The organism is Xanthomonas sp. NCPPB 3761 (assembly GCF_041475705.2).
Taxonomy (GTDB): Bacteria; Pseudomonadota; Gammaproteobacteria; order Xanthomonadales; family Xanthomonadaceae; genus Xanthomonas; species Xanthomonas phaseoli.
Genome location: NZ_CM191262.1, coordinates 2,126,102 through 2,241,444, shown reverse-complemented (window position 1 = coordinate 2,241,444; position 115,343 = coordinate 2,126,102). Strand labels below are relative to the sequence as shown.

Below are 115,343 nucleotides of genomic sequence, written 5' to 3'. Positions count from 1 at the left end.
CGATAGAGCGCGGCGTCATGCACCGATGCAGTACCAATGCGAGCGAGAGAACGCAGACGCATCGCCGACACCGCGCGGATCAGGCAGCGCGCAGCTTTTCAGTCTCGCGATCAACATGAAACCGCGCCTCGAAGCAGGCGGGAAGCAAACGCAACCGCAATGCGGCGCGATCGTGCTGCGGCTGAGGCGTGACGCGCTGGCCTACAGTTCCCGCATCACGCGCGCGGCGTGCGTCGATCGCTAAACGAATTCGCCCCGTACGTCCCTCCCCCGAAAGAGGTGTTGGTGCTTCCCCCGATCCCGCCCGACAATGATGCGATGCCGCATGAGCCCGTCATCCATTCGCGTTCCTTGTCGCGCTTGCGCCCGGCAACGGTCGTGGCGCTGTGGTGGCTACTGCTGCTCTGTCGTCCCGCCTGCGCAGCCGGCATTGCCGCAACCCGCGACGGGCTGCTGCAGTTCCACCACACCGCCTGGAGCATCGAGCGCGGTGCGCCGGCCGACATCTGGGACATCCAGCAAGCCGATGGCGGCGCGCTGTGGCTGGCCACTGGCTTTGGGCTGTTCAAGTTCGACGGCGAACACTTCACCCGGCAGGCAGCGCCGGAGGGCGAAGCCTATGCGTCGCACAACATGACCGCGCTGTCGCTGACCACCGACGACGGCGCGTGGATCGGCTATTTCAATGCCGGCATCGATCGCCTGGCCGACGGCCATCTCACCCATTTCGTCCCCGGCAAGGATGTGCCGGATGGGATGGTCTTCCGCATCGAGCGCGATGGCAGCGGCCGCCTGTGGGCCGCCATCGATGGCGGGCTGTGCTGGTTCGACGGACGGCGCTGGCAACGCGCCGGTACCGACTGGGGCTACCCGGAATCCAGCGCGCAGTGGCTGCTGCGCGATCGCCGCGGCATCCTGTGGGTGAGCGATGGCCGCCGCATCCTGTCGCTGCAACCGGGTGCACGACGCTTTGAATCCAGTGGCCAGCAGGTTGGGCACTTCACCACCATGGCCGAGCACCCGGACGGCACGATCTGGGTTGCCGATCCGCACCGCGGCGTGTTCGCGCTCACCGATGCGCACGGTGCGGTGTTGCCTGCCGTGGCACGCAACCAGCTGCAGTATCCCGGCTTGTTCGCCCATCGCATCCATTTCATGCGCGACGGCGCGCTGTGGGGCAGCGACTACATCGCAGGCGGGGTGTTCCGTGTCGCCCGGCCCACATCGCCGGCGCCGGTACTCGAACGCTATGGCCCGCTGCAGGGTCTGACCTCCTCCACGGCCGGCCCGCTGCTGGAAGACCACGAAGGCAATCTCTGGGCCGGCACCAATCTGGGGCTCAACCGCTTCCGCCACCGTGCCCTGCTCCCGCTGGCGGCCTTGCTGCCAGGCCAGACCACCGCGGTGGCGGTCTTCGCAACCGTCGCCACGCCAAGCGCACCGGTGTTGCTGGCGGTCCTGCGCGACGAGCGCCAGCTGGCATTGACGCGCACCGGCATCCAGGCCCTGCAACGCGGCGCGCCTGTCAGCGTGCTGCAGGTGCCGTCCAACGCCAACGGCTGGTTGCTCGGCGACAACCGCCTGCTGCGCCTGCACGCAGGCCGCACGCACTCCCTGCCCCTGCCGCAGGACGCGCGCACCGGATCGATCCGCGCGTTTGCTGTCGATGCCCAGGACGCGCCCTGGGCGTGTCCCGATGCCAGCGGCCCGCAGCGCTGGGACGGCCAGCGTTGGCAGCCGATTGCCAGCTTGCAGGACCACCCCTGTTCGGTCCTGCTGGCCGCGCCCGATGGCGCGCTGTGGGTGGGCAGCGTCACAGGCCAGCTCAGCGTGCTCCGTGGCGCGCAGGTGCGGCACTACAGCGCCAACCATGGCCTGTCGGTCGGCCCGATCACCGCCATTTGGCAGAGCGCGTCCCTCACCCTGGTGGCCGGCGAAAGCGGGCTGGCAGTGCTCGGCAGCGATGGCCGCTTCCAGCAGGTGGCCGATCAGGCCAATCCGGTGTTGCAAGGCATCACCGGCATCGTGCGCGACCGTCACGACACCTTCTGGTTGAACGGTAATCGCGGCGTCGTCCAAATCGGCCGGCAGGCACTGCTGCGCAGCCTGCGCAACGGCGTGGTCAGCCCCTCGCTGCGCCTGTACGACATCATGGATGGCCTGCCCGGCGTCGCCCAGCAGGCGACCCCGGTGCCCACCGCGATCGCCGCGGCCGATGGCCTGCTCTGGTTCACCACCAACCAGGGCCTGGCCTGGCTCGATCCCGAGCAAACCTATCGTAACCCCACCGCGCCCAAGGTCTTCATCACCGATGTGGTGGCCAACGACCGGCCTTACCCGCGTCAGGACGGCCTGCACCTGCCCAAGTGGACCGACCGTCTGCGCATCGGCTACGACGCGATCAGCCTCACCCGCCCGGAGCGCGTGCGGTTCCGCTACCGGCTGGAAGGGGTGGATGCACGTTGGCAGGACGCCGGCAACCGCAACGAGGCCTTCTATACCAACCTTGCGCCCGGGCGTTACCGCTTCCGTATCGCGGCCGCCAACAACGACGGCCTGTGGAATGCGCGCGGCGACACCCTGGCCTTCGTCATCGAACCGGCCTTCATCCAGACCTGGCAGTTCAAGGCCTGCTGCGCGCTGGCGTTGCTGCTGGCGCTGGGCATCGCCTGGCGCATGCGTACCCGGCAGGTGGCCGGGCGCCTGCGCGCGCGTCTGGAAGAGCGGTACCGCGAACGCGAACGCATCGCCCGCGAACTGCACGACACCCTGCTGCAGGGCACCCAGGGGCTGATCCTGCGGCTGCATGCCGCCAGCCGCTCGCTCCCCTGGAACGATCCGCGCCGGCTAGAGCTGGAACAGGCGGTGGACCTGGCCGAAAACGCCCTTGCCGAAGGCCGCGATCGCGTCAACGGCCTGCGCGACAGCCAGTCCCTGCACGAAGACCTGGCCGCCGCCCTGCAACGGGCGCGCAACGCCACCATGCCGCCGCCCACGGCCGCGCTGCAGGTCGTCGTCGAAGGCCGGCCCGTGCGCCTGCGTCCCCTGGTGGCCGACGAGCTGTTCCAATTGGGGCGCGAAGCGCTCGCCAATGCCGACCGGCACGCCGATGCCGCCGGCATCGCGCTGGAATTGCGTTACGGTTCTCGTGACTTCACGCTGCGCATCCGCGACGATGGCCGCGGCCTGGACCCGGATGTACTGCACGGCCATGCCCGCACCGGGCACTGGGGCCTGACCGGCATGCAGGAACGCGCGCAGCGCATCGGCGCCAAGATGCAGCTGTGGTCGCGTCCCGGCAGCGGCACCGAAATCCAGATCACCCTGCCCGCCCGTGCCGCCTACCTGCATGCCAAGCGGTGGTGGTGGCCATTTCACACCGCACGATCCACGGAGAGCTCCAATGGCTGACAGGGTCCGACCAACCGAGGTGCTGGTGGTGGACGACCATCCGCTGCTGCGCGATGGGCTCAGCGCCATGCTCGCTGCCGAGCACGACATGCGCGTGGTCGGCGAAGCGGAAGACGGCGAACAGGCAGTGGCCTGCTATACCCGGCTGCGCCCGGATGTGGTGTTGATGGATCTGCAGATGCCGCGCGTGGACGGTGTCCAAGCCATCCAGCGCATCCGACAGGTCGACTCCGCCGCCAAGGTCATCGTGCTGACCACCTATACCGGCGACGTACGCGCGGTGCGCGCCCTGCAGGCAGGTGCCTGCGGCTACCTGCTCAAGAGCGCGCTGCGCCGCGAGCTGGTCGACACCATCCGCGACGTGCGCCGCGGTCAGCGCCGGCATGTGCCGGCCTCGGTGGCCGAAAATATCGCCGCCCATGTGCTCGACGATGCCCTGTCCGCCCGCGAGACCGAAGTGCTGAACCTGGTCGCCACCGGCTGCTCCAACAAGCAGATCGGCAGTGCATTGAGCGTCTCCGAGGAAACGGTCAAGGCACATATGAAGAACATCCTGGGCAAGCTCGGCGTGCGCGATCGCACCCACGCGGTCACCGTCGCGCTGCGGCGCGGGATCCTGTCGCTGGAGACCTGAGCGGCGGCTTGGCCATCCTGGGCCCAGCCAGGGGCGGCTTTTGCTACACGGTCGACCATTCTTGAACGCGAGGCGACGGGCGCGATAGCTCCGCGCGCTCAAACCGATCGGCTTACGCTATCGTATGCACCGCCAAGCGGCATGGGGGCCGCTTCAGCATCTGGTTCGGCAGCCGATAACGGCTACGTCCAACCGCCGCACTGCGCTGCGGCGGCACTCGACTCAATCTTTTAAACGCGTTCAGGGGAATTGCGATGCTTCGTCACTCTTTGCGGGTGCGCCTGCTGTTGCCGGTGCTGGCCTTGGTGCTGGTTGTGGTGGTGGCACTGACGGTCATTCTGGCCATTACCGAAGCGAACCGGGTCAAGTTCGAAGCCGGCGACGCGATCGAGCGCCAGTCGGTGTCCTTGCAGACCTTGTTCGCGGTCACCCGCGCCATGATGCTGGACCGCGTCAATTCCTCCATGCGCCAGCTGCGCAAGGAAGCCAGCAAGGAAGGCGCGCCCAGCGTCGGCAACGACGTCCGCGTGGCCGATCGTAGCGCCAACGACCTGCTGCTGGGCCAGCGCTCGCAGGCAAATGCCTTCACCTTGGTCGATGATGTCACCGCCATCCACGAAGGTACCGCCACGCTGTTCTCGCGTACCGGCGACGACTTCGTGCGTATCTCCACCAACGTCAAGAAGGACGACGGCAGCCGCGCCATCGGCACCGTGCTCGATCCGAACGGCCAGGCCGCTGCCAAGCTGCGTAACGGCGAAAGCTTCTACGGCGTGGTCGATATTCTCGGCAACCCGTACGTCACCGGCTACGAGCCGATCTTTGCCGGCAACGACAAGCGTGTGATCGGTGCCTGGTACGTCGGGTACAAGGCAGACACCCAGGCGCTGGAAAACGTGGTCAGCAGCCGTCGTGTGCTCGATTCCGGCTTCATTGCCGTGTTCGACAGCAAGAACAAGCTGCGCTTCCAGTCCACCACTGGCGCCACCACCGATACCGCCACCATCGAGCGTATCGTCAAGGACACCCCGGATGATTGGGTCGTCACCAAGGAACAGGTACCCGATTGGGGCTTCACCCTGGTCTCGGCCTATCCCAAAAGCGACGTCAATGGCGTGATCGTGCGCCAGTCGCTGTGGATCGCCGGCATCGGTCTGCTGGTCTGCGCCCTGTTGCTCGGCCTGCAGTGGGCCTTGATCTGGAGCCGCGTGTTGCGCCCGATCCAGCACTTGACCACCGTGGCCGAAGAACTGAGCCTGGGCAAGTGGAACCACACCATCGCAGAGGTCAACCTCAAAGATGAAATCGGTACTCTGGCGCGCGCCATCTCCCGCTTGTCCAACAGCGTCCGGTTGGCCATGGAGCGCCTCAGCAAACGCTGAGTCGCTGTCACCCATTCCGTACCTGATGCTGCAAGGAAGACGCCATGTCCACTGAATTCCGTCCGCTGATCGAGATCCTGCGCGAGCTCAGAGCGCTGGCATTGAAGAAGGCGTCCGGCTTTCTGTTCATCGTCACCGAGGAAAACCACTCCTGCATCGTCCGCATCAACAGCGGGCAGATCGAAGAAGTGGTGTTCCGCATGCTGCGCAACGATGAGGCGGTACAACGCCTCACCATGGTCAACGCGGCCAAGGCGCGCTTCCAGGCCGACCCCGGTGCCGGCCTGGGCAAGCCCTCGCTGTTGAGCGAGGACTCGCGGCAGTGGTTGATGGGCGGTTTTGAACAGGATCTGGGCGGCGCACCGTCGCCGGTGCGTGCGCCGGCTGCCCCGGCACCGACACCCGCACCTGCTGCAACCGTCGCAAGCGCGAGTGCGGCGCCGGTTGCCAGTGGCGACAATGCCGGGCCAGACGAGCGCGTTCGCGGTGCACTGGAAGCGGTCGCGCTGAACTACCTGGGCCCGATCGCCGGCATGCTGTGCGATGAAGCCTGGGACGCCTCCGGCGACATCGAGCAGGTGCTCAACCAGCTCGCCGCCAACCTGGGAACACCGCAGGAAGCACAGAAGTTCATGGCCGACGCCCGCGTGGCATTGGCCAAGGTTCGCTGAGGAGCATCTTCAGTTCGGGCCACGTATCAAGCCGCGCACTGCGCGGCTTTTTTGTGGGCGCGGCAGTGGCACTGGCCATGCGCTGCAACGTTACACAACGTCAGCGCAGGCCGAACATCGGCTATGCGTTGCTGGTTTGCGAAGCGTACTCAGTGGCCAGCGTGGCGATAGATCATGGCATCCGCCGCTAGCTCAGCACGTCGGCCATCCGCAAACGCGCAGCTCATGCAGATCGCCATGCGCGACGAAGCGCTGCAGATTACCCGACAAACGTTTTTGCCGGTGCTGGATCCGGTAGAAGCGCCGCGTCAGCCGCGGCAAGGTGGTCTGCACAATCACCGGCCGGCCGAGCGTCGCCGATGCGCTGGAGCGTGAACCGGATGCGCCCAGCCCAATCGACCAGGCAGTCCAGGCGCGGGCCGGCAGCCGCCGCAAACGGTTTGGATCGGAAAGGTCTGTCACCCGCTCCTCCGCACACCACGCTGTCGAGGTGCCCGTTCGCGAACAGCACGCGGCCCTGGATTGGCTTCCCCCAGCTGGGGCGCAAAACACCCGCGTACCAGCATCGGGGGCCGCCTTGCGGACCCAGGTACGCCCATGCATGCCGACCTGGCAGCGTCCAGCACCGTGACTTGGGAACGCGATGCGGCCCCCTTCGCCGCAGCGGCCGCGGGTGATTTGCCGGCATTCAACGACGAGGAGCTCGCATGGTTGATGGAACTAGTTCCTCTGTGAGGCTCGGTCGGGAACGACCCGAGCGTTGGCAGGGACTCGTGCAATAAAGCTTGCGCTGTCGGCGAGCGCGCTCACTTTTGGCTGTTTTTTGCACGAATCCCCACAGGCCCTCATCTAGGCTTGTCGGCGTCGGCACTGCGCCAGACCATCCGAGATGGAAGGCCGCATTGGCGCGCGACTGTTGAACCGCACGACGCGCAGCATGGCAGTGGGTGGCGTGCCGCATCAACACGCTGGGGATGGCTGCACGCAACATCATTGCGCCCCGATTTGCGCGCTTCCATCGCCCACACCCTAATGTCGTGCTCGACATCGTGCTCGAAGACGCGCTCGCCGCACGCGTGGTTGGCCGTTTTGATGCGGGCATCCGGGTCGGCGGGCAGCTGGAGAAAACCGGGTGGAGGTCCACCCGACGCCGGATTTGCCGTCAGGTCGCCGGACGACCTGGCACGTCGAGGAACGCCCGAGTCGCCCGCTGAACTGCATGAGCACGCGTGCATCAACGGGCGGCTCAAATGGATGGCAGGCACCATCGCTGGAGTTCGACAAGTGCGGGCAACGCCTTGAGGTGGCGGTGGGCGGCCCGTTGGCCGCCAAGCGCGCCGATATCGGCATTGCTGCCGCGGCGAAGGGGCTCGGCGTCGCCTATCACGTCGAGTGGGATGGCGTGGGCGCATGATGGGCCCAGGGACGCTTGGTGCAGGTCCTGGCTGACTGGTCGATTGGGCGCCCGGGGCCGTGTCTCTGCTACTCGAACAGGCAGCATCGACCAGCGCTCCTTGGCGCCTTCATCGATTGCCTATTGGACCGACCACCGTTCGATCCGGTTTAGGGTTGGGCCTGCGCCACCGCTGGCGAGGGAACCGAGCTACAGGTTTGCAGACGGAGCCGCGGGCTGCAGCAACACGCGAACCAGCGGATTCGGGAAGCGCCGCGACATCGTGACCGCATGGAACGTCTCCACGATCGCCGGCAATTGATCGCCTTCCATCAGCGCGCCAGCGGCAATCTCGTCCTTGACCACGATCGGCGGCAGAACCGCCAGGCCGATGTCCTCGCGGGCAAGCAGTCGCATCATCGCCATGTCTTCCACTTCCGCGACGATCTGCGGCCGCACGCCCAGGCGGTCGGCCAGCGCATCGAAGCCGATGCGCACGCTGCTATCCACCGTCGGCAGGATGATGGGATGGCTGCGAAGGCGATCGGCGAAGCTGGCCGCATGGCCCAGGCGGTCCGGCGTGCCCACCAGGCTGACCGGATACTCCGCGAGCCGGTGGGTGACAAAGGGGGACAGCGCGTCGCCGGCCGGCGCCCGGTTCAGCAGCACCACGTCGAGATTGAGCGCCTCCAGCGCACGCAGCAGTTCACCCGCGCTGCCCGACCGCAGAATGAGGTCGATGTCGGTGCGGCCCAGCAGTGGGCGCAGGAACTCCATCTGGAAGTTGCGCGACAGCGTGGCCAGCGAGCCGACCCGCAGCGCCTGCCGCGCCGCACCTGTCTGCCGCAGCGTGCCGAGCAGCTCATCGCCAGTGGCGAAAATCGCATCGGCATGGTCGAGCGCGATCTGCCAGGCCTCGGTCAGGTGCAGTTGTCGCCCGCGGCGTTCGAACAGCGCGTGGCCCAGGCGCTCCTCCAATTTGCGGATTTGCACCGATAGCGCCGACTGGGTGAGGTTCAGACGCTCGGCAGTACGGGTGAGGTTCCCGTCGTGCGCGACCGCCCAGAAGTAGCGCAGATGGTTGTAGTTCAAGGCGGCCATATCATTCGATAATAGCGAACGAACCCGCAATAACAATGAATTTTTATTCAATCCCACTGATCGATATCGTGGCGCGGCCCGCCACCACGCTCGTTTCTAGGGGATTGCCTTGTCGCTCTATCTACTCCCACTGTTCGCACCACTCCTGCTGCTGACCACTGCTGTCGCCGCCCTGGCTCTCGGCGGTCGCCGTCCACACAAAATTCCCCTGCTCGCCGAAGGCGCCGCGCTCGGCGCGCTCAGCATCGCGATCGCATCGCTAGCGCTGGTGCTGGTGCGAGGCACCGGCGCCAGCCCACTGATCGGATGGGGCGATGTCGGCCTGTCCGCGCGGCTGGACGCGGTCAGCGTGACGATGCTGCTGCTGGTGGCCTTCATTGGCTGGATCGTGGTGCGGTACGCACGCACCTATCTCGACGGCGAGGCACGCCAGGGCTATTTCACCGGCTGGCTGTGCATGGCGCTGGCCGCGGTGCTGCTGCTGGTGCAGGCAGGCAACCTGGTCCAGGTCGTCGTCGCCTGGATCGCCACCAGCATCGCGATGCATCGCCTGCTGCTGTTCTATCCCGAGCGCGTGGAGGCGCAGCGCGCAGCCCGCAAGAAGCGCGTGTTCTCCACCACCGGCGGTCTCGCCCTGACCTGCGCCGCGGCGCTGATCTGGAAAAGCATGGGCACGACCGATATCGCCACGATCAATACGCTGGCCGCGCGCGGGCAGCACTCCTGGGCGCTCGTCGCGGCGGCCGCCCTGATCGCACTCGCGGCGGTGCTGAAATCGGCGCAGTTCCCCACCCACGGCTGGCTCACCGAGATGATGGAAGCGCCCACGCCGGTATCGGCCTTGCTGCACGCCGGCGTGGTCAACGGCGGCGGCTTCCTGCTGATCCGCTTTGCCGACCTGATGCTTGCCGCCCCCGGCGTGCTCGCCGTGCTGGCCATGCTGGGCGGGTTCACCGCCCTGTTCGGTGCGCTGGTGATGCTGACCCAGCCGGCGGTCAAGACCTCGCTGGCCTGGTCCACGGTCGCGCAGATGGGATTCATGATGCTCCAATGCGGCCTGGCGCTGTTCCCGCTGGCCCTGCTGCACATCGTGGCGCACTCGCTCTACAAGGCGCATGCGTTCCTGGCCTCGGGTGGAGCAGTCGAACAAGTGGCGGCCATTCGCCGGCCCGGACCGGTCGCCGTTCCGAATGGGTCGGCGGTCGGCCGCGCATTTCTGATCGCACTGGCGATCTATCTCGGCATCGGCACGGCCTTCGGGTTCACCTTCGGCTTCGGGCACAAGTCGCCGCAGGCGCTGGCACTGGGCGCGATCCTGATCTTCGGTGTCGCCTACCTGCTGGCTCAGGGCCTTGCCGATGCCGCGCCACGCCCCCTCACCCGCAGGACCGCGATCTACGCCAGCGCCGCGGCGATCGGCTACTTCGCGCTGCAGACCGCCGCCGAATGGCTGACGGCCGGCGTGCTGCCGGCGACACCGGCACCAGGACGGCTGGAGTGGACGCTGATGACGCTGGCGGTGCTGAGCTTCGGGCTGGTGGCGGTCGCCCAGGCGCTGTTTCCGCTCTGGGCATCGCACCCCGCTGCCGCCGGGCTCCGCGTCCACCTCTCCAACGGGCTGTATGCCAACGCCACGATCGATCGCCTGCTTGGCGGCTGGTCCGTTCGCAAGACCTCCTGACCCTCTCACTGCCAGGCACCCATGCTGATGACCACCACGACCGCCACCTTGTCTCTGTCCCTCTCCCACGATGCGGTCATCGCCGCCGCCCAGCGTGCGGCACGCGCCATCCCGCCGCTGTGGCCGCTCGCCTCCAGCGTTGCGGTCAACCCCTTCCTCGGCCAGGCCGGCGAGCCGCTGCAAATGGCGGCGGCGCGGCTGCGGCGTGCCTCCGGTATCGCCATCACCATGCCGCGGCACTGGTATGCAGAACGGCTACAGTCCGGCGCGATCACCGAAAGCGATCTGCAGGCGGCCTTGCAGAACGCGCCGGCCGCGCTGCGCCCGCCAAGCGTGTCCGCGCTCGAACACGCCATCCAAGCCGCACGCCCTGCCCCGCAAGCGATCCCCACGGTCGCCGAGCTGGCCCGCGACGCCGCCGCGATCGACTGGCCCGGCATCGTCGACGAGCGTATCGGTCACTGGGCCGCCGGCTACTTCGACCAGGGCCAGGCGCTCTGGGCGCTCGGCCAGTCCGGTGGCGCTTACGGCACCTGGCGCCTCATCGCGACCCACGACCTGACTCCGGAAATCGCCGGCCTGTCAGGTTTCGCACGGTATGTGGCAGAGGCGCCAGCCAATGCCGAAGACGCCATTGTCGACTGCGTCGCTCGCCTGGGACTTTCGCAGGAGGCGCTGGAGGGGTATTTCCACCGCTTGCTGACCACGCTGGGCGGCTGGGGCCAGCTCGCCCGGTATCGGCTTTGGCAGGCAGAGTTGAACGGCGCCACCGATGCATGCGTCACCGACCTGCTCGCCATCCGCATGCTCTGGGAGGCCGCGCTGCTGGGCCACGGCGGCTGCGCGCTGGTGCCTGCCTGGCAGACGGCCATTGCCGCCTACGCCGAGCCGGTCGCTGCGACGTCGGACGATGTCATCGACAGCATCCTGCAGGAAGCGGCCGAACGTGCCGCGCAGCGCAAGCTCAACGCCGTGCTGGCCGCGCCAGCGCCGGCCCAGGTCGCACCTGGCCGTGCGCGGCTGCAAATGGCGTTCTGCATCGATGTACGCTCGGAAGTGTTCCGCCGGGCGCTGGAAAGCCTCGATGCGGTCATCCAGACCCTGGGGTGTGCAGGATTTTTCGGCTTGGGCATCGGCCATCGCCGGTTTGCCTCGGACGTGGTCGAGGCGCGCCTGCCGGTGCTGCTCACTCCAGGTGTAATCACCTGCGCAGGTGACGCGACCTCCCCGGCCGCGATGTCCGAACGCAGCGCACGGATCGCAGCACGTGCCAAGCGCGCCTGGGGCCGCTTCAAGCTGGCGGCCATTTCCTCGTTCGCCTTCGTCGAGGCCACCGGCCCGATCTACGTCGCCAAGCTGCTGCGCGACGGCTTGGGGCTGGCTCGCCAGCATGCGCCGAACGAGCCTGCGCCGCGCCCTGCCAACGGGCTGGACCTGGACACCCGGCTGACCATGGCCACGCGCATTCTCAAGGCGATGTCGTTCACCGGCGGCTTCGCCCGGCTGGTGGTCATCGCCGGCCACGGTGCAAACGTGGTCAACAACCCGCATGCGAGCGCGCTGCACTGCGGCGCATGCGGTGGCTATTCGGGCGAAGTGAACGCGCGGTTGCTGGCGTCGCTGCTCAACGACAGCGAGGTGCGCGCCGGTCTTGCCGCACGCGGCATCGTCATTCCCGCCGACACGTTATTCCTGGCCGCACTGCACGACACCACGACCGATGCGGTCACCCTGTACACCGCCGATCACGCTTCGCCCGGGCATGCCGCCGATCTCGCCCAAGCGGCGCAGTGGCTGGCCGCAGCAGGGGCACTGGCGCGCGGGGAACGTGCCGCGCGCCTGCCGCGGGCGCATCGCAGCCAGGACATCGCACACCGCGCCCGCGACTGGGCCGAGATTCGCCCCGAATGGGCACTTGCCGGCTGCCAGGCCTTCATCGCCGCGCCGCGCTCGCGCACTGCCGGGCGCGACCTGGCCGGACGGGCCTTCCTGCACGACTACGACTGGCGATATGACGACGGCTTCGGCGTGCTGGAGTTGATCCTGACCGCGCCGGTCGTCGTGGCCAGCTGGATCAGCCTGCAGTACTACGGATCGACGGTCGCGCCCGAACGTTTCGGCGCCGGCAACAAACTGCTGCATAACGTCACCGGCGGCATCGGCGTGGTCGAGGGCAACGGCGGCATCCTGCGCACCGGGTTGCCGTGGCAATCGGTGCATGACGGCCAACGCCTGACCCACGAACCGCTGCGGCTCTCGGTGCTGATCGAAGCACCGCCCGAAGCGATCGCCAACATCCTCGAACGTCACCCGCAGGTCCGCGCGCTGTTCGACAATCGGTGGCTGCATCTTTTTAGCCTGGACGACGCAGGCCGCATGGCGCACCGCTATCTCGGCGACCTGCAATGGGAGACGTGCCTCGGCGATGCGCAACACGCCTAGCGCAATGTCGCGCCGGTGCTGTCGCGCCGGTGCTGTCGCGCCGGTGCTGTCGCGCCGGTGCTGTCGCGCCGGTGCTCGTGAAGCATCTTCTCGCCACTCCCGCCGCGAACGTCAGCAGCGGGAGGGCTGGCTTGGTGTTTTCTCCCAAGCCAGGCAGTGCCGCTCGGATCAAAGCAACACAACAATGCTTGCGCCCAGACGTGGAAACTCCAAGCCCATTTTCCGCTGTCGATTGGGCCATCAAGGCACACGACTTGGTTCGGGCAATGGCAGGATGCACGGCGCCAAGCCGGGGCCAGCGTCGGCCGCCGGCTGCCCGCCTAGACGCAAGGATGGCGCACCTGTCGTCCCGCTCAGGCCGCCGCTCGACCCGGACGGTAGCTGTATACGAGCCAACCCATCGCTGCGGCGAACACCAGCGTGTGGATCACATCGCCGTGCAGCACCATCAGTTGGGTGACGAACGCGCCGATGGATACGCAGGTCAGGAGCGCGGCACCGATTGCGACCGTTGGTCGGCGGATCAGCAGCAGCGCGCCGATCAGTTCGATGCTGCCGGTCAGCAGGCGAAACCACTGGCCCAGGCCGATCTGCTGGAACTCGGCCACCATCTGCGGCTGCCCGCTGAGCTTCATTACGGATGCGGCGAGAAACGCCAGGCCGAACAGCACGCGCAGCGCGATCAGCGACTTGGATTTCAGTGAGCTAGACATGGGATTCCTCGGTGTGGCGTTGTGGGACTCGTTGAAGATGGAGATTGGCCGCGCTCGATGTGGTGATCGATGCCGCCGCTGCACGGAGACAACCGTGCTTCGTCATGGACCGCAGGGTGCGGTCTTCCAGCGCGCTATCAGGTCGCAACAGACGCTCGCAGCGCCACCACCGGATGCAGCAGCGCCGCGGCGTTCAATGGGTCAGGACGATCTTTCCTTGCGCGCCGGCTGCGGCGGCTTGCTGCGCATCGCCGAGTTGCTCGAGCGTGAATGTCCTGGCGATCGGAACGACCAGCTCACCGCGAACGGCGGCGTCCAGCACCGCATCGAGCGTCGCGGCATCGGTGCGGTGGTAGATCTCCTGGATCGTCACGCGATCGTTCGCATTCGCTCCTTCCGGCACTGGCACGATGCTGACTACACGGCCGCCGTCGCGAACCTGTGCGATGAGGTGACCCGCCACCGGCGCCGCTGCGCTGATGCCGAAATCGAACGCAGGAGCGTGGACCTGAGCGGTGATGTCCAGGGCTTCGCCCGCCAGCTCGCGCGCTTCGGCGATCCGCTGCGGCCGCACCCCGGCCACGGGTTGGGCACCCAGTTGCCGAAGGTATTGAATCGCTACCCGTCCCACTGCGCCCAGCCCGCCGGAGACAAGGACACGTTGCCCCGCCTTGACACCCAGCGCATCGACGGTCTGCCGTCCGGTCAGCCCTGCCTTGACCAGCGCCGCGCCTTGCTCGAAGCCCAGGCTCGCCGGCAGCCGGGCGATCGAGCTTGCGGGTAGCACGCCGTATTCGGCATGCGCGCCCTTGCCGTTCGCCGCAAAGTCCGCGACGACACGGTCGCCGACCGCCCAACCGGTGACGCCGGTGCCCAGCGCAACCACGGTACCAGCGGCGTCGCCACCGAGGATGGCGGGTAGCGGCAACGGAACGTATTGGGCCATGAAGCCTTGCCGCAGGAGGAGGTCGAACGGATTGACCGCAGACGCGGCGATCTTGATCAGCACCTCGCCAGGTCCGGGTTTCGGCGTGGGCACGTCCGCGATCGAGAATTGATCGACGCCGCCATAGGATTTGAGCAGTACAGCCTTCATTGCGAATCTCCTGGAGTTGAACGGCGGCCTGGCGAGGTCGCCGGGCCGACGGAGCGATCGACGGACACCGGCGTCTGGCCGAATCGAACGCTCGATATGGTCAGTCCGCCGAAGAAGTCCGTTTGCTGGTAGGTGGTGGCGCCAGGGTCGTCCCAGGCCGCGCCCACCGCGACCATCAGCGGAAGCAGATGGTCCTCTCGCGGATGTGCGATACGGGCCGCAGGAGCGTCCTCCCAACGACGCAGCCGCGCCGCCCGCTCGTCAGAGACCGTCTGGACCAGCGTCTGCTGCAGCCAGGCATCGAATTTCTGCGACGGTTCTTGGCCGCCCTCGCCGAACATGAGCCGCAGGTTGTGAAAGCTCAGGCCGCTGCCGACGATCAACACCCCCTCCTTGCGCAGCGGCGCCAAGGCGCGGCCAGCTGCCAGATGCGATGCCGGATCGAGGGCTGCGTCGAGCGACAGTTGGACGATGGGCATGTCTTCGTCGGGATACAGCGGCGTCATGATGCTGAAAGTGCCGTGGTCGAAACCGCGCAAGGGGTCTGGCCGCGCGGTGAGGCCTCCGGCGTGCAGCAGCGACAGCACACGCTGCGCGAGCGCAGGAGAACCCGGTGCGCCGTACTTGATCGTGTCCAGGTGCTCGGGAAATCCGTTGTAGTCGTAGACCATGCCTGGACGCGCGCCCGAGGAGACGGCAAATCCCACCTCCTCCCAATGGCCGGAGACGACCAGGATCGCCTTGGGCACCGTGCCGAGCTCGGCACGCATGTCGATCAGCGACTGCTCGAGCACGGAAAAGTTGGCGCGAAGATGGCCGCTCATGTACCGCCAGGGACCACCGCCAAGACTGATGAAGTAGGTTGGAAGCGTTGTGTCGCGCATGTCGCGTTCCTGAAGCCGCACCGGTCTCGGGCATCCGGCGAATCGATGGGGCCAGGATCGTGATCTTTCGCTGGTTGATCAACGCACGTAGAGTGGATGGATCATTTCTTTTCAGTTGATGATCCTGGACACCATGACCAGTCTGCGGGTGTTCTGCACAGTCGCCGAGCTGCGCAGCTTCACCGCCGCCGCAAGGCGCCTGAACCTGTCGCCAGCGATGGTCAGCAGGCACGTGGCGCATGTCGAAAGCCGCATCGGCAGCCGCTTGCTCAATCGCACCAGCCGACACGTGAGCCTGACCGAAGCCGGTGCGCTCTACGTCGCCCAGGCCAGGCAGCTGATCGAAGGGCTGGACGAGGTGGAGGCGGCGATCGGCAATGTCACGCAAACGCCGCGAGGCATCTTGCGGCTCAGCGCGCCGGTGTGGGTCGCCACCCCCTGCTTCTCGAGCCTGCTGGCAGACTACAACCGACGCTACCCGGACGTGTGCCTGGACATGGATCTGAGCGGGCGTCGGGTCAATCTCGTGGACGAGGGCTTCGACCTCGCGCTGCGTGCGACAGACACCAGCCGGCTCGACCCAGGCCTGGTCGCGCGGCCGCTCATGCAGATGAAGTTTCGCCTGATGGCATCACCGGCCTACCTCAATCGCGCAGGCCACCCGCGCACGTTGGCCGATCTCAACGGTCATGCGTTGCTGCGCTACAGCGGCATCGCCGGTAACGAGAGCATCGTGCTGGGCGATGCAGACGATCGGCAGACGGTGAACTTCCATACCGTGCTGCGAAGCGAGAACGAAACGCTGCTGCATCTGGCCGCGCTCGAAGGCATGGGCCTGGTGTTGCTGCCGACCTGGATGGTCCAACGCGACATCGATGCAGAACGGCTGACCATCGTGCTGCCCGATGCGTTCACGCTCAACTCGACGCTGCACGCGGTCTACCCCAGCCGGAAGTTCCTCTCGGCCAAGGTTCGGAGCTTCGTCGACTTCATTGCCTCCAGGGACCCGGTTGCATAGGTCGATCCAGGCAAGCCCCTCCTCCAGCTGTCAACCGGACGTGCGCTCGTTGCGGATGACCAAGCGACCTGGCGATGGTCTTCTTGGCTTCGATGCGCGTTTGGCCGGCCATCGCCAGCACAACCCGACAGACCCATCGGTGGCCGTCGTCCTGGTCGGCATTGATACGCCCAGGGTTCCGTAGACACTCAAGACCCTCGTTGCGCGTAGCGCCGTTCAAACTCTACAGGGGACAGGTCACCAGTTGAACCGTGGCGGCGGTTGGGGTTGTAGAACATCTCGATGTAGTCGAATACCTCGGCGCGTGCGGCGTCCTTGGTGGGATAGATTCGTCGCCTGATCCGCTCGCGTTTGAGCAGGCCGAAGAAGCTCTCCACGGGTGCGTTGTCGTGGCAGTTGCCACGCCGACTCATGCTGCACACCAAGCCATGGGACGCCAGGAAACTCTGCCAGTCATCGCTGGTGTAGACCGACCCTTGGTCTGAGTGAACCAAGCAACCAGCATTGGGTTTGCGCCGCCACACCGCAGACAACAAGGCCTGCACGACCAACTCGGTGTCGGCCCGATCGCGCATCGCCCAGCCGACGACCTGCCTGGAAAACAGATCGATCACCACAGCCAGGTACATCCAGCCTTCGTGCGTGCGGATGAAGGTGAAATCGCTCGCCCAGGCCGTGTCCGGCTCGGTCACGTCGAACTGTCGGTCAAGCAGGTTGGCCGCCGCCTTGCACTGCATCCCTCCATGGAAGCGCGGTTTGCGACCATAGCCCACCTGGGCACGCAATCCCTCGGCGCGCATCAATCGATGCACCCGATGGCGACTGCAACGCTCACCCAGATCGCGTAGATCCTTGGCGATCTTGCGATGCCCATACACACTGCCGCTGGCCAGCCAGTGGTGCTTGATCAGCCCCAGCAGGCGTTCGTCTTCCTTGGCGCGCTCACTGTCCGGCGACTTTAGCCACGCGTAGTATCCAGCCCGGTTCACCCGCAACACCCGGCACATCGCACACACCCTGAACTCCCCGCAGTGGGCTTGCATGAAGGCGTACTTTGCCTTTACCCCTTGGCAAAGTACGCGGCGGCCTTTTTTAGGATGTCGCGCTCCTCGGTCACTCGACGCAACTCTGCCTTCAGCCGCCGAACCTCGGCGCTCTGGTCCACCTCGGCGCGCTGTACCACGCCGGGCTTGCCGAACTTGCGCAGCCAGGCGTACAGGCTGTGCGTCGTGACACCCAGCCGCTCGGCGACGTCTGCCACCTTGAACCCACGATCCGTCACTTGCCGGACCGCCTCGATCTTGAACTCATCCGTATACCGCTTGCTGCTCATAGACATCTCCGAATCGACTATTTTCCATGGCCATGAGATGTCTAGGAAACCCTGGGCGTATCACACTTTCTGTCGCGCAATGAAATCAAGCGGCAAGCTGTTTAAACTCCCAAGCAACGCCGCATTCTTAGCAGCTCCGAATTCGCCGGCAGTCATGTAGAGGAAGATGCTATCACCGACCCCTACACGAGGAACTACTGTAGCGATCGTCGTGCGATCATCAGTGGAACGCGCGTTGCGGCGCCAGCCCATTAACCAACGAGGACTACGGTGGTCCATCCAAATATCGAGTTCGGCATGCAAAGCGCTATCGCGGGTATTGGAACGGGCTTGCGTAGCGATGCTTTGCAGGATGACGAGTTCATCATCGGAGAGGGCTAGGTCACCGTCATGCAACGCCCATTTAGCGAATTCGGTAATGGCTTTTTTGCCGGTGATTTTATTTTCGTGTAAAGCGGTAAGGCAGGCAGGATAGTCGCTCGACAGTATTCGTTCCACATGCGGGGTAGTTCGCAGTTTCTGAGCGTCGCTGTAACTACCATCGAACTCGGGAATGCCGGCATTGCGGCGAAAGAGCTCGCCGGCAACCCACTGGGCCAGTGCCAACCACAACGCATCTATCGCCTCACGCTGAATGTCTGGGGAATTGGCTTGATAGCCGGCCAACCAAGCCTTGCTGATGGCGCGGGGCACACGGGCAATTTGGGCCAACACTTCATTCTGGCTTACGCAATAGCGTGTTATCGGCGTGTATGTGGGATCTACATGCTCCTCCTCGGTACAGTCCCGACTCGGCCAGTTTGCAGAGGCGACGCCCGCTGTCGGGATGAATGTTGCCCATCGGTGATCGAACTGGTGAATTAGCTTACCTTCGTACAAGGGCAATAGCGGGGGCGCTGGATCGATAAATAGCGCGCTGTCACTCGTCATGTTGAAAAGCCCCTGCGAAAAACGAATTCCCCAAGGGTTTGCTTCTGGTTCGATGACTTCCCCCACACCATTCGTGACTGCTTCACGGACCAGCACCGGCGCCTGACGATAGAGCTTTTTTGTCAGCTCGGCGTCACGCTGACTGCGGAAGACCGGACAAGTACGAGTGTTGGGGTTGATCAGTGCGAACTCTTGCGGGGTCAGAGTGAAGTGACGACGGTTATCGACTAAATGGCTTACCTGGGTGGCGAAGCACACGAAACGCGCGGCCTCTGCATTGCCCAAAGTCAGCACGCAGAACTTGTAGCTGCGATGAACACCGGGGAATACACCTTCACTGTTCTCGAAGTCAAACAGACTGACTAACTTGCCCGAGCCCGCCACATGGCCAAAAAAGTCCTTGGCCGTATCGTCGGTGGCAATACCCGTCGGCACGATAATTCCCGAGTTACCGTGCGACTCCATTCCTTGCAAAAAAGCCTCCGCAAACAATCGGTAGGTATTTATTTTTCCAACCGCTGTCAGGGGGTAGCGACTGCTGGCGCGGTAGAAAAGATTGCTCGCATCAAAGCGGCGCTTTTCCTCCTGATAGTCCTGCCACAAACGGGGATGTTCTTGTTCCAGAGCCGCGATGGCACGCTTTCTGTGCTCACCCGACAGTGATGCGATTTCGGGGGCTCGGGCTGCAAAGAACTCCTCTTCACCCAACTGCGATACCTCCCACGGCGGATTACCCAGCATCACGCTGAAACCGCCTTGCTCGGCGATATGAGGAAAGGCCAGCCACCAGTGCAGCACCCGAGCTTGAGCGCAGGCATGGCGGGCAGCAGTTTCCGCTTCGTCGAGGGTAGGCTCGGCTTCGTTGTGGGCCACCGCCCACAAGTGGCGGGAACTGGGCAGTAGCTGACCCTCTGCCTTAGGCAACAGGAAAGCGCCCAAGTAGAGGTCGGCCAGCCGTGCCAGGCGGCTCAACCGGGCGGCAGCGCGTGCTTGCTGCCAGCGAGCCTGCTTGGCGGCCACCTGGCCCAGATCGTCATCGGTCAGTTGTTCCAGTGCGCCAGTGCGGGCGGCCAGTTGCTCCTCGCGGAACAGGTCGCCGCTTTGCAGAGCGCGCTGCCAGCTTTCCCGTTCCCGCTTGTTCTGTTTCTTCAGGGCGGTGACCAGAGTCTTGTCGTCGCCGCTCAGGGGAGTGAAGGCGGCATCCGGCAGGCCTCGGTCGAGAATAGCGGGATCGAGTACGCCCAACAGGGCATCGCCGCATTGCAGATGGTGATCCAGGAAGCCCAGGGGTTTGTCGGGTGTCATGGCCTCCAGCCACAGCGACATGCGCGCCAATTCCAGCGCCAGCGGGTTCAAATCCACGCCGTAGATGCAGTGGCCGATGACGTCGCGCAACGCCTGGCGGTAGTCGTCGCCGCTGGGCGTACCCTGGGCGCGCAATTGCGCCAGGTGATTGGCCAATCGCCTGGCGGCGGCAAGCAGAAAATGGCCGCTACCGCAGGCCGGGTCACAAACGGTGATCGACAGCAGTGCGGCCTGTGGGTCGCTGGCACCTGCTATGCGCTGGCGAATGACCGGTTCCAGCGCAGAATTCAACAGCTCCTGTACCAGGGGATCGGGCGTGTAGTAACTGCCGCTGGTCTTGCGGGCATTGCCCTGGCTTTGCTCGGCATTGGCAAAGCGGAATACGTGGCCATCCTGGGCGACCTGGGGCACCAGTTCCAACAGGCTTTCATAGACGCTGCCCAGCTCTTCCGGCCCCATGTCACGCCAGTTGATGCGGGTGAGGCTACCGCCGTTAGGTATCCAGGCCAGCCGGTGAGTCGCCGCCAGCAGGGTATTGTTGCCCAGGCCGGCGTGATCCAGATCAGGGCATTGATCGGTCGCGAACAGGCCTCCCAGTGCCGGCAGCGCCAACAGGGGCTCACCGCTGGCCAGCCCTGCAAACACTGGTTTGAATGCATGCCAGAGGTCGGTATGGCGATCCCAGGTTCGGCGGCGTCGGGTGCGTTCGCGCAGGCGACGCAGGCTGTAGCCGTTTTGGTACAGGCGAATGGCTTCAGGGTCCGCGTGATCCGGGTGCAGCAGACCACGCTCCTCGATGGTCAGCAGGAAGATGAGCCGGTAGACCAGACGCAGTAGTTGCTGGAAGTAATCGTCGGGCGTGAGTTCGCCGCTCGCCAGGCGCTGACGCAAGGCGCCATTGCCGGCTTCGGACAGAAAGCCTTGGCCCAGGGTCTTGAGCGCATCCTCCACACCGATGCGCAGTTTTTCACGGGCACGGGTGCCCTGCTCGCGGCTGGCGGTGTACCAGGCTTCCAGTGCGCATTGCTGCGGCAGTTGCTGACCTTGGCCGAAGCGGCTGGCGTGGATCAGCAGCCACAACAGTGAGAAGTCGGCGAAACGCTGCTCGGTAAAGATGCGCTCCAGATCGGCTTCGATCCAGGCCGGGCGGGTCAGGCTGGCATTGTCACGGGCGACCCGCAGCGACAGGCCATTGCTCGCGATGCCCCACAAGGTGGTGTCGGCCGCATTGAGGTAGTCCTGCAACAGCCCGAAGGCGCTGCGCTGGCGCCCGCCATCGCCCAAGCGGCGGTCACGCTCTTCCAGACGCTGGTCGTAGGGAGCGACCACCAGCGGCAACCGGCCATTGCCAGCGGTGGCCGTGAGTGGATAGCTGCGCTCATCCAGGATTTGCGGTTCGACGCCGGCAACGATATCGATAACGCCGAACACTTCGCGCAGCAACTGAGTGACGAAGCGTTGTGTCAATGCCTGGGCATCGCTTGCACCCGTGCGGGTGGCGGCGAAATCGTTCCAGTGCGCTTCGGCGATACGCCAGTGGCGTCCCAGTTCGTCGCGCAGATTCAGGCCGGTAATCCCCCCGCCCATTAGCAGACGCCAGAAGTGGAATTTTCTCGTATCCTTTCTCGAGGAGGTTCCATGAAGAAGTCCCGCTTTACCGACAGCCAGATCATCGCCGTGCTCAAGCAGGCCCAGGCCGGTGCGCCCGTGCCGGAGCTGTGCCGCGAGCACGGCATCAGCTCGGCCACGTTCTACAAGTGGCGCAGCAAGTTCGGCGGCATGGACGTGTCCATGGTCGCGCGCATGAAGGAGCTGGAGGAGGAGAACCGCCGGCTCAAGAAGATGTACGCCGAGGCGCAGCTCAGTACCGACCTGCTGAAGGAAGCGCTCGCAAAAAAATGGTGAGGCCATCTCAGCGACGCGAGATGGCCCAATCGGCAGTCACGAGCGGGCGTACGAACATCCGCCACGCCTGCCAGGCCTTCGCGGTGAGCGAGACCTGCTTCCGTTACCAGGCCAAGGCCAGCGAGCAGAACGCCCGGATCGCCGACTGGCTGATCCGCCTGACGACCGCCCATCGCGACTGGGGCTTTGGCCTGTGCTACCTGTACCTGCGCAACGTGAAGGGCTTTGGCTGGAATCACAAGCGGGTCTACCGGATCTACCGCGAGCTGGAGTTGAACCTGCGGATCAAGCCGAGGAAGCGGCTGGTGCGTGAGCGGCCCGAGCCTCTGGCGGTGCCGGAGGCTATCAACCAGGTCTGGTCGATGGACTTCATGCACGACCAGTTGGCCGACGGCCGCAGCTTCCGGCTGTTCAATGTGCTCGACGACTTCAATCGCGAGGGGCTGGGGATCGAGGTCGACCTGTCGCTGCCGTCAGCCCGGGTGATCCGATCGCTGGAGCAGATCATCGAGTGGCGCGGCAAGCCCGCCGTGATCCGCTGCGACAACGGCCCTGAATACATCAGTGGCGCGTTGCTGTCCTGGGCGCAGCGGCATGGCATCCGGGTCGAGCACATCCAGCCGGGCAAGCCACAGCAGAACGCCTACGTTGAACGCTACAACCGCACCATCCGCTACGCCTGGCTCGCCCAAACCCTGTTCGACACCATCGACCAGGTGCAGGACAAAGCCACCCGCTGGCTATGGACGTACAACCACGAGCGTCCGAATATGGCGCTCGGCGGCATCACGCCTGCCATGAAGTTGGCGATGGCCGCTTAGCTCCACTTCTGGCGACCGCTAGAAGTGGGGGGATTACCGATCGGTGCCGGGTGAGTGCCGGTCAAAGACCGTTATTGGAAGCTAGATGATGCAAAAAGCACCGTTGCAGGCTGGAGCGAATCCAATAGAGACGCCGCAGGCGCGGAAGCGCTGCGGCGTGTTGGACTGAGAGAGAAATGAGAATTCGTGAAGATAGCGATCAGCGCTTCAGCGTCGGGGCGTGTCCTAGATTTTGTGTAACCGGGCCACAGGCAGGAGACTGCCACCTAACCCGGAGACACCATGAGCCCACGCACACATGAGGTACCCGACGAGCTGCTTAGCAGCCTGTTGGTCAACTACACCAAACCCGAGGATCTGATCGGCGAGAACTGCCTGCTCAAGCAGCTGACCAAGCGGTTGGTGGAGCGGGCGCTGGACGCGGAGATGACCGAACACCTCGGTCATGACAAGCATGAGCCGGTCGCCAACGCGGCCGGCAACACGCGCAACGGACGCAGCCGCAAGACGCTCAAGGGCGAGTTCGGCGAGCTGCCGATCGAGATTCCGCGTGATCGCCACGGCAGCTTCGCGCCACAGCTGATCCCCAAGCACCAGACCCGCTGGGCCGGCTTCGATGACAAGATCTTGTCGTTGTACGCGCGCGGCATGACCGTGCGCGAGATCCAGTCGCACCTGGAGGAGATGTACGGCACCGAGGTGTCGCCGAGTCTGATTTCCTCAGTCACCGATGCGGTCGTCGAGGAGGTCAAGGCGTGGCAGGCGCGGCCACTGGATCCGGTCTATCCGATCGTCTATCTGGACTGCATCCACGTCAAAGTGCGCGAGGGCGCGGTGCGGGTCAAGGCGGTGTACCTGGCCATCGGCATCACCATGGGCGGCGAGAAGGAAGTGCTGGGCCTATGGCTGGCGCAGGCCGAGGGTGCCAAGTTTTGGCTGCAAGTCGTGACGGAGCTACGCAACCGCGGGGTGCAGGACATCTTCATTGCCTGCGTCGATGGCCTGAAGGGGTTTCCCGAGGCGATCGAGGCGGTGTTCCCGCAGACCACCGTGCAGCTGTGCATCGTGCACATGGTGCGGCACAGCCTGAACTACGTCTCGTGGAAACGCCGCGCCGAGGTTGCCGCCGATCTCAAGCGCATTTACGCCTGCGCCACCGTCGAGGAGGCCGAGCAGGCACTGACCGAGTTCGAGGCCAAGTGGGACGCCCAGTACCCGCCCATCAGCCAGTCATGGCGGCGCAATTGGTCACGACTGATCCCGTTCTTCGACTACCCACCGGAGATCCGCAAGGTGATGAGCGTGTGCAGAATTTTGTGTAACCGTGGTTTGGGTTACCGCTGAGGAAGTCGCCCCTCGAACTGGATCGTAAAGCGGTTCAGCGCAGCCTTCCAGTCGCGGATCGGCAGCGTCCATTTCTTGGTGATGTTGCGCAGAGCCAGGTAGAACAGTTTCATCAAGGCTTCGTCGCTGGGGAACGCGCCGCGGTTCTTGGTCAGCTTGCGCAGGCTCATGTTGACCGACTCGATGGCGTTGGTCGTATAGATCACCTTGCGGATCTCCGGTGGGTAGTCGAAGAACGGGATCAGTCGTGACCAATTGCGCCGCCATGACTGGCTGATGGGCGGGTACTGGGCGTCCCACTTGGCCTCGAACTCGGTCAGTGCCTGCTCGGCCTCCTCGACGGTGGCGCAGGCGTAAATGCGCTTGAGATCGGCGGCAACCTCGGCGCGGCGTTTCCACGAGACGTAGTTCAGGCTGTGCCGCACCATGTGCACGATGCACAGCTGCACGGTGGTCTGCGGGAACACCGCCTCGATCGCCTCGGGAAACCCCTTCAGGCCATCGACGCAGGCAATGAAGATGTCCTGCACCCCGCGGTTGCGTAGCTCCGTCACGACTTGCAGCCAAAACTTGGCACCCTCGGCCTGCGCCAGCCATAGGCCCAGCACTTCCTTCTCGCCGCCCATGGTGATGCCGATGGCCAGGTACACCGCCTTGACCCGCACCGCGCCCTCGCGCACTTTGACGTGGATGCAGTCCAGATAGACGATCGGATAGACCGGATCCAGTGGCCGCGCCTGCCACGCCTTGACCTCCTCGACGACCGCATCGGTGACTGAGGAAATCAGACTCGGCGACACCTCGGTGCCGTACATCTCCTCCAGGTGCGACTGGATCTCGCGCACGGTCATGCCGCGCGCGTACAACGACAAGATCTTGTCATCGAAGCCGGCCCAGCGGGTCTGGTGCTTGGGGATCAGCTGTGGCGCGAAGCTGCCGTGGCGATCACGCGGAATCTCGATCGGCAGCTCGCCGAACTCGCCCTTGAGCGTCTTGCGGCTGCGTCCGTTGCGCGTGTTGCCGGCCGCGTTGGCGACCGGCTCATGCTTGTCATGACCGAGGTGTTCGGTCATCTCCGCGTCCAGCGCCCGCTCCACCAACCGCTTGGTCAGCTGCTTGAGCAGGCCGTTCTCGCCGATCAGATCCTCGGGTTTGGTGTAGTTGACCAACAGGCTGCTAAGCAGCTCGTCGGGTACCTCATGTGTGCGTGGGCTCATGGTGTCTCCGGGTTAGGTGGCAGTCTCCTGCCTGTGGCCCGGTTACACAAAATCTAGGACACGCCCAAGGTGATCTATACGACCAACGCCATCGAGTCGGTCAACATGAGCCTGCGCAAGCTGACCAAGAACCGCGGCGCGTTCCCCAGCGACGAAGCCTTGATGAAACTGTTCTACCTGGCTCTGCGCAACATCACCAAGAAATGGACGCTGCCGATCCGCGACTGGAAGGCTGCGCTGAACCGCTTTACGATCCAGTTCGAGGGGCGACTTCCTCAGCGGTAACCCAAACCACGGTTACACAAAATTCTGCACACGCTCTCTCATCACGCCAATTTTTCAGCCGCTCATCGACTCCCTGACAGGCACGAAGACCGACTACAGCGCCTATGGCGCGCTTCGCCATAACGCACCGGCTGCACTGCAGCTAATCGGCTATGCGTGGATCAGCGCAGCCATCGGTGAGGAACTGGTGTTTCGAGCATTCTTGATGCATCAACTGGAGGCTTTGTTCAAGCGCAGCAGTCTCGGCCGCCTCACTGCAGCCAGTGTCGGCGGTGTCGTGTTTGGCGCCATGCATGCGAGCCAAGGCATCTCGGGAATCGTGCTGACGGGTATTGTCGGCGCAGCATTCGGCTATGCGTATCTGCGCTCAAACCGCAATCTGCTGGCGCTCATCCTGGCACACGGACTCGTCGATACCTGGGGCGTCACGACGCTCTATCTTGGGTGGTATTGACTGCCTCATGCGTTGGCCCACACACGGCACATCAGGCGGCGGCATTCGATCCCCTCGAACTCAACTCGGATCCGTGGAGTAATCACCCATGCCCTCCCCCCGCAGCCGCACTGGCTGCCCCTGCCCCTGCCGCCACCAGGATGATGTCGAGTCGCGGCACACGCCTCCAGCACACCACACCTGGTGGCACGGACCTCAATCGATGCACATGTTCGGCAGGCGACGGCCTAAGAGCGTCTGCCCCATCGTTGCGACAGACGCCCTTCGAGCTGCGCTATGGACGCCTTCTAGTATTCTTTCCAACCACTTCCGCCAGCACTGGTGGTCACTACGCGAGAATTGGTACGCGCCGAGCGGTCTGACCGTGCCTTGGCGGCTGGGGACGGCGTAAGGGATCTGACAAGTTCTCTGGCGGAGGCAATGTGGTCATCGTCAGTCTTGAATACGGCAACTGCCTGGGTCAACTGCATGGCCTGCTCTTCGAGCGAGCGCGCAGCAGCGGTGGCTTCCTCGACCAGAGCGGCGTTCTGCTGGGTGCTCTCGTCCATCTGGGTAACGGCCCGGTTGACCTGTTCGATACCGGCCGATTGCTCCTGCGAAGCTGCAGAGATCTCACCCATCAGGTCGGTGACCCTCTGCACGCTGGAGACGATTTCGCCCATGGTTTTGCCTGCGGTGTGGACCAACGCGGAGCCTTCAGCCACACGCTGCACGGAGTCCTCGATGAGTTCCTTGATCTCCTTGGCCGCACCGGACGAGCGTTGCGCGAGGGTACGCACTTCCGAGGCAACCACAGCAAAGCCGCGGCCCTGATCGCCGGCGCGCGCCGCCTCTACCGCCGCGTTCAGGGCCAGGATGTTGGTCTGGAAGGCGATGCCGTCGATGACGGAGATGATGTCGGAAATTTTCTTGGACGAGGCTTCGATGCCAGACATGGTCGCGACCACTTTACCCACGACCGCACCGCCCTGGGCCGCCACACTGGCGGCTCCGAGCGCCAACTGGTTGGCCTGACGGGCGCCTTCGGCATTCTGCTTGACGGTAGAGGTGAGTTGCTCCATCGAAGCCGCGCTTTCTTCCAGATTGGCGGCCTGTTGTTCAGTGCGCTGCGACAGATCCTGGTTGCCGGCGGCAATCTCGCTGGCCGCACCCTTGATCGACACTGCCGAGGCCTTGATGCTGCTGACGATATCGGCCAACTGCGTCGCAGTGGCGTTGGCATCGTCGCGCATCTGCGCAAACACGCCGCGAAATTCACCGCTCATGCGTGCAGTCAAGTCGCCGGCGGCGATCGACTGCAACAGGTTGGACAACGACTGCAAGTTACCGTCAGCGGTCGCCATCAACGTGTTCAGGCTCTCCACCATCACACGGAAGTCGTATTGGAATTGCTCGGCATTACCGCGTGCAGCAAATCACCATTGGCGGCAGCCTGCGCCAGGTGCTTGATCTCATGATTCATCGTGGACAAGTTTTGCTTGACATGCTGCATGGCAGAGGTGATGGCGGCTTTCTCGCCGGGCAATTGCGGCATATCCTCGCTCAGGTCACCGATGGCATAACGTTCGATCAAATGCACGGTCTGCATCTTGACGTTGATATGGGCGGCGACCAACTCGTTGGTCTCGTTGGCCATCAGACCGTATTCGCCGGGAAATGCGGCGGCATCGATCCGGAAACTGATCTGACCTTCGTTGTGGCGCCTGACTATTTCGCCCTGCGCGGCTAGCAAACTGCGCAGCTGTTGCTGCATCTTATGCATGGCGGTAAGCAATCGACCTGTTTCGTCGCCGAAACGCGTTTCCACATCGTTGTCCAGCTTGCCACTTGCAATCCACTCAGCGGCACGGGTGGCGCGGGGCGTGTCCTAGATTTTGTGTAACCGGGCCACAGGCAGGAGACTGCCACCTAACCCGGAGACACCATGAGCCCACGCACACATGAGGTACCCGACGAGCTGCTTAGCAGCCTGTTGGTCAACTACACCAAACCCGAGGATCTGATCGGCGAGAACGGCCTGCTCAAGCAGCTGACCAAGCGGTTGGTGGAGCGGGCGCTGGACGCGGAGATGACCGAACACCTCGGTCATGACAAGCATGAGCCGGTCGCCAACGCGGCCGGCAACACGCGCAACGGACGCAGCCGCAAGACGCTCAAGGGCGAGTTCGGCGAGCTGCCGATCGAGATTCCGCGTGATCGCCACGGCAGCTTCGCGCCACAGCTGATCCCCAAGCACCAGACCCGCTGGGCCGGCTTCGATGACAAGATCTTGTCGTTGTACGCGCGCGGCATGACCGTGCGCGAGATCCAGTCGCACCTGGAGGAGATGTACGGCACCGAGGTGTCGCCGAGTCTGATTTCCTCAGTCACCGATGCGGTCGTCGAGGAGGTCAAGGCGTGGCAGGCGCGGCCACTGGATCCGGTCTATCCGATCGTCTATCTGGACTGCATCCACGTCAAAGTGCGCGAGGGCGCGGTGCGGGTCAAGGCGGTGTACCTGGCCATCGGCATCACCATGGGCGGCGAGAAGGAAGTGCTGGGCCTATGGCTGGCGCAGGCCGAGGGTGCCAAGTTTTGGCTGCAAGTCGTGACGGAGCTACGCAACCGCGGGGTGCAGGACATCTTCATTGCCTGCGTCGATGGCCTGAAGGGGTTTCCCGAGGCGATCGAGGCGGTGTTCCCGCAGACCACCGTGCAGCTGTGCATCGTGCACATGGTGCGGCACAGCCTGAACTACGTCTCGTGGAAACGCCGCGCCGAGGTTGCCGCCGATCTCAAGCGCATTTACGCCTGCGCCACCGTCGAGGAGGCCGAGCAGGCACTGACCGAGTTCGAGGCCAAGTGGGACGCCCAGTACCCGCCCATCAGCCAGTCATGGCGGCGCAATTGGTCACGACTGATCCCGTTCTTCGACTACCCACCGGAGATCCGCAAGGTGATCTATACGACCAACGCCATCGAGTCGGTCAACATGAGCCTGCGCAAGCTGACCAAGAACCGCGGCGCGTTCCCCAGCGACGAAGCCTTGATGAAACTGTTCTACCTGGCTCTGCGCAACATCACCAAGAAATGGACGCTGCCGATCCGCGACTGGAAGGCTGCGCTGAACCGCTTTACGATCCAGTTCGAGGGGCGACTTCCTCAGCGGTAACCCAAACCACGGTTACACAAAATTCTGCACACGCTCGTGGCGCGGCCAAGCGGTTGCGTCAAGCTCAACGTAATGAAATATGCCAACGACATGCTGACCGCGATGACCATGCCACCACCTGCTAGCAGCACGATCTTGCCTTGATGCATCGCCGCCATTGCATCGTTGTAGGAGCCGCTGGTCTGTTTTTCCTGCAACGCGACGTTTTCAGCGATTTTACCTTGCCAATTCAGCATCGCTGGACGGGCAGTCTCACTCAAGAAAGCTTCCGCTTCGGCGTTCTTGTTGGCCACCGCCAACGCGATCACCTGATCGTTCAAGCCACGCGAAATCTCACGAGCACTATCGATTTCGGCACGTATCTTTCGCCCAGCCACCGATGGCGTAAACGCATCGAGCGCTTTTCGCATTTCCGCATAGCGCTGCCGCTCTGCCTTGATGGTCGCCAAAGCCTCTTCGTTGAGCTCGTCGGAGTTCACCATCGCCAGCGTTCCGAGCGCGACGAAAATCTTCGCGTTCGCGTCGGCCATCGCGTTACTTAGACGCATCTTCTCAACGTTCACCTTGACGATACGGTCCAGCTCGGTACGAGCGCGGCCCATGCTGTAGAGCCCGACACCGACAAGCACGCACGAAAGCAAAATCAAGATGCCGAACGCCGCTCCCAGGCGTCGGCCAACGTTGAAGCGCTGCAGGAATGTATTCATCACAAGTCTTGGATGTCTGATCGACGCATCTCAGAAAACATCGCGCGGGGAGCGTCTAGCCGCGATTCCAATAGCGGCCCAGGCATTTGGAAAGTTGATACCTCATTTGCAAAATTTTATAGGTCGATACGCAGAATAATTAACTGGATCACGCGCTTAATAATTTTCCGACAAATTAAACCCGACTCAAGCATGCGCCGCGTAAGGCAAGGGCGCCCAACCCTTCATTTAAAAGCCTTGCCCTGCCAGAGTTTTGCCGAGCCGCCTGGACAGGAACTAGGCATCCTCATGGGTGCTCGCGCACTTCCAATGACGGCGACCAAGGTCCACACGGGGCTAGTCACGCCTGGCAACGGTCGGGGCTGCGCTTGACGGGTGCGGGGTCTAGTCCCTACGTGGGTAGACTTCGCTAAGCGCAGCATCGCTGCGTCGCCGCAATCGGGAACGGGCAAGCTTGGAACCGCTCGTCAAGACCTGCAGTGCTGGATCTGGGGCGGCAAAGAACAGCCGTCTCCTGCGTTCTCCGCGACGGCTATGACGTCGAAGGCCGCCCTCGCTCAAAGATGCGTGGGCCACTCGTTACTGCCGGGTGCCGGAAAAGATTCGCAACAACGCCTGACCCATAGTGTCGAGACGTCCAACGACGTGCTTTACCCTTTAGTGCGCTCCAGTGAGGATTCCAGACACGCTGAGCCGTCTTCTCAGACAGGCGATGCCCGAATGCAGGCAAATCAGCCCAACTCGAAAACCATAAGCATTCAGGCAGGCCGACGCGGGAGACGAGCCAGGGTACGAATTCGCAATCGCACTGGTATCCACGATGTCCAGCTCCATGGATATCTGCCTACAGGCCAAATGCGCCGATGCGTGTTCGCGCCCGGCAATTGCTTGCTGGTGACCCCGGCCCGATTCGAACGGGCGACCTTCCCCTTAGGAGGGACAACGTCGCTACACTAAGACCCAAGCAGGACAAGGCTTTGCGTTGAAGTCCAGCCCGACTGTGGCAAGTCTGTGGCAACGATCGGCCAACTCAACCGATTGTCAAAGAAGTGGTGACCCCGGCTGGGTTCGAACCAGCAACCTCGTCCTTAGGAGGGACGCGCGCTATCCAATTGTGCCACGGGGCCATCCGTCTAAGGATACAGGGAGACGCTAAGTGAGCAAAGCCAAAGCAGCTGTCAAGCCGGGGCGCACCAAGACCTTCAATGGCACGCTTCCGCGCGGCATCAAAGCCTCCCAGGCCGTTAGCTCTGTGGCGGGCGTGACGCTCAGGACGGACGGGCAGCTGAGGTGGGAGGCGCGTATCCGAAGGTCCCTCGACGGGCAGGCGTTGAAGTTCCCGCTGGTGCGCTACCCCGTCGACCCCAAGGCGCCCCCAAATACCGAGCACCACATCGACGCTGCGCGGCTCATGGCCGAGGCCTATGTCCGCCGAGAACACGCCTCCTTGGAGCTTCGGCAAACCCCGTATGCCCACACTGCCGAGGCCTGGACCTTCGGGGATCTGCTGCGCCGGTTTGTCCAAGAAATCGATGATGGGCTGATCAAGCACGCGTCGGTCAGAACCGACCACTCCAATGCCTATCTCTTCTTGGGAGGCGGCAACGGTCTTGGATTGAGCCAGACCGGCATGCCCCACCTCACCCGCAAGCTGGCCAAGGATTTGACTCAGGATGACTTCCTGGGGTAATCCCCCCGCCCATTAGCAGACGCCAGAAGTGGAATTTTCTCGTCCCCTTTCCCGAGGAGGTTCCATGAAGAAGTCCCGCTTTACCGACAGCCAGATCATCGCCGTGCTCAAGCAGGCCCAGGCCGGTGCGCCCGTGCCGGAGCTGTGCCGCGAGCACGGCATCAGCTCGGCCACGTTCTACAAGTGGCGCAGCAAGTTCGGCGGCATGGACGTGTCCATGGTCGCGCGCATGAAGGAGCTGGAGGAGGAGAACCGCCGGCTCAAGAAGATGTACGCCGAGGCGCAGCTCAGTACCGACCTGCTGAAGGAAGCGCTCGCAAAAAAATGGTGAGGCCATCTCAGCGACGCGAGATGGCCCAATCGGCAGTCACGAGCGGGCGTACGAACATCCGCCACGCCTGCCAGGCCTTCGCGGTGAGCGAGACCTGCTTCCGTTACCAGGCCAAGGCCAGCGAGCAGAACGCCCGGATCGCCGACTGGCTGGTCCGCCTGACGACCGCCCATCGCGACTGGGGCTTTGGCCTGTGCTACCTGTACCTGCGCAACGTGAAGGGCTTTGGCTGGAATCACAAGCGGGTCTACCGGATCTACCGCGAGCTGGAGTTGAACCTGCGGATCAAGCCGAGGAAGCGGCTGGTGCGTGAGCGGCCCGAGCCTCTGGCGGTGCCGGAGGCTATCAACCAGGTCTGGTCGATGGACTTCATGCACGACCAGTTGGCCGACGGCCGCAGCTTCCGGCTGTTCAATGTGCTCGACGACTTCAATCGCGAGGGGCTGGGGATCGAGGTGGATCTGTCGCTGCCGTCAGCCCGTGTGATCCGATCGCTGGAGCAGATCATCGAGTGGCGCGGCAAGCCCGCCGTGATCCGCTGCGACAACGGCCCTGAATACATCAGTGGCGCGTTGCTGTCCTGGGCGCAGCGGCATGGTATCCGGGTCGAGCACATCCAGCCGGGCAAGCCACAGCAGAACGCCTACGTTGAACGCTACAACCGCACCATCCGCTACGCCTGGCTCGCCCAAACCCTGTTCGACACCATCGACCAGGTGCAGGACAAAGCCACCCGCTGGCTATGGACGTACAACCACGAGCGTCCGAATATGGCGCTCGGCGGCATCACGCCTGCCATGAAGTTGGCGATGGCCGCTTAGCTCCACTTCTGGCGACCGCTAGAAGTGGGGGGATTACCCCTCCAGCTCCTTCATGCGCGCGACCATGGACACGTCCATGCCGCCGAACTTGCTGCGCCACTTGTAGAACGTGGCCGAGCTGATGCCGTGCTCGCGGCACAGCTCCGGCACGGGCGCACCGGCCTGGGCCTGCTTGAGCACGGCGATGATCTGGCTGTCGGTAAAGCGGGACTTCTTCATGGAACCTCCTCGGGAAAGGGGACGAGAAAATTCCACTTCTGGCGTCTGCTAATGGGCGGGGGGATTACCCCCGGACTCTAAACCTGGCCGCTACTCAGGGCGGGGGGACGTCGCTGGTTAGATGAACAGCTTGGAGCGTTGTCTGAAAACGGACTCGCCGCTGGCCCAGCCCCCCTATGATCACTACCAAGAAAACGCAGCACTTTACTTTACTCCAGATCCATTTGGAGGTGACGAAGCATGCAGGAAGCTCGCTCAAGCAATTAGAGTGTTGAGAGCACAAATTTCGTGGAGGCGAACGGACTTGAATCCGCGCTCCGCAAGTTATAAAGGACACTCCACACGAATTGCAATATTATCAGCAGCCCTTGCAAAACTCGAGTCGTCGCATAGGAACATTTGTGGCAGTAATTGCCAAGGATAAAAAATGCGCGGATTAAATATTGAAAAAAGTGTCTCAAGATTGGACGGATTTCTCTCAGGAATAGCGTCTTACAGTGGCAATATTAGAGACTATTCGGCCTACGCCTTTATTGCCCCACTAAAGAATGAAAGGTCATGTGAATCCGCCATTAAAGACCACTTCAGCTGGCTTCCTGACCTGGATTTTTCAGACATTCAAGTTCTTCAGCACGGACTTCGCGACCTTGAAGTTGAAATTAGGCCATTCCTCGTTAGAGACTTTCGCTACGGAAATGCCGAAGAAGCCAATAAGCTTCAGAACTATTTTTCATTTCGAATCATGGACGATATTTATGCCGCAATAAATGGCTATAAATTAAACCAGGTCATAAAATTAGTCGCAACACCTACCCCTCAGAGCTCTGACTCGGTGTTCTTCTGCATATGCCTGGAAACTGATGTCATTGCCATTCAATTCAACAATGACATCAATTTCATAAAAGCATTAAGGATCGGAACATTAATACTCCAAGCGTAAATTAAATTACAAATAGGTACTCAACCTTTTTTCCAGAACACCCATATTTTTTCAGTAAAAAGAAGAGGGTGCGGCTGATTTCTCGCTTGATTTTTCTGCACACCTCTAGGATTTGTTTAGTTGTTGGCAACCTTTTGTGGTACATCGCAAGAATCTCGTCGCACCCTAGAGGCACGCGCTACAACACTCACGCCGACTCCAACACCCAGCACCCAAACGCCGGCCCTGCCGAGTAGCCGGTCTCCGGCTCGATGCGGATCTGCAGGGTGGCGCGGCCGGCCACTGATGCGGGCAAGGGGTAATCGACATCGACGAACTCCAGGCCACTGTTGCCGTCCAGGCGTTCGTTGGCGATGAGTTCGCCCTCGGCGAGGATGCGGAAGCGGCGGCGGGTTTCGTCGCCCCAGTAGCGTAGGCGCAGGATGCGGGCCTGGGCGGTATTGCGCAGGGTGAAGGCCATGAAGCCGCCAGTGCGCACGTCGCGGCCGGGCCGGCGGCGGTAGCTGAGCGGGTTGGAATTTTCCCCCTGCAGTGCATGCGCCTTTTCGGAGGCTTCATCGCCCAGCGCGATGCGATCGAGCGCGCGGGTGTCGAGTGCGTGCTGCGCTGCCGCTGCTGCCGCCCGTTCGGTCTGGCGTTGCCGCCATGCGGCGGCGTCGCGGTGTTCCAGGTAAACCGCGCTGCGGCGGTCGAACTGGGCGTAGAACGGCGACAACTGCCATTGCTGTGCGCCATCGCTGTAAGTAAATGCTGTCTTGCCCGGCACCGGCTGCAGGCGTTGCAGGATGTCCTGCCCCCCGATCAATGTCGGGGTCTTGCCCGACCACGGCTTGGCGGCGTCGCCCAGATCGACGGCGAGCACCAGCGGGCCGTGCAGCACCGACACCCAGGCGGGATCGTCCGGGGTCGCTTCCAGGCGCAGCGGCATGTCGAACGACAGCTGGAGGGTATCGCCGGGCTGCCAGACGCGCGTGAGGCGTAGATAGCCATCGCTGGCGCTGCCATCGACAGGTTGGCCATTGAGTCGCAGGCGCGGTTGTTGCGCCCAACCCGGCACGCGCAGTGCGAGCATGCGTTGCGCTGGCGGCGCGCCATCGATGCGCAGCGAGGCGCTGCCCTGCTCCGGCAAGGCGCTGTGCAAGGTCATGTTTAGTCCGGCGGCGTCGCGCACGGTGGAAGGCACGTACAAATTGATATAGACGCCCTGCCCGTCCTGCCAGTAGATGGAATCGCCGAACTGCGCGTGCGCTTCCATGCCGCTACCGACGCAGCACCAGAAATCGTCGAACGGCGACGACCAGCCGCGCGCTTCGCCGGCCAGCAGCGGCGTCATGTAGGTAAACATGCCGGTGCGTGGATGCTGCTGTGCCATCACGTGGTTGAGCAAGGTGCGTTCGTAGTAGTCGAACAACTCCGCCTGCGGGCCCCATTGATACAGGTGGCGGGTGAGCTTGAGCATGTTGTAGCTGGCGCAATGCTCGCAGGTCTGCTCGGTGAGGAACTTCGAGATGCTGTCCGGCTGCTGGAAATATTCGCGGTCGCCATTGCCGCCGATGACATAGGTGTGGTGGTCGGTAACGGTGTGCCAGAAGAAGCGCGCCGCAGCGCCGGATGCGGCATCGCCGGTGACCTCGTACTCGCGGGCCACACCGATCAGCTTTGGGATGTTGGTATTGGAATGCTGGTGCGCCAATTCATCACGCTGTGCGACCAGCGGGTCGAGTACGGCGTGGTGATGCAGGCGCTGCGCCAGCGCCAGCCATTGTGCATCATCCGTACGTACATGCAGTTCGACGAACGATTCGTTGAGGCCGCCGAATTCGCACGACAGTACCTTTTGCAATTGCGCCTCGTCGAGCGCGGAGAAGATGCCCTGCAGATACCCGGCCAGATCCACCGCGACCTGCAGCGCCTGCGCGTCATCGCAATGCGCATGCACGTCGAGCAATCCGGCGAACAGTTTGTGCCAGGTGTATAGCGGTGTCCAGCTGCCGTTGAGGTAGAACGGCGCCGGGTCGATCTTGCCGCGCTTGAGCTCGTCGAAGACCTCGCGCCCACTCTCGATCTGCCCGGCCGCGTTCTTGCGCGTGAAGCCGGCCACGTAGCCATCGCCCGCATGTGCCTGGCAGCGCGCGAGTTCGCTGACAATATAGGCGGCGCGCGTGCGGCACTGCGCATCACCGGTTTGCGCGTGCATCAGTGCCAGTGCGCTGAGATAGTGGCCGAGCGTATGCCCGGCGATGGTGTCCGCTTCCCAGCCGCCATAGGCCGGCGCCTTCGGGTCGAGGCCGGCATACAGCACGAAGTTGTGCAACAGCCGGTCCGGCTGCAGCCGCATCAGATAGCGCCGGTTGGTCTGCAGCGCATCCAGGAACAACGACGGCGCAAGCCTGACCTGCGCAAGCGGCACCGCGCGCACGCTGCCCGGCTGCGCAGCGCTGGCCTGGGCCGGAAAGCGCAGGAAGCCGGCCGCAACCGCCAGGCTGCTCCAGGCCAGAAAGCGCCGTCGCGACAACGACGGCGTGTGGTTGCAGGTCGATTCGCTCGGGTGCGCTTCCGTCATGGGATCAGCTTACCTCCTGAGAGCGCGCACGCTCGCGCGCGTGGTCGCAACACTGCGATCGCAACTGCCCTGGCAACGCTTGCGGTGACGTGGCATCTGCACAAGCGATCGCACCCGGCCACGCAGCGCAGCGAGACAACGGCGCACTCAAAACTTCACCGTCGCGCGTGCCCAGTAAAAACGCCCGAGCAGATCGTAGGTGGCCACATCGGTGTTCGCATTGCCCACGTTATTGGAGTAATACAACGGCGGCTGCTTGTTGGCGATGTTGTCTACGCCGACTTCGAAGCGCGTATGCCACGGCTCCACGTTATAGCCAAGCTGCAGGTTGTTGTAGACGTAAGCGCCGATATTGCGCACCACGGTCGGTTCGCTGGAATCGGCCGACAGGCTCTGGTCCGGATCCGAATTACCGATGGCGGTGTGGCCCACATAGCGGATGCGCCAGGTGGCGCTCCAGTCGTCCAGCGCCCAGTTAACCGTGCCAAGTGCGCGCCAGCGCGGAAAATTGCCGTAGGCCTGGGTGTAGCGGCCGACGTTGTGGATGGTGACCGAGCTGGGATCGGTGGTGTCGGGCAGCACGTCGTAACGGGTGAGATAGGTGCCGTTGAGGCCGGCGGTGACATTACCCCACGTCATTGCAGGCAAGCGGTAGGTCAGATTGAAGTCCATGCCCTTGGCCCACAGCTTGCCCAGGTTGACGGTGGGCTCGGCGATGTAATTGATGGTGCCATTGCCGTTGCGATGGATGAGCGCACAGAACGCGCTGGCGGAATTGGCGAAGCATTGATTGAGCACCGTCTGCGCCGACACCGTGGTGATGGTGTCTTCCAGGTCGATGCGCCACCAGTCCGCACTCAGCGACAGGCCGTCGATCCATTGCGGGTCGTACACGAATCCGACGTCGTAGGACTTACCGGTTTCCGGCTTGAGCTGGTAGCCCGCCACTGCCGCGCCGGAGACCTTGCCCGACACCTGCCCGTCCGATTGCTGGTAGCTGCCGTCAGTGGGCACATTGGCGCAGGCCACCGTATTGCCGCCGGTATAGCCATTGCACGGGTCGTTGACCGTGGCCGCATCGCCAGCTACGCCGGCATACAACTCGTTGATGTTGGGTGCGCGAAACACCTGAGAAACGGTGCCGCGCAGCAGCAGGTTTTCGATGGGGCGGTATTCCAGCGACAGCTTGCTATTGGTCTTGCTGCCCACCGAGCTGTAGTCGGAAAAACGCGTGCCCACGGTGATGTTCAGCGCATTGATGCCGGGCAGGTCCTTGAGCAGAGGGAACAGTGCTTCGGCATAGGCCTCCTTGACATCGAAACTGCCGCTCAAGCTGGACGAGCAGAATTCGATGACCCCGCACAGGCCGTTTTCATCACCGGTCCATAACGGATCCGAAGCGGTGGTGGAGCGTTCCTTGCGGTACGAAATGCCCGCTGCCAGGCTGGCCTCGCCGGCCGGCAACGCAAAGAGCGTGCCGTTGGCATTGGCCTCGAATTGCTTGACCGTGTAAACGCTGGTGACGATCGGGTTGACCACCATGCCCTGCAACGTGGCCAGGTTGCCGCTGTCGTTGAGGTTGAAGAAATTCAACGGCGTACAGCCGGCAATCGCTGCGCCCGCACTGCCGCACTTGACCGTGCCGTCGCTGTCCAGGAACGAGGGGCCGATGGCCTGATTGAACGCGGCATAGTCGAGAAAGCCGTTGTTGATCGACTTTTGCTTGACCTTGCCGTAGTTGAAGGTGGCATCCCATTGCCAGGAGCTGTCGCCGAAACGGCCGCGCAGACCCGGGCTGATCTGGAAGTTGTAGGTGTTGTACTGGTAACGGCGGTTGCCCAACACGGTGGCGCGCGTATTGAGGTCGTTGTAGGAGGTGCCGGTGGTGCGGTCGGTGCCGAAGTTGACGCCGAACGGGTTGTAGTAACTCTGCGCCGACACCAGGATGTTGTCGCCGTTGGAAAAAATCGGAATCGGCGCAATGATCGAAGCCGACTCGGTTTTGCTAAACCAGGTATTGACGTAGCCTTCGACGCTGTCGCTGAAGCGGTAGGTCCCCAGCAGGAAGGCGTTCGTGCGTTTTTGCGGGGTCTGCAACAGGTTGAACGGCTGATAGTTGTAGGAATCTGCAGCAGCGTTATAACAATGGAAATCGCCAGGACCTGCCCGCCCGCTGACGCCGCTGTTGAGGGTGACGCGCCCGCAACCATTGGATTGTGCAAGCAGCTGCGATTGATCCGACCCGTCATTGAAGTTCACTGTGCCGGTGGGCGTGGCGGAGGAGCCCTGCTTCACCGGTTGGCCATTGGTCAGCGCGAGCGCGTCCTTGGAGTAGTCGCGCGCCGCTGCCGAGACGGCATCGATGTTGTGATACGACAGGCCGCCGATCAAGCTGCCGCGCTCCCAGGTCTTGCCGGCGGTCAAGGTGAAGTTGCGGCGGTTGCCATCGCCTTCGCTGCTGGTGCCGAAGTCGCTGCTGAACTGCACGCCGTCGAAGCGCGAGCGCAGGATAAAGTTGACCACGCCACCGATCGCATCGGAGCCGTACACCGCAGACGCGCCATCGCTGAGCACCTCGATGCGTTCGATCATGCTGGAAGGGATGGCGTTGACGTCGTTGTAGGCCAGCCGGATGCCGTTGACCAGCACCAGCGTGCGCTTGTCGCCCAGGCCGCGCAGCGAGATCGCCGAGGCGCCGGTGCCGCCGCCGTTGTTGGTGTAGGGATTGGTGGCATTGCCGGCGATGGATGGCAATTCCTGCAGCAAATCGCCCACGGTCGCCTTGCCGGTGGCAGCGATCTGCTCCTGGCTGACGGTGACCACCGGGTTGGCGGTTTCGGTGTCCACGCGGCGCAGGCGCGAGCCGGTGACGACCACGCTGTCCAGCGTCTGCGTCGCATCGCCACCCGCCGCCTGCTGCGCAGCCACCGGCGCGGCCGCACCTGCCGACAGCGCCAGCAACAGCGCGGAAGTGAGCATGCTCGGCAACGGCCGCGTGGTGGCGTTGGTCGTGCGGGAGAGAGGCAACGGCAACATCGGCATGCAAGGCTCCTGAGTGTGACGAAAGACAAACAGTGGGCAATACCTGCCCGTGCCGACGTACAGCGGCGCAGGGCGACGTAGATGGCAGACGCACGCTGCAACGAACCGCTGACACGGTCGTGTTGCAGACACGCACACAACGTGCGACGCAGGCGACCGGAAAATCGCGCAGCAACGCGTATTGCCAGGAAGGTGGTGCATTCCACACTGGATGCGCGTTTGCGCTCCAGTTTTCATCAGCTGGTCACAATGTGCCTGTGCGCGGACGCTACGTCTTGTCGCATTTGGCGAACGCGCATGCGGAAAACAGCATGGTTCGCAACTGAACGATCATGCGTGGCGGCACGAGCGCGCTCGAGCCCGCACGCTTGCGCACTGCTTGCGGCGATTGGAGTGCAGATCAAGCTGACCAGGATCGCTGCGCGGACCGGGGCATCGGGCTGGGTGTGCCGCGCACGTCAAATCGACGCACGCGACCGGCAGCGTACGCGCATCACAGCGCCGGTGCGGGTGACGCTGCTGCATTGCGATTCCACTCCGGGGTGGGCGCCTGCTGCATCCAGCGCAGGAAGAAATCCAGCAGGCGGCGCCTGCCGTAATCGCCACCGGCACCGTGGTCGCCGCCCGGCACGACCAGCAGATCGAAGTCCTTGCCGGCCTTGATCAGGCGATCGGCCACCTGGAAGGTACTGGCCGGGTCGACATTCATATCCATGTCGCCGGTGACCAGCAACAAATGTCCCTGCAGGCGCGCGGCGTTCTCCACGTTCGACGAGGCGGCGTACCACGGCCCGACCGGCCAGCCCATCCACTGTTCGTTCCACCAGATCTTGTCCATGCGGTTGTCGTGACACCCGGAATTGGCCACACCTGCCACATAGAACTCCGGATGAAACAGCAGCGCCCCCAACGCGTTTTGCCCGCCCGCCGAGGTGCCGTACACGCCGACGCCGCCGCCGATGTCGTACCACGGGTACTGCGCTGCGGCGGCCTTGTGCCAGGCGATACGATCCGGCAACCCGGCGTCCTTGAGGTTGCGCCAGGCCACATCGTGGAAGGCGCGCGAGCGGTTGTTGGTGCCCATGCCATCGATTTGCGCCACCGCAAACCCCATCCCGGTGAGCGATGGTGTGGCGGTGGTAAAGCGCTTGGGGACGAACGAGCCCTGCGGACCTGCATAGATGTCTTCGACGACCCGATAGCGCCGCTGCGAATCGAGCTGCTGCGGGCGATGGATGACGCCCCAGATCTCGGTCTTGCCATCGCGCCCGGTGGTGTGGAACGGCAGCGGCGCCTGCCACCCAGCCGCCAGCAGGCGGCTCAGGTCGGTGCGCTCCACCGTGCGTGCCAGGCCGCCATCTGCGCTGCGCCGCAGTTCCAGCACCGGGCCCAGATCCACGCGCGAATACAGATCCAGTAGCCAGGTTCCATCGGGCGAATAGCGCACCTCATGATCGGCAACCAGCGGCGTCAATGCGGTGAGCCCGCGGCCATCCAGGCCGACGCGATAGGCATGGCGATAGTACGGGTCCTCGCCGGGCTGCATGCCCGAGGCGGTGAAGTACACCTGCCCTGCGGCTTCGTCGATGCGATCGAGCTTGCGCACTACCCAGTCGCCACGGGTGATCTGGCGGATCACCTCGCCGCTGTGGCCGTCGTACAGATACAGATGCTCCCAGCCATCGCGCTCGGAGGCCCACACGATTTGCGCGCCATCGTCCAGATCCTGGCGCGCGTGCTTGCCGCCGTTCTCATGCTCGCCACTGAGCTCGGAGTATTCGATGAAGGTGGGCGATGTCTCTTCGATGAGCGTACGCGCGTTGGCGGTACGTGCGTCCACCTCGATCACCCGATACAGCTGGTGCCCGCGCGCGTTGTATTCGAAGGTGAAGCCGCGGCTGTCGTTCCACCAGACCATCTCGCTCAAGGTGAAGGCATTGGGCAGCAAGGTCATCGCCACCGGATGCGCTGCGTGCGTGGCGATGTCGAACAGCACCGGTTGCATCACCGGCAACGCATCGCCCGGCTTGGGGTAGACCTGCTGATGCAACTTCGGCTGCAGCTGATCAGCGGGCGCCGACTCGATGTAGTACACCGTCCGCGGCGGCGGTGCCTTGACCCGATACGCCGCCAGATGCTGCGAATCCGGCGACCACACCACGCTGTCGAGTGCGTAGTAGTCCTGCGCACTGCCATCGTGGCTGAGCACGCTGCGTTCGTGACTGCCGACCGGTGCGATAACCAGGTTGCCCTGCTCCACCCAGGCGCGCCAGCGGCCATCCGGCGATTGCTTGGCCGGCTGATCGCCCTGCTTGAGCGGCAGGCGCATGTCCATCGATTCGGCCGGCAGGTCGCGTTCGGGCAGATGTGCGCAGCGATAGCGCAGCAGATCGCATTGCCAGCCCAGTTTCGCCAGCTGGAAGCTCAGGCGCTGCTGTTCCAGGGTGGGCTCCTCGAGCTGCAGTCGCGCTGCGTCGACCGCCCCGGCACCAGCCTGCGTCAATGCGGCGGCCAACCGCGCGTGATCGAAGGCCAGTGTGTTGCGGCCACTGGCCGCCTCCACCAGGCGGTACTCGATCGCCGGCAGCTGCTCGCTGCGCGCCACCCCACGCCGATACAGGAAATGCCCGGCATCCACCCACACCGGCGCTGCAGGCTGCCGGTCCACCAGCGAGGCATAGTGATCGGACAAGCCCATCGCTTGCGTGTACTGCGCGGGCGTGGGAGCGGCAAGTGGCGCCGCGGCCACCGACACGATATGCGCGAGGGCGAGCGACACGCACCAGGTGGCGATGGTGCGAAAGCGCATGGCGGGGATCTGTGGCACCTGCGACCTCATGGAAGCATTGGAAAGACAGTGTGGCGTTGATGGACGAAGGCCGAGCCGCTGGCGGCAACCGCTGCGGCAGACATACACCAAGGACGCTGCGGCAAGGCCGCCAGGGTGAGCAGATGCGACGGCTGCGCGGGGCGACACAGCTGCTTGCAATGTGGGGCAACGCACGTCAGCGCGCCTGAACCACTCGGGACACGGTTGCAAGGCACGCGCGGCCAGTGCGCAGAAGCCGATGCGTGATGTCCAGCCCATGCACTGCCCTGCTCGCGCACCCTGAGCCATCGTTCGATTGCCGCACGCGGCGCCTTGTCAGTTGCTTCACGGCGCATCGCAACGCGTGCTGTCGGCGGCCGCGGCAGATGGCAGCCGTTGTGGCTGTGGCGCCAGCACTTCCCATTCCTGCACTGCCAGCGCGGCGTAGCTGGCCGGGTTGCCGGAGGCGTCCATGACCACGCGCACACAGCGCGTTGTCACCGGCGCGAACGACACCGCTTCATCGTGATCGGGACGCGTGCCATACCCATCGCGCGGCTGCACGGGCTGCCATCGCCCCGCGCTCCGGTATTCCAGATGCCAGCGCGCTGGCGGTGCCACGCCGACGTCGGCACCGGCCGGGTGGTCGGCCCAGAACACGATGCGCGTGCGATCCACGGTGATCGGTTGCGCCCAGCTGTACTGGATCCACTGCTGCGATGGGTTGTTGTCCGTCCAGCTGCCCCACATCTCCGGCGGCAAGGGATTGGCCTTGACGATGCCGTCGTTGAGCGCGGATATCCAGTACTGCACCGGGATATCCGGGCCATTGGATGCGGTTGCATAGGCCGATGGCGCTTGATTGCGCGTGGGCGGCGCAGGTGGCATCGGACGCCGCGTCGGCACCACGGTACGGATGCTGGCCGGCTGGGTGCTGTCGTCCCATTCCAGCCGGTCGATCGCCACGCTGCGGCGGAAATGCCCGCCGCCGCGCGCATCGGCGGTGTGATACACCAGATACCACTGCCGCTGAAATTCGACGATGCCCGGATGCGAGGTGGTGGAAGACACCGGCGGCAATACGATGCCGCGATATGTCCACGGCCCCAGCGGGGTTGGCGCGCTCGCATAGGCAATGCAGGCGTGATACAGCGTGGGCGTGCATGGCGAAAGACGCCCGGCGTTGTTGGCCGCATACGCCAGATAGTAGGTGCCGTTGCGCTTGAACAGCCAGGGCGCCTCGAAATAACCGTCCAGCGCGTCCACCAGGACCGGCGTGCCCTTGAAGCTGACCATGTCGCGCTGCAGCTCCACGCCGTACAACGCGCCGAAGGTGCCCCAATACAGATACGTCCGCCCGTCGTCGTCGACCATCACGGTCGGGTCGATGTTCTGGATGTCGTTGTGGACCGGCACCGACTGCGAGACCACCGGGCCCTGCGGATGCGCGTCGGTCCACGGGCCGAGCGGACTATCGGCCACCGCCACGCCGATCGCGAATGGGTCGGCATTGGGCGAATCGCGCTGCTGCACCGGCGCATACAGGTAATAGCGCCCATCCGGGCCCTGCACGATCTGCGCGGCGTAGGCATGACGCTTGTCTGCCCAGGCAAAGACCTGCTGCGGCCGCAATAGATCGCGGTAGTGGGTCCAGTCGCCACTGGCCGGATCGCTGCTGACGAACAGTTGCCAGCCGGGCATGACGAACGCATTGAGATTCGGAGCAGCCGTATCGCGGCCAGCAATGATGTATAGCTTGCCATCGGCCACCAGTGGTGCCGGATCGGCGGAATATGTGCTGCCATCGGCGAGGATGGGATTGCCGGGTGCATGCAGCTGCGTTCCCTGCGGCGGCGGGATGGCGCAGGCCGGCGCGCTGGCCTGCGACAACCCGCCGGCCAGCACCGCAACAGAGAACATGCGTATCACGGCGTAGCCGCCTTGATCTGCAACACCAGCGGCACCGACACTTTTCGGGTGGGTGCACGCCCTTGCGCGGTGCCGGTGAGTTGGATCTCGCCAGGCTGAGCGTAACGCGCAGGCTGCAACGTGGGCCATTGCACTGGCAAGCGTTCGCGCGAGCCGTCGTTGTATTGCACCGTCACAAAGCCCGGTAGCGTCGGTGCATGCCCGACCACTGCGCTCACCGTCGGCAACGGCTGCACGGTATTGATCTGCCCCGGCGGCGTCGCGCGTACCCAGATGGTGGCCTTGACGGGAATCGCGCCTTCCACCAAGCCTTGCAGTTCCACCGCACCTTCGTGGCCCAGGCGGCCGGCGGCCAGCTCGGACCACTGCACCGCCACCGGCAGCACACTGCCATCGGCAAAGAACGCGGTGATCTCCTGTGGCAGCGTCGGCAGTTGCCCGGGGCCGTGCGCAGATCGATCGCCTCCAACTGCTTGGGCAGATCAGACAGCGCCTGCCATTCGTCCACACCGATGGCGGCATGTCCGTCGCCCTTGGTCTGCGTCGTCAACACCACGCGCAGCCCGGTGGTCACGATCGGAGCGAAGCTGGCGGTGCTCGCCGCACCTGTCGCCCCCGCGGCAATCGGGTAGCCGCTTTTGCTGACGATGTCCTGCCAACGTCCGCCCTGCAGCATCTGCAACGTCCAGCCGGCCGGCGCTGCCACCCCGCCATTGGGCTGGTCGTTCCATAGATAGAGCGTGCTCGACGACAAGCGCACCGGACGTGGCCATTGATACTGCAACCACACCGTCGCTGGCTGGTCTAGCCCATAGCTGCCCCAGCGCAGGCTGCCACTGGGAAAGCTGCCCGCCTGTGGGATGAAGCCATCGTTCAAGGCCTGCACGCGGTACTGCATCCCGGTGAGTTGCGCACTGACAGCAGCCATGGCTTGCAACGGGATGCTCTGCAGCGGCCGCGAGGCCGGTGCGTTGACCTGCACATCGGCATGCCCCATCAGCGCCCCATCGTTGGCGACCAATCGCAAGATGTATTGCCCGGCACGGGTGAAACGTACCGAAGTCTGTAGCGCGGCGGCATCGGCAAACACCGCATCGCCACCTTCCGGGGCCTGCTGCACGCGCCAGCGCACCTGCAGCGTGCCAGTGGGCAAGCCGTCATCACCAACGCGGCCTTGCACCGCCACCGCGCCATCGGCGCCCGGCGTGTCCAGCTGCCATGCCTGCACCTGCGGCGGCGTGTTGCCCGCAAATGCCGGCGCCGGTAAGCCGCTATCGAACAGCTGGATTTCCTTGATGCCGGTGCGCGCCGTGCCAGCGTGCGTCACCACCAGGCGCAGCGCGGCGGTGCGGATGGCCGGAAAGCGCACCCGATTGCGATTGCCCTCCGCCATCGCGGCATCGCGGACCTGGCCGGGAACGTTCTTCCATCCACCGCTGCCATCCTGATATTGCACGGTGTAGATCCACGGTGCCGCGTAGCCAGGCAGCGTTCCGGAGGGAAAGCCGTTCTGATCGCCGCCCGGCGAGGAGCTGCGATAGAAGTACAGCACGACCTGATCCACGGTCTGCAGGCTGCCCAGGTTCAGCGCAATCCAATCGCTGGCCGACGGCGAGCCGGCGGTGCCCCAGAACGGCGTGCTGGCAGTACTGCCGTCCACCGCTGCCGTCGCTGGCAAACCGGCTGCAGCGAAACTGGCGCTGACGCGGGCGCCCTCGGCAAGATCGCGACTGTGCGCGGGCGGCAGCGTCACATCCACACCGGCCTTGGCCAGGATCTGCGCGATCCGCGAGCCGGCCGCGAACGGCACCTGCGTCATCGACGCCAGTGGCGCGGGATGCGCTTCCAGCACCTGCGCGGTGCCATTGCGGTTGACCGCGTCCGGCGCGGCACTGACCTGGCCGCTGGCCGGGTCGTACACCACATGCGCCAGCCGGTCCACGCGGAACGCCAAGCGGCCATCCAGATAGACGCTATAGCCCTTCGGCAGCCGGCCGCCGTAATGGCTGCCATCACGATCCCAGACGATGCTCAGATTGCGGTCGCGATAGCGCAAATTGTCGGCGGCGAAATGGTCCCAGCCAATATCGATCGGATACAACTCGATCTTACCGTCGCTGCGCGGGCGAAAGCCCATCGCATCCTCGATCATGCTGAAGTTGGTCGCGCCCAGCTGGGTATGGTGGATCCAGGAGCGATACCCGATCTTGCCGCCGTTCTTGGCACTGCCCTTGGCCCAGAATTCGTTCTGGTCGGGATAGCGATTGTCGCCATTGATAAAGGGCGCCCAGGCATTCCAGTACAGCAGCTTGCGGTAGCTCTGCGCGTTCAGATACGGGCTGGGGTAATCGCGCAGGACCGAGCCGAACAGACGGAATGCCACCGTCGCATTGATGGTGGAAAAGTTGTTGCTGCCCACATCGGTGCCGCTGCCCCGCGCCTGCATGTCCACCTGGTTGGCGGTATAGAACGGGAACAGCGGGTATTGCGCTGCGTCGGCGAACAGTCGCAAGGCGCGCACATACTTGGGGGCGTAGTCGGAATCGCCCTGCTTGGGCATCAAGCCCACGCTGAACGAGTAGTAGTTGTTGGTTTCCTTCCAATCGACCGCCAGCCGCGGCCCGTCGGCCTGGCGATGCTTGAGCAGATCGCCATACAGGCCAACTGAGTCGGGCGCGTCGCTGTGGTCCTGCCACAGCACGTCCAGTACAGCCTTGCGGATACGGCGCGCGGCGGCCTGCATGCGCTGCGCCGTAGCGGTATCGCCCGCAAGCGCCGCCGCCTGCGCCGCCGCCTGCGCATTGGCGTAGACGTAGGCGCTCTCGGTGCGATCCATGCGGATCTGGCCGTGCTGGTCGGCCCAGTCGAACGACACCGCGTCGGCGTCGTTGCCGGTCATCGCCGCCCAGTCGTATTCGATCAAACCGTTGTGATTGAGATCGTAGGCCGCCAGTACGCCGTCCACGTCACCGCTGCCATAGCGTGCCAGCTTGCCCGCCAGCGCCGCTGGCCCGCCGTGGATCTGCATCGACCGCCATGCCGCGGCCGTGATGTATTGCGCGTAGGAGTTGGACCAGTTCTCCGGCGAGCCAGGGTTGTCGGTGTACTTGCCGCCGCCCGCGGTCTCGCCCGCGCTAAGCCAGGTGCCATAGGCGTACAGCGGATTGCGCAGGTATTTCAGATCGTCCAGGAACATCCCGGCGGTCAGCACGATGGCATTGTCGTAGCCAAGCACACCCTCGATGGCGACCGGGAACTGGTAGTCGTTGCCGGGGACGTTGGCATCGAGGAAGTTGAAGCGCAGCACCCACCAGCGATAGAACAGGCTCTTGCTGATGTTCTCGTCGGGCGTATCCAGGTACGGCAGATTGTCCACCCACCAGCGGTTGTAGCTGGCCACGTGCTGCTGGTAGGCCTGCTGCGGCGTCTGCGCGGCAATGCGCGTGTACTCGGCGCGTGCTTCGGGCAATTCGCGGGTAAGCATGCCGAGCTGCAGCTTGATTACCGCGGTTTCGCCGCTGGAAGGGATCTCCACATCGCGCACCAGCCGCTGCCCCTCGACGCGGAAGCTATCGCCGGACAAACGTGGGAAGACCGTGGTGATGTGGTTGTAGGCGTCGAATGCACCGGTCAACTCGTTGCCGTCAGCATGCTGCGCGATCGGCGACACAGCTTGCAGCGACAGCATGTGCGCCGCGCCATCCAGACTGGACAGCACGACGCCGGCCACCGCCACGTTCTGCTCGGTGATGTACTTGACCAGGCGCATGCGCACGCCCGCATCAAGATCTTCGAACACGGTGGTGAAATAGCTCGGCGTCTGCCGCCGCTGCTGCGACACCTCCTTCCAGTGGATACGCCGCTTGCCCAGCGTGGCGTGGATGTGGAACAGCGCGTCGTAATCGGTGGCATGCCAATACGCCACCTGCCCGACGAAGCCAGGCGCATCGGGCGCGTGAGAGGTCAGATACGCGGCGCGACCACGGGTAAACAGCCAGTCGTTGTGATCGTCGAAACCGCCGCCGGTTCCCTCGCGCACCAGCATGCGGTCGATCCAGAAATCGTTGCCCGGCGCCCGCCCTGCCCCATGCGCGACATCGGCCGCGTAGATCCGTGCCAGTTGTCCGCCGGGCGCAAACGGCACTTCGCTGGAAGGCATCGGGTGGTCGAGGCCGCGGAACAGCGGCTCGCCGATCATTGCGTTGGGCTGGGCGATCGGCGCTTCCTGGGCGACTGCAAGCGGCCAGCCCAGCATGATGCATGTCCACAACAGCGCAGCAGCGCCGGTGCGTCGGGTCAGACGCAACCAGCGCCGGTGCCGCGCCAGGAACGACTTCCAGCGTAAATTCCTCATGCATCCATCTCATTAGCGTGCAAGGCAGTGCGATCGATGCGGCGGCTGGTGCGCATCGGACAATAAACAGCGGCGATACTCCCCACTGCATCGCAAGCGATGTAATGCAGCCGCCTCACCATAGTTGTTTGCGCCGGCAACACCCGCGTCAACACGAAGTGCAGCGATGCAATGCGAACCTTGCTATGCGTCGTCTGCCACCACGCGCAGCGATCGTGGCGACAGATGACGCGAACCCCCGGCCGCGCACCCACCGGCTGACGCAGGCCATGCAGGGCAACCCCAGCCTTGCGCCAACTTGGCGCGCCATTGCGCGGTGCGGCATGTAACGCGCGTCCACTACGTTCCAAGGGCGGAGCGCCGTCTACGTTGCCTGACATCTGTTTGTTGCCTTGTTAGCCGCCCTAAAACTCCACGCGCAGCCGGCTCCAGACATACCGCCCGAGCGTGTCGTAGGTGCTCGCTTCGGTATTGGCCGCATTGGAGTAGCTATAGAACCGTGGCGGCCTGCGGTCGCCCAGGTTGTCGATGCCCACCGCCAGCGTGCTATGCAGCGATGCGATCTTCCGGCTCAGCGAGGCGTCGTGATACACCACCGAGCCGATTGGGAAGTAGGCGCAGCTACCATCGGCATTGGTGTCGACGCAGAAATTTTCGTACTGGCTACCGTTGACCGTGCGGCCCAGGTAACGGGCGTTCCAGCTCGCATGCCACGGCCCCTTGTCCCAGGCCAGATTGGCCACGGCGCGCCAGCGCGGCATGTTGCCCCAGCTGGAATTTTCGCCAACGTAATTATGCGAATCGCCCGCAAAGCGATAGCTGGAGAAGAACGTCGCATCCAGCCCCAGCGCAAACGTGCCCCAGGCAGTATCGGCCAGCGTGTAGTGAATGCCGGCATCGTAGCCGCGAATATCGACCTTGCCGCTGTTGTACGCGAACGGCACCGACACCCGCGTCAGCTGTCCGGTGGCATCGCGTTGAATCAGCGGACAGAAGGCGGCTTCGCTGCCGTCGAAGCAATCGCTGACGACCTGCTGATAGCCGAGACCGCTCAGCATGTCGTCCAGCACGACTCGCCAGCTGTCCACGTTGAGCGACAGCCCGCGCAACCGATCCGGGTCGTAGACCACGCCCACATTGTAGGAGCGGCCACGCTCGGGCTTGAGCTTGAAGCCCACGTTATTGGCGCCGGAGGTCACCACGTTGAACTGCGCAGTGTTGATGAAGCTGCCATCGTTGGGCACGTTCGCGCAGGCCGGATTGGGCGCGCCGGTCAAGCCTGTGCACGGGTCCTCGAAATCGCCGGTGGTGTCGATCACGCTGTTGTAGGGCGAGCCATACAAATCGCCCAACGCCGGCGCCCGGAACACCTGCGAGCCGGTGGCGCGCACCAGCAGATTCGCAATTGGCCGCCACTCGATCGCAAGCTTGCTGTTGGTGGTGCTGCCCCAGGCGCCGTAGTTGGAATAGCGCGAGCCCATATTCAGGTTCAACACATCGGCGAACGGCACATCCTTCAACAGTGGCAGCAGCAGTTCTGCATAGGCTTCCCTGACCGACTCATCGCGCCCCTGCTTGAGGATGCAGCCATCGTTGTAATCGCAATTGCCATCGGCATCGGCAGCGGCCACCTCGCTCGTCGTGCCCTGCGCGAACGTATTGGTGCGATACACCAGGCCGATGGCCGCCTGCACCATTCCGGCCGGCAGTTTGAACAGATCGCCATTGGCGCTGATATCGACAAAGCGCATCTGGCTTTTGTCAATCAGGTCCACCGGCCGCTGCGTGCCACGCAATGCAGCGATGGTGGCCGGGTCGTTGGGATTGAAGACATTGATCGGCGTGCAACCGGCGATCACTGCGCCCGGGGCGCCGCACTTAACTCCGCCATCGCTGTGCAGGAACGAAGCACCGACTGCGTTGTTCAACGCCGAGGTGATCGAAAAACCGGTGCGCACCAAGGTGTCCTTGTAGCGTGCATGGCCGGCCGCCGCATCCCACTGCCAGCTGGTGCCATCCACGCGCCCGCGCAAGCCAGCCACGATATTGGTCTGGAACATGGTGGAGGTGTAGACGCGCGTATTGGCCTGCGGAGAGCGCAGATAGTAGGCGTCCAGTTGATCGCCGAACGGGTTGTAGTAGTTGTCTACCGCGTCCGGCATTTCCAGCCCGTAGGCATCCAGGCGCGAGACCGTCTTGCTGCGCGTCCAGAACACGTCCATGTAGCCCTGCACGCTGGGGGTGAAGTCGAAACTGCCGTGCAGCGAGGCATTGGTGCGTTTGATCGGGGTGATCAGGTACTGCGCGTCGTAGACGTTGTAGCTGTCGGTGGCGCGATTGTAGGGGCGAAACGCCTCTTCGCCGACCGGCCCCGGCGCGGTGCCATCCACCGGCGTCAGCACGCGCCCGTCGGTCAGGAAGGCGCGGGTGTTGGCGCCGCGAACCTCGCTGACCTGCCCATCGAGATATTCCACCGCCTTGGCCGCATAACTGCGGTCGCGATTGAACACCGGGTTCATCGAGTTTCGGCTGAGCCCCACGATCAGCCCGCCGCGGTCCCAGGTCTTGCCCCATTCCAGCCCGAGCGTGCGTCGATTGGCATCGCCATGGGTGCTCTGCGCGTAGTCCGCGGTGGCAGCGAATCCGTCGTATTTGTCCTTGAGGATGACGTTGACCACCCCGCCGATCGCATCGGAGCCGTATACCGACGACGCACCGTCGGTGAGCACTTCCACGCGCTCCACCATCGCTGCGGGGATTGCATTGACGTCCACGCCGGGTGCCGACGCCACGCTGCTGGCAGGCCCTGCCATGCGATGGCCGTTGACCAACACCAACGTGCGCTCGGGCCCGAGATTGCGTAGCGACACCAGCGCGCGGCCGTGACTGAAGTTGGAATTGAGCGCGGGCCCGGTCTGGAAGCCGGCCATCATCGGCAAGCGCTGCAGCAGCTGCCCCAGCGTGTTCTGCCCGCTGTCTTCGATACGCTGCCGGTCGATCACCACCACCGGGCCGGCGGTTTCGGCGTCGACGCGGCGCAGATGGGTGCCGGTGACGTTGATCTGATCCAAGGTCTGGGTGGCATCGTCTGCGCCATCGCCACGCTGTTGCGCGGCGGCCGGCACGGCGGCGACCGCCAGTGCAAACAACACAGCGTTGACGAGCCTGGTGGTCTGCAAGGCGCGTCGTTGGGGAGCAACGGCAGTGCGGCTGGACGACATCGGAAATCCTCGTGCTGACGCAGGGTACGGGCCACCTTCCTGCACGACCGCGCACGGCCAAGCCGCACCGGCACAGCGCACAGATGGAGGGATCGATCACGACAGAAACTGCACCGGCCTGCCGTCTCAGCGGCAGGTCTCTACGCATGCAAGGACGGCACCTGCTACGGCACCGCTCTCCCCTGAGAGCACACGTTGTGACACACACGTTACGTTAAAAAAATCTTGCGACAACGGCACTGCGCCGTCTTGACGAATTTAGTCGGGGCGCATGCGGAAAATCGCGTGCTTGCGCCTGCTTTCGGGCATGCCTGGATTGCCCAAGCAGCGACATACCGACACGATCATCCGATGTGCCCTGGTCTCTACGATCGACCACAGCACCTGCATGCGATCAGCAAAGCGGCACTGTGGACGCGATGTCCAGCAACACTGCAGCAAGGCGATGCTTGCGCATCGCGTCGCGGTTGTCAGGCGTACCACGCCTGCACCTTCACCAGTGCAGCAGCACCGGGCAAGGCCACCCGATCCACATGCGAGCCCTGCACTCGCGCCGGTTTTCCATCGACCAGCACGCGCTGCAGGCGTGTGCCTGCGGGCGTGCGCAAGGTGAGCCAGGTGCGTGCAGGTGCGCGTTCCGGCAACCGCACATCGGCACTGATGCAACGCGCCGCAGTGTCGGTGCGCAGCGTCAAGGTGACCGTGCCCCAGCGCGTTGGCGCTGCGGTGATGCCAACAGGCGCACCGCTTCCCAGCCACGCGCGCGGTACCGCACGCGCGAGAAACAACTGCTCGCCGGCGCTGTCGTCGCTGACCAGCATCCAGCGCAGCAGCAAGGGAATGGTCATCTGCGCCGGGATGCAGAACAACGGCATGCCGCCGGTGATGCCGCTGACTTCCCCGGCGGTCCAACTGCCGCGCGTGTGCACTTGATAGCGATGCGCGTAGACGAACAACAGGTATTCTTCGATGCGATCCAGCCGCAGCAGTTGTTGCGCGTAGCCGTAGGAAATGAAACCGAGCAGATCGCGGCTGCCCGGCTCCGGCGGTGCGATGTTGGCCACCACGCCAATACTGGTGCCGCCGTGGCCACGCAGGCAATCGATCACCAGGTGGGCCAGATCGTCCGGCAACACATCGGTTTGCAGCAGTTCGGCATAGGCACGATGCGGCCATTGCTGTTCGCTGGGCTTTTCCTGCAGCAGCGATTGGCGGAAGGTCAATGTGGTCCCGGGCAACGGACCCACGTACGGCGGCGAAAGGTCGCGACGCACGTTGGCACGCAGGCTGGCCTCCAGCCGCGTACGCAGCTGCTTGGCGCGGCGTTGCCATTGCGCGGCCTGGCCGGCATCGCCATCGAGCGTGCTCCACACCTGTGCGATGTCTTCCCAGCCGCGAATGGTCAGCGCGCTATTGGCGAAATACGGTTTCCACCATAGCGATGGATCGGGAAACAGGCAGGCATCGGATTCGTTCCAGCCGTGCAGCAACCCATGGCCATGCGCCGTGCGCGGCAGTGCCAGCGCCTGGTCGTGCAAGGCGCACAACAGCTGCGCGGTGGCGGCGATCTTGGGCAGCACGCGGCGTAGCCGTGGCGCATCGTCGGTGTAACGCAGGTACCGCGCCAGCAACGACAAGGTGAGCCCGAACTGCCCGACTTCCGGCCCGCGCATGTTCGGCAGGCCATCGTCCTGCACGAAGGCATCGAAGTAGTTGTCGAGCACCGCCGCGGCTTGTGCAAAGCGTCCCCACTCCAGGTTGGCGTACAACGAGCTGGTAAAGGTGTCCTGGAAACCGTCGTATTCGTTGCCGTAGTAGTCGCGTTCCACCGCGCCATACTTCGGGTAGTCGCCGCCAGGGCGCACCACCAGCTCGCGCGCGAACGCGAACTGCGCCATGTCGTTCCAGCTCGCATCGGGAAACTGCGCCTGCACGGTGCCCTGCAGCGCCTGCTGCCAATACGCAGCGAAATCGATCAGCGCGGCGTAGAACTGTTCGGCCGTGGCGGCGCTGCGCGAGGGTGCAAATTCGGGGTAGCTGTGCGTGTAGTGCACCGCGACGATGGCGCCGGCCTTGACCTTCATCGTGCGGTGCCAGGTCTGCACCACGAAGCGGTCGCTTGCCCGCACGTCGGCAAACACCAGCACGTCGTACCAGCTGTCGGGCTCGCCCTCGCGGCGCATCACCTTGCGCACCGCCGGCATCCAGCCGCCGAGCATGCCTTCTTCGCGGCGCTTGATCAGCGCTTCCTCGCCCAGCTCGGCGAAGGCATGTTCCGGACGCGAGGTGCGGCTGCGACCGTTGGGGAGGATGGGCATGGTGTCCAGGCTTTCGCGTGTGCCCACAAAGGTGGTCCACGGCCAGCGGCCGCCGTTGTCCTTGGGGTCGAGCAAGGAGGCAGGCGGCGGCGCGGCATCGCGCACCTGTGCCTCGTCCGGGTCGCCGTCGCGCAGCAGGCGGTCGGCCAGCAGGTCGGCTTCGGCCATTGCCACCTGCGCCAGCGGCAGCCCGAAATACGGCGTGCCCTCGGCCGGATAGGCCGGCTCGGTGCGTTTGTCCAGGCGCAACATGCCGCTGTCGGTGCACAACGTGAGCTGGCCTTGCGCGTCGTCCAGATGCTCATAGACCGTCCAATGCCGCTGCAGGTGGGTGAAGCTGCACAGCGTGCTGCCGACATGCGCGGCCGAAGGCAGCGGTTCCAGACGGGGCAGCGTCGGCGCCGGCAGCGTGCTTGCAGCCGACGACGTGGCCAGCGTGGCACCTGCACCGACCGCCGCGGTGGCCGCCATGCCCCGACGCAGAAAGGTTCTACGGTCCATCGTTACTCCCTCGAATGATCGTGGCCCATCGTGCGCGCGTTGCTGCACGGCGTCTTGTGACGGCGGTCAGACACCGGTGCGGAAATCTGCACATCGCCCCGACGCGTGGACCGCTGACGGTTGTGCGCGCGGCGGCCCTGAGTGCGCCATGACGCTGGCCTCGCAAACCACGCGGCATGCTGTCGCAGGATTTGAGGCGCACGCGGGCGATGCTGATCTTGCTGCAACCGCTTGCCGTTGCGTGCCATTGGCCGTTGGCTATGCGATCGATGCGTCCGTGCTTCGTATTGCAGTCCATCGCACGCGGTACCCCGCTGCACGGACAACCCGCGCATGGCGTTGAATGCACACGCTGGCCGTCGTGCGCGCCGCGCTGGTCGCGCAGCACGCGACGGCGACATTGGATCTGCACCAACCCACGTTGGCCCACCCACCTCAATGGAGTTCTCCCCCGCATGCACACGATCCTGGCCGGCAGTGAGCGCCGTACCGCCCCCTCCACCATCCAAGCCGGACGACCGCCGCAGGACGAACGCCTGCGCGTCCTGCTCGCGGTGCGGATGCCGGCATTGAATGCCGCTGCCGATGCGCTGCTGCAACTGCAGCCCGATACGCTACCGAGTGCGTGCACGCGCGCGGAGTTCAGCGAGCGCTTCGCTGCCAGTGCGACAGATCTGCAGGCCGTTGCCGACTTTGCCGCCAGCTATGGCTTGACGATCGAGCACGCGCACGCAGACAGCGGCAATGTGATCGTGGAAGGCACCGTGCAGCAATGCGAGGCCGCATTCCAGGTCAGCTTGCGCGACTATATCGATGGTGCATTGCGCTATCGCGGACGCACCGGCCCGGTATCGATTCCACAGACCCTGGGCGGCATCGTCACCGCCGTGCTGGGGCTGGACGCACGCCCGCAGGCTCAGACGCTACCCAGCGTGCCCGAGGCGACTGCATCCTCGCCGCCCGCGGTGCGGCCCACAACGCTCGACAGTCAGGATGGTCCGATCATGCAATACACGCCACCGCAGTTGGCGCAGCTCTACGGCTTTCCCGAGCACGACGGGCACGGTCAATGCATCGGCATCATCGTATTGGGCGGCGGCTATGCACGCGAACAGGTGGCTGCCTATTTCGCGCAGCTGCGCGTGCCCATGCCGACACTGGTCGATGTGCTGTTGCCCGGGGCCACCAATACCGTCAGTCGCGGCAATGCTGATGCCGATGTCGAAGCGCAGATGGATATCCAGATCGCCGGGGCAATCGCGCCGGGCGCCAAACTGGTGGTGTATTTCGCGCCCAACACCGACAACGGTTTTCTGGAGGCGATCAACGCCGCCATCCACGATGCAGAGCATTCTCCTGGCGTCATCGGCATCAGCTGGGGCTTCACCGAATCGCAATGGACGCCGCAATCGCGGCAGGCGTACGACTGTGCGTTTCAGGCCGCTGCACTGATGGGCATCACCGTGTGCATTGCCGCTGGCGACGATGGCGCCAGCGACGGGCAGCCAGGATTGAATGTCTGCTTTCCGGCATCCAGCCCGTTCGTGCTTGCCTGCGGCGGCACTCGGCTCCAGGTAACGGCCGACAGCGCCAACGAACAAGCCTGGACGAACGGCGGCGGCGGAGAAAGCAGGTTCTTTGCCCGCCCTGCCTGGCAGATGGGTCTGCGCATCACCAATGCGCAGCATCAGTCACGCCAGTTGGGCATGCGTGGTGTCCCCGATGTGGCAGCCAATGCCGACGCGCAGACCGGTTACTACCTGTCGATCAACGGGCAGCCCGCCGTGATGGGCGGCACCAGCGCCGCTGCGCCATTATGGGCGGCCTTGCTGGCACGCATCTACGGCGCAAACCGCATGCAACCCCGCTTCGTGTTGCCGCGTCTGTACGGTCGGCCGGGTGCATTCCGCGACATCGTTGCCGGCGATAACGCCGGCTTCCGTGCATCCACCGGCTGGGACGCCAATACCGGGTTGGGCGTGCCCGACGGCGCACGCTTGGCCGAGGCGCTGCGACCGGACTGAGCGTGGCATGGGCGATGCTGCAAGCAGCCATCACCGCGCGCGGAATGCCCCGATATCCGCGTACAAGCGCGGTGGCTGCCGCTCGCCTCGCTGCGTCGCTCGAGCTCCCCTGCAGGTTTGCCGCCACGCACGCTCAGGCCATTTGCATGCGGCACGTGCAACCCACCGTGACCGACGTTTCACCACCAGGCAAAAACCTCGCAGGGTGGGCGCACTGCCGCCCCTGCCATTTGACCGCATGACTTTCCGGCCGGGCCCGCCGCCCGCTGCCTCGGCCACACTCGCCGCACGTCCACCGCCGCAGGGTGCGCTTGCGGTGGCGCGGACACGATCATTCCACAAGGAGCGTCATGCAGATCCCAGTCCCTTGCGAACCGAATGGCGTCAACGCTGCGGCATCCCGTTCGGCCGTGACCGCGCCATGGCGGCATCGCATGTTGTGCTCCGTCTTGCTGACGCTCATCACGCCCTGCGTAGCGCAGGCGCAAGTGGATCTGTCGCAGCTGGATGCGGAGATGGCCGCGCCACGTACGCAGGTGCTGGTACTCGGCAGCGTGCATCTATCCCAGTTGCCCAAGGGCAGCGACATCAGTGCCGCGCGTCTGCAACCGCTGATAGACCGACTGGCTGCTTACCGCCCCACCATCATCACCGTCGAAAACCTGTCTGGCGAAAGCTGCGATCTGATGCGCCGGCATCCTGCGGTCTATCTGCCCGAAGACACCACTAACTATTGTCCGGACACCGCCGACGCTGCGCGTGCCACCGGACTGGATGTGCCAGCCGCCGTTGGCCAGGTACGCAGCGCATTGAAGACCTGGCCGCAGACGCCCATGCCGGCACAACGTCGCCATCTGGCAGCGCTGTTCCTGGCCTCCGGCGACCCGTCATCTGCGTTGGTGCAATGGCTACAGCTTGCACCCGCCGACCAACGTGCCGGCGACGGGCTGGATGCTGCGCTGGTGGCGCGCTTGCGCAAGGCACAGGAGCGCCCCAACGAGAGCAACCAGATCGCCGCGCGGCTGGCGGCACGGCTTGGTTTGCAGCGTGTGTATTCGGCCGACGATCACACCGGCGACAACATCGATATAGGCGATCCGGTGTCCTACGGCAAGGCGATTCAGGCGGCCTGGGACAAGGCGGCGCCGCGTGCACGTACCATGCGCGAACACGAAGACCGGTTGGCAAGCGAAGGCAAACTGCTGGAATTGTACCGCGCGATCAATCTACCTGCCAGCCAGCAGCTGGCGATTGCAGTGGATTTTCGCGCTGCGTTGAGCGAGGAGTCGCTGGAGCACTACGGCTATCGCTACGTGTCCGGGTGGGAAATCCGCAACCTGCGCATGGTGTCTAACGTGCGTGCCAGCTTTGCCGACCAACCCGGCGCACGGGTATTGGCGGTGGTCGGCGCGATGCACAAACCCTGGTTCGACAACTGGCTAGGACAGCTACAGGGCGTGGATATCATAAATGCGGCACAGGTGCTGGGCACTGACGGGCAATGAGGTTGTGAGTACAGCGATTTCAGTATGACGCTCCAGATCAACGCCTGTTTATTTGAATACGTGATGCCCTCACCGCGCCTGCGTTGCGAGGAGATCGACGCGTCGCGTGTGCGGTGCCCTCACCGCTCGCGGGACACGCCGTCAACCCGTCCATGGGGGCTCGATGGCGGCATCCATGCCGCCAACGGTCCCGCAATCGGCGAGGACACCGCACCAGACAGTTGGCGGGTGGTTTTGATGAAAGCGAAGGAAAAGGGCAAAGCCCTCTGCCGGTTGCTTTGCCGAACCATGCGCACCGACCATCTCGACTGGTCCTTGCCCGCCCACCGTCGCGGGACCCTTGGCGGCATGGATGCCGCCACGGAGCTTACACGGACGTACTTGCAGCATGCCCGGCGATGGTGGGCGGGCAAGGGCCCTGCAGCAAAACGCGAAGACCTTGAGTGCGCGGTGCACTCACCGCACCAGAGAGTTGGCTGGTTATTTTCGACGGCGTCGCATTGATGGTTGCTTGTTGAAACGCTGTGCACCGGCCAGGTTGGCCGGTCCTTGCCCGCCCACCGTCGCGGGGCCCTTGGCGGCATGGATGCCGCCACGGAGCTTACAAGGACGTACTTGCGGCGTGTCCTGCGATGGTGGGCGGGCAAGGGCCCTGCAGAAAACACGAAGACCTTGAGTGCGCGGCATCCTTGTCGCTCGCAGGACACGCCGTGCACACAATGCAACTGGTCGACGACCGTCCTCGTGTAGGCCAACCGCTTAGGTCAACACATCCAACAAGCTACCCAGCATCTCATCGGAGCGCCGCAACACGTTGGCATTTGCCTGGAAGTCGTTGCGTGCCGATAGACCTTCCACCAGATCGGTGGCCGGTGCAGATGGATCGGCGCTGGCATCGACCACGCTGGCCGCCGCGCCGCCATTGGCCTGGGTGCTGGCGGCAACGGACTGACGCGGGCTGCCGTCCACGGGTTGGCGGGCTACATTGCTGGCCGCGACCTGCTGACGCAGCGCGGCGACCTGCATTCCGGAACTGGCGATGCTGCTGATGCTCATGATGGCTCCGCTGTAGAAACTGAGAACTAACCGATGACGTTTGTTGACAACCCACCAACACACTTGCAGCTGGCAACCGCGTTCTACTGCTTTGGCACTCGCATCAACAAATAAGTGTCAGGGGCACTGCTCGGAACACTAGAACCGGCGGACAGCAGCCGCAATGTCCTGCCCAGCTCGTCGATTCCCCAAACACCCGCCTTACAGCCGCGTCACGCGCGCTCAGTAAGTACCCACCCGCACCCGCAACACCACGGGCACATTGCCAGCCGCATCCACACGCCCGAAGTTGAGGCCGTAGTCGGTCTGGTCGCCGTTGAGCTGCCTTTCCATCTGCCAGCGCCCATCGACATACCGCCCCTGCTCCACCCGCAACAGTTGTCCATGACGGGTATCGGCCGCGTCGCGGAAAAATTCAATGCGCGCCGCCATACCGGTCACCAGAAATTCCTCCGGCCCCAGTTGCGCCACCAGCAGCCTGCCGGCGTGGTCGTCGTTGCCCGGCAGAATGGGCGGCGCATCGCCCCACATGGGCGCACCGAACGACACCTTGGCCTCCCAGTCGCCGAAGCGCAGCGTCCGCTGTGGCGCGCCGGGCTGCTCGGTCACCGCCTGCAGCCGGCCGTCGAAGGCCGCCTGCGCCAGAATCCGCTGCATCGGCGCGAGCAGTGTGAAGTTGGCCGCATGGGCTGCAACCGCTGCGCGGTTGGCCTCGCTGTCGGGGTTGCCATCCATGCCGAACACCGAAAAGCCCACCCCGCCCTGCCCCAGCACATGGAACAGATACGGCGCGGTGGCCGCTTCGAAGCCGGTTTCCGATACCCAGGCCGGGTTGTCGGGCCGCGCGTACTGGCCGATGACCTTGGTGTACTCGTTGTAATCGTTGGTGTAGATGTCGGTTCCGATGAAATCGATCGACGGCGTGGCCGCGCGCCACAGCGCGAAGACGTTCACCGTCGCACCGCCGGACGGATAGTCCATGCCCGGATAGCGCTTGCCCTTGTAGCGCAGCCAGGTGTTGACGTAGAACGGCAGCGGATACACACGCTTGCCGGCGGCGGCCACCTGTTCGATATACGCGGCGGTGGCATACGCATTGAACGCTTCGGCTGCTTCGGCACCGAACAGTTGCTGCCAGCTGCCCTGCGGCTTGCCCAGCGCGCGCGCAATCTGGGCCGGCACCGGTCGTGCGAACGCGGCCTCCCCTGCGGGGCCGTGATCGCGCACGGTACCGATGGCGCCCGGCTCGTTTTCCACCTGCACCAGGATCACGGTATGGCGGTCGCCATCCACCTTGCGCAGGTGCTGCATCAACGCAGTGAACGCACGCGTATCGGCCTGCATGTTGGCGGCCACATGGGGCGACAACACATCCACCGGCTCGCCATTGGCGTCGCGCATGCGCGGGTAGGTCGCTTCGTCGCGCTTGATCCATTCCGGCACGTAATGCATCTGGCCATTCTTCCAGCTGCCGAACCACAGCAAGGCCACGCGCAGGCCCCGCTTGCGGGCGCCGGCAATCAGCGCGTCCACATTGCTCGTGTCGAAGCGGCCCTGTTCCGGCTCGAACTGCTCCCAGTACACCGGCGCTTCCACCGTGTTGGCATGCAGGGCAACCACCTCGTCCAATGCCTTGGGCAATACCGCCGGCCATGCGCTGGAGTTGTGCAATTGCGCGGCCAGGATCGTATACGGCGCACCATCGACAAACAGCGCGTGGCGGCCGTTCTGGGTGACCAAGCGCGGCAGTTCTTCGGCACTGGCCAGCAGCGGCGCGCTAGCGGCCAACATCACCAACGACCACAGCAGCGCCGCGAGGCGGCCGCGCCGCTGTGCCTTGAATCGAACAAACAAACCCATCATTGCGCCTCCGATGGCAGGGAATTCCAGTGCGGCGTGGATTCGTTGCGCAGATGGCGCACGAAGAAGTCGTACTGGCGACGTTGCACGTAATCGATCGGCCCGCTGGAGCGGCCGACCGAATGCTCGCCACCCGGCACGGTGAGCAGGTCGAATTCCTTGCCGGCCTTGATCAGGGCGTCGACGACTTGTGCGGTGGACGCCGGATCCACATTGCTGTCCTGCTCGCCGACGATCAGCAGCAGGTCGCCCTGCACCTTGCTTGCATTGGCCACGCCAGACGCCTGCGCATAGTGCGCATCCACCGGCCAGCCCATCCACTGCTCGTTCCAGCTGATCTTGTCCATGCGGTTGTCGTAGCACCCGGCAAACGCAACGCCCACCTTGTAGAACTCCGGATGACGCTCGAGCGCTCCCAGCGTGCTCTGCCCGCCGGCCGATGCACCGTAGATACCGACGCGGCTGATGTCGTAAGACGGGTCCTTGGCCGCCAGCGCACGATGCCAGGCAATGCGGTCGGCAAACCCGGAATCGCCCAGATTTTTCCACGCCACATCATGAAACGCCTTGGAGCGATTGGCGGTCCCCATGCCGTCGATCATCACCACGATGAAACCCAGATCGGCCTGCGCCTGCATGCCGATCTGCTTGTCGCCGCCGGAGTGATAACCGAACGGCCAGAACGTCTTGGGGACGAAGGAATCGTGTGGCCCGGCATAGATGTTCTCGATCACCGGATAGGTCTTGCGCGGATCGTAGTCGCGCGGACGCACCACCATGCCCCAGATATCGGTGGTGCCATCGCGGCCCTTGGCCACGAAGGTCTCCGGCGCGCGCCAGCCGGCGGCCTGCAGCTTGTCGATCGTGCCACGCTCCACGGTGTGCAGCAGCTGGCCATCGATGGCGTGCAGCTCCATCACCGGCGGCAGGTCCGGCCGCGAATAGACATCGACGTAATGCAGGCCGTCATCGGCTATCGCCACATCGTGGTCGGCCTCGGCGTGGGTCAAGCGGGTCAACCGGCGGCCGTCGAAATCCACGCTGTAGAGCTGGCGGTCGTACGGATCCTTGCCCGCATCCATCCCGCTGGCCGTGAACCAGATGCGGCGTTGCGCATCGTCCACGCGCAGCACATCGCGCACCACCCACGGCCCGCGGGTGAGCTGGCGTTTCAGCTTGCCGCTGCGTCCATCGAACAGATACAGGTGCCGCCAGCCGTCACGTTCGGAAATCCACAGCACCTCAGCGCCACGCCCGTCTACGTCGTGGCGAAAGCTGCGGTCGGCATACACGAAGGTGCGCGCGTCTTCACCGACTGCCACGCGCGCGCGCCCACTGATTGCATCCACCGAAATCACGCGCATGCGTTGAAAACCACGCTGCACATACTCGAACGCCACGCTGCGCCCATCGCTGCGCCACTGCAGCGGCGACAACGAATACGGGTTGTCGAACAACGCGGTGTCCACGTCGCGGCGTGTGCCGTCCAGCGCAAATAGCACCGGCCGTTCCACATCCACCGCATCGCCCGGCTTGGGATACAACTGGGTATGCACCACCGGTTGCCCGCCGCCGGCAGGCGCGGCTTCGACGCGGGTGACACGGCGCGCCAGCCCCGGACGCACGCGGTACACCGCCAGCTGCCGCGAATCCGGCGACCAGGCAACACTCTCCAGATCGAAATAGTCATCGGCACGGCCGTCGCTGCTGAGCCGGGTAAACTGCCCGTCGGCGACATGGCGCAACACCAGGTTCCAACCATCGGCCAGCACCTCCCACGTGGCATCGGGCGAGCGACGCGGCGTGGTGTCGGCGGGCACCAGCGGGTCGCGCACCACGCCGAAACCGCGTGGGCGTGCCGGCTGCAGCCGAGCATCGGGTGCGCAGTGGTAGGTGGTCAGCGTGCAGCGCCAGGGCGCATCGTCCAGTGCGAAGACAATGGCGCCATCGCTGCGTTCGCCCTCGGTTGAAAACCAGAACTGCTCGAACGGCAGACGCAGCGGCGCATAGGGCTTGCCGGTTGCCGCACTCAGGCCCTGGGCCACGCGCGCCTGATCGAAGGCCGGCTGCTTCTGCAACGTGGCCACATCGGCACTGACAAACGCAAAACCACCCGGCACCGTCTTGCGGTAATGGAACCTGCCATTGTCCTGCCATTGCGCCGGCCAGGCGACATTCTCCGTCAGCGTGATCCACTGCTCGCGCAACCCCAGCGAGCGTTGGTAATCGGCAACGCTGGGCGCAGCCTGCACAGCACCGGACAACAGCATCACCGAGGCGGCCAGCGCACACCATCGACGCAAACCAAGTGCGCTGCGGCGCGCCTCACTCACCATCGTCCTCCTCCAGCGCAAGCTCGTCGCTGCGCAAACCGCTGCGCGCGCCCCAGTGGTAAATGAAGAACGCAATGGCCGCCACGGCCAGCGTATCGAACGGATGCGCAATCCAGCCATGTCCGCCGAACGTCCCTGCCCACGACACCAGCATCACCAGCACGAAGAACACGATCAGCCACAACGATGCGTGCACCTGCCGCACCAGGCGCGCGCGGCCTTCGCGCGAAGGCAGGCGGTACAGCACATACAGCACGAACGCGAGCACCTGCAAGCCCAGCAACCACGACAAGGTCGGCCAGGTGGACCAGTACACGATCAACGCCGCCACCATGAACGACAGCGGCCCCAGCACCGGCAGGCCACGCACGAAAAATGGGCGCGGCAAGTCCGGCGCGCTGCGGCGCAGGGCCGCCACCGTGATCGGCGCCACCGCATAGCTCAGCACCAGGGCCGCTGATACCACGCCGATCAGCGTCTCCCACGAGGGAAACGGCAGCGTCCAGAAGATCGACAAGCCCAGGCTCAACCACAGTGCCGGACGCGGGATGCCCGACGCCGGATCCACCCGCGTCAGCGCCGGCAAGAATCCACCGCTACGCGCCCAGCCATACACCACGCGCGGCGTGGCATTCATGTAGATATTGCCGGTGCCGCTGGGCGAGACCATCGCATCGCAGATCACCAGTGCCGCCAGCCACGCCATGCCCAGCGCTAAGGCGATGTCGTGGTACGGCAGCGAGAAGGCCTTGTCGATACCCGCCCAGCCGTGTGCGAGCTGCGCGGCCGGGATGCTGCCCAGGAACGCCAGCTGCAGCAGCACGTAAATCACCGTGGACAGCGCCACCGACAGGATCAGCGCAATCGGAATATTGCGCTGCGGGTCGCGCACTTCGCTGGCCACCGACACGATCGGGGTCAGTCCCAGGTACGCGAAGATGATGCCGCCGGCCGAGATCGCCGCTTCCACGCCTGCCATGCCCGATGGCGCGAACCCATGCACGCTCAGATTGCCGGCATCGAAGTGCTGCATCAGCAGCACGATCACCAGGATCGGCACCAGAAACTTGAAGATGCTGACGATGTTGTTGGCCAGCGCAAAGGTCTTGACGCTGAAATAGTTGAGCACGAAGAACAGCACCAGCAACGCCAGCTGCACCAGCCAACCCGCCGCGCTGGGATGGGTGCTGTTCGGCTGGCTCAACCACGGGAACCACGCCGCTGCGTATTGCCGCGCCGCCTCCACTTCGATCGCGATCAGGCTGGAGAACGCGATCAAGGTGATGAAGCCGGTCAGCGAGCCGAGCAAGGCGCCATGCGAATACTCCGGGTAGCGCACCACTCCGCCGGCGCGCGGCAATGCCGCACCGAGTTCGCAATACACCAGCCCAAGCAACAGCACCGCGATGCCGCCGAGGATCCAAGACACGATGCCCGCCGGCCCCGCGATCGATGAGACGTGGCTGGCCGAAAACAACCACCCGGAACCGAAGATCGAACCCAGCCCGATGAAGGTCAGGTCGGTCAGGCTCAGCCGCTTGTGGAACTTGCCTTGTGTGGCCATGGTGCCCCTCATTGAAAAGGTTGTCGCCGGTTCCCAACTACTGCAGCTGTTCCCTTCTCCCTGCGGAAGAAGGTGCCCCGGAGGGGCGGATGAGGGTGCGCGCATAGCCTCGTGTCCTTCGACACTGCGCAGCTTCGCGCCGGACCCTCACCCCAACCCCCGCTCTGCGCCCCGGCCCGCGCTTGCGGCGCGGGCGCTCCAAGGCACGCGCGCCAGTGGCGCGCAAACTGTGCCTTCTCGCCCCAAAGGCAGCGGGGCTTCACAGCATTGCTATTGCTCCGACGCCTCCTGTGCCCAGGGCGACTTCCCGCCCTCGGCGATGAAGCGGGCGATGCGTTGCTCCAGCACCGGGAGCGGCACCGAGCCGGTTTCCAGGATCGCGTCGTGGAAGGCACGGATGTCGAACTTCTCGCCGAGCGCGGCTTCGGCCTTGTGCCGCAACTCGATGATCTTCAGCTCGCCCAGGTAGTACGACAGTGCCTGCCCCGGCCAGGCGATATAGCGGTCCACCTCGGTGGTGACTTCGTGCTCGCTCAGCGCAGTGTTGTCGCGCAGGTAGGCCTGCGCCTGCTCGCGCGTCCAGCCCTTGTGGTGGATACCGGTATCGATCACCAAACGGCAGGCGCGCCACATCTGGTAGGTGAGGTAGCCGAACCGGTCATAGGGCGTGTCGTACATGCCCATTTCCTGACCCAGGTACTCCGAATATAGCGCCCACCCTTCGCCATACGCGGAGATGTAGCTGTAACGACGGAACTCCGGCAAACCCTGCGCCTCTGCCGCCAGCGGCATCTGCAACGCGTGGCCGGGCGAGGATTCGTGCAAGGTCAGCGCGGTCAGGTTGTACAGCGGCCGCGACGGCAGGTTGTAGGTGTTGACCAAGTAGATGCCCGGCCCACCGCGACCGCCGGTGTAGAACGGCGCCAGCTCCGGCGGCACCGGTTCGATGGCGAAGCGGCGGCGCGGCAGCCGGCCGATGTAATCGCCCACCTTGGCGTCCACGCGCTTGGCGATCCACGCCGCCTGCTTGAGCAACTCTTCCGGCGTCTTGGCGTAGAACTGCGGTCGGTACGCAGGAAGTGCAGGAATGCCGGGAACACCGCCTGTCCGGCCGGCGGCTTGAAGCCGCTGGCCGCGATGGTCTGGTCCATCTGCGTGCGCAGCTTGGCCACTTCCTGCAAGCCGATCTGATGGATCTGGTCGGGGCTCAAGTCCAGCGTAGTGAACTCGCGAATCTGCGCACGGTAATACGCCTGCCCGTCCGGCAACGCTTCGCCGGCCAGCGTGGTGCGTGCGCGCGGCTGGTACTCATTGCGGATGAAGTCCAGCAGCCTGGCGTACGCCGGCACCACCTGTGTCTGGATGACACTGACCGCCTGCTGGCGCAGTTGCGCCTGCACATCGGCCGGCAGCGTCGCCGGCATCTGCTTGAATGGCGCGTAGAACGGGTTGGCCTCGCCTTTGGCCTGCGCCACATCGGCGATGGATTGGTCGCGCCCGGTCATCGTGACCCGCGGCTGGGTGAAACCGCGCGCCAGCCCGGCGCGCATATTGTCGGTGTGCTCGGCGAAATAGCGCGGGATGTCGGCCAGCATCTTCAGATAGCGCTGGTAATCCTCGCGCGTGCGCAGCTTGGCTTCGGCGCTGAAGCCCAGATCGCTCCAGAACGCCGAGTCGCTGTTGAACGGCATTTCCCAGGCGCGAAAATGCTGCTGGTCCAGCAACACCTGCAATTGCTGCCGGTACACCTGGTAACTCACCTGATCCTCGGCCGACAGCTGCGCCTGCGGGATGGCATCCAGTTCCTTCAACACCTGTTGCCAATACGCCGTGCGCAGGTTTTGCGTGGCGACATCGACCTTGGGCAGATGGTCGGCCTGTTGCTCCTGCGTGGCCTGGTTGTCTTCATCAACCGCGCCGGACGCCTGCGCCTGGCGCCAGCGCCACTCGCGTGTGTACAAGGCCTTGAAGCGTGCCGCTGCGGTGTTCTGCGTGGCCGCAGCCGCGACCTCGGCCGCTTTCGCAGGCAAGGCCAGGCCGCCCAGGCTGGCTGCAATCAGCAGCGTCAATGTGCTCGCGCGTAACGTACCGATGGTGCTCATTGGTGTGCCTCCGGCGCCGCCTTGGCCTGCGCAATCCACTGCCGCACGCGTTGCTGCAGCAGCGCCAGCGGCATCGCGCCGCCGCCCAGCACCGCATCGTGGAAGGCGCGCACATCGAAGCGCTGGCCGAGTTCTTTCTCGGCTTCCGCACGCAGCGCCAGGATCTGCAGCTGCCCGAGCTTGTACCCCAGCGCCTGGCCGGGCCACACGATGTAGCGATCGGTTTCGGACTGGATGCTGGGTTCGTCGTCGGACGGATGTGCGTGGAAGAAATCCACCATCTGCTGGCGGTTCCAGTGCTTGTAGTGCACGCCGGTGTCGAGCACCAGCCGGTTGGCGCGCAGCAACTCGCCGGACAGGCGCCCATAGTCGTTGTACGGGTCCTTGAAGAAACCGATCTCCTTGCCCAGGCGCTCGGCATACAGCGCCCAACCCTCGATATAGGCGTTGTAGCCGGCCTGCTGGCGGAACGGCGGCAACGGCAAGGTCTGCGCGAGCGAGATCTGCAGGTGATGACCCGGGACCCCTTCGTGATAGGCGGTGGTTTCGATATTGATCAACGTGCGGCTGGCGAAGTCGCTGGTGTTGACCTTCACGATCGCCGGCTTGGTGCCTTCCGGATTGCTCTGCCAGTATTCGGCACCCGGTGCGGTGCGTCGGAAGGCCGGCATCGCCTGCACTTCCAACGGGGTCTTGGGCAGATGGCCGAACAACTTCGGCAGCTGCGGTTCCATCGCCGCGATGTACTGGCGGTACTGCTGCAGGATCTGCTCGCCCGAGGTGGCGAAGTGTCGCTTGTCGGTCTCCACCGCCTTGCGGAAGCTGGCCAGATCCGCAAAACCCTGCGCCTTGGCGATCTGCGTCATCTCGCCTTCGATGCGCGCCACCTCGTTCAGGCCGATCTGGTGGATGTCCTCCGGCGCCATGTCGGTGGTGGTCTGGGTGTGGATGGCGTAACGGTAGCGGCGCTCGCCATCGGGCAGCGACCAGACACCTTCCTGCGCGCGCCCCTGCGCGGCATATTCGTCGCGGACGAACGCGGCCAGCTTTAGGTAAGCCGGGCGCACCTGTTGGTCGATCGCGGCGAGCAGCTGTTTGCGCAGCACCTCGCGCTGGTCGGCCGGTACGGCGGCGTCGAGCTTTTTCAATGGCGAGGCGAACGGACTCTGCTCGCCGGTCAAGGCCGCAATCTTGTCGATCTGCTCGGGCAGGCGCTCGAGCAGATAACGCGGCTGGGTGAGGCCGTCCTTCGCCCCCTGCCGCGACACCGCGATCACCTGGTCGATCACCGTCGGAATCGTCTGCAGCCGCTTGATGTAGTCCTGGTAATCCTTGGCGTTTTCGAACGGGAAGGCATCGCCGTACCCTGCCAACGCCAACTGTATGCCGCCGATCGGTTCCAGCGGCATTGCATAGGTCTTCAGGTCGATGCCTTCCAGCTTGTCGCGCAACTGGCCCAGCATCATCTGCAGGCTGAGCTGGCGTTGCGCGTCCAGCGGCTTGGCATCCACCGCTTCGAACTGCTGGAGCAGGTCGGCCGTTGCGCTGCGCTCTGCTTGCACGGCCGCCAGCGAGTAATCGCTCCAGCGGTCGTTGTAGCGCTTGTCGCCGATGATGCTGGCGAACTCGGGGTTGTGCTGCAGTTGGGACTGCCACTGCTTGTCCAGCAGCGCATCGAAGGCCTTGGCAGCCTGCTCGCCGGTCGAGGCGGAGGCAGGCGTGGCCTGCTCCGCTGCGGGTGGCGCCGGCTTGCAGGCGGTGAACAAGGCCGCGGCGAGCAGACCGATGGCAACAGGACGCAGGTGTTTCATGCATTCACTCCAAGATGCAAGGACCGCGGTAGGGGCGCGCCTGAGCGCGAATGGCGTTACCTGGCAATGCCCGTCGCGCCGGGTGCGCTCCTACGCGTGCGTGAACCTTTGCAGGCTCACGCAAACGGTTGATCGATCGCCACCGACGGCGGCGTGAACCACTGCGCGCCATCGTCGGTCACGTGGAAATGGTCTTCCAGGCGCACGCCGAACTGCCCCGGCACCACGATCATCGGCTCGTTGCTGGCACACATGCCCGGCTGCAACGGCAGCGCATTGCCGCGCACCAGGTAAGGCGCTTCGTGAATCGCCAGGCCGCAACCGTGACCGGTGCGATGCGGCAACCCGGGCAGCCGGTAGTCGGGCCCGAGCCCGGCTGCTTCCAGCACCTTGCGTGCCGCCTGGTCCACCGCCTCGCATGCCACGCCGGGGCGGATCGCTGCGAATGCCGCCGCCTGCGCGGCCTGCTCCAGGTCCCAGATGCGCTGCTGCGCGTCGTTGGCCGCACCATAGATCCAGGTGCGGGTGATGTCGGAGTGGTAGCCCTGCACGGTGCAGCCGGTGTCGATCAACACCATCTCGCCCTCGCGCAGGTGCTGCACGCCCGGGATGCCGTGCGGAAACGCAGTGGCGTGGCCGTACTGCACGATACAGAAGGTCGATCCGTTGTCGGCGCCCAGCGCGCGATGCGCCTCGTCGATGAAGCGCACCAGTTCATCGGTCCCGAGCCCTTCGTGTGCGAGACCGGCCGCCAGCCGTTGCACCAGCAAGGTCATATCGCACGCCTGCTGCATCAATGCCAGCTCGGCCGGCGACTTGCACATGCGGCAGCCATCGATGATCGCGCCGGCATCACGGATCGCCTTGCCCAGATGCGCGCGCAGGCCGGTGTGCACGGCGAACGCAATGCCCGGGTCCAGCGCCAGGGCGTGCGCATGGCGCTCGTCCATGGCCTGTACCACCAGTGCATACGGGTCGTCGTGCTCTTCCCACAGGTATTTGGTCACCGGGATCTTCAGCACCGCATCCAGCGAGCCTTCCTCGAACATGGGGCAGAGCAACACCGCATCGCCCTCCAGCGTCAGCAGCAGGGCCACCAGACGCTCGCTCGCCCCCCACGGCACACCGGTGAAATAGCGCAGCGACGTGCCGGCACCGATCAACAGCGCATCCACGCCATGCGCGCGCATGAGGCTGCGTGCACGCTCGATGCGGCGCTCGTATTCGTCCGTGGCGATCGGCGCGGCGCGCCGTGTCCACGGCGCGAGTTGCTTACGCGCTTGCTCCACCGACAGCCCGCCGATCTGGCTGCTCATGCGCCGGCTCCAAGATCGGCGGTGCTCCATTGCCCGTCGACCAAACGCGCCACGCCGCCCGGATTGCGCTGGCGCAGTTCGGCGGGCAGCAGTGCGTCGGGTACCGCGTCGTAGCTGTGCAAGGCGGCAAACCGGCGGATGGCGCCGGGCATGCCCACCGCCGTGAAGCCCGGATGCCCGGTGCTCGGGAACGGTCCACCGTGGTTCTGCGCCGCGCTCACGGCCACGCCGGTTGGCATCTTGCTGTTGATCAACCGCCCTACCCGCGCGCGCAACACCGGCGCGATGGTCTGCCACGCGGCATCGTCGCGGCCGTCGGCCGCGCGGTACAACGTGCCGGTCAGGTTGCCTTCGAACGCGGCAGCCACCTGTGCCATCTGCGCCACATCGGCTGCGCGCACCAGCAGGCTCACCGGGCCGAAGGCTTCGGCCTGCAGGGCATGCGGGTTGGCCAGGAAGGCATGCGCATCCACGCTCAACAAGGTCGGCGCATAGCGATAGCCGTCCTCGCCGGTGTGTCCGCCGGCCAGCATGCTGGCGCCGGCGGCACGCAGGCTCGCCACACCACGTTGCACGCCTTCCACACCAGAGGCGGAGAACAGCACCATCGGCATGGCCGCTTCGAAATGCGCCTTGGTGGCCGCCACGAACGCATCGCCAACCGCGCCATGCGGCACCACCACCACGCCGGGATTGGTGCAGAACTGCCCGCTCCCCAGCGTGCAGGAGGCGAAGAAGTCCTGCGCAAGCGCGTCGCCGCGTTCGGCCAGCGCGCCCGGCAACAGGAAGACCGGGTTGACGCTGGAAAGCTCGGCATAAAACGGCACGCCCGCCGCGTCTGCGGCCGCCTTCAGTGCCAGCCCGCCGGCACGGCTGCCAGTGAATCCGATCGCGCCCAGCCGCGCATCGCCCGCCAATCGCAGGCCGATGGCAGTGTCGAAGTGATACAGCAGTTGCACCGCCGCCGCAGGCAGACCGGCCGCGACCAAGGCCTGATGCGCGAGCTGCGCCATGCGCTGGCTGGTGGCCGGATGCAACGGATGGGCCTTGGCAATGACCGGGTTGCGCGCGGCAATCGCCGAGGCGAAATCGCTGCCGGCAATCGCATTGAAGGCGAACGGAAAATTGTTCGGGCCGAACACCAGCACCGGTTTGCCCAGCGGCGCCAGGTGCGAACGCAGATCTGCCGCGCTGTCGATGATGGGCTGGGTCCAGCTGTAGCTGCGCACGGCCTGTGCGGCCTGCCGCAGTTGTCCGCTGGTGCGCGGCAGTTCGTTACCGCGCAAGCGTGTGGGCGCCGGCAGCGCCGTCTCGGCATGCGCCAGCGCGACCAGGGTATCGGCGTCGGCATCCAGCGCGTCGGCGTAGCTCTCCAGAAAGGCAGCGATCCGCTCCACCGGTGCGGCCGCCAACTCCGCCGCGACTGCCTGCGCCGCCGCCACGGCCGCTTCCACATCGTCCGCTCCACTGACCGGAAAGTGCGGCCCGATCGGTTCGCCGGTGGCCGGGTCGGCAGCGCGGAAGCTGCCGGTGGCGGCGCGGCTGACTTGCCATTGCCCTGCCAGCAGGATCTCGGCTGCGGCCGCGGGAATGGAGTGGTTCGTATCGTTCATGAAGGCACCTTCGGTAACAGGGAAGCAGGACCTGCGCTCGGTGCGCTGGCGGCCGGCCAACAAAACGATGAGGATGCAGCACTGGATGCCACATCCGCATCGGCCAACGCATCGCAGCGCGCGCAGGCAAGGCGCGTGCTGCGAATCGGCACAACTGGCACCCTGCGCTCACCTACAGCGACGACGGGCCAGGGCAGCATCAGTGCGCCATCAAGGCAATGTGGGCGCGGTGGCGATGGCATGGTCGATCACCTTCAACGCGGCATCGCGCTCGGCGCCGGCCACCACCAGGCGCGGCGCACGCACCTGCTCGCTGCCCATGCCCACCTTGGCCTGCACCAGTTTGATCAGCTGCACGAACGTAGGCACCGTGTCCAGGCGCAGCAGCGGCAGGAACCAGTGGTAAAGCTCCCTGGCCGCCGGGTATCCGCCATCGCGGGCGAGTTCGAACAGGCGTACCGATTCTTTCGGATACGCATTGACCAGGCCGGCGATCCAGCCCTTGGCGCCCATGCTCAGGCCCTCGACGATGGCATCGTCCATGCCCACCAGCAGCGCCAGGCGATCGCCCAGCAATTCCTGCAGCGCGGCGAAGCGGCGCACGTCACCGGACGATTCCTTCACTGCCTGCAGGTTCGGGAATTCGGCGGCCAGCTCGGCGATCTGCGCCGGGCCGAAATCGGTCTTGTAGGCGACCGGGTTGTTGTACAGGATCACCGGCAGATCGGTGGCGCCGATCACCGCGCGCACATGCGCGCCCATTTCGCGCCAGTCGGTGGAATACACGTACGGCGGCAGCACCATCAAGCCGCCGCAGCCAATGTCCTTGGCCGCCTTGGCCAGCGCCACCGCTTCGCCGGTGGCCAGGCTGGCGATGCCCGGCACCACCGGCACGCGGCCGTTCAAGGCGGTGACCAGCGTGCGCAGGATCGCCAGCTTGTCTTCCACGCTCAAGGTCGCGGCCTCGCCCAACGAGCCCAGCGGCACGATCGCGGTGCAACCGGCATCCACCAGTTGATTGGCGTGCTTGCCGAGGAAGTCGTGGTCGATCTCGCCGTTGGCGGTGAACGGAGTGGTGATGGCCGGCAGCACGCCGTGCCAGAACGCAGCATTGCTCATGGATGTTTCCCTTGCGAGTCGGAAGTGAACGGGTCGGCCAGCGCCGCGAGGCGGACCGGAAACAACGGCGGCCGGCGGCCGGCGTCGGTGGAAAGATCGGGCGGGCAACGCCCCAGCTCGGCCAGCGCAGCGCCGCAGATGCGGCCCTGGCAGGCGCCCATGCCGCAGCGCGAGGCAAGCTTGGCGTCGCGCGCATCGGTGAAGCTGTCCAGGGCGGCCAGCGGTACGTCTTCGCAGCGGCAGATCAACGTGTCCGCCTGCGCCAGGGTGCGGATGCGCGGGTCAAGCGCGAATTGCCGCTGCAGCAGGTCGGCAAACGCACGCGCGGCGTGACGCCGTGGCTGCAGGCGCAGCGCCGCCTCCGGTGCATCGGCGGCCATATGCCCGGCCATCGCCCCTTCGATCACTGCGCAATCGCGCCCGCCGATGCCGCAGACTTCGCCGGCGGCAAAGACCTGGTTAACGCTGGTACGCAACAGCGCATCCACCTGCACCTGCTGGTGCGCGCCGTAGGCTTGCAGCTGGCAACCCAGCAATTGCGCAAGTTCGGTGTTGGGCACCAGGCCATAGCCCACCGCCAGTTGATCGCAGGCAAGACGCGTGCGGCCGCCGGGCCCGGCGAGTTCCACTTCGCGCAGTTGCGTGTCGCCATGCGCGGCAATCACGATGCTGCCGGCGCGATATGCCACTGCACGCAGCTGCAGGCGCAACGCCACCGCCTGCGCAGCCTTGCCCGGCCAGCGCCACAACTGCAGTGCGAACTGGCGCAGGGCGGCCGGGGAGGTTTGTTCGTGAATGCTGAGCACGCGCGCGCCATGCCGTTGCAACGTGGCCGCACTGGCCAGCAACAACGGGCCACTGCCGGCCACCAGCACGCGCTTGCCCGCCAGCGGCCAGCCCTGCTTGGCCAGCGCCTGCGCCGCGCCGGCACCGGTGACGCCGGGCAAGGTCCACCCCGGGAATGGCAGCAGCAGTTCGCGCGCACCGGTGGCCAGCACCAATGCGGCGTAATGCAGCTGCAGCGTGCCGTCGGGGCCATCGGCCAGGAGCCAGCCCGGTTGCGCCAGCAAGATCTGCGTGCGCGTCAGCACGGTGATCGATGCATTGCCAGCCACTTGCTGCAGCAATGCGCGCGCATCGGCCGGCCCGCCGTGTTGCACATCGCTGCGCCACACCTGACCGCCGGTACGTGGCTGCATGTCGACCATGCCGACGCGCACGCCTTGGCTGGCCGCCGCCTGCGCCGCCGCCAGCCCGGCCGGGCCGGCGCCGATCACCAACACATCGAAATGCAGCGCGCGCTCAGCCATCGGTGCGCACCTGCATGCCATCGCATGCGTCCACCAGGCAGGCGCGTTGCTGTCCCACGCCGTCGATGCGCACGCGGCATTCGAAACACACGCCCATGCCGCACAGGGGCGCGCGCGCTTGCCCACTGCTCGATTGCCGAAACTGCAACGTCGCCTGCGCCACTGCCGCCGCCACGCTGGCACCGGCCGGCACCTGGACCATGCGCCCATCCACGTGCAGACGCACCGTTGCGCTCATGCGGGCGCGCCTTGCACGGCACGCGCCGGTGCGTAGGGCGCCGGGTCGATGGCCGGGGTGCGCCCGAGCAGGCTGTCCACGATCACCCGCGCGCTCCCCAGCGCCGTGGTGACCCCCAACCCCTCATGACCGGCGGCCACCCACACATCGCGTCGGCCGGGCACCACCCCCAAGTACGGGCGCCCGTCCGGCGTGGCCGGACGCAGGCCGGTCCACACGCGGATCGCCTGCAGCTCGCGCAGCACCGGCAGGTACGCAAAGGCGCGCTGCAACATCTGCTGCAACACCGGCATCGAGACTTCGCGGTCGTGCTCGCCGAACTGGCGCGAGGAACCGATCAGAATCTGCCCGGTGGGCCGCGGTTGCACATTGAAGGCCACGCTGGTGTCGTCGGCCCCATGCGCCGAATCCGCGTAGCCCAGTTCCAGCAGCTGATGCCGGATCAGCCCCGGGTGCCGGTCGGTGATCACCAAATGGCCCTTGCGCGGGCGCAATGCCAGCTCGGGCAATAGCTGCGGCAAGGCCACACCGCTGGCCACCAGCACCGGCCCGGCGAGCATCTGCCCGTCGTCCAGACGCACCGCATGCTCCTGCAGCTGCACCACGCGGCGGCCGGCAAACACGCGTGCACCGGACGTGCAGGCCGCGCCGACCAGGTGGCGCGCGACCCGCGGCGGATACACCACCGCTTCATCGGGCACGCGCATGCCGCCAGCCAGCCCGGGCACCAGCTGCGGCTCCAGCGCATACAGCTGCGCGGCATCCATCGCTTCGGCATGCAGGCCGGCCGTTGCCAGGCGCGCGATCTTGGCTGGCACTGCCGCCAGTTCGCGCGCATCGCGGGCCACCCACAGCGTGCCGCAGCGGCTGAATTCGGCGTCGCCGAGCGTGGCAAAGCGTTCCCATAGCCGCAGCGAATACGCCGACAACGCCAGCTCGGCCGGGTCGTCGTCCATCGCCACCAAATGCCCCATCGCCGCGGCGGTGGCGCCACCGCCGATCGGCCCCGGCTCGACGATCGCAACGCGAAGGCCCTCGCCCGCCGCGGCTTCCGCGCAAGCGGCGCCCACGATGCCGGCGCCGATCACGATCAGGTCGTAACTGCGTCGCGTGTATCCGGCAGACGTAGTGGACCCGGATCCGGCAACCGCAGCCAATCCAGGCGCCGCTGCCGACGCGTGGGTTGCAGCAACAGTCCCTGCCATCGCAGCAGACAGTGCTGCGCCAGGCGGCGTGACCGACGCAAGCACCGGCGCGGGCCGCTGGGGTTCCATCAGGCCACGATGCCCCAGGCGAACGGGTCCGCCGGGTCGATCACCAGTTGCGCGCGCGCGGTGATGTACGCCCGCCCACTGATGCGCGGTGCGATGCCGCGCCCGCTCAGCCGATAATTGCCTTCGAAGGCGCTGCCCAGAATGCCTTGCTGCACCCAGCGCTCGCCTTCGGCCAACTTGCCGTCCGCCGCCAGGCAGGCCAGCTTGGCGCTGGTGCCGGTGCCGCACGGCGAACGGTCATAGGCCAGCCCCGGGCACAGCACGAAATTGCGCGCCACCCCGCTACCGTCGGGCGCAGCGCCGTTGACTTCGATATGGTCGATCTCGCCACCGGCCTCGCCGGTGATCCCGGCCGCTTCCAGGGCCAGCCGAATCGCCTCGGTATAGGCGGTCAGCGCGCGCTGGTGCGCCAGGTCCAGCGCGCACGGCGCATGCTCGGTGATGAAGAACCAGTTGCCGCCCCAGGCCACGTCGCCGCGCACCCGGCCATGCCCGGGCACCTCCACTTCCACCCCGCTGGCAAAGCGATAGCTCTCGACATTGTCCACCGACACCGTGCCGTCCTCGGCCAATGCCACCCCGACCGTTCCCACCGGTGTCTCGATCCGGTGCTGGCCCGGCCCGATGCGCCCCAACGCGGCCAGCGTGCGGACCACCCCGATGGTGCCGTGCCCGCACATGCCCAGGTAGCCGACATTATTGAAGAAGATCACCCCGGTGCAGGCGCCTGGGTCGCGCGCGGGCAGCAACAAGGCGCCCACCATGGTGTCCGACCCACGCGGTTCGCACGCGATGGCGCTGCGCCAGTGGTCGAACTCGTTGCGAAAGCGTTCGCGGCACTGCGCCAGATCGCCATCGCCCAGATCTGGAAAACCGGAAAGGACAACGCGGGTAGGCTCGCCAGCCGTGTGGGAGTCGATGACGTCGATGGTGTGCATGCCCCATGCTCCCACTGCCGACCTGCGGGCGACTAGCGTTCAATGCCAAGTGAAAATGCGGAAATCCGCACAATCACCACCCCAATCACGACCACGCGTTTGCGCTAGGATCATTGCTGGGCTGCACCGTCGTGCAACCGTCTAATCGTGACCGCTACCATGACCCTGATGGACCTCAACCTGCCCGCCCTGGAAATGCAGACGCTGTTCGATGCACTGCCGGATGTGGTGTTCTTCATCAAGGATAGCGAGGGCCGCTACACCCATTGCAACCTGACCCTGGTGCGCCGGCTGGGACGCAAGCTGCGCAGCGAGATCATCGGCCGCTCGCCGCTGGAAGTGTTTCCGTTGCCGCTGGGCGGCAGCTACATGATGCAGGACCGCCGCGTGCTGTGCGGCGAGCTCATCGACAACCAGCTTGAAGTGCACCTGTACCCCAACCGCCTGCCGGGTTGGTGCCTGACCTTCAAACGCCCGCTGTGCGAGGCCAATGAGGTGATCGGCGTGGTCGGCATCTCGCGCGACCTGGGCCAGCCCGACAGCCGTCATTCCGCGTACGAACGCTTGAGCCAGGTCATGGACCACATGCAGGCCAACTTCGGCGACAACCTGCGCGTGCAGAGCCTGGCCGACCTGGCCGGGCTGTCGGTGGCGCAGCTGGAACGCCACTTCCGCCGCGTGTTCCAGGTCACCCCGCAGCAATTGCTGACCAAGTTGCGCATCGAATCGGCGATGCGGCTGCTCTACGGCGACGACAGCATCGCCAGCATCGGGCAACGCTGCGGGTTCGCCGACCAGAGCGCCTTCGCGCGCCAGTTCAAGGCCACCGTCGGTATGACGCCGCGCGATTACCGCGCGCTCAAAGGTCAGTTGTAAGGACACAACTTCGCGTTGACACATCGCTGGCACAAATGCCGAATTCGGCAGGATTTGTCATGCGCTGGCGCAGCTAGGTGAGTCGCCGGACCTGCGTGCGGCGGTGCATGCAATGCGCCCGGGCGCGGCGCTGGAGGCAGCGTCAAGGTGTCGGGGGGCCGGATGATAGAATTTCGGGTTTCCCCTACTGCGTTGCCAATGGCCAGCTTTTTTCGCCGTCACAAGCCAACCACGCCAGACAGCTCGCGTACCTCGCGCTACAGCCTGGAAGAACTGGCAGCCGCATTCCCCACCGCGCCGTCTGCCGCCACCCCGGCAGCGCCGGTCCAAGCGCTTGCCACGGCCGAGCCAGGCACAGAGACGGCTGCAACGCCGGCCGTTGCGCCTGTCGCGCCTGCTCCGGCAGGCAGCGAGCCTGCTGCGCCGGCACCGCCGCAGACCACCGCTGCGCCAGCCGACCAGCTGGCACAGGAGATCGCTGCACGCACGGGCCAGGCGCAAAGCATTGCCGCCGTTCCCAGCGCGCCGACAACTCCTGCGGCGCCTGCGCCGACCGCATTGCAGGCGCTGCCAGACCCGGTACCCGCCAGCGCCCCCAGCGCGCCGGTTGTGGTGGTGCCGCCGGTCGTGGCGCAGCCGCAGACCGTCCCAACGCCGCCTCCCGTCGTGCCTGCGCAGCCGGCCGCGCCTTCGCAACGCGCAGCGCCTGCCGTGGTCGCGCCGCCGGTCTCGACGCCTGCAGCGGCTGCTGCAGCTCCCGCCAGCGCGCCGCCAACCAGTGCCGCGCCGACGGTCACCGCACCGGCCATCGTCAGCGCACCGCTGCCGAGCACGCAGGACGACAGCATCGTCGGCCAGCGCGACGCCCTCCCCGCCGCACCGGCCGGAAAGCCCGGCTGGCGCGAACGGCTACGCAACAGCACCTTCGCACGCAGCTTCGGCGGCCTGTTCTCGCGCAACCCCAAGCTCGACGACGACCTGCTCGACGAGATCGAAACTGCGTTGATCACCGCCGACGTCGGCATCGGCGCCACTACCGCGTTGATCGACGGCCTGCGCAAGCGGATGAAATCGCGCGAATTCGTCGATGCCCAGGCGCTGTTCAAGGCCTTGCGCGCCGACCTCATCGCGCTGCTGCAGCCGGTCTCCAAGCCGCTGGTGATCGACCGCTCGCTCAAACCGTTCGTGGTGCTTACCGTTGGCGTCAACGGCGTCGGCAAGACCACCACCATCGGCAAGCTCGCCAAGCGCTTCAAGGACGACGGCAGCAGCCTGATGCTGGCGGCCGGCGATACCTTCCGTGCTGCCGCGGTGGCGCAATTGCAGGCCTGGGGCGATCGCAATGGCGTGGCCGTGATCGCGCAGGGACAAAACGCCGATGCCGCTTCGGTGGCGTTCGACGCGCTGCAGGCCGCCAAGGCGCGCGGCACCGATGTGTTGATCGCCGACACCGCCGGCCGCCTGCATACCCAGACCGGGCTGATGAACGAGCTCGGCAAGATCCGCCGCGTGCTCGGCAAGATCGATGCCGCCGCGCCGCACGAAGTCTTGATGGTCATCGACGGCACCACCGGCCAGAACGCCATCTCGCAGCTGCGCCAGTTCCATGCTGCCGTGGGCGTTACCGGCCTGGTCGTGACCAAGCTCGATGGCACTGCAAAGGGCGGCGTGGTGTTCGCGCTGGCGCGCGAGTTCAATATCCCGATCCGCTTTGCCGGTATCGGCGAGCGCCCGGAAGATCTGCGCGTCTTCGACCCGGTCGCCTTCGTCGATGCGCTGTTGCCGGACGCGTTGGGCGGCTGATTGGAAGAAGCCTGCGCGCATCTGCAACCGCTGTGCGCGCAGGCGCTACAGGCAGGTGGCACGGTGCGGCAGGTGTCATGCGATTGGCCCCAGACAAGACCCGTACTGGAGTTCGCCCAGCCCTTGCCCGCAGGACTCTGAAAGCAAGGTCGCGCGGATGCGTCAGTGGCCTGGTCCCATGCGCCGACACCACCGCAGTGGCCGCCTGGCGATACAGGATGGCGCTGCGAACGGTGCCTGGGCGCAATGACGTGCCGCTGCGGTGAATGGATGCGCCGCACGAGGTACGCAGCAGATCCGCTCCGCGTCACGTAACTCTCGCCTCGCCCTCCATCGCCAGCACAGCTCATGCCAGCCGACCACGCCACTCCTTCCGCTGATGCATTCGTCGACCGCCTGTTGCACTGGTTCGACGGCCATGGCCGCCATGATCTGCCCTGGCAGCATCCACGCACGCCCTACCGGGTATGGCTGTCGGAGATCATGCTGCAGCAGACCCAGGTCGCGGTGGTCATTCCGTATTTCCACAAGTTCATGGCGCGCTTCCCGCAGCTGGCCGATCTGGCGGCGGCCGACAACGACACCGTGATGGCGCAGTGGGCCGGACTGGGCTACTACGCCCGCGCGCGCAATCTGCATGCCGCCGCCAAGCAATGCGTCGCGCTGCACGGCGGGCAAGTGCCGCGCGACTTCGATGCACTGCTTGCGCTGCCGGGCATCGGCCGCAGCACGGCAGGCGCGATCCTGAGCCAGGCCTGGAACGATCGCTTCGCGATCATGGACGGCAACGTCAAACGCGTGCTCGCGCGCTTCCACGGCATCGCCGGGTATCCCGGCCTGCCGGCGATCGAAAAACAGTTATGGCAACTGGCCACCACCCATGTTGCGCAGGTCCCGGCTGGCCGCCTGGCCGACTACACCCAGGCGCAAATGGATTTCGGCGCCACGCTGTGCACGCGCGCCAAGCCCGCCTGCGTGCTGTGCCCGCTGCAGACCGATTGCATCGCACGCCGCGATGGCTTGGTCGAGGCGTTGCCCACCCCCAAACCCGGCAAGCAGCTGCCCGAACGCGAGGCCACTGCGCTGCTGCTGCTCAATGCCAACGGCCACATCCTGCTGCAGCGACGCCCGCCAACCGGCATCTGGGCTTCGCTATGGACGCTGCCGCAGGCCGATACCGACAGCGGCATGCGCGCCTGGTTCGCAGCGCATATCGACGGCACCTACGAGCGCGCCGACGAGATGCCGTTGATCGTGCACACCTTCAGCCATTACCGGCTGCACTTGCAGCCCCTGCGCCTGCGCAAGGTCGCGCTGCGTCCGGCGGTGCGCGACAATGACGATCTACGCTGGGTCGCGCCCGCCGATCTTGCATCGCTGGGCCTGCCGGCGCCGATCCGCAAGTTGCTCGACGCGTTATAAGCGCGTCTCCCAAAGGAATCCGCATGACCCGCACCGTGTTCTGCCACTACCAGCAAAGCGACGCCGAAGGCCTGGATTTCGTGCCGTATCCGGGCGAGCTCGGCCAGCGCATTTTCGCGCAGATCGGCAAGACCGCCTGGCAAGCGTGGCTGGCGCATCAGACCATGCTGATCAACGAAAACCGGCTGTCGCCGCGCGACCCCAAGCACCGTGCCTTTCTCGAAGCCGAGCTGCAGAAGTTCCTGTTCGAGCGCAACGCCGACAAGCCGGACGGCTACGTGGCGCCGCTGGGTGAGGAATAGTGGCGCAGACATTGGGATTTGGGGATTGGCAGCAAGGTCGGGCGTTGATAGCCCGAATGCGGGATCACGCTTCATGGCTGTGCTCCGGGCATCTGGAATGGTGATTGGCGACGACAGGCACTGGCCCATCCGACGTTGAACGCGCAATCGACGCATTTATCAATGACGCTGGCGGCGCGTGGCAAAAAGTCGCCTTGATGATTGCGCGAGCGCTCACTGACGCGCCGTTGAATCTGGCCGACGTCGAAGATGCAGCCGACCGCGTCGCACAGCGCATTGCCTGGCTTGTTCGGAGCGGCCGGCTGGAGGCTGCGGGCGATGTGGCCGACTGGCGACATGGCGAGGTGCGTCTTGCTGCGCATTCGCCGCACGCACGCTGACGCACTCATGTGGGGACTGCGCGACGCATCGCTGCAGTTCCGCGCCCAACGGTACCTCGATGGCCCACTGCTGTATGGCAGCGCGCTCTTCGGTATCGGCTGGGGGCTGGTCGGGCGCTGCATGGCACCCGTATTGCCGAGCGCGGCTGCGTTACGGCCGTCCAGGCTGGTGTTCGTGGTCGGTTCGTGATCGCAATGCTGATCGGTAGGCGGCTGCACCTGCGCTATCGACAGCGCAAAGCACATGATCCGCGTCGCTGATCGCATCACTGGCCGCGACGGCTGCATCGCCGCTCATCGGCAATACACCCCGCTACCTCAGCTCGCATGCATCGGGCCAACGACCCAACGCATGGCCATTGATATCCGGGGAATTTCCACAAAGACACTGCAGGAGCATCGCGATCTTCACCCGGCAGCCGATCGGCAATTGCAAGCATGTCTCGGTGACGCCACCGCAGCGCGATAGCGTCACCGGGCGGCACACGCGCTCAGCCCACCCCGGTCGGCTCATCCAGCAGCATGCGGATGCGCTTGAGCAATTCCTTCTGCGTATAGGGTTTGTTGACCACATCGAACTCGGCGCCGCCCACATCGGTGCGCTGGATGCTGGCATCGGCGTAACCGGTGGTGAGCAGGATCTTGATCTTGGGCAACATGCGGCGCGCCTCACGGGCGAGCATCACGCCGTTCATGCCGCCGGGCATGATCAGGTCGGTGAACAACGCATCCACCTGCGGGGTCTTCTCCAAGATCTCCACCGCCTCGCGTCCGCTGGACGCCGACAGGATGCGGTAACCGGCGTTTTCCAGAAACATCCGCGCCACCACCGCCACGTCCTGCTTGTCCTCCACCACCAGGATGGTTTCGTTGCCCCCCTTGTCGATGGCGCGGCTCTTGGCTGCCTGCAAATCGTTTTCGAATTCGCTGGAGGCGGGGAAATACAGCCGCACCGTGGTGCCTTCGCCCACCTCGCTGTAGATGCGCACGGTACCGCCGGACTGCTTGACGAACCCGTACACCATCGACAAGCCCAGGCCGGTGCCCTGCCCTTCCTCCTTGGTGGTAAAGAACGGTTCCATCACCCGGCTGACCACCTCCGGCGGCATGCCCGAGCCGGTGTCGGTCACGGCGATGCTGACGTAGCGGCCCGGGGCCAGCTGGTGATACATCGCCAGGTCGTGGCCGGTGATCTCCACGTTCTGGGTTTGCACCGTGACTTCCTTGCGCTCGGCCTGCGCCATCGCGTCGCGCGCATTGATCAACACATTCAACAACGCCACCTCTGCCTGGGTGGTGTCGATCTGGCAGTTCCACAGCCCTTCTTCCAGCGCCTGGCGCAACGTGACACCGCCCCCCAGCGCGCGCTCGGCCATGTTGGTCATGCCGGCCACCAGCCCGTTGAGGTTCACGACCCGCCCGCGCAGTTTCTGCTTGCGTGAAAACGCCAGCAATTGCTGGGTCAAGGTGGCCGCCTTGGCAGCCGCTGCCGCGGCGTGTTCGGCACTGAAGGCAATCCGCTCGGCATTGCCCCCGCCGGCGCTGGCCATCATCTGGATCACTTCCAGATGTCCAGACATCACCTGCAGCAGATTGTTGAAATCGTGCGCGATGCCGCCCGTCAGCTGGCCCAGGGCTTCCATCTTCTGCGCCTGGCGCAGCGCGTCTTCGGCATCGCGGCGCCGGCTCACATCCAGCTGCGAGCCGAAGAAATACACCAGGTTGCCCTTGTCGTCGAACACCGGCGAGATGAACAGCGCATTCCAGAACGAAGAGCCGTCCTTGCGGTAATTCAGCACCTCGGTGGCAAATTCGCTGCGGTTTTCGATCGATTCGCGCACATCGCTGATGCTGGCCGGATCGGTTTCCGGCCCCTGCAGGAAACGGCAGTTATTGCCGATGACCTCATCGGCGGCATAACCGGTCATCTCCAGAAACGCGCGGTTGGCGAACACGATGGGATTGTCCGGAAGATGGGGGTCGGTCACCGTCATTGGCATGCGCGTGGTTTCCACGGCGGCAAAGAAGATATCCGAGCGGTGCTTCTCGACAGGCAGGCTGCTTGTGTCGCTGATCTGAGGCGCCCGCAGCTCTCCGTGACCGGGATCGTTCAAGTGATGTTCTCCGCGGGGCCATTCCCGTGGCGACAGTCTAGTTGGGTCCGGTGAGGCAATTCGTCACATCCATGAGCATTTCCCGTACGGCCGCGCCCGCCATCGAAGCGGATGCGCTGCAATAGCCCCATCACGGTCCAGGCGTATAGGCAGACAGCAGGACCGGCTGACGCGGGTCGGCGGCAATTTCTTTGTGCTTGCGCAGGCGCAGCGCCTCGGCATCGGGCGTGTCCTGGGTATTCATTTCCCATGCTTCGATCACGCGCTTGTGGAATACGAAAACGCCGCGGCGGCGGTCGTAACGAAAGGTGATGTAGTCGGTCCAATGTTGTCCGCACGCCACCCCATTCTGTACGGTGAAATACGCGCCCTTCGCGACCAGGCCCTGGTCGCTGTCCAGGAACGGATCGCACTGCCCGCCTTCGTCGGCTCTGAAGATCACCCGCGTGTTGCGTGCGGCTTCGACAAACCCACCGTCGGCGTTTGCAACCAGCACCAGCAAGGTACGTGGCGGTGCCGCATCGCCATGACCACGCAGCACGTGTTCTGCCGATGCACGCAACGCAACCACGTAATCCAGCCGGCCATCGCCGGTGAAATCTGCGCTAGCGACGCTCATCACCGACTGCCCGGCAGGTAACAACGTGGCGGCACCGGCCGGCAGCGTGGCGGCGCCGGCTGGCGTGGCAAACGTCGCCGTCATTGCCAGCACTGTTGCCCAACCTCGGTATTGTGTCGTCATCGCTGTGTCCTGGCCTGCGTCGCGGCGGCCAGCATAGCCGGCCGCGCCTGCCACGCGCGCCGGCACCAGATTGCAACACGCCGCACGCTCGTCGCATGCGCTGCGGCGCACGCGCACGATGGCGCCGCAATACTGTCGAGCGTCTGCAACGTTACTTCGCCACTCCGCGTTTTTCGCCAGTGAAGACCGCTCGTCACGCCCGCGTGCCGGCTCACGCCTGGCTGTCGAAATCCCCACGTCCGATCGGTGCCTGCACCGCGATGCTGGCCTCGTGCCACGGCGTCCAGTGGTGCACTCCCCAACCGGCGAACGAGAATCTGCAATGGCAGATCAGAACGGCAACAAGGGTGGCACCGGCAACCGCGGCTTTGCTTCGATGGACGGACACAAGCAGCGCGAAATCGCCTCCATCGGCGGCAAGGCGGCCCATGAAAGCGGCAACGCCCACCGAACAAGCGCGCAAGGCCGGCACGAAGGGTGGCCAGGCGAGCGGTGCCGGCAACAACCGCTGAGCTGCACAAAACGGCAGGTACCACGGCGCTTCCGGAAGGGCCGTAGCTCTTCCGGAGGCGCATTCTTTTCCGGAATCGCGCCGCGTCTCAGCTGATGCGACAGCACACCGGCACGCTGCTGCCCGATGACCACGATTGTCCGCACACACTCGCTTCCCACCGTGCATGTAGCAACGCCAGGCCAGCTGGATGGTTGCACTCGCGTCGAGACGCTGACGCAGCAGACCAAGGTCCGCCGTGGCACGCAGTGAACGCGTTCGCCGCGGGCTCGGGGCGGTCGAATACGCCTATCCCGATCATTTACGCAGCACGCTCGCAACCTTGCCAACGACTGCCGGGGTGTATCTGTTCCACGGCCAGGACAGCGAACTGCCGTTGTACATCGGCAAGAGCGTCAACTTGCGGGTGCGGGTGATGGATCACTTCCGCACGCCACGCGAAGCCGCGTTGTTGCGCCAGACCCGTCGCATCAGCGTGTTCGAAATGGCCGGCGATCTCGGTGCGCAGCTACTGGAATCGCAGCTCATCAAATCGATGCGCCCGCTGTACAACCAAAAGCTACGTCGCGTCCCGCGTCAGTTTTCGATCCGGCTGTATTGTGGCGAGGTGTCTATCGTGCATTCGGCCGAGCGCGATCCGGCGGTAACACCGTGGCTGTATGGGCTCTATTCCAGCCCACGCGCCGCCAAGGAAGCACTACGACGGCTGGCCGATCGCGACCGCCTTTGCTACGGGCTGCTCGGCCTGGAACGCGCCACCGATGGCCGCCCGTGTTTCCGCGCCATGTTGAAGCGCTGTGCCGGTGCCTGCCATGGCGCCGAATCGCTGGGCGACCACGAGACGCGTCTGCGCGCTGCCCTTGAGCATCTGGAACAGGCCGTCTGGCCCTTTCCTGGCGCGGTGGCGTTAAAGGAAGAAGGCAAGCAGTTGCGCCAGTTCCACGTGCTACGCAACTGGCATTATCTGGGCAGCGCCACCTCGCTGGCTGCTGCCCGCAAACTGAAGACCGCACCCGGCGACTTCGATCGCGATTGCTACCGGATTTTGCGCAAGGGGCTACAAACGCATCTGCACAACGTGGTGTTGCTATAAGCACGACATGAGCGGGCGCGCTCATTTCGGCACTCGCAGTAGGCGCTGAGTTCATGCAAGACATCGCGCGCCTTGCCGCCGGCTGTCCTGTTCCATCACCAACAACGCCCCCCTTGCCTGCACTTGCGTAGCGCACGCGAGAGTCTTCGATGCTTCAGCCGCTCTGCCTCTCGCAGCAGCGGTATTGCTTGGGATCCAGAAACTCCGCCAGACAAGAACCTACGCGCAGCGCCTGCTCGCGTGCATCGCCCCGGTACTCGCCCTGCCCTGCACCCTCGATCGTGGCCACGGGCGCGGCGCGATCGCGGTGGTAAACGAACGCGGTCGAAAGCCACAGCGTCGCGCCTGGCGCCTGGCTTTCCAGGGTCTCCACGCGGAATTCACCGCAGTAGCCGTGGATCAGGGTGCGTCGAAGTGTCTTGTGCGTCATGCGCGCAGTATCGCCATGCGCACTTGAAGACCACGTCGAAATCGATTGCATCGCGCGCACATAGGACCTCCGCGGATGCTGACCGGGCGGCCGAACCAACGCGCGAGTCTGCGTCCACGCTGGATCGCGTCAGCGCACGCACGCGCGCAGCACAAAGACAGCACACCGCGTGCGCAATCGAGCCAGTGACAAGTGGTGGGGGAAGCAGTAGATCCGGTGGGAACCGGGAAGCCTTGCGAACGAAGGCTTGGATATGGTGGCCGAGGACGGAATCGAACCGCCGACACGGGGATTTTCAATCCCCTGCTCTACCAACTGAGCTACTCGGCCACTTACCCTGCAACACGATGCCTGCGTTGCGAGGACGCGCACTATAGCGAGCAGGCGCAGTTTGGGCAAGCGTTGCGAGCAACTTTATTGACGGCCGCCTTGAGGAACGCGTTTCTTGCACCGCTTCACGCCGCGCGGCCGGGGACATGGCCTAGCCTGCGCGCGTCCACCGGAGATTGTCATGCGCCTGCCCCGCCTGCTGCTGTCGTTCGTCGCCCTGCTGCCGCTGGCCGCGTTTGCGCAACAGCCGGTGCGCGCGGTGCCGCAGCTGGACATCTCGCGCTATGCCGGCCAGTGGCATGAGATTGCACACCTGCCGGTGTCGTTCCAGAAAAAGTGCCGTAGCGACATTACCGCCATCTACACCTTGCGCGACGATGGCTTGATCGGCGTGCGCAATGGCTGTCGCACCGCCGATGGCAGCCTGACCCAGGCCGACGGCGTGGCGCGCCCGGTCGCCGGCCAGCCCGGGCAGTTGCAGGTGCGCTTTGCTCCCGAGTGGCTGGGTTGGTTGCCGCTGGTGTGGGCCGACTATTGGGTGATCGCGCTCGACCCGGATTACCAATGGGCGGTGGTCGGCGAGCCGGATCGCAAGTACCTGTGGATCCTGTCGCGCTCGCCGCAGATGCAGCGCGCGCAACTGGAACGGCTCAAGGCGCAGGCCACCGCGATGGGCTACGACCTGTCGCCATTGATTGTGGCCGCGCCGGTGTTGTGAGGCCTGCCCGCGCCCCGGCCTAGGATCGCCACCTCCGCTGTGCGCGCTGGGGAGCAGCGACCGTACTGCGTAGTATTCTTGGCGCCGCCTCATTCCGCCAAGGACCCGAGTCCATGCGTCGTGCCTATCGTCTTCTTCTTGTGTCGCTGGCCTGCGGGTTGCTGCTGAGCGCCTGCGGCGGCGCAGTCCGCCGGGTGTCCGAGCCGGCCGCCAGCATCCAGCAACTGACCGTGCGTGCCGACGGCGCCTGGTCGGTGGACCTGCGCCTGCAGAACTACAGCAGCATCCCGATGCAGTTCGAGCGCGTGGCACTGGAAATCTCTGCCGGCGATCAATTGGCCGGCAAGCTCGACCAGGCAGTGGGCATGTCGATCGGCCCGGAAACCGCCGACGTGGTCACCGTCACCGTGCAACCCACCTCGCTGGGCCGCATCACCGTGGCCGACGTGCTGGCCGGCGGCCGCTCGTTCCCGTATGCGCTCAAGGGCACCGTCTGGGCGACCCCACAGGACAAGAAACAACGCGAGTTCAGTGTGGAATCGCGCAATACGCTCAGCCCGGCTCCCGGCCTCAACGGCGTGCTGCGCTAAGAGTGGCTCTAAGGCGCACGCCTCCCGTACCCGCTTCCAAGGATCCCGCATGAGCAGCTATACCGCCCCGCTGACCGATTTCCGCTTTGCCCTGCACGACGTGCTCGGCGCGCATGCCCTGTTCGCCCGGCTCGGCTACACCGAGGCCAGTGCTGACATCATCGACGCCGTCCTCGAAGAGGCCGGCCGCTTCACCTCGCAAGTGCTGGCGCCGCTCAACAGCGTGGGCGACGAGATCGGTTGCGCGTTCGACAAGAGCACACACGCGGTGACCACCCCACCCGGGTTCCGCGCCGCCTACGATCAATTCGTGGAAGGCGGCTGGAACGGGCTCACCGCCGAACCGCAATTCGGCGGCCAGGGCATGCCGCACACGCTGGGCGTGCCGCTGAGCGAAATGATCAACGCCGCCAACCTGGCCTGGGGCAACTTCCCGCTGCTGTCGCATGGCGCGATGGAAGCCCTGCGCCAGCACGGGGAGACCTGGCAGCAGGACGTCTTCCTCAAACCGCTGATCGACGGCCGCTGGACCGGCACCATGTGCCTGACCGAACCGCATTGCGGCACCGACCTGGGCCTGCTCAAGACCCGTGCCGAACCCAATGCCGACGGCAGCTACGCCATCACCGGCACCAAGATCTTCATCACCGCCGGCGAGCACGACCTCACCGACAACATCGTGCACCTGGTGCTGGCCAAGCTGCCGGACGCACCGGCCGGCGCCAAGGGCATCTCGCTGTTCGTCACCCCCAAGTTCAAGGTGGACCGCGACGGCACCATGGGCGAGCGCAACGCGCTGCATTGCGGGTCCATCGAACACAAGATGGGCATCAAGGGCTCGGTGACCTGCGTGATGAACTTCGAGGGCGCACAGGGCTACCTGGTCGGCCAGCCGCACAAGGGCCTGCAGGCGATGTTTACGATGATGAATACCGCACGCCTGAGCGTGGGCCTGCAAGGCATCGGGCTATCCGAGCGCGCCTACCAGAACGCCCTGCGCTACAGCCGCGAGCGGTTGCAATCGCGGGCGCTCAGCGGCGCCAAGTTCCCGGACAAGCCGGCCGACCCGATCATCGTGCACCCGGACGTGCGCCGCATGCTGCTGACCATCAAGTCGCTGACCGAAGGCAGCCGCTTGCTGGCGCTGCACGCGGCCAGCCTGGTGGACGTGGCACATCGTGGCGAAACCGAACGCGAACGCGCCGGTGCCGAGACCCTGGTGAGCTTCCTCACCCCGATCTCCAAGGCCTGCCAGACCGAATGGTCGATCGAGAACACCTACCACGCCCTGCAGTGCTTCGGCGGCCACGGCTACATCCGCGAGTACGGCATGGAGCAGCTGGCCCGCGATGCGCGCATCACCACCATCTACGAAGGCACCACCGGCATCCAGGCGCTGGACCTGATCGGGCGCAAGACCGCCGCCAGCCAGGCTGCCGGGCTGAAGCTGTTCCTGGCCGACGTGGAAACCTTCGCCAACGCGCAGGACGGCAATGCCGCGCTGGCCGAGTTCATCAAGCCGCTGCGCGACAAGTGCAGCGAATGGGCGATGCTGACCCGCGATGTGCTCGATCGCGCCGCGCGCAACCCGGACGAACTGGGCGCGGCCAGCCATGACTACCTGTTTTATTCGGGCTACGTGGTGCTGGCGTACTGGTGGGCACGTAGCGTGGCCGCTGCCGACGCATCGGCGCATGGCGAGGACTTCAGGCGCGCCAAGCGGGAGACGGCGCGGTTCTACTTCGCCCGCATCCTGCCGCGCACCCTGACCCATGCCGCCGCCATCCGCAGCGGCGCCGCACCGCTGGTGACGCTGGAAGCGGAACTGTTCGGCGAAGGCTGAGCGCTCGCGCCCGGGTGCGCTCCTACGGCTAACGTCGCGGGATTCCGCTGTTGTCGTAGGAGCGGACCTAGCCGCGACTGGGATATCGCGCGACAAGCCATCGCGCCAGGGTGCGCTCCCACGGCTAACGCCGCGGGATTCCGCCGCTGTCGTAGGAGCGGACCTGGCCGCGACTGGGAGTATCGCGCGCCAAGCCATCGCGCCCGGGTGCGTTCCTACGGATCACGCCGCGGGATTCCGCGCTGTCGTAGGAGCGGACCTGGCCGCGACTGGGAGTATTGCGCGACAAGGCGTCGCGCCCGGGTGCGCTCCTACGGATCACCGACGCCATCACTGCGTTCGAAGCGTGATCCCGCGGCGCGGCGGCCCGGAATCGCAGACAACAGTGCTCGTCGAGCCAGTGCTTTCGAGTCACGCGCCAACGCCGTTCGCTGCGATACACAAACTGTCAACGATCGGGTATAAGCTGTTTTCCCGATGGAGACAGACACGCACGTTCGTGATGTGATCGTCCCCGGAGGCAACCCTGCCCCGGACGCGGGCAGCGCTGTCGCTGCAATCCACCAACTCCCCACGCTTCGCCTGTTGTCGCTCGATGCGCACGGCCGCGTGCTGGACTGGATCAACTGGCAAGACGCTGCCTGCCTGTACGCCCGCGATGCGGTGTCGTGGACGCTGGGCGAGCCTTGCATGCAGATCCACGGCGGCATCTCGCGGCTGACCGGCGAGCGCAGCACGCTGGAGCTGCACCCCATCATCGCCGCGCGCGGGCATGCCCGTTCGCGCGCGCTGGACCCGACCCCGACCCTCAGCAACACCGCGTTGTTCGCGCGCGATTCGCAGCTGTGCATGTATTGCGGCCAGCATTTCAGCCGCCCGCACCTGACCCGCGACCACGTCATGCCGGTGTCCAAAGGCGGTCGCGACAGTTGGGAAAACGTGGTGACCGCCTGCTTCCAGTGCAATTCGCGCAAGGCCAACCGTACGCCGCAACAGGCGCATATGCCGCTGCTGGCGGTGCCCTACCGGCCGAGCTGGATCGAGCACCTGATCCTGTCCAACCGCAACATCCTGTCCGATCAGATGGCCTTCCTGCGCGCGCAACTGCCCAAGCGCTCCAAGCTGTCGCTGTAGGCCCACTGGTCACGCGTTGCGCCTCCTGGCTGGTGACTTGCCGCGCCAGGCTCGGTGCAGGGCCGGGGCAGCCGCGAATGATTGAGCCTGGACACGCGTGCTCGTGCCCCACGCTCGCAGCAGCGCTGGCGGCTTCACTGGCGCGCCGGGTGTCCCACGTGATATCGAACCCGGCCACCGCGACCCAAGGCATGACACGCCTCGATACGGCCCAGTGCCCTCCGCCCGATGCAGGCACTGAGGCCGAGTGATCTGGACGACACGGCGCAATCGACCCATCCACAGGTGCGGCAGATTGCCGCAGGTGTCGATGAGCGCCGCGCCCGCCAAGCGTGACGATGCGCGTGCCCATCACTTCCCGCTGACAGCTGAACCGGTTTGCTTGCCGGGCCTTCGCATGGGGAGGACAATACGGATTCAGAAAATTGACACGATGATGATCGACACCACCCGCTATCCGCGCCTGTCCCGCATCCAGACTCCCGACGATCTGCGCCGCTTCGACGAAGCCGAGCTGACCGCGATCGCCGAAGAACTGCGCTCCTATCTGATCGAATCGGTGGGCAAGAGCGGCGGGCACTTCGCGGCCGGCCTGGGCGTGATCGAGCTCACCGTCGCCCTGCACTACCTGTATCAGACGCCGGTGGACCAGCTGGTGTGGGACGTCGGGCATCAGACCTACCCGCACAAGATCCTCACCGGCCGGCGCGACCAGATCCACACGGTCAAGCAAAAGGACGGCGTGGCGCCGTTTCCCAAGCGCGAAGAGAGCATCTACGACACCTTCGGCGTTGGCCATTCGTCCACCTCGATCTCGGCCGCGCTTGGCATGGCCATCGCTGCGCAGCGCAACGGCGACGAGCGCAAGGTGGTGGCGGTGATCGGCGATGGCGCGATGACGGCCGGCATGGTCTATGAGGCGCTCAACCACGCCGGCGGCATGGACCCGGAACCGAACCTGCTGGTGATCCTCAACGACAACCGCATGTCGATCTCCGAAGCAGTGGGCGGGTTGACCAAGATGCTCGGTCGCGCTAGCGGCAGCCGCACGCTCAATGCGATCCGCGAAGGCGGCAAGAAGATCCTCGGCGACAAGAAGAACAATCCCACCGCGCGTTTCGTGCGGCGCTGGGAGGAACACTGGAAAGGCATGTTCGTGCCGTCCACGTTGTTCGAGGAAATGGGCTTCCATTACACCGGCCCGATCGATGGCCACGACCTGCCCAGCCTGATCGGCGCACTGAAGACCCTGCAGAGGCTCAAGGGCCCGCAGCTGCTGCACGTCATCACCACCAAGGGCAAGGGCTACGAGCTGGCCGAAGGCGATCAGATCGGTTATCACGCCGTTGGCCCGTTCGATCCGAGCAAGGGCCTGGTCGCCAAGACCGGTGCCAAGAAGCCGACCTATACCGACGTCTTCAGCGACTGGGTCTGCGACATGGCCGCCGCCGAGCCCAAGTTGCTGGTGATCACCCCGGCAATGCGCGAGGGCTCGGGCCTGGTGCGCTTCAGCAAGGAATATCCGCAGCGCTACTTCGACGTGGCCATTGCCGAGCAGCACGCGGTCACGCTGGCCGCCGGCATGGCGACCCAGGGCGCCAAGCCGGTGGTCGCGATCTATTCCACGTTCCTGCAGCGCGGCTACGACCAACTGGTGCACGACGTGGCGGTGCAGCAACTGGATGTGCTGTTTGCGATCGATCGCGGTGGCGTGGTCGGCCCGGATGGCGCTACCCATGCCGGCAATCTGGACCTGAGCTTCCTGCGCTGCGTGCCGCACATGGTCGTGATGGCGCCGGCCGATGAGGCCGAATGCCGTCAGATGCTAAGTACCGGCGTGCAGTACCAGGGCCCGGCCGCGGTGCGCTACCCGCGCGGCACCGGCCCCGGCGCAGCTTTGGACACCTCGCTGGCCACCCTGCCGATCGGCAAGGCGCAGCTGCGTCACAGCGGCACCCGCATTGCCCTGCTCGGCTTCGGCGCGACGGTGGATGCGGCCGAGGCAGTGGGCCGCGAACTGGGCCTGACGGTGGTCAACATGCGCTTCGTCAAGCCACTGGACAAGGCGCTGCTGCTGGAACTTGCAAAAACCCACGACGGCTTCGTCACCATCGAAGACAACGTGGTTGCCGGCGGCGCAGGTTCTGGCGTGTCGGAACTGCTCAACGCCGAAGCCATTACCGTGCCGATGCTGCACCTGGGCCTGCCGGACAGCTTCCAGCATCACGCCAGCCGCGAAGACCTGCTGGCCGAGGCCGGCATCGACCAGGCCGGTATCCGTGCCGCCGTGCTCAAACGCTGGCCGCAGCTGATGACCAGCAAGACGCCTGCGTTGAACGCAGCGGCAGGCTGATCGCCCCTACAGGCTCGTTGTGGCGCGTGCCGCATTACACCGGCGGCACTGCGCCAGTCTGCGCGAAATCCTCCACCAGGTGCGCGATGCGCGCCTGCGATTGGATCAGCTGTAGCTCCGCCTGCAGGCGACGCACGCCGCGTGGCACCTCGCCGGCGCCGAGCGCCTGACGCAGCAACGCCGGCAAGCCATCCAGATCGCGCAACCACCAGGCAGCGCCCGCTACCTGCAGGCGCGCGGCGTGATCGAACTGGTCGTAGTCCAGCGGGTAGACGATGGCCGGCAATCCCGCGGCAAGGCAGGCGTAGAGAATGCCGGCACCGCCGTGATGGATCACCAATGCGTAGCGGTGCAGGTGCTGTGCGTAATCCACATAGGGCAGCCGCTGATAATTGCCCTGCCCCGGCTGCGGCGGAGCGCCGGTGTCGCCGTCGCTGAAATGGAAAATCACCTCCGGGAACTGCGGCGCCAGCGCGCGCAACACGCCATCCATGCGCTGCTTGACCCATTGCAGATGCGTGCCCAGCGTCACCAGCACATGTCGGCGACCGTGGACGAAGGTAGGCGCCGTCACCGACGAAGGCGGCGTGCACAACTGCGGCCCGACGAAGCGCACTGCCGCCGGCCAATGCTGCGCCAGCTCGAACGACGGTACTCCCAGGGCCAGGATGCACTGCGGCGAATACACCGTCTCGCTGCGATCGCTGCGATAGATCGCCGGCAACCCGCACGCGCGCATCTGGCGCCGATAGCACAGGTGCAGGGTCCGTTTGAAAGCACGCGTGAGCCGGCGCGCCGCTGCATGCCAGACACGCTGCAAGGGCGTGGTCGCAGGCAGCAATCCACCAATGTATGCGGGCGGCCCATCCGTGGTTTCGATCACGCACGGCGACGGCATGCTGGTCCACCAGGCGATGCCCATCGCCTGTGCGGCCAGTCCTGCGCTGGGCAGGGTGAAGTCGACGATCACCAGATCCGGCCGCCGCTCGCGCCAGCGCTGCTGTAGCACTTCGCCCAGCTGCGCCATGAGCCCGAGCGCATGGTGCAACTGCCGACGCAGGCGCACGGGGTTGTGGCCCACGGCATGCGGCGGGTTGGCGATGGAAAGCAGCAAGCGATCGGCGTGCGCGTCCAGCGCGCTGGCAGCGGTGAGCCCACATGCTTCGATGCGCGCCTGGGCGGCAGGCGTACTGATGACGCAGACCTGGTGCTGCGCGCTGAGTTGTTGCGCGATTGCCAGGATGGGATGCAGATGGCCGCTGTAGGGCGGTGCGATCAGATCAATGCGCATGCGCTGCGCCATGTCGCGTCCGTTCGATCTGCGCGAGGAAGCGCTGGCACTCGGCAAGCACCTCGGCGTTGCGCAGGTACGCCATGTGTCCGCACGCAGGCCTCGCATCGACGTGCCCATCGAACAATGTTCGAGAGATCCAGTCGCTGCGGCCCTGTACCACGCGCAGCTGGCCGAATACTGCAGGCGCATCGCACACCGGGCCGTACGCAAAAACCGCCAGACGTGCGCGCAACGCATCCGGCAACTGCAAAGCGGTCAGCAGCTGCAGCCCGCAGCTGCCGGCAAGAAGCAGCGTCATCGGCGCCTGTTCCAGCAGCGCATGCACACGCTTGCGATCGGCCTCGGCAAGGCGGGCATGCCGGGCCGCAAGATACTGCCGCGCATTGGACAGGCTGGCACGCCATAACGGCGTGCGCTGGTGCGGCACGTTGTTTCGGCGGTACGGGTAATTGCAGTCCACCAACTGCCTGCCCGTGCCCCGCAGCTCTCGCAGAAATGCGCCCTGCTCCGCACTCAAGGCGCAGCTTGCCGGATCGCTCTGCCCGGTGAGGAAGGCGATCTGCAGCGGACCCGACTCACTCTGCACGAAAGCACCCATTGGCTAACACGCGGTAGCGCCGCGTGCGCCAGCGGATCGTGCGCACCAGCGCGGCGTGCAGCAGATGCAACGGCTGCAGACATTCGGCGCAGAGCGACACCAGCAGGCGATGGCGAACGGCGCCGGTGACGCGCCACTGCACACCGCACAGCAGCAACGCGCGCGCCAGCAAGACGATCAATACGCACAATGCAGCCGGCCAGGTGTGCTGCACGCAAGCGCAAACCAGCATGGCCACCAGCAGCACCGGCGGCAGCCCCTGCAACACGCCGATGGCACTGCGTACGCGCAGGCGTTGACGGCCTAGCAGGATCGTTGCGAACAGCATCCAGCGATGCATCTGGCGCACATAGCCACGCAGGTCGGGCATGGCGGTACGCATCGCCACCGGCGCAGTGGATTGCCAGAGTCGCCCGCCGCGGTCGCGCACCAGGGTCGCGAAGGCCAGATCGTCGGTCAGTTGCTCCAGCAATGCGGTAAAGCCGCCCCAGCGGCGCAGCTGTTCGGTACGCGCGGCGTAGCACATGCCATTGATGGTCAGCGGCGCTGCGAATGGCAGCCACCCCAAGTATGTGAGCGCGGCATTGTTGTTGACGAACTGCGCCAACAGGCGCCCGGCCAGCGTGGTGCTGTCGCGGTAATGCGGCAGCGCGGTGACGACATCGGCATGCGTGAGGTCCGACAACAGTTGCGACAGCGCATGTCCGCCCAGATGCGCATCGTCGTCGAGAATCAGGCTGACAGGCGCATCGATGTGCGGCAACGCGTAATCGAGTTTCCACGCCTTGGGGTTGATGCCTGCTGGTGCCGCCGGCACCAGCAGGCGCGCGATACGCCGCTGCGGATAGTGCGCAACGACTGCATCGGCAGCGGCGTTTCCCGGGCCATCGTCGGCATCCAGCAACCAGACGAACTGCGCCTGCGGCAATGCCTGCACGTTGGCGCTGAGCACCTCTTGCAGGTGCGCATCGCCACCAAGAATCGGCTGCAGGATCGCCACGTCGGCCGGGGTTGCAATGGCACTGCGCGCTGACCTCCTGCGTTCGCCACGCATGATCCACAGCACGGCCACCGTCTTGACCAGCAGCACGGCCAGATACAGCGCCGCCAGGATGGGGACGATCAGGCCCACTGCGCTGCCTGCCAACGCACGAAGGCGTCCACGCCCTCGTCCAGGCCGACACTGGGCGGGCCAAGATCGGCCAGCGTGCGGCGCGGATCGAAGGTTTTGGAGTACGCGAACACGCCAACGCCAAAGCGCGTGATCGGCGGCTCGCTCCGCAGCCGCAGCCCGCGATACACCGCCTCCACCACGCTGGCCATGCGCAATGCGGTGCCGATGCGTACCTCGCGCCGCGGCAACGGCAGTTGCAGACGCGCCAGCACCTCCAGCAACAAGTGCTGCAGGTCCACCGGGTGTGCGTTGGTGAGGTTGTACGCCGGCTGCAACTGCGGCGCGGTGGCCGCGCGGTACAGGTAATCGCACAGCGTATCGATATAGATCAGGTCGCCGATTACCGGTTCGGTCTGGCCGACAAAACGTGGCAAGGCACCCTTGCGCGCGGCGGCGATCACGCGTGGAAAAAGCACCGTATCGCCGGGCCCGAACACCGCACGCGGGCGCAACACGCTCTTTTCCCCGGGATAGTCGTCGAGCAGGGTTTCGCCAAGATATTTGGTTCGTGCGTAGGTATTGACGAACGCCGGGCCGATCGGGCTGTCTTCATCCAGGTCGTATTGATGCGCTTCGCGATAGAACACCGAACTGGAGGAGACATACAGCAGACGCGGGCAACCGTGCCGCTTGCAGAAGTCGATGACGTTGGCGGTGGCCTGCACGTTGTGCTGGTGGAACTGCGCGCGCGTTCCCCACGGCGAGGCCAGCGCGGCCGCATGGATCACCACATCCGGTCGCCAGTCCAGCGCGAACGGTTGGCTCAGATCAATGCGATGGTAGTTGGGCAGATCGCTGGCGCGCCGCCCGATGCCATGGATCTCCACACCGGGCCGCCCCTGGAAACGCCGCAGGAATGAGCCACCGACAAAACCGGATGCACCGGTCACGAGAATGCGCAGGCTCATCGCCACTCCGGCTGATAACGGTCAAGACTGGGCTGGCAATGCGAAGGCAGGATGACCAGCTCCGGGTGCGCCTGCGACAGAACGTGCAGTTGCCGCACGGTGCGCTGGAATGCGTGCCAGTCGTGCATCAGCAAACGCGTGGGCCAGGCTGGCCATTGCAGCGAGGCCCAGGTGGCCGAGGACCACACCGCGTCCGCACACAGCAACACCTCGCGGCCGTGCTGGTCGCGTAGCCACAACCCCATCTGGCCGGGCACGTGCCCGGGTAGCGGTACCGCGAGCACGCTGCCGTCCTCGAACAGATCGTAGGCCGGGCCGAGCTCCTGCCAGGCTCCAGTCAACGCGCGCTGCGGTGCCTGGTCGGCAAACTGCAGGCGCTGGTCGAAGTCGTCGGGCAACAGCTGCGGCAGCAAGGCGCGGCGCAACCCGCCCACGCGCGAGCAGCTGCGCAGCTGCTGATAATCCGCGCGCAGGCAGATGAAGCGCGCATTCGGCAGATCGCGCAGGCCACCGATATGGTCGGCGTGGAAGTGCGAAATCAGACACCAGGCGATCTCGTCCAGCTGCACGTCGCGACGCGCCAGTTGCGCGCCCAGGGTTTCGTGCGCCGGCAGCGTCACCGGCGTGGTCCAGCGATACAGGCGCTCCGGCCACGGATCAGTGGCGCGAAAAAAATGCTCCGCATAGCCGGTGTCGTAGAGCAGCGCGCCACGCTGTGGATGCCGAATCAGCACGCTCAAGGCTGGAAACTCGACCGCGTGCCAATGCCCATCGGCGCGCACCATGCGTTCGCAATGTCGGCAATGGCCGATGCGCAGCAGCTCGAGGGAAACACGCGGCGCCATCAGTAGCGCAACACCATGCCGCCGATCGCCAAGCCGGCGCCGGTGCCGAGCAAGGCGACCAGCTCGCCGCGCTGCGGTTGCCGACCCACCACCGCATGATGCAAGGCATGCGGCAACGAGGCGGCCACCTGGTTGCCGGTGGTCGGCAGGATGCGCACCACCTGCTCGGCACGCAGCCCCAGCGCCTGCACCACATGATCCAGGCCGCCACCGGAGGCCTGGTGCGGCACCAGCCAGTGCAACGCAGTGGCCGCAATTCCCGCCTCGTCCAGCAGCTGCGTCCAGAACGCCGGCAGGTGACGCGCGGCAAAGCGATACGCGCCGCGGCCATCCATCCAGAACAGGCGCGAAGCGGCGGGTGCGCTTGCTTCTCCGTGCGGCGCGCGGGTGCCGCCGCCGCCGATGCGACACAGGTCCGCGCCGTTGCCATAACTGGCAAGGCGGCTGGACAGCAACGCCGAGCCCTGCTCTGCAGTGCTGCGCCCGACCACGACCGCGGCGGCACCATCGCCGAACAATCCCGCCGTGCCGGGGTTGGCATCGTCCAGCCCAGCCGAGGCCACTTCGCTGGAGACGATCAACACGCGCCGATAGCGGCCCAGGGCCAGCGCATTGGCGGCCATGTCCAGCGCCACCAGGAAACTCAGGCAGGTGGCATTGACATCGAATGCGGGAATGCCGGAATCGCCCAACCCCAATGCGCGCTGGATCAGCACCGCCTGACAGGGAATTGGTTGCTCCATGACCGCACAAGCCGAGATCAGGCAATCGATCTGGCTGCCGTCGATGCCGGCATTGTCCAACGCCTGCTGCGCCGCGGCCGCTCCCATCGACGATGCCGTCTCGCCCTCGCCCACGTAGTGGCGGGTGACAACCCCCAGGCGTGCGGCCGTGGTTCCGGCCGGCAACTGCCAGCGCGCGTCCAACTCGCCCGAGCTGACTTCGCGCGCCGGGACATGGCGTCCGGTGCCCAGGATGCGTAGCGGCAATGCGTTCAACACGAAGCTCTCGGCAAAGAAGGCGCGCAGCATACCGTGGCAGGAACGGCCGGCCTAACCCCCGCACGGCCAGTCGCCCTGCGCGATCGCGGTGCCGTCCGGGCGGAGCGCGACACGGCTGCGGCGATCGGGCGCGGCAAGCACTGCTTCAAACGGCTGCAAGCGCTGCACAACCCGCATCGCCGGCGCAACGCAGCAGGCACTCGCGTGTGCAGACGTGCCTGGGGCGTATGCGCGCCGTCCTGCGCGTCAGGCGATCAAGGCGCTTGCACCTCATAGCCCAGCGCTTGCAGGCGTGCCAGATAGCCATCCGGCGCGGTCAACCGACTGATCGGCAGCACCGCGAACGTGCTGCGATTGCGTTGCAGCGCGGCGGTGGCGATGCCCAGCCAATGCTCGCGCATGCGCCGTTCCAGATCGTCGATGCCGTGTTTCTTTGCAGCAGCGGAGCTGGCCATTGCGCCCATGCAGGCGGCCTGCGGGTCTTCGCGCGGCAGCTGACGCAAGGCCTCGATATCGCCCACCGACCAGGCATTGGCGCGCTCCACCATCGTCGGCAGGTCGCGTTCCACCGTCACCAGGATGCTACGGAAACACGCGGTATCGTCCATTCCGCCGGCCCGAAATTCCTTGAGCGCCTGGCGCGGGTCCTTGATCTTGTAGTCCAGTGCGGTCGGTGTGGGTTTGATGCCCGCACGCTTGGCGGCGCGTTCCACCACTGGCCAAACCACCGGCGAACGGGCCAGGCCGGAGCGCTTGATCGCCGCCTGATACAACTCGCCGGCAGCCAGCATCGGGCGCTTGCGCTCCACGCCGCGGTCGCTGCCGAGATAGCGCGCCTTGGACACGCTCCAGCGCGCATACAGGTCGGCCGGCAAGATATCGCGCAGCTCGCGTCCGTCTTCGTTCTTCATCGCTTGCATGGCCGACGGCAGCAAGGTCAGCTTGCCGAAGAATCTCATGTCCGCATCCACCTGCACGGTTGGCGCTTCCAGCACCTGCTGGGACTGGCCGATGATGGTTTCCACCTCGGTCGACTGCCACTGCAGTCGCCTTGGCAATGGCGACAAGGTACCCAGGATCCACAACACATGATCGCCCTTGCTGACCTTCCACAAGCCCGGCCCGGGCTGCACGCCGCGCACGACCATGGCTTCCAGATCCACCACGGCCGGTGCCGGCGCCGCCGCCTTGGGCGGCACGGCTTCACCGGCGGTCGCCAGCAGCGACACCAACATCACCCCCATTCCCCATCCCGCGGCCTTGCGTTGCATGGTGTGTCGCCCCTGTTTGAGGCGGACAGTACGCCAAGCCGGCAGCGGCCGCGTTAGGGAAGCGTTTGGCCGAACTCGCAGTCGACGGTTAGCGTGGCAGCAGCGTCGCCAGGTGTGCGGCCAACGGCGAAGCCTCGTCGAGCAGCGCAAAGCCCTCCCAGACAAATCCCGGCGACACCGTGCAGCCCACCAAGGTGAAGTCGCCGAGCGAGCGTGCCGCTTGCCAACAGCCTGCCGGCACCACATGCATTGGTTCGCCGCGTTCGGCGGCATCCACGATCACGCGCTGCACTTGCTCGGTGCAGGTGTCGTAGATCAGCAGTTCCAACGCATCGCCCAGCTGCCAGTGCCAGGTTTCTTCCGCATCCACGCGGTGCCACGCACTGCATTCGCCTGCATTTAACAAGAAGCGGATGGCAGTCATTGCCGGACGGGTCTGCCCGTTGTCGGTTACCTGACGCGCGGAGGCATAGACGCGGCGATAGTGTCCGCCTTCCGGATGCGGGGCGAGCTGCAGCGAGCGGATCAGGGCGGCGGCGGTCGGATGCATGCGTGCATGCTAGGCCAGACACGCCCGCGCTGCATCAGGGCAGCTGCTTTCCCGCGCGCAGACAGGTACGGAAGAACACCAGCAGATCCCAGCTATAGCGCTTGAGCAAACGGCGTGGCTCGTTGAGCAGCCGATACATCCACTCCATATGCAGGCCTCGCACCCACTCGGGCGCGCGCTTGGCGGTACCGGACAAGAAATCGAGCAACGCGCCCACTCCAAAGACCAGCGGCACGGCCAGCGCGTGGCTGTGGTCCAGGATCCAGCGCTCCTGCAGTGGGTTGCCGAACGCCACCAGCAGCACATCGGCACCGGAGCGATTGATGCGCTCGGCCAGGCCCTCGCCTGCCGCCGCAAATTCGCCATAGCCGTCGCACATGCCAACCACCTGTTGCCCCAAGGTTCCGGTCAGCGTCGCCGCAGCGGTCTTGCCCACACCCGGACGCCCGCCCAACAGAAAGAACTTCAGCGGCTGCGCACTCTCACGGCACAGATACGGAATCAGGTCGGTGCCATTGAGGTTGCCGGCAAAGCGGCGGCCGTGGATCAGCCGAGCAGCCAGATCCATGCCGATCCCGTCGTTGACGATACGCACGCTGGGCTCGCGCATGCGCATCCGCAGCGACTGGCACTGCACGATGAAATTGGTATTGGCGAAGAACACCCGCTGCGGCTGACGGGCGGCCAGCGCGTGGAACAGATCCAGCGCGAAGGCTTCCTGCGTGGTGGACAACACCGGAAAGCCGCCTAACGGAATCACCACACCAGGCGGCGCGGTTCCGCTGGCAATCCCCGTTGTTTCCACATCCACGCGCTGGCCCTGCGTCATCCAATCACCAAAGGTCGTAAGGGAAGGCAGCCAACAGCCCCGCCTGCAGCTTTTCCAGATCGAAATCGCCGTTGCCGCCCAGTTGCAGACACTCTTCCACGCTGTTGCCGGAATGCCATTGCAGACGCCCGGTTCCGTTGTAGTAGTCGTCGTACTTGAAGCGATCTTCGCCATTGCCCCAATCCAGGTACACCGCCGGGATTCCATAGGCTTCGGCAAGGATCAGGCCGTGCAGCGAGCTACTGATCACCAACTCCGCGCCTAGCAAGGCGCTCATGAAGGTTGCGGGCTTGACGTTGGGAAATACCAGGTGATCCTTGTACGCGCTGTACTTTTCGACCGGCTCGTTGAAGTGCGGAACGATGGCGAACGGGCGCTTGTTGACCGCGCCAAGCGCATCGGCCGGAAAGAACATCGGCGTCAGCAGCCCAGGATCGCCATACACTTCCGGCACGGCGATGCCGCGATCGAGCAGAAACTTGCGCGTCTTCGGCCCACGCACCGCGCGGACATCGAGCGTACTGAAGGTGTTGCGCTCGGCAGGAATCTTGCCGTTGATGCCACTGCCCCAGACGGTGTCGCCGTCTTTGGCGAAGTGCAGCACCGAGCCGATCGCGATCAGCTTCTTGCTCAGATCCCGCTTCTCGATCAGCGTTTTGTCCTGCAAGGACAGCACGCAGGAGACGATTACCTTGGACAGGTGATCCCCCATATTCACGCCAGCGTTCTTGGGCTGCCACCAGAACAGCGCACGACGTTCTGCATGTTCTATCCATTTCTGCAGCAAGGCGTTGGCCATAACGTATGAGTCTCCTAATGAAAAAATGTGCGCCGCATCAGTGCGAGAGCGCAGCCTCCGACGAGGCATGCACCACTGCGCTTTGCTGTGGATACAAACGGGTTTCCGGATACGCCCCGGGGTCCAGCACGCGATCGGTGGTGTCGGACCAATTCAGGCACTGGCGATAACGCACACGCGGCGCTTCCAGGGCGCGTCCGATTGCAGCAACGACAGAATCGGCGTCGCCCGGAGTGTAGCCGAAACGCGACTGATACGGCCCTACCACGGCGTTCGGACACACCGCAGGCAAGCCGAAAAAGTCGTATTGCAGCAACTTCATCGAACTGTCGGCCAGGTAGACCGGCACCTGCTCGGAGGCATACGGCGCAATCCCGAACCGCGCGTGTTTGATATAGCCAATGGTCTCGGCATGCTTCATCTCGCCGTAGACCACCACGTTATCGCCGTAGCCCGGATGCCGGCCCATGCCCGAGCCGATTACATGAAACGTCACCTGCGGGAAGGCCTTGCTGGCAACCACGAAGAATTCCGGATCGAACAACATCGAACCGACCGCCACTGCATGGATGCCCTCGCCGTACGGCGACGGGTCGCCGAGTTGATCCAGGTTGTGATCGACGCCATGGCCTACGTGATAGACATTGTCGCGGCTGACGATCTCCTCTGCCATTGCCGGCGAGACCAGTGCAATCACATCGAGCTTGGGCGCTACGCGGTCGAACTCGCGCTCGATATACGACGCAACATTGATCGTGCTCAATCCGTCTGACGCGCGGTAGACCAGCTTGGCTGCAGGATTGACGCGCTTGGCCAGTTCGATGAAAGCGACCGCAATGCCGCTTTCGAACACGATTACGTCGGCCTCGCGCATCCAGTCGAGTAGCTGGCGCGGCGGATGCGCGGCATACCAACGGAACATCGCATCCTCGACCGACCTCAGCCACGGACGGCGCGTATTGAACGGATGCACCGTCGTGCGCCACAGGTAGCAGTCCACGCCCTTGTGCGAGACGACCGTGTTTGCGGTTTCGTCGAGCGGCAGCCGCATATCGCCCTTCATGCGCGACAACCGGCTGTAACGCAGCGAGAAGAACCGCGTGGTCCCGCGCAACGCCAGTTGATCGGTAATGAAGTGGATATTGGCGCGCCGCGGCGTGCGGTAATCGTGGGCGGACAAGACCAGATAGCAAGGCCGGCGGATGCCGGAAGCGGCGGCAGGTATATCGCTCATGGGCCGTGTCCTATGAATGAGTGAGAGAAAGCATGACCAACTGCAGGCGAAGACAATGTCGACTCATCGACGTGCCTTTGCCTGGGTCAGCAGCTTGCGGATGTTGATGATGGCAATCACATCGCGACGGAATGCAGGCCAGATCGCCAAGGCAAGCAGGCAAACGGCAAGCATCGTCACTGCGCCGACAGCCAGTTGCTCCCACAGCGGGCCGCCCACCGTAATGGAGGCGTAATACGCACAGCCACCCGCCGCCCCGTAGGCGACCATGGCGCGCAACGCATTGGTGAAGAGAGCTCCGACCGGCGCGTCTGAAATCTTGCCGATCCACAGCAGCGACAGCGGCCAGGTCAACAACAGACCGAACGAATAGCCGATCGCCACACCCATCGCGCCCCAGCGCGAACCAACGAAAATGCAGGCGATCAGCAGGACGCGGCTGACCAGCGAATACACCAGCTGCGCGCGCATCAGCCCGCGCGCAAGGAATACCCAGTACGTTGCATAGGCCGCCGTCTGGAAGATACCGCCCAGTGTCAGCACCTGGAACAGCGGCACCGCCTCACGCCACTGCTCGCCCAGTACCAGCACGATCAGCGGCATTGCCAGTGCGCAGGCAAACGCAAACAGCGCAAAGATCAGGTGCACCATGACGGTCTGCCCGCGCAGCAGGAAGGCACTAAAGCGCTCGCGGTCGTCCTGCAACTGCGACAACACGGGCAGCGCCACGCTGGTGGCAGGCGCATTGATCTGGTTCAACGGCATCATCAACAGCTGGAATGCGCGGTTGTACAAGCCCAGCGCGTCTGGTCCGGTCCGCCAACCGATGATGACCTGGCCCACGTTGCGACTGGCATACCCGAGCAACTGCGCTGCCATCAGGTTCCAGCCGAAACTCATGAAATCGCGCATCGGCGCCGAACGCCGGTAGCCACCCGGTAACCAGCGCGCGCAGCTGGCGGCGATAATGAAATTGACGCCGGCCTGCACCACCTGCTGTACCACCAGCGCCCAGTAGCCCCAGCCCAGCAGCGCAGCAGCAACTGCCGCGCCAAGACCGAGCACCTGCGAGCCCACGTCGCTTAGCGCCACCTGGCCGAAGCGCAGCCCGCGGCTCAGGTGCGCGCGGTACTGCGTGGTCATGCCGTTGATCAGGAAGGTGACCGCCAGCGCCTGGGAAATCGTCACCAGGGCCGGCTCCTTGTAGAAGTTGGCAATCAGATGCGCCGAGGCGAACACCACCAGCGACAGCAGCAGACCAATGCCGCTGTTGATCCAGAACAGGTTGTCGCGCTGCTCGCGACTGACTTGCTTGGCTTGCACGGCTGCGGCCGACAGGCCGAAATCGCGCAGGATCTCGGCGGCGCCGACGATGGCGGTGACCATCGCCATCAGACCGTAGTCGTAAGGCGTCAGCAGACGCGCCAACAGGATGATGCCGCCGAACTGCACCACCATCTTGGCCGACTGGCCAAGCATGGTCACCGCTGCGCCACCGGCAGCGCGCGACCCAAGACTGCGCTGTGGCGGTGGCGGCGGTGTGGAAGATGTCATCGTAGGTGTCTCAGCGGTCACAGCGCGGCGTCTCCATCCTTACCCAACGCTTCCAGATAGGTGCGGTAATGCAATTGCCCGATCCGCGGCCAGTCGCGCTGCGAGAGATCCGGTGCCGGGCCGCGTGGCGCAGCGCGCACCTTGTCCAGCATGCCGGTCAGCAGCGCGGCATCGAACTCGCCTTCGTACAGGAACACCCAACCGGGGCCCACTTCCTCGGCGATGGCCGCGTTGGATTCGCTCCATGGCGCCAGCACCGGACGCGCCAGCGACAGCGCCAGCAGCAAGGTGCCGGAGTTATGCATCTGCCGATACGGCAACACCACCAGTTCGGCCGCGCTGACTTCGCGCGCCAGCACCGGCTCTTCCACATAGGCCAGCAATGCGCTGATCCGCGGATCCTGCGCACAGGCGTCCTCCACCAAGGTGCGCATCTGCGGCGTGGCCGGGTTGCCGACAATACGCAGGTTGAGACGCGTATCGTCGACCTCGCGCATGACCTCCAGCAAGGTTTCGACGCCCTTGTACGGGCGGATCAGGCCAAAGTGCAGCAGCCGCCCCGGCACCGTGCTGCCCTGCTCCATGGTCGCGAACCAGTCGCGATAATGGCCGTGCAGAATCGTGTCGGTGAACGGCGGACGCGGCGGCGTGGTCGCATTGATGCGAATCCAGCGCCGCGTCAGCCGGTCGATCCAGCGCAGCAGGCTACGTTCGCGCCAGCCGCGGTCCTCATGCGGCGCAAGATTGTGCAAGGTGCGTACCACCGGCGTGCCGGTCAGCTGCAGCTTGAGCAACAACAACGCCGCGCAGACCTGCTTGGCCAACGTCCCGGCAGCGGTCGGATGGCGCAGCAGGTATTCGGGCCAATGCAGATGCAAAACGTCGTAACGCGACAGCAATGCATCGCGCATCGAAAAGAACCGCGGATGCACTGCGGCAGGCAGCGCGTCGTAGAGCTGGGTCAGGTACGGGTTGGTGTTGGCATTGGGCTTTTCGGTGGAAAACAGCACCGTCACCTGTGGCTGTGTTGCCGCATGCGTCATCGGCGCAGAAGCAAGCGTGCTCATCGCACAGCCTCCTGCACACGCGGAATACCCAAAGCATCGTGGTATTCGTCGACGTAGCGCCCGACCACGTGCTTCCAGTCATAGCGGCTCACATAGGCCATGGACGCCGCGCGACGGGTGTCGAAATCGCTGTCGGACTGCAACGCAAGCGCCTGCACCTGATCTGCTGCCGCTTCGATCCTGTCGCGGTTAACGATCACGCCCTGGCCCGATTCGCTGGCGAGCCGCACGAATGGCGGGATATCGCTGAGGATCGGAATCAAGCCCGCACTCATCGCTTCGACCGCCGCGATACCAAAGCCTTCATGCCGCGACAGGCACACGAAGAACTGCGCCTGCTGCATCAATGCACGCAACTGCTCCTGCGAGGGCGACATGCTCAGCTGCACCTTGTCCTGCAGCCCGCGTTCGGCAATTGCCTTGCGCAGATCAGCTTCGTTCAGATCGTACTCGCGGCCGGCAATGATCAGCCGCCAGTGCGGGTCGCGCTTGAGCGCTGCCTGCAACAGCTCCAGGGTTTCGATCAGCCCCTTGTTGACCGACCACCGCCCGAAATACAGCATGGTCCGACCGGGCGCGGTCGCTCCCTGCCCTGCATATTTGTCTACATCCACGCCGTTTTCGATCACCCGCAGCCGCGCCGGTGCCACGACCTTGGCGAACAGATCGCCATCGTTTTCGCTGGTGGCGATCACCCGAGCATAGGCCAGCGCCGAGGTACGTGTGAGTGTCTGGAACCACAGTTGTTTCATGCGCGATGCGTAGGCGGTATGGAAAAACCCGCCGTGCGTGGACACCACCATCGGCTTGCCGTGCAGCGGCTTGGTCAATGCCAGATAGTCGTAAAAAAAATCGATGCCATGCACATGCACGACATCGGCCGAACGAATCGCACCGAGCACTGAAGGCGCCAGCGGGTAGCGCGACGAGCCGCGGTAGCCAATCCGTCGGATCGGCAGCCCCTGGTGCGTCTCCTGCGCCGAAAGCTGCGCACCGGGATCGGTGAACACACGATCCAGCGTCACGATCTCGACCGTGTCGGCACTGGTGGCTTGATGTTGGCGGGCAACATTGAGAACGACCTCTTCCATGCCCCCGATCGAAGGATGGAATTGGCGGACGACATGCACCACTTTCATTACGCCACTCTCCTTTGCCAGCGGCGCGCACTCTGTTGCTGCGACGGCTGATGATTCTGAAAACTCGTCATTTGCGTTTCAACCCCAACATCCATGGTGCGACCAGCACCAGCACCGCGCGCATCGGCACGCTTGCAGCAATCGCGAAAGCGCTCAGCCCCAACGCCCAGGCAGGTGTACCGATTGCGCTACGTGCGACCAGGCCCGTACGCGCCACCACGCTGGTGGTCACCAAGAAAACCAGGGTATGCGTGCACAGGATCAGCAAGGTGTTGGTGCCAATCCATTGCACCCAGCGCAGGCGCCGAATGAAATAGGCGACGCAAAACGTCATCGCCGTCCCGAGCAGACTGACCAGCAGGAAGACGGCCGCCGACTGCCCGAACTGCAGGTTGTTCACATCCACCTGCCCGTTCCACCCCGCCAGCCACCACCACAGTGCAGCAAACGGCAACAAGGCAAGCGCCCACACCTGCGCGCGCAGCGATCGCAACGCATCGAAGAAACGCGCCAGCCAACCGCCAACTGCAATGAAGAACAGCGCCACCGGCAGCACATCCAGCGCGAGCGGCAAGCGCTGCTGCAGCAAAGGAAACCAGCCCGCCCACGCCAGCGCGATCGGCAGACTGACCGCCGCCACCGCAGACGCAGTCAATCGCGCACGCAACGCAATGTAAGCCAGCGTTGTGACAAATAGCGCGGGCAGGAACCATAACGCCGGAAGCACATACAGGCGTGACCCGTTGGCCCACAGCAATCCCGTGAGCGGGTGCCACCACGGGCGCGCCTGCGGATGACCCGCATGCCCGTCGATCGCAGCAGTCAACAACCACAGCGCATAGGCCACCATGAAAAACGCGAGATACGGCACCAGCAGCGTGCGCGCCAGCTTTGCGACCGATGCCCCCGTCAATGCCCGCCGTCCAAAACGCTCGCCAACCCACCCCGACAACACGAAAAACAGCGGCACATGGAAGCTGTAAGCGAACAGCTTGTACGCTGGCGGCATGCCGCTGGCATGGCCCAGCACCACCAGCGCGATGGCCAACGCCTTGGCGGCGTCGATCTGCCAGTCGCGCGTCCGCGCAGGCGCCGTTTCGGCGTCCGCCATGTGATGGGCACGCACAGCGTGCGGTGAAGAGAATTCGCTTGTCATGCCAAGGCGCCGCTCATGCCGCCACCCGACGCACACCCAGCGCCCACGGCGCGAAGCGCATCAGGATCCAACGCAGCGGCACGCTGGCGGCCAATGCGAACAGCGTGACAAACACCGCCCAACCAAGCCCCGGACGCGCACCGCCAAATCCACCAGCCAAAGCGGCAACACCGGAGAGCACGAAGAACACCAACATATGCGTACAGAGAATCAGCAAGGTGTTGCGGCCGATCCACTGCAGCCACGCCCAATGCTGTACCAGCCGCGCCGCGCAGATCACCATCAACGAACCAAGCAACGCGCTCACCAGGAACAGCGCGGGGTTGCGTCCGAATTCGAGCATGTTGACGTCGATTCGCCCGTTGGCGACGGCCAACCAGGCCACCGCCAATGCCAACACGACCGTCGCCAGCGCGCTGCCGGCCAAGGAGATTGGCAGGCGTGGCGAAACGTAGATCAGCAAGGCGCCCAATGCGTAATAGCAGAGCGACACCGGTAGCACATCCAAACCGAAAAAAATCCGCACGTGCTGGGCGGGGAACCAGTTCATCCAGAACCATGCCACGATCAATGTCAGCCCCACGATCAGGAACGGCGACATCAGCCGGCGCAAGACCATGTAGCTCACCACGGTCACCAACATGACGGGCAAGAACCACAGCGGAGGCTGCACATACAGGTCCGGGCCAATACCGGTGAACATGGCGACGATCGGCTCCCACCACGGGTGACTTCCCCAGCGCGCAGCCTTTTCGCCGATATTGCGGGTCAGCAACCAGTAGGCATAGCCAAGCAGGTAGAACGTGACATACGGCAGCAGCAAGCTGCGTATATGCCGGCCGACCGAGCGCCTGTCCAGTCCAGTCGTGGTCGACGCATAACCTGCTGCCAACCAGCCGGATACCAAGAAAAACAGCGGCACGTGGAAGCTATAGGCGAACAAGGTCATGCCATGTGGGACGCCCTTGGCATGGCAGAACACCACCAGCAGGATCGCAATGGCCTTGGTTGCATCGATACGCGGGTCGCGGACGCGACCGCCTGTTGCAACCTGCGCGGCTGCGGCCGGCAAAGCCGACGGCGATGCCGGCGTTGCCGACACACTCACCGTGCCGCTCCGGCAGGCAATGGCAGCTGCGCGCCATCTGCCGCTGGATCGTCCTTGATCAGGGCAGTCTGCGTGCCGGACGCAGACCAGGTCGGCAGCATGTGCCACATGCAGCCACAGACGAACCACCACAACGCCGAGGTCTTGATCGAGAAGTAGCCGTTGGAGACAAGCAAGCTCAAGGCGAACGCGAAGATCGCCAAGTTCTTGAACAGCTGCCCTTCCTTGCTCGGCATCAGCAGCAGGAACGAATAGGCCAGCAGGAAGGCCAGCACGCCCACGATCGACTGCGATGCGATGAAGTACGAAATGCCACTGTCGAAGTAACGATACGCCTGCGCAAAATCCAGTCCCATCCAGGATTCGAACGACAGGTTATTCATCGAATAAACGGTGAAGAACACGCGCCCCATCGTGGTGTCCTGGTATGCGGTGATGCCCGTGACCCAGACCAGCAGCCACGCGCTCATGATCACCAGCAGGAACACCAGGAACGCTAGCCGCTGGTCCAGCCGTTTCAATAGCGGCGTCAGCAGCACCATCAAGACACAGGTGCCCGCCGCCAATCGTCCGTCTGAGGCCACGATCATGAAGCCGATCAACCCCACCGACAGGATCAGCGCCGCCGGTCGCATCCAACGCGAGAACACCAGCACGATCGCGGTGAAGAAGCAGATGTAGTTACCCATCGTCACCGGCTCGATGAACATCGAAGAGGCGCGCGGCAAATTGGAGCCCGGCAGGAAGTTACGTTCGCCTGGCCGGGTGGCGCTGACGAACAGATTGCTGTCTTCGTTCCAAAAGCCTTCGGCGCTCATGCCGCGCGCGTTGACGAAGAAGCTCTTCGGATTGATCAGATCGCCGTATTTGACCGGCATCGCCAGCTCGAATGCGGCAACCAGCGACACGATGATGGTCATGCGGATGAACAGCTTGGGCACCGAGCCGGTGTAGGCTGAGCCAAGCACGACGAAGGCGAACACCACCAGCGCGTCGCGGAAGAACTTGGGGTCGATCTGCCAGTTCACCAAAAACCGCACGAACATCAGCGTGACGATCAACCCGAGTCCGCTGACGATCAGGGCAATGCGCTTGCGGCTCAACGAACCCAGGCCAAGCAGGAAGCACGCCGCGTAAACCATGAACTCGACCGCGTAGGTGATCACCGGGCGCACGGTGAACACGTTCGCGTTGATGAATGCCAGCACCAGGTTGTAACCCACGCCGACCAGCAAGGTCAGCTCGATCAGCAGGTTATGCCAGCGCACGCGAGTTTCCTCGCTCATTCGAATCAGCATGCATATGCCCGCTTGAAAGGAGCGGCTGCAATGCAGCCGTCCGCGGCGCCGGACGCGCCAGCTCGCACGCTCCCCACCATCATCAGTACGCGGTCTTCTGTCCGAGCACGCGTACAGCGGTCAGCACGATGATGCGGATATCCAGCCACAACGACCAACGGCGGATATAGTCGAGGTCGTACTGGATACGCTTCTTCATCGTCCGCAGTTCCGGGGTTTCGCCACGGAACCCGTTCACCTGCGCCCAACCGGTGATGCCCGGCTTGACGTAGTGACGCTGCATGTAATGGTTGATCAGCTTCTCGTAGTGCGTGTTGTGCTGCGCAGCGTGCGGACGCGGCCCGACGATCGACATGCTGCCACCCAGCACGTTGAAGATCTGCGGCAATTCATCCAGGCTGCTACGGCGCAGGAACGCACCGAAACGCGTGATACGTGCATCGTTCTTCGTCGCCTGCTGGATCGTCGTGCCATGGTCGTCATGCACGCGCATCGAGCGGAACTTGAACATGTAGAACTCGCGGCCACCCAGCCCATGACGGCGCTGGCGGAAGAACACCGGGCCCGGCGAACTCAACTTGACGCCCACTGCAATGGCGGCCATCAGCGGCCACAGGCCAAGCAGCGCGATCACGGCCAGGATCTTGTCCTGCAACGCCTTGGCCACCACGAAGTAATTGTCGCGGTCCACACCGCCCTGGCGCAGATTGATCACCGGCACGTTGCCGATCTGCTCGCCAGACTGATTGAGCAGACCGAAATCGAACAGGTCAGGCACCAGCTTGACGTTGATCGGGTAACGGTCCAGGCGCTGCAACAGTTGCTTGATGTGATCGCGTTCGCCCAGCGGCAGCGAGATCCACACCTGCTCGACCTGATTTTCCTTCAGATAGTCGATCAACGCATCCGGCTCGCCCAGGCACGGCAACGACTGACGCTGCTCCGTCACGGCAATGTCGTAGGGGGTGCGGAAATAACCGACCAGGTTCATGCCCACCCACGAGTTACGGCTCAGGTAGTGGTTGATTTTCATCACCGGGTGACGCAAGCCCACCACCACCACACGTTGCACGTCCACGCCCTGGGTACGCAGATGGTTCAGGAAGCCGCGCAACACCGTGCGTGCCGCCACCAGCGAGGCCAGGCCACCGACGAACCACAAGCCGATCCATCCGCGCGACACCTGCTCGCCCACCTGCACAATCAGCGCATGCACGGCAAACAGCGCGAACACACCGCCGAACGCGCCGCCAAGCACCATCAGTTCGCTCAACAGTCCACGGCCGCGCCAGCTGCGGTAGAGCGGGAACAGCGCAAAGCAGATCACCGAATACAGCAGCGTGGTCGCGATCGCCAGCCGATACGGCGCTGCCGGCACCCAGGAGCCAAACACGATGCGATAAGCGACCAGGCCGGACACCACAACCATGGTCAGGTCGAAGACGCGCAGAACCAGATCGGCCGCAGCCGAATATTTGGACAACAATCGCGGCGAAGAAGTTGTGTAAGTCGCGCTACTCAAGTCTGCCAAAAGCATGGGGATGTCCTCCAAACTCGATACGACGCATGCGGGGGAACATACGAATCGCACGCGAGCTTTCAATCATCTCCGCCAAGCGATCACCGCGGTAACACCTACCGACCCCAGATCACTCGACAGCCCTTTGTTTCAACAGAGACAAACTTTCAAACGAAGGAGCCCGAAACCTACGGGATCCGACCTTTTCCACGCTGAATCAGTTGTCACTTTAATTAACCATCGTTTTGCAACATCACGATGTCAGTTCGGCCGCGTTTCCGGCCCATTGACACGCAGGAAGTACCGCACCAGAGCCACAGCCAAACCTAGGAATACGCCAAAGATCAGGCCCAAAGCGAGGTTCAATTTCAGTTTCGGCGAAGTCTTCGACGTAGGCACATCTGCGGTATCGACGATGGTCACGTTGTTGGCGCCGACATTGCCTGCTACACCGATTTCCTTGTAGCGCTGAAGCAGCGCATCGTAGAGCTGACGATTGGTGTCGACGTCGCGCTTGAGCATGTTGTAACGAATGCTGCGACCCTGCAGATCCAGCTCGTTGTTCCGCAGACCGGCAATGCGCTCATTGAGCAACTGCTCCTGATGCACCGACGCATCGTAGGTCGCCTTCAGCGACTGGCGCACGTTCACGACCTCGCCGTTGATCTGCCGACGAGACTCTTCGATCTGCGCCTTCAGACGCTGCATCTCGGGGTAGTCAGGCTTGAAGGTCGACAGCTTCTGCTGGTACTCGGTGGTCAGACGCACCTGCTCGCTACGCAGGCTCTGGATCAACGGACTGCTGAGCACCTGCGGCAACGACATGCCATCGCCACTGGCTGCCTGGCGCCAGGCGGCCTCGGCCTTGATACGGGCATCCTGCGCAGAGGCCAGCAAGGCGTTGAGATCGGTCAGGTTCTGTGCCGGCAACGAAGGTTTGTCGTCGCCCACCGACACAATCTGCTCGTCGGTCGAGTACGCAACCAACGACTTCTCCGAATCTTCCACCTTGCTGCGCAGCTGCTCCAGTCGCTCGGCGAGGAACTTGGTCGCGAACGAAGACGCCTTCATGCGGCGTTCCTGCGTACTGATGATGAACATCTTCGCGTACGTATTGGCGATCTTGGCCGACAGCACCGGGTCCGGCGAGTCATAATTGACGTAGACCAACCGCGAATTGAGGATGGGCTCGACCACCAGGCCGGCCAGCAACGTATCGGTGAGACTGCGCTCGATGATCGCCTGACGCGAATCGACCGATTTGCCTGCCTCCGGATTTTTCGCCGCGGCCTTCTCCAATGCCTCGTCCACCTGGTCCTTGAACGCCGGCTCCTTGTCGAGCTTGGCTTCGCGGATCACTGCACGTGCCAGCGAACGGCTCTGCAGCAGCTGATACTGGGTCTGGTAGAAATCGCGGTCCTGCGGCGACTCCACCGGCATCAGGTTGTCGACGTTGACCACGTTCAGCGAATCGCGTTCGATCTGCAGCGTGCTGGTCGCGCGGTACTTCTCCGGCATCAGCAGCGTGATGGCCAGCGCCAGCAGCAGTGCGGCCAGTGCGATCGCGATAATCAACCAACGCTGCGACACCAGGGCGCGCCAGTAGTCGAGCAACCCCACATCGGCAAGTTCGAGATGCCCGTGACGCTGCGACGAAGAGAAACGATTGTCGGAATTGATGCTCATCGGTAAGCGCGCCACACCATCACAAGAGGAGTCAGTTCCAGCATGGTGCGCAACCACACGCGCGCATCCGAGCGGTACACCACCACGATGTCGCCGCCATAAATCTCAGGATCCGGGTTGGTCCCCTTCTCGATTTCGGTCAGGTCGAACCGCGCGAGCATCTTTTGCCCGTTGACCATGCGGAACACGATGACATTGCCGCGGCTGGCGACCGTACTTACGCCCTTGGCCTGCGCGATGGCCTGCTGCAAGGTCAGGTTGGCCCCGATCACCGGATAGATGCCCGGCTCGTCGACCGCTCCGGTCACGGTGACACGACGGCCGTTGGATTCCTGCACGAACACCGACACCTGCGGATTTTGCAGGTAGCCGTTGCGGTATCGGTCGGCCACCATCTTTTCCAGCTCGCCGACGCCCATGCCGGCCGCATTCACATCGCCAATCAGCGGCAACGAAATGTGGCCGTTCTGATCGATACGGACCTGCCGTTCCAGATCGTCGATCTGGAACACCTTGACCAGCAGCAGGTCGCCTGGCGAGAGCCGATACTCGGGCTGCACTGCGGACATTGCGAGCGGGTCAGGCAGGGGCAACGAGGTCGCCATATCCTTACCGGTGCTGCAAGCGCCCAGTGTTATCGAGCAGATCAACGCCAGGCTGAGCGCTTGGCAAAATCGTCCGATCAGTTTCTTCATGCGTGTGGCTGGCTGCCTCGGTTGGGTGGGACAGGAGCTCGCGCAGCATTCAACCGGCCAAACACGCCAGCACGAACGTACGACAGAGGGTTCATCCCGGGACATCGGGATCACGACAGGTAAGGCGTGTTGCACTGCACTATGGCACAGAAAAATCGCACCGCAAGAGACCGCACGCCATTTTTTTGACAGCGTTGGCCTATTGATTCAAGTTCGTCGATATCGCGTTAACGAACCGTGATCCACGTTTGAATCTGGAGAAAATGTTTCGGAGTGTTTTCGGACACTTAGCACCATT

At 64.7% G+C, this 115,343-nt stretch carries 77 protein-coding genes, 2 tRNA genes and 11 pseudogenes; 33 read left to right on the top strand and 57 right to left on the bottom strand.

What is annotated here, in order from left to right; translation table 11 throughout:
• Positions 1-318 precede the first annotated feature (318 nt).
• The 4 genes from ACCQ00_RS09840 (at position 319) to ACCQ00_RS09825 (ending at position 6,098) form a co-directional block, all read left to right on the top strand.
• Positions 319-3,411, top strand: coding sequence for a sensor histidine kinase (locus ACCQ00_RS09840; RefSeq protein ID WP_039583477.1), 3,093 nt, complete (start codon positions 319-321; stop codon positions 3,409-3,411).
• Positions 3,404-4,045, top strand: a complete 642-nt coding sequence (locus ACCQ00_RS09835) for a response regulator (RefSeq protein WP_039574961.1) — start codon at positions 3,404-3,406, stop codon at positions 4,043-4,045. Before ACCQ00_RS09840 ends, ACCQ00_RS09835 begins: the two co-directional genes overlap by 8 nt.
• A 254-nt stretch (positions 4,046-4,299) precedes the next feature.
• Positions 4,300-5,427 (top strand): Cache 3/Cache 2 fusion domain-containing protein, encoded by a 1,128-nt coding sequence (locus ACCQ00_RS09830; RefSeq protein ID WP_039574963.1) that lies wholly within the window; start codon positions 4,300-4,302, stop codon positions 5,425-5,427.
• 44 nt (positions 5,428-5,471) lie between these two features.
• Positions 5,472-6,098, top strand: a complete 627-nt coding sequence (locus tag ACCQ00_RS09825; RefSeq protein WP_017157575.1) for a DUF8082 domain-containing protein — start codon at positions 5,472-5,474, stop codon at positions 6,096-6,098.
• Between the two features lie 192 nt (positions 6,099-6,290).
• Here ACCQ00_RS09825 and ACCQ00_RS09820 read toward each other — a convergent pair whose 3' ends face one another.
• Positions 6,291-6,533: a hypothetical protein gene (locus ACCQ00_RS09820; RefSeq protein ID WP_039574967.1), complete on the bottom strand. Its 243-nt coding sequence runs from the start codon at positions 6,531-6,533 to the stop codon at positions 6,291-6,293.
• Here ACCQ00_RS09820 and ACCQ00_RS09815 point away from each other — a divergent pair.
• Positions 6,454-6,833: pseudogene (locus tag ACCQ00_RS09815) on the top strand (hypothetical protein); the annotation flags it as partial. The gene ACCQ00_RS09820 and the pseudogene ACCQ00_RS09815 overlap by 80 nt on opposite strands.
• Before the next feature lie 484 nt (positions 6,834-7,317).
• Positions 7,318-7,512: a hypothetical protein gene (locus ACCQ00_RS09810; protein ID WP_236493337.1), complete on the top strand. Its 195-nt coding sequence runs from the start codon at positions 7,318-7,320 to the stop codon at positions 7,510-7,512.
• A 189-nt stretch (positions 7,513-7,701) separates the two neighbouring features.
• On the opposite strand, the gene ACCQ00_RS09805 is transcribed toward ACCQ00_RS09810, so the two are convergent.
• Positions 7,702-8,592, bottom strand: a complete 891-nt coding sequence (locus ACCQ00_RS09805; protein ID WP_372354116.1) for a LysR family transcriptional regulator — start codon at positions 8,590-8,592, stop codon at positions 7,702-7,704.
• Positions 8,593-8,701: 109 nt separating this feature from the next.
• On the opposite strand from ACCQ00_RS09805, the gene ACCQ00_RS09800 reads away from it, so the two are divergent.
• Together ACCQ00_RS09800 and ACCQ00_RS09795 are read left to right on the top strand one after the other, a co-directional pair.
• Positions 8,702-10,273, top strand: coding sequence for a proton-conducting transporter transmembrane domain-containing protein (locus ACCQ00_RS09800; RefSeq protein WP_039574971.1), 1,572 nt, complete (start codon positions 8,702-8,704; stop codon positions 10,271-10,273).
• 21 nt (positions 10,274-10,294) lie between these two features.
• On the top strand, positions 10,295-12,715 hold the full coding sequence (locus tag ACCQ00_RS09795) for a YbcC family protein (protein ID WP_039583475.1): 2,421 nt from the start codon (positions 10,295-10,297) through the stop codon (positions 12,713-12,715).
• 353 nt (positions 12,716-13,068) lie between these two features.
• On the opposite strand, the gene ACCQ00_RS09790 is transcribed toward ACCQ00_RS09795, so the two are convergent.
• The 3 genes from ACCQ00_RS09790 to ACCQ00_RS09780 form a co-directional block, all read right to left on the bottom strand.
• Positions 13,069-13,428: a DoxX family protein gene (locus tag ACCQ00_RS09790; RefSeq protein ID WP_039583472.1), complete on the bottom strand. Its 360-nt coding sequence runs from the start codon at positions 13,426-13,428 to the stop codon at positions 13,069-13,071.
• Between the two features lie 193 nt (positions 13,429-13,621).
• Complete coding sequence (locus ACCQ00_RS09785) at positions 13,622-14,524, bottom strand: NADP-dependent oxidoreductase (protein ID WP_039583470.1); 903 nt, start codon at positions 14,522-14,524, stop codon at positions 13,622-13,624.
• Positions 14,521-15,408 (bottom strand): DODA-type extradiol aromatic ring-opening family dioxygenase, encoded by an 888-nt coding sequence (locus tag ACCQ00_RS09780; RefSeq protein WP_446697762.1) that lies wholly within the window; start codon positions 15,406-15,408, stop codon positions 14,521-14,523. Before ACCQ00_RS09780 ends, ACCQ00_RS09785 begins: the two co-directional genes overlap by 4 nt.
• A 118-nt stretch (positions 15,409-15,526) precedes the next feature.
• On the opposite strand from ACCQ00_RS09780, the gene ACCQ00_RS09775 reads away from it, so the two are divergent.
• Positions 15,527-16,426 (top strand): LysR family transcriptional regulator, encoded by a 900-nt coding sequence (locus ACCQ00_RS09775; protein ID WP_039583466.1) that lies wholly within the window; start codon positions 15,527-15,529, stop codon positions 16,424-16,426.
• A 188-nt stretch (positions 16,427-16,614) separates the two neighbouring features.
• Here the strand turns inward: ACCQ00_RS09775 and ACCQ00_RS09770 are convergent, their stop codons facing one another.
• From ACCQ00_RS09770 to ACCQ00_RS09760, 3 genes and pseudogenes are all read right to left on the bottom strand, one after another.
• Positions 16,615-17,637, bottom strand: a complete 1,023-nt coding sequence (locus tag ACCQ00_RS09770; RefSeq protein WP_236493351.1) for an IS3 family transposase — start codon at positions 17,635-17,637, stop codon at positions 16,615-16,617.
• A pseudogene (locus ACCQ00_RS09765) lies at positions 17,610-17,759 on the bottom strand (transposase); the annotation flags it as partial. The gene ACCQ00_RS09770 and the pseudogene ACCQ00_RS09765, both read right to left, overlap by 28 nt.
• Positions 17,760-17,819: 60 nt before the next feature.
• Positions 17,820-21,581 (bottom strand): Eco57I restriction-modification methylase domain-containing protein, encoded by a 3,762-nt coding sequence (locus ACCQ00_RS09760; protein ID WP_127446489.1) that lies wholly within the window; start codon positions 21,579-21,581, stop codon positions 17,820-17,822.
• 51 nt (positions 21,582-21,632) lie between these two features.
• Here ACCQ00_RS09760 and ACCQ00_RS09755 point away from each other — a divergent pair.
• Positions 21,633-22,720 (top strand): IS3 family transposase gene (locus ACCQ00_RS09755; protein WP_099770609.1). Its coding sequence is split into 2 segments (ribosomal slippage): positions 21,633-21,885 and positions 21,885-22,720, totalling 1,089 coding nucleotides; the frame shifts between segments, so codons are not numbered across the junction.
• Positions 22,721-23,002: 282 nt separating this feature from the next.
• Positions 23,003-24,049: pseudogene (locus ACCQ00_RS09750) on the top strand (IS256 family transposase); the annotation flags it as partial.
• Between the two features lie 5 nt (positions 24,050-24,054).
• Here ACCQ00_RS09750 and ACCQ00_RS09745 read toward each other — a convergent pair.
• Positions 24,055-25,281 (bottom strand): IS256-like element ISXax1 family transposase, encoded by a 1,227-nt coding sequence (locus tag ACCQ00_RS09745; protein ID WP_011345585.1) that lies wholly within the window; start codon positions 25,279-25,281, stop codon positions 24,055-24,057.
• Between the two features lie 66 nt (positions 25,282-25,347).
• Here ACCQ00_RS09745 and ACCQ00_RS09740 point away from each other — a divergent pair.
• Together ACCQ00_RS09740 and ACCQ00_RS09735 are read left to right on the top strand one after the other, a co-directional pair.
• A pseudogene (locus ACCQ00_RS09740) lies at positions 25,348-25,566 on the top strand (transposase); the annotation flags it as partial.
• A 34-nt stretch (positions 25,567-25,600) separates the two neighbouring features.
• A pseudogene (locus ACCQ00_RS09735) lies at positions 25,601-26,020 on the top strand (CPBP family intramembrane glutamic endopeptidase); the annotation flags it as partial.
• Between the two features lie 287 nt (positions 26,021-26,307).
• Here ACCQ00_RS09735 and ACCQ00_RS09730 read toward each other — a convergent pair.
• Positions 26,308-27,878, bottom strand: a pseudogene (locus tag ACCQ00_RS09730) (methyl-accepting chemotaxis protein); the annotation flags it as partial.
• 66 nt (positions 27,879-27,944) lie between these two features.
• Here ACCQ00_RS09730 and ACCQ00_RS09725 point away from each other — a divergent pair.
• Complete coding sequence (locus ACCQ00_RS09725) at positions 27,945-29,171, top strand: IS256-like element ISXax1 family transposase (protein WP_011345585.1); 1,227 nt, start codon at positions 27,945-27,947, stop codon at positions 29,169-29,171.
• On the opposite strand, the gene ACCQ00_RS09720 is transcribed toward ACCQ00_RS09725, so the two are convergent.
• Both ACCQ00_RS09720 and ACCQ00_RS09715 read right to left on the bottom strand, forming a co-directional pair.
• The gene (locus ACCQ00_RS09720) at positions 29,162-29,878 is read right to left on the bottom strand and encodes an MCP four helix bundle domain-containing protein (RefSeq protein WP_080949174.1); all 717 of its coding nucleotides are present in this window, start codon (positions 29,876-29,878) and stop codon (positions 29,162-29,164) included. The two genes, ACCQ00_RS09725 and ACCQ00_RS09720, sit on opposite strands and share 10 nt — an antisense overlap.
• Positions 29,879-30,928: 1,050 nt before the next feature.
• A tRNA-Arg gene (locus ACCQ00_RS09715) sits at positions 30,929-31,005 on the bottom strand.
• Between the two features lie 29 nt (positions 31,006-31,034).
• Between ACCQ00_RS09715 and ACCQ00_RS09710 the strand changes: the two are divergent.
• Both ACCQ00_RS09710 and ACCQ00_RS09705 read left to right on the top strand, forming a co-directional pair.
• Positions 31,035-31,565, top strand: a pseudogene (locus ACCQ00_RS09710) (site-specific integrase); the annotation flags it as partial.
• A gap of 67 nt (positions 31,566-31,632) precedes the next feature.
• A protein-coding gene (locus tag ACCQ00_RS09705) for an IS3-like element ISXac2 family transposase (protein WP_087944778.1) occupies positions 31,633-32,720 on the top strand; the annotation gives its coding sequence in 2 pieces (ribosomal slippage) (positions 31,633-31,885 and positions 31,885-32,720; 1,089 coding nt in all).
• Between the two features lie 39 nt (positions 32,721-32,759).
• Here the strand turns inward: ACCQ00_RS09705 and ACCQ00_RS09700 are convergent.
• A pseudogene (locus ACCQ00_RS09700) lies at positions 32,760-32,939 on the bottom strand (transposase); the annotation flags it as partial.
• 427 nt (positions 32,940-33,366) lie between these two features.
• Here ACCQ00_RS09700 and ACCQ00_RS09695 point away from each other — a divergent pair.
• Positions 33,367-33,879: a hypothetical protein gene (locus tag ACCQ00_RS09695; RefSeq protein WP_127446475.1), complete on the top strand. Its 513-nt coding sequence runs from the start codon at positions 33,367-33,369 to the stop codon at positions 33,877-33,879.
• A 187-nt stretch (positions 33,880-34,066) separates the two neighbouring features.
• Here ACCQ00_RS09695 and ACCQ00_RS09690 read toward each other — a convergent pair whose 3' ends face one another.
• From ACCQ00_RS09690 to ACCQ00_RS09660, 7 genes and pseudogenes are all read right to left on the bottom strand, one after another.
• The gene (locus ACCQ00_RS09690; protein WP_039572350.1) at positions 34,067-36,442 is read right to left on the bottom strand and encodes a glycoside hydrolase family 127 protein; all 2,376 of its coding nucleotides are present in this window, start codon (positions 36,440-36,442) and stop codon (positions 34,067-34,069) included.
• 147 nt (positions 36,443-36,589) lie between these two features.
• Positions 36,590-39,484, bottom strand: a complete 2,895-nt coding sequence (locus ACCQ00_RS09685) for a TonB-dependent receptor domain-containing protein (protein WP_039572348.1) — start codon at positions 39,482-39,484, stop codon at positions 36,590-36,592.
• A 493-nt stretch (positions 39,485-39,977) separates the two neighbouring features.
• On the bottom strand, positions 39,978-42,323 hold the full coding sequence (locus ACCQ00_RS09680) for a S9 family peptidase (RefSeq protein WP_039572345.1): 2,346 nt from the start codon (positions 42,321-42,323) through the stop codon (positions 39,978-39,980).
• Positions 42,324-42,638: 315 nt separating this feature from the next.
• Entirely contained in the window at positions 42,639-44,213 is a 1,575-nt protein-coding gene (locus tag ACCQ00_RS09675; protein WP_039572342.1) for a family 43 glycosylhydrolase, read from the bottom strand.
• 5 nt (positions 44,214-44,218) lie between these two features.
• Positions 44,219-48,576, bottom strand: a pseudogene (locus ACCQ00_RS09670) (Ig-like domain-containing protein).
• A gap of 404 nt (positions 48,577-48,980) precedes the next feature.
• Complete coding sequence (locus tag ACCQ00_RS09665; RefSeq protein ID WP_039583405.1) at positions 48,981-51,797, bottom strand: TonB-dependent receptor domain-containing protein; 2,817 nt, start codon at positions 51,795-51,797, stop codon at positions 48,981-48,983.
• A 470-nt stretch (positions 51,798-52,267) separates the two neighbouring features.
• On the bottom strand, positions 52,268-54,616 hold the full coding sequence (locus ACCQ00_RS09660; protein ID WP_039572336.1) for a hypothetical protein: 2,349 nt from the start codon (positions 54,614-54,616) through the stop codon (positions 52,268-52,270).
• 455 nt (positions 54,617-55,071) lie between these two features.
• Here ACCQ00_RS09660 and ACCQ00_RS09655 point away from each other — a divergent pair, with 455 nt between their 5' ends.
• From ACCQ00_RS09655 to ACCQ00_RS09645, 3 genes are all read left to right on the top strand, one after another.
• Entirely contained in the window at positions 55,072-56,640 is a 1,569-nt protein-coding gene (locus ACCQ00_RS09655) for a S53 family peptidase (protein WP_039572333.1), read from the top strand.
• A gap of 434 nt (positions 56,641-57,074) precedes the next feature.
• Positions 57,075-58,145, top strand: a complete 1,071-nt coding sequence (locus ACCQ00_RS09650) for a DUF5694 domain-containing protein (protein WP_039572356.1) — start codon at positions 57,075-57,077, stop codon at positions 58,143-58,145.
• Positions 58,146-58,169: 24 nt separating this feature from the next.
• Positions 58,170-58,649, top strand: a complete 480-nt coding sequence (locus tag ACCQ00_RS09645) for a hypothetical protein (protein WP_157926050.1) — start codon at positions 58,170-58,172, stop codon at positions 58,647-58,649.
• Between the two features lie 255 nt (positions 58,650-58,904).
• Here ACCQ00_RS09645 and ACCQ00_RS09640 read toward each other — a convergent pair whose 3' ends face one another.
• The 13 genes and pseudogenes from ACCQ00_RS09640 to ACCQ00_RS09580 all read right to left on the bottom strand — a co-directional run bounded on the left by ACCQ00_RS09640 (position 58,905) and on the right by ACCQ00_RS09580 (position 76,679).
• A complete protein-coding gene (locus ACCQ00_RS09640) occupies positions 58,905-59,201 on the bottom strand; it encodes a hypothetical protein (protein WP_017154740.1) in 297 nt (98 codons plus the stop codon).
• A 222-nt stretch (positions 59,202-59,423) separates the two neighbouring features.
• A complete protein-coding gene (locus ACCQ00_RS09635; protein ID WP_080948884.1) occupies positions 59,424-61,061 on the bottom strand; it encodes a DUF5597 domain-containing protein in 1,638 nt (545 codons plus the stop codon).
• A complete protein-coding gene (locus ACCQ00_RS09630) occupies positions 61,061-63,397 on the bottom strand; it encodes a S9 family peptidase (protein ID WP_039568767.1) in 2,337 nt (778 codons plus the stop codon). Before ACCQ00_RS09630 ends, ACCQ00_RS09635 begins: the two co-directional genes overlap by 1 nt.
• Positions 63,387-64,958: an APC family permease gene (locus ACCQ00_RS09625; protein ID WP_039568770.1), complete on the bottom strand. Its 1,572-nt coding sequence runs from the start codon at positions 64,956-64,958 to the stop codon at positions 63,387-63,389. The genes ACCQ00_RS09630 and ACCQ00_RS09625 overlap by 11 nt, the downstream gene beginning before the upstream one ends.
• Before the next feature lie 270 nt (positions 64,959-65,228).
• Positions 65,229-67,060: pseudogene (locus ACCQ00_RS09620) on the bottom strand (DUF885 domain-containing protein).
• Positions 67,057-68,871 (bottom strand): DUF885 domain-containing protein, encoded by a 1,815-nt coding sequence (locus ACCQ00_RS09615; RefSeq protein WP_039568772.1) that lies wholly within the window; start codon positions 68,869-68,871, stop codon positions 67,057-67,059. The pseudogene ACCQ00_RS09620 and the gene ACCQ00_RS09615 overlap by 4 nt, the downstream one beginning before the upstream one ends.
• Before the next feature lie 116 nt (positions 68,872-68,987).
• The gene (locus tag ACCQ00_RS09610; protein ID WP_039568775.1) at positions 68,988-70,187 is read right to left on the bottom strand and encodes a M24 family metallopeptidase; all 1,200 of its coding nucleotides are present in this window, start codon (positions 70,185-70,187) and stop codon (positions 68,988-68,990) included.
• On the bottom strand, positions 70,184-71,800 hold the full coding sequence (locus tag ACCQ00_RS09605) for an aldehyde dehydrogenase family protein (protein ID WP_039568778.1): 1,617 nt from the start codon (positions 71,798-71,800) through the stop codon (positions 70,184-70,186). Before ACCQ00_RS09605 ends, ACCQ00_RS09610 begins: the two co-directional genes overlap by 4 nt.
• Before the next feature lie 210 nt (positions 71,801-72,010).
• Positions 72,011-72,919, bottom strand: a complete 909-nt coding sequence (locus ACCQ00_RS09600) for a dihydrodipicolinate synthase family protein (RefSeq protein WP_039568780.1) — start codon at positions 72,917-72,919, stop codon at positions 72,011-72,013.
• Positions 72,916-74,229 carry an NAD(P)/FAD-dependent oxidoreductase gene (locus tag ACCQ00_RS09595; protein WP_039568782.1) on the bottom strand — a complete coding sequence of 438 codons (1,314 nt, stop codon included), beginning with the start codon at positions 74,227-74,229 and terminating at the stop codon, positions 72,916-72,918. The genes ACCQ00_RS09600 and ACCQ00_RS09595 overlap by 4 nt, the downstream gene beginning before the upstream one ends.
• Positions 74,222-74,467, bottom strand: a complete 246-nt coding sequence (locus ACCQ00_RS09590) for a 2Fe-2S iron-sulfur cluster-binding protein (RefSeq protein ID WP_017157080.1) — start codon at positions 74,465-74,467, stop codon at positions 74,222-74,224. The genes ACCQ00_RS09595 and ACCQ00_RS09590 overlap by 8 nt, the downstream gene beginning before the upstream one ends.
• On the bottom strand, positions 74,464-75,624 hold the full coding sequence (locus ACCQ00_RS09585; protein WP_099770687.1) for an NAD(P)/FAD-dependent oxidoreductase: 1,161 nt from the start codon (positions 75,622-75,624) through the stop codon (positions 74,464-74,466). The genes ACCQ00_RS09590 and ACCQ00_RS09585 overlap by 4 nt, the downstream gene beginning before the upstream one ends.
• A gap of 116 nt (positions 75,625-75,740) precedes the next feature.
• Positions 75,741-76,679: a proline racemase family protein gene (locus tag ACCQ00_RS09580; RefSeq protein ID WP_039568786.1), complete on the bottom strand. Its 939-nt coding sequence runs from the start codon at positions 76,677-76,679 to the stop codon at positions 75,741-75,743.
• A gap of 159 nt (positions 76,680-76,838) precedes the next feature.
• On the opposite strand from ACCQ00_RS09580, the gene ACCQ00_RS09575 reads away from it, so the two are divergent.
• From ACCQ00_RS09575 to ACCQ00_RS09550, 6 genes are all read left to right on the top strand, one after another.
• On the top strand, positions 76,839-77,555 hold the full coding sequence (locus ACCQ00_RS09575; RefSeq protein ID WP_017157083.1) for an AraC family transcriptional regulator: 717 nt from the start codon (positions 76,839-76,841) through the stop codon (positions 77,553-77,555).
• 198 nt (positions 77,556-77,753) lie between these two features.
• A complete protein-coding gene (gene ftsY / locus ACCQ00_RS09570) occupies positions 77,754-79,358 on the top strand; it encodes a signal recognition particle-docking protein FtsY (RefSeq protein ID WP_039568787.1) in 1,605 nt (534 codons plus the stop codon).
• A gap of 348 nt (positions 79,359-79,706) precedes the next feature.
• Entirely contained in the window at positions 79,707-80,780 is a 1,074-nt protein-coding gene (mutY, locus tag ACCQ00_RS09565) for an A/G-specific adenine glycosylase (protein WP_039568789.1), read from the top strand.
• 23 nt (positions 80,781-80,803) lie between these two features.
• Complete coding sequence (locus ACCQ00_RS09560; protein WP_017157086.1) at positions 80,804-81,082, top strand: oxidative damage protection protein; 279 nt, start codon at positions 80,804-80,806, stop codon at positions 81,080-81,082.
• A gap of 104 nt (positions 81,083-81,186) precedes the next feature.
• A complete protein-coding gene (locus ACCQ00_RS09555; RefSeq protein ID WP_039568790.1) occupies positions 81,187-81,462 on the top strand; it encodes a hypothetical protein in 276 nt (91 codons plus the stop codon).
• A 7-nt stretch (positions 81,463-81,469) separates the two neighbouring features.
• On the top strand, positions 81,470-81,652 hold the full coding sequence (locus ACCQ00_RS09550; RefSeq protein ID WP_306316062.1) for a DUF6691 family protein: 183 nt from the start codon (positions 81,470-81,472) through the stop codon (positions 81,650-81,652).
• A gap of 301 nt (positions 81,653-81,953) precedes the next feature.
• Here ACCQ00_RS09550 and ACCQ00_RS09545 read toward each other — a convergent pair whose 3' ends face one another.
• Both ACCQ00_RS09545 and ACCQ00_RS09540 read right to left on the bottom strand, forming a co-directional pair.
• Positions 81,954-83,576: a hybrid sensor histidine kinase/response regulator gene (locus ACCQ00_RS09545; RefSeq protein ID WP_039568792.1), complete on the bottom strand. Its 1,623-nt coding sequence runs from the start codon at positions 83,574-83,576 to the stop codon at positions 81,954-81,956.
• 130 nt (positions 83,577-83,706) lie between these two features.
• Complete coding sequence (locus ACCQ00_RS09540; protein ID WP_039568870.1) at positions 83,707-84,279, bottom strand: FG-GAP repeat domain-containing protein; 573 nt, start codon at positions 84,277-84,279, stop codon at positions 83,707-83,709.
• Positions 84,280-84,640: 361 nt separating this feature from the next.
• On the opposite strand from ACCQ00_RS09540, the pseudogene ACCQ00_RS09535 reads away from it, so the two are divergent.
• A pseudogene (locus ACCQ00_RS09535) lies at positions 84,641-84,830 on the top strand (KGG domain-containing protein).
• A gap of 237 nt (positions 84,831-85,067) precedes the next feature.
• Positions 85,068-85,922: an excinuclease Cho gene (gene cho, locus ACCQ00_RS09530; RefSeq protein WP_080948887.1), complete on the top strand. Its 855-nt coding sequence runs from the start codon at positions 85,068-85,070 to the stop codon at positions 85,920-85,922.
• Positions 85,923-86,076: 154 nt separating this feature from the next.
• Here cho and ACCQ00_RS09525 read toward each other — a convergent pair whose 3' ends face one another.
• Both ACCQ00_RS09525 and ACCQ00_RS09520 read right to left on the bottom strand, forming a co-directional pair.
• On the bottom strand, positions 86,077-86,352 hold the full coding sequence (locus ACCQ00_RS09525) for a hypothetical protein (protein WP_017157092.1): 276 nt from the start codon (positions 86,350-86,352) through the stop codon (positions 86,077-86,079).
• A gap of 254 nt (positions 86,353-86,606) precedes the next feature.
• Positions 86,607-86,682, bottom strand: a tRNA-Phe gene (locus tag ACCQ00_RS09520).
• A 181-nt stretch (positions 86,683-86,863) separates the two neighbouring features.
• Between ACCQ00_RS09520 and ACCQ00_RS09515 the strand changes: the two genes are divergently transcribed.
• The 5 genes from ACCQ00_RS09515 to dxs all read left to right on the top strand — a co-directional run bounded on the left by ACCQ00_RS09515 (position 86,864) and on the right by dxs (position 93,320).
• Positions 86,864-87,400: a lipocalin family protein gene (locus ACCQ00_RS09515; RefSeq protein WP_039568800.1), complete on the top strand. Its 537-nt coding sequence runs from the start codon at positions 86,864-86,866 to the stop codon at positions 87,398-87,400.
• A 113-nt stretch (positions 87,401-87,513) separates the two neighbouring features.
• Entirely contained in the window at positions 87,514-87,990 is a 477-nt protein-coding gene (locus ACCQ00_RS09510; RefSeq protein WP_039568802.1) for an LEA/WHy family protein, read from the top strand.
• A gap of 49 nt (positions 87,991-88,039) precedes the next feature.
• Positions 88,040-89,833 carry an acyl-CoA dehydrogenase C-terminal domain-containing protein gene (locus ACCQ00_RS09505; protein ID WP_039568806.1) on the top strand — a complete coding sequence of 598 codons (1,794 nt, stop codon included), beginning with the start codon at positions 88,040-88,042 and terminating at the stop codon, positions 89,831-89,833.
• 477 nt (positions 89,834-90,310) lie between these two features.
• Positions 90,311-90,967, top strand: a complete 657-nt coding sequence (locus tag ACCQ00_RS09500; protein ID WP_039568808.1) for an HNH endonuclease — start codon at positions 90,311-90,313, stop codon at positions 90,965-90,967.
• A 436-nt stretch (positions 90,968-91,403) separates the two neighbouring features.
• The gene (dxs, locus tag ACCQ00_RS09495) at positions 91,404-93,320 is read left to right on the top strand and encodes a 1-deoxy-D-xylulose-5-phosphate synthase (RefSeq protein ID WP_039568873.1); all 1,917 of its coding nucleotides are present in this window, start codon (positions 91,404-91,406) and stop codon (positions 93,318-93,320) included.
• 34 nt (positions 93,321-93,354) lie between these two features.
• Here the strand turns inward: dxs and ACCQ00_RS09490 are convergent, their stop codons facing one another.
• The 20 genes from ACCQ00_RS09490 to ACCQ00_RS09395 form a co-directional block, all read right to left on the bottom strand.
• Positions 93,355-94,623 carry a glycosyltransferase gene (locus ACCQ00_RS09490; RefSeq protein ID WP_099770686.1) on the bottom strand — a complete coding sequence of 423 codons (1,269 nt, stop codon included), beginning with the start codon at positions 94,621-94,623 and terminating at the stop codon, positions 93,355-93,357.
• Entirely contained in the window at positions 94,601-95,212 is a 612-nt protein-coding gene (locus ACCQ00_RS09485) for a hypothetical protein (RefSeq protein WP_017157099.1), read from the bottom strand. The genes ACCQ00_RS09490 and ACCQ00_RS09485 overlap by 23 nt, the downstream gene beginning before the upstream one ends.
• Positions 95,190-96,344 carry a glycosyltransferase family 2 protein gene (locus tag ACCQ00_RS09480; RefSeq protein WP_039568878.1) on the bottom strand — a complete coding sequence of 385 codons (1,155 nt, stop codon included), beginning with the start codon at positions 96,342-96,344 and terminating at the stop codon, positions 95,190-95,192. The genes ACCQ00_RS09485 and ACCQ00_RS09480 overlap by 23 nt, the downstream gene beginning before the upstream one ends.
• Positions 96,335-97,294 carry an NAD-dependent epimerase/dehydratase family protein gene (locus ACCQ00_RS09475; RefSeq protein ID WP_039568810.1) on the bottom strand — a complete coding sequence of 320 codons (960 nt, stop codon included), beginning with the start codon at positions 97,292-97,294 and terminating at the stop codon, positions 96,335-96,337. Before ACCQ00_RS09475 ends, ACCQ00_RS09480 begins: the two co-directional genes overlap by 10 nt.
• Positions 97,291-98,139, bottom strand: coding sequence for an MBL fold metallo-hydrolase (locus ACCQ00_RS09470; protein ID WP_039568812.1), 849 nt, complete (start codon positions 98,137-98,139; stop codon positions 97,291-97,293). Before ACCQ00_RS09470 ends, ACCQ00_RS09475 begins: the two co-directional genes overlap by 4 nt.
• Entirely contained in the window at positions 98,139-99,170 is a 1,032-nt protein-coding gene (locus ACCQ00_RS09465; protein ID WP_039568814.1) for a 3-oxoacyl-[acyl-carrier-protein] synthase III C-terminal domain-containing protein, read from the bottom strand. The genes ACCQ00_RS09470 and ACCQ00_RS09465 overlap by 1 nt, the downstream gene beginning before the upstream one ends.
• Before the next feature lie 224 nt (positions 99,171-99,394).
• Entirely contained in the window at positions 99,395-100,411 is a 1,017-nt protein-coding gene (locus ACCQ00_RS09460) for a TraB/GumN family protein (RefSeq protein WP_372354115.1), read from the bottom strand.
• Between the two features lie 88 nt (positions 100,412-100,499).
• Positions 100,500-100,961: a cupin domain-containing protein gene (locus ACCQ00_RS09455; protein ID WP_039568819.1), complete on the bottom strand. Its 462-nt coding sequence runs from the start codon at positions 100,959-100,961 to the stop codon at positions 100,500-100,502.
• 34 nt (positions 100,962-100,995) lie between these two features.
• Positions 100,996-101,790 (bottom strand): WecB/TagA/CpsF family glycosyltransferase, encoded by a 795-nt coding sequence (locus ACCQ00_RS09450; RefSeq protein WP_039568820.1) that lies wholly within the window; start codon positions 101,788-101,790, stop codon positions 100,996-100,998.
• A gap of 4 nt (positions 101,791-101,794) precedes the next feature.
• Positions 101,795-102,589 carry a polysaccharide pyruvyl transferase family protein gene (locus ACCQ00_RS09445; RefSeq protein ID WP_039568823.1) on the bottom strand — a complete coding sequence of 265 codons (795 nt, stop codon included), beginning with the start codon at positions 102,587-102,589 and terminating at the stop codon, positions 101,795-101,797.
• Between the two features lie 37 nt (positions 102,590-102,626).
• Entirely contained in the window at positions 102,627-103,823 is a 1,197-nt protein-coding gene (locus ACCQ00_RS09440; protein ID WP_039568826.1) for a GumK N-terminal domain-containing glycosyltransferase, read from the bottom strand.
• A 63-nt stretch (positions 103,824-103,886) separates the two neighbouring features.
• On the bottom strand, positions 103,887-105,377 hold the full coding sequence (locus ACCQ00_RS09435; protein ID WP_039568828.1) for a lipopolysaccharide biosynthesis protein: 1,491 nt from the start codon (positions 105,375-105,377) through the stop codon (positions 103,887-103,889).
• A gap of 17 nt (positions 105,378-105,394) precedes the next feature.
• Positions 105,395-106,444: a glycosyltransferase gene (locus ACCQ00_RS09430; protein WP_039568830.1), complete on the bottom strand. Its 1,050-nt coding sequence runs from the start codon at positions 106,442-106,444 to the stop codon at positions 105,395-105,397.
• Entirely contained in the window at positions 106,441-107,583 is a 1,143-nt protein-coding gene (locus tag ACCQ00_RS09425; protein WP_039568831.1) for a glycosyltransferase family 4 protein, read from the bottom strand. Before ACCQ00_RS09425 ends, ACCQ00_RS09430 begins: the two co-directional genes overlap by 4 nt.
• A 67-nt stretch (positions 107,584-107,650) precedes the next feature.
• Positions 107,651-108,739, bottom strand: coding sequence for an acyltransferase family protein (locus tag ACCQ00_RS09420; RefSeq protein WP_039568834.1), 1,089 nt, complete (start codon positions 108,737-108,739; stop codon positions 107,651-107,653).
• A 13-nt stretch (positions 108,740-108,752) separates the two neighbouring features.
• On the bottom strand, positions 108,753-109,847 hold the full coding sequence (locus tag ACCQ00_RS09415) for an acyltransferase family protein (RefSeq protein ID WP_039568838.1): 1,095 nt from the start codon (positions 109,845-109,847) through the stop codon (positions 108,753-108,755).
• On the bottom strand, positions 109,844-111,133 hold the full coding sequence (locus ACCQ00_RS09410) for a hypothetical protein (protein ID WP_052756680.1): 1,290 nt from the start codon (positions 111,131-111,133) through the stop codon (positions 109,844-109,846). Before ACCQ00_RS09410 ends, ACCQ00_RS09415 begins: the two co-directional genes overlap by 4 nt.
• Before the next feature lie 94 nt (positions 111,134-111,227).
• On the bottom strand, positions 111,228-112,682 hold the full coding sequence (locus tag ACCQ00_RS09405) for an undecaprenyl-phosphate glucose phosphotransferase (protein WP_005920304.1): 1,455 nt from the start codon (positions 112,680-112,682) through the stop codon (positions 111,228-111,230).
• 243 nt (positions 112,683-112,925) lie between these two features.
• On the bottom strand, positions 112,926-114,365 hold the full coding sequence (locus ACCQ00_RS09400) for a GumC family protein (protein WP_099800085.1): 1,440 nt from the start codon (positions 114,363-114,365) through the stop codon (positions 112,926-112,928).
• A complete protein-coding gene (locus ACCQ00_RS09395) occupies positions 114,347-115,045 on the bottom strand; it encodes a polysaccharide biosynthesis/export family protein (RefSeq protein ID WP_005914015.1) in 699 nt (232 codons plus the stop codon). Before ACCQ00_RS09395 ends, ACCQ00_RS09400 begins: the two co-directional genes overlap by 19 nt.
• Positions 115,046-115,343: the final 298 nt, after the last annotated feature.

Bases quoted from the DNA above. Each gene is read 5' to 3' on its own strand.
- ACCQ00_RS09840 (WP_039583477.1), top strand. From the start codon at position 319: ATGCCGCATGAGCCCGTCATCCATTCGCGTTCCTTGTCGCGCTTGCGC.
- ACCQ00_RS09835 (WP_039574961.1), top strand. From the start codon at position 3,404: ATGGCTGACAGGGTCCGACCAACCGAGGTGCTGGTGGTGGACGACCAT.
- ACCQ00_RS09830 (WP_039574963.1), top strand. From the start codon at position 4,300: ATGCTTCGTCACTCTTTGCGGGTGCGCCTGCTGTTGCCGGTGCTGGCC.
- ACCQ00_RS09825 (WP_017157575.1), top strand. From the start codon at position 5,472: ATGTCCACTGAATTCCGTCCGCTGATCGAGATCCTGCGCGAGCTCAGA.
- ACCQ00_RS09810 (WP_236493337.1), top strand. From the start codon at position 7,318: ATGAGCACGCGTGCATCAACGGGCGGCTCAAATGGATGGCAGGCACCA.
- ACCQ00_RS09805 (WP_372354116.1), bottom strand. From the start codon at position 8,592: ATGGCCGCCTTGAACTACAACCATCTGCGCTACTTCTGGGCGGTCGCG.
- ACCQ00_RS09795 (WP_039583475.1), top strand. From the start codon at position 10,295: ATGCTGATGACCACCACGACCGCCACCTTGTCTCTGTCCCTCTCCCAC.
- ACCQ00_RS09790 (WP_039583472.1), bottom strand. From the start codon at position 13,428: ATGTCTAGCTCACTGAAATCCAAGTCGCTGATCGCGCTGCGCGTGCTG.
- ACCQ00_RS09785 (WP_039583470.1), bottom strand. From the start codon at position 14,524: ATGAAGGCTGTACTGCTCAAATCCTATGGCGGCGTCGATCAATTCTCG.
- ACCQ00_RS09780 (WP_446697762.1), bottom strand. From the start codon at position 15,408: ATGCGCGACACAACGCTTCCAACCTACTTCATCAGTCTTGGCGGTGGT.
- ACCQ00_RS09775 (WP_039583466.1), top strand. From the start codon at position 15,527: ATGATCCTGGACACCATGACCAGTCTGCGGGTGTTCTGCACAGTCGCC.
- ACCQ00_RS09760 (WP_127446489.1), bottom strand. From the start codon at position 21,581: ATGGGCGGGGGGATTACCGGCCTGAATCTGCGCGACGAACTGGGACGC.
- ACCQ00_RS09745 (WP_011345585.1), bottom strand. From the start codon at position 25,281: ATGAGCCCACGCACACATGAGGTACCCGACGAGCTGCTTAGCAGCCTG.
- ACCQ00_RS09725 (WP_011345585.1), top strand. From the start codon at position 27,945: ATGAGCCCACGCACACATGAGGTACCCGACGAGCTGCTTAGCAGCCTG.
- ACCQ00_RS09720 (WP_080949174.1), bottom strand. From the start codon at position 29,878: ATGAATACATTCCTGCAGCGCTTCAACGTTGGCCGACGCCTGGGAGCG.
- ACCQ00_RS09695 (WP_127446475.1), top strand. From the start codon at position 33,367: ATGCGCGGATTAAATATTGAAAAAAGTGTCTCAAGATTGGACGGATTT.
- ACCQ00_RS09690 (WP_039572350.1), bottom strand. From the start codon at position 36,442: ATGACGGAAGCGCACCCGAGCGAATCGACCTGCAACCACACGCCGTCG.
- ACCQ00_RS09685 (WP_039572348.1), bottom strand. From the start codon at position 39,484: ATGCCGATGTTGCCGTTGCCTCTCTCCCGCACGACCAACGCCACCACG.
- ACCQ00_RS09680 (WP_039572345.1), bottom strand. From the start codon at position 42,323: ATGAGGTCGCAGGTGCCACAGATCCCCGCCATGCGCTTTCGCACCATC.
- ACCQ00_RS09675 (WP_039572342.1), bottom strand. From the start codon at position 44,213: ATGTTCTCTGTTGCGGTGCTGGCCGGCGGGTTGTCGCAGGCCAGCGCG.
- ACCQ00_RS09665 (WP_039583405.1), bottom strand. From the start codon at position 51,797: ATGTCGTCCAGCCGCACTGCCGTTGCTCCCCAACGACGCGCCTTGCAG.
- ACCQ00_RS09660 (WP_039572336.1), bottom strand. From the start codon at position 54,616: ATGGACCGTAGAACCTTTCTGCGTCGGGGCATGGCGGCCACCGCGGCG.
- ACCQ00_RS09655 (WP_039572333.1), top strand. From the start codon at position 55,072: ATGCACACGATCCTGGCCGGCAGTGAGCGCCGTACCGCCCCCTCCACC.
- ACCQ00_RS09650 (WP_039572356.1), top strand. From the start codon at position 57,075: ATGTTGTGCTCCGTCTTGCTGACGCTCATCACGCCCTGCGTAGCGCAG.
- ACCQ00_RS09645 (WP_157926050.1), top strand. From the start codon at position 58,170: ATGACGCTCCAGATCAACGCCTGTTTATTTGAATACGTGATGCCCTCA.
- ACCQ00_RS09640 (WP_017154740.1), bottom strand. From the start codon at position 59,201: ATGAGCATCAGCAGCATCGCCAGTTCCGGAATGCAGGTCGCCGCGCTG.
- ACCQ00_RS09635 (WP_080948884.1), bottom strand. From the start codon at position 61,061: ATGGGTTTGTTTGTTCGATTCAAGGCACAGCGGCGCGGCCGCCTCGCG.
- ACCQ00_RS09630 (WP_039568767.1), bottom strand. From the start codon at position 63,397: ATGGTGAGTGAGGCGCGCCGCAGCGCACTTGGTTTGCGTCGATGGTGT.
- ACCQ00_RS09625 (WP_039568770.1), bottom strand. From the start codon at position 64,958: ATGGCCACACAAGGCAAGTTCCACAAGCGGCTGAGCCTGACCGACCTG.
- ACCQ00_RS09615 (WP_039568772.1), bottom strand. From the start codon at position 68,871: ATGAAACACCTGCGTCCTGTTGCCATCGGTCTGCTCGCCGCGGCCTTG.
- ACCQ00_RS09610 (WP_039568775.1), bottom strand. From the start codon at position 70,187: ATGAGCAGCCAGATCGGCGGGCTGTCGGTGGAGCAAGCGCGTAAGCAA.
- ACCQ00_RS09605 (WP_039568778.1), bottom strand. From the start codon at position 71,800: ATGAACGATACGAACCACTCCATTCCCGCGGCCGCAGCCGAGATCCTG.
- ACCQ00_RS09600 (WP_039568780.1), bottom strand. From the start codon at position 72,919: ATGAGCAATGCTGCGTTCTGGCACGGCGTGCTGCCGGCCATCACCACT.
- ACCQ00_RS09595 (WP_039568782.1), bottom strand. From the start codon at position 74,229: ATGGCTGAGCGCGCGCTGCATTTCGATGTGTTGGTGATCGGCGCCGGC.
- ACCQ00_RS09590 (WP_017157080.1), bottom strand. From the start codon at position 74,467: ATGAGCGCAACGGTGCGTCTGCACGTGGATGGGCGCATGGTCCAGGTG.
- ACCQ00_RS09580 (WP_039568786.1), bottom strand. From the start codon at position 76,679: ATGCACACCATCGACGTCATCGACTCCCACACGGCTGGCGAGCCTACC.
- ACCQ00_RS09575 (WP_017157083.1), top strand. From the start codon at position 76,839: ATGACCCTGATGGACCTCAACCTGCCCGCCCTGGAAATGCAGACGCTG.
- ftsY (WP_039568787.1), top strand. From the start codon at position 77,754: ATGGCCAGCTTTTTTCGCCGTCACAAGCCAACCACGCCAGACAGCTCG.
- mutY (WP_039568789.1), top strand. From the start codon at position 79,707: ATGCCAGCCGACCACGCCACTCCTTCCGCTGATGCATTCGTCGACCGC.
- ACCQ00_RS09560 (WP_017157086.1), top strand. From the start codon at position 80,804: ATGACCCGCACCGTGTTCTGCCACTACCAGCAAAGCGACGCCGAAGGC.
- ACCQ00_RS09550 (WP_306316062.1), top strand. From the start codon at position 81,470: ATGTGGGGACTGCGCGACGCATCGCTGCAGTTCCGCGCCCAACGGTAC.
- ACCQ00_RS09540 (WP_039568870.1), bottom strand. From the start codon at position 84,279: ATGACGGCGACGTTTGCCACGCCAGCCGGCGCCGCCACGCTGCCGGCC.
- ACCQ00_RS09525 (WP_017157092.1), bottom strand. From the start codon at position 86,352: ATGACGCACAAGACACTTCGACGCACCCTGATCCACGGCTACTGCGGT.
- ACCQ00_RS09515 (WP_039568800.1), top strand. From the start codon at position 86,864: ATGCGCCTGCCCCGCCTGCTGCTGTCGTTCGTCGCCCTGCTGCCGCTG.
- ACCQ00_RS09510 (WP_039568802.1), top strand. From the start codon at position 87,514: ATGCGTCGTGCCTATCGTCTTCTTCTTGTGTCGCTGGCCTGCGGGTTG.
- ACCQ00_RS09505 (WP_039568806.1), top strand. From the start codon at position 88,040: ATGAGCAGCTATACCGCCCCGCTGACCGATTTCCGCTTTGCCCTGCAC.
- ACCQ00_RS09500 (WP_039568808.1), top strand. From the start codon at position 90,311: ATGGAGACAGACACGCACGTTCGTGATGTGATCGTCCCCGGAGGCAAC.
- dxs (WP_039568873.1), top strand. From the start codon at position 91,404: ATGATCGACACCACCCGCTATCCGCGCCTGTCCCGCATCCAGACTCCC.
- ACCQ00_RS09490 (WP_099770686.1), bottom strand. From the start codon at position 94,623: ATGGCGCAGCGCATGCGCATTGATCTGATCGCACCGCCCTACAGCGGC.
- ACCQ00_RS09485 (WP_017157099.1), bottom strand. From the start codon at position 95,212: ATGGGTGCTTTCGTGCAGAGTGAGTCGGGTCCGCTGCAGATCGCCTTC.
- ACCQ00_RS09475 (WP_039568810.1), bottom strand. From the start codon at position 97,294: ATGAGCCTGCGCATTCTCGTGACCGGTGCATCCGGTTTTGTCGGTGGC.
- ACCQ00_RS09470 (WP_039568812.1), bottom strand. From the start codon at position 98,139: ATGGCGCCGCGTGTTTCCCTCGAGCTGCTGCGCATCGGCCATTGCCGA.
- ACCQ00_RS09465 (WP_039568814.1), bottom strand. From the start codon at position 99,170: ATGCTGCGCGCCTTCTTTGCCGAGAGCTTCGTGTTGAACGCATTGCCG.
- ACCQ00_RS09460 (WP_372354115.1), bottom strand. From the start codon at position 100,411: ATGCAACGCAAGGCCGCGGGATGGGGAATGGGGGTGATGTTGGTGTCG.
- ACCQ00_RS09455 (WP_039568819.1), bottom strand. From the start codon at position 100,961: ATGCATCCGACCGCCGCCGCCCTGATCCGCTCGCTGCAGCTCGCCCCG.
- ACCQ00_RS09450 (WP_039568820.1), bottom strand. From the start codon at position 101,790: ATGACGCAGGGCCAGCGCGTGGATGTGGAAACAACGGGGATTGCCAGC.
- ACCQ00_RS09445 (WP_039568823.1), bottom strand. From the start codon at position 102,589: ATGGCCAACGCCTTGCTGCAGAAATGGATAGAACATGCAGAACGTCGT.
- ACCQ00_RS09440 (WP_039568826.1), bottom strand. From the start codon at position 103,823: ATGAGCGATATACCTGCCGCCGCTTCCGGCATCCGCCGGCCTTGCTAT.
- ACCQ00_RS09435 (WP_039568828.1), bottom strand. From the start codon at position 105,377: ATGACATCTTCCACACCGCCGCCACCGCCACAGCGCAGTCTTGGGTCG.
- ACCQ00_RS09430 (WP_039568830.1), bottom strand. From the start codon at position 106,444: ATGAGCACGCTTGCTTCTGCGCCGATGACGCATGCGGCAACACAGCCA.
- ACCQ00_RS09425 (WP_039568831.1), bottom strand. From the start codon at position 107,583: ATGAAAGTGGTGCATGTCGTCCGCCAATTCCATCCTTCGATCGGGGGC.
- ACCQ00_RS09420 (WP_039568834.1), bottom strand. From the start codon at position 108,739: ATGACAAGCGAATTCTCTTCACCGCACGCTGTGCGTGCCCATCACATG.
- ACCQ00_RS09410 (WP_052756680.1), bottom strand. From the start codon at position 111,133: ATGAGCGAGGAAACTCGCGTGCGCTGGCATAACCTGCTGATCGAGCTG.
- ACCQ00_RS09405 (WP_005920304.1), bottom strand. From the start codon at position 112,682: ATGCTTTTGGCAGACTTGAGTAGCGCGACTTACACAACTTCTTCGCCG.
- ACCQ00_RS09395 (WP_005914015.1), bottom strand. From the start codon at position 115,045: ATGAAGAAACTGATCGGACGATTTTGCCAAGCGCTCAGCCTGGCGTTG.